Origin of the sequence: Hoeflea sp. CAU 1731 (assembly GCF_039888615.1) — a bacterium.
Taxonomy (GTDB): Bacteria; Pseudomonadota; Alphaproteobacteria; order Rhizobiales; family Rhizobiaceae; genus Flavimaribacter.
In genome coordinates this window covers 55,009-142,266 of the sequence record NZ_JBDQQS010000014.1, presented here as the reverse complement: position 1 = coordinate 142,266, position 87,258 = coordinate 55,009, and the positions used below count along the sequence as shown (strand labels likewise).

Genomic DNA, 87,258 nt, shown 5'->3' with positions numbered 1-87,258 from the left:
ATGATCTGGGCTTCTTCGACAACAAGGAGGACCGTGTCGAACCGGCACAAAACCCATTCGCACCGGAGAAAGTGTAAACCATCTCTCCGGTATCAAATGTAAACCATGTGACAAGAATGGACCAAGTGAATTTGGTGGAGCCAAGGGGAGTCGAACCCCTGACCTCTTGCATGCCATGCAAGCGCTCTCCCAACTGAGCTATGGCCCCAATTTCGGCCGGAACGTCGCCGATCCGGCTATCTAAGTCCGCCGGAGGCGGAGATCAAGTTCAAAATGCAGAGGCGGCCTGAAATTGCCGCGCGGCCGTTGTATTAGGTTTCCTCGTCGTCGTCGGAAACATTGATGATGTCGGAAACGTCGTCGTCTTCGTCCTCGTCTGTTTCGAGGAAGGCGTCGTCGTCATCGTCGCCCAGATCGACATCGTCATCCAGTTCGACTGCGTCGTCGTTATCGTCATCGTCGCCATCGCTACTGGAACTCGCGCTGGAATCACCGGAAGCTTCGTCGTCCGCATCCTCCAGCGTCACCATCTCGACTTCGCTGTCGTCGGCTTCCGTTTCTTCGGTTTCGACCTCGGCTTTCTTTTCCTCGATCTCGTCCGATGTCTGATCGCCGCTGTCGAAGAACGTCACCGGATAGGATTTGCCGGTATAGGGCGATACGATCGGATCGCGATTGAGATCGTAGAATTTGCGCCCTGTTTCCGGACAGATGCGCTTTGTTCCTCGTTCAGGTTTTGACACTGCGAAAGCCTCTTTTCGATTCCGTCGCCGGTAGGCGGACCGAAGGATTGTGCATGACCGAATGCGATGATCCATAAGGAAGCACGAACGGAATCATTGTCAATATTCCGTCGGGCCCCCGGCCTGTTCTTCAGTCCCCGTCTGCCGGCCGCCTTCCGAATTTGTCTTTTCGGTTACAGCGCCGGACTGCCGATTACTCGAACGTGCGCGCTCCCATAACCATCTTGGCCGCCTCTGTCAAAGCCCTAATCGAAAAAACCGCACGGTTTTTCCGCCGGATGGATGACCCGCCGAAATCGCTGTGTTAAGGAACGCGGCGTTTGAGGGCGTCGCTTTTGGCGGCGCTGCATCCGGGACGAGAAACAACCTTGCGATGATGACCACTAAAGTTGAGGCCAAACCCGCGACCGCGCGCAGGTCCGGGCCGCTGAAAGGCGCGATACGCATACCGGGCGACAAGTCGATCTCGCATCGGTCGTTGATGTTCGGCGGTCTCGCCGCCGGTGAAACCCGCATTACCGGTCTGCTTGAGGGCGATGATATTCTCGCCACCGGTCGCGCCATGCAGGCCATGGGCGCCGTCTTGCGCAAGCAGGACGACGTCTGGATCATCAATGGCGTCGGCAATGGATATCTGCTCGAGCCGGAAACGCCGCTTGATTTCGGCAACGCCGGAACCGGCGTGCGCCTGACAATGGGTCTGGTCGGAACCTACGGATTCTCTGCGACCTTTACCGGCGACGCCTCATTGAGAACCCGCCCCATGGGCCGCGTGCTTGATCCGTTGCGGCTGATGGGAACCCAGGTGGAGGCGGAAGAGGGCGATCGCCTTCCTGTCACGCTGCGGGGGCCGCGCATCGCCCGGCCGATCACCTATCGTGTGCCGATGGCTTCCGCGCAGGTCAAATCGGCGGTTCTACTGGCCGGATTGAATGCGCCGGGCGTGACCACCGTCGTCGAACCGGTGATGACGCGCGACCACACGGAAAAGATGCTGATTGGTTTCGGCGCGGAGCTCGAGGTGGATACGGCGCTTGACGGCGTGCGCACGATCAGCCTTCAGGGACAGGGCGCGTTGTGCGGTCAGGTGATCGACGTGCCGGGCGACCCGTCGTCCACGGCCTTCCCGCTCGTCGCGGCGCTGCTGGCGCCTGGCTCCGACGTCACAATAGAAAACGTGCTGATGAACCCCACGCGCACCGGTTTGCTCACCACGCTCCTGGAAATGGGCGCCGATATAGAGATCATCGATCCGCGCCAGGCGGGCGGTGAGGACGTCGCCGATCTGCGAGTCAGGGCGTCGGACCTGAAGGGCGTGCGCGTGCCGGCTGAACGCGCGCCTTCCATGATCGACGAGTATCCGGTGCTTGCAATCGCCGCCGCCTTCGCTGAAGGCCGCACGGTGATGGAGGGCGTCGAGGAACTGCGGGTCAAGGAATCGGACCGGCTCGCCGCCGTCGCCGCGGGGCTGAAACTCAACGGTGTTGTATGCGAGGAAGGGCCGGACTGGTTGACCGTCGATGGCGTTCCGGGCGGCAAGGGATTGGGCGCGTCGGCCTCCAGCCCGGCGGTGGCCACGCATCTCGATCACAGGATCGCCATGGCCTTCACGGTGATGGGGTTCGCCAGCGAACGGCCGGTCACCATTGACGACTCCACGATGATCGCCACCAGCTTCCCCGAATATATGGATCTGATGTCGGACCTCGGAGCCGTCATCGAAACCGTCGACAGGGCGGCCTGAGGCGTGTCGTTCGTCGTTGCGATCGATGGTCCGGCCGCTTCCGGCAAGGGCACGCTCGCCCGTCGCATCGCCGCGCAATACGGGTTTCATCACCTCGACACCGGTCTGACCTATCGCGCCGTCGCGCGCGCAATGCTGGACGCCGGGGCGCCGCTCGACGACGAGGAGGCGGCGGCCGATCTGGCTGAAAACCTCGATCTTTCCGGGTTGGACCGCGACGTGCTCTCGGCGCACGAGGTGGGCGAAGCCGCCTCCAGGGTCGCTGTCATGTCGAAAGTGCGCGCGGCGCTCAAAAGGGCGCAGCAGCAGTTTGCCCGCAAGCGACCCGGCGCGGTTCTTGACGGCCGGGATATCGGCACCGTGATCTGTCCGGATGCAGACATCAAGTTCTACATCACCGCCTCCGACGCCGTTCGGGCCGGGCGTCGGCACTCGGAAATGGCAGCGAAGGGCGACGCTGCAACCTATGACGCCGTGCTCGCCGATCTGCGCCGCCGGGACGCGCGGGACTCCGAACGCGCGGATTCCCCGATGAGGCTGGCGCATGATGCCCACTTGCTAGATACGACCGAAATGGATATAGAAACGGCGTTCGCGGCGGCTCAATGCCTGATTGAAAAGGCGATCGCCGCGAAAAACTGAGGATAACCGATACTTTCAGACTGTCCATGCGCCGATTTTGGTCGATATGACCGGACGGTTCTGAAGGTCAATGCAACACCAGCCATCGGCGCCTGTCCGGACGAAGCACATTGAAGCTGTTGCGGACGTACCAGGAGTTTCTATGACATCCATACCCACCAAGGAGGACTTTGCGTCCCTCCTCGAGGAATCATTTGCCGAGCATGACCTGGCTGAAGGCTATGTCACCAAGGGCATCATCACTGCTATTGAAAAAGACGTCGCAGTCGTCGACGTCGGCCTGAAGGTCGAAGGTCGCGTTCCGCTGAAGGAATTCGGCGCCAAGTCGAAAGACGGTGCGCTGAAGCCCGGCGACGAAGTCGAAGTCTATGTCGAGCGTATCGAAAACGCGCTTGGCGAAGCCGTTCTGTCGCGCGAGAAGGCCCGTCGCGAGGAAAGCTGGGTTCGTCTCGAAGCCAAATTCGAGAAGAACGAGCGCGTCGAAGGCGTCATATTCAACCAGGTCAAGGGCGGCTTTACAGTCGATCTCGACGGCGCCGTGGCGTTTCTGCCGCGTTCGCAGGTGGATATCCGCCCGATCCGCGACGTCACCCCGCTGATGCACAATCCGCAGCCGTTCGAAATCCTCAAGATGGACAAGCGCCGCGGCAATATCGTCGTATCGCGCCGCACCGTTCTTGAAGAGAGCCGCGCGGAACAGCGTTCTGAAATTGTCCAGAACCTCGAAGAAGGTCAGGTTGTCGAGGGTGTCGTCAAGAACATCACCGACTACGGCGCCTTCGTCGATCTCGGCGGCATCGACGGCCTGCTGCATGTCACCGACATGGCATGGCGTCGCGTCAATCATCCGACGGAAATTCTGTCGATCGGCCAGACTGTCAAGATCCAGATCGTTCGCATCAACCAGGAAACCCATCGTATCTCGCTCGGCATGAAGCAGCTCGAGACCGATCCGTGGGAAGGCATTGGCGTCAAGTATCCGGAAGGCAAGAAGATCCAGGGAACGGTCACGAACATCACCGACTACGGCGCGTTCGTCGAACTGGAGCCGGGCATCGAAGGCCTCATCCACATCTCGGAAATGTCCTGGACCAAGAAGAACGTCCATCCCGGCAAAATTCTGTCGACGAGCCAGGAAGTCGAGGTTGTCGTCCTTGAGGTCGATCCGGCCAAGCGCCGCATCTCCCTCGGTCTCAAACAGACCCTCGACAATCCTTGGGAAGTCTTCGCTCAGAACCACACCTCCGGCGCTGTCGTCGAAGGCGAGGTCAAGAACAAGACCGAGTTCGGCCTGTTCATCGGCCTCGAAGGCGATGTCGACGGCATGGTCCATCTGTCGGATCTCGACTGGAATCGTCCCGGCGAGCAGGTCATCGAGGAGTACAACAAGGGCGACGTCGTCAAGGCTGTCGTGCTCGATGTGGATGTTGAGAAAGAGCGTATCTCTCTCGGCATCAAGCAGCTCGGCAAGGACGCCATCGGTGAAGCAGCCGCTAGCGGCGGTCTGCGCAAGAACGCCGTCGTCTCCGCGGAGGTGACCGCTGTCAATGATGGCGGCATCGAGATCAAGCTCGTCGATCATGAAGACCTCTCGAGCTTCATCCGCCGTTCGGATCTGTCGCGCGACCGCGACGAGCAGCGTCCGGAACGGTTCTCGGTCGGTCAGATAATCGACGCCCGCGTCACCAACTTCTCCAAGAAGGATCGCAGGATCACGCTGTCCATCAAGGCGCTGGAAATCGCCGAGGAGAAGGAAGCCGTCGCTCAGTTCGGTTCGTCCGACAGCGGCGCGTCGCTCGGCGACATTCTGGGCGCAGCCCTGAAGAAGCAGAACGACGACAGCTGATTTTACTGTTCGATCTGAAAATCGAGGCCCGCGGCGGAAACGCCGCGGGTCTTTTTTGTTTCTTTTTGAATTACGCGCTCTATCCTCTGGCGCATGAGCGTTCGCCCACCCAATCTCTCCGGTCTCAGCCGTGGCAAGACCGGCCTCGCGGTTCTAGACTACGAAGTCATGCAGGAGCGCGCCTCTGCGCTTGGCGAAGCGGGCCGGATGCTGGAAAAGGCGCTTCTCGATCTGAGAAACCACGATGCGCAAACAGTCGAAGGGGACAAACCGGACAAGCACAAACGCTCCGGGCTGGTGCAGAAGGCGGCGGACGCTGCCTGGGCGCTGTTCATCCAGCACGAGCTGTCAGGCCTCGCTTCCCAGCGCATTCTCGTCAGGCGCTACCGTATTCCGGGCGAGGTTCTGGCCCGCGTGGGGATCAGAACGAAATCGTAGTCGATTGACGGACTGCAGATTCAGCTGTGGGCGAAGATATCGGTTTCGTCCCAGCCCATCAGGTCGAGTTTGGCCCTCGTCGGCAGAAACTTGAAACAGGCCTCGGCCGTCGCGCTGCGGCCGTCGCGGTCGAGGCGCTCCTGCAGTCTGTCGCGTAAGGCGTGCAGGTGCAGCACGTCGGAAGCCGCATAGTCGAGCTGTGCGCTCGTCAACGTCTCCGCCGCCCAGTCCGAAGACTGCTGCTGTTTGGAGATATCGATTTCCAGCAATTCGCGCAGATTGTCCTTCAGGCCGTGCCGGTCCGTGTAGGTGCGGGTCAGACGCGATGCGATTTTGGTGCAGAATACGGGCGCGCAGGTCACGCCGAACGTATGATAGAGCACGGCGATGTCGAAGCGTCCGAAGTGAAAGATCTTTGTTTTCTTGCGATCCCTGAGTAGCCCGGCCAGATTGGGCGCTTTCTTCTGTCCCCTGGCGATCTGGATCACGTCTGCGCTGCCGTCGCCGGGTGACAGCTGCACCACACACAGCCGGTCGCGATGTGGTTTGAGGCCGAGCGTCTCGGTGTCGATCGCTATGTCGCCCGTGTAGCGTTCCGCGTCCTTTTCGGCGATATCGCCTTTGTGCAGCCGGATGGTCATGTCAATTCCCGAGGTCAAATTCATTCTGCGAGTCGCATCGCAGACCTTGCTTATTGTCTTGCCGCCAGCCTGTCCAGCCAGCGCGGACGTCGAGTGGCGGCCAGAATTCTTTGTTCTTATTCTGTTCTTGTCTTGAGTGCAAAGCGCGTGTAGTGTCGATGCATAATCGCTTATAAATTGCATTTGTCGATACCGGAGTACGCCTATGGTCGCGCGTGTCAGTACCGTTTCCTTTCAGGGTATCAGCGCCGATCCGGTCGACGTGCAGGTCATGGTTTCTCCCGGCAAGATCAATATGCATATCGTCGGTCTGCCGGACAAGGCGGTGGCCGAAAGCCGTGAGCGGGTGCAGGCGGCGCTCCATGCGTCGGGCATGGCGCTTCCGGCGAAGAAAATCACCGTCAATCTGGCGCCGGCTGACTTGCCGAAGGAAGGAAGCCATTTCGACCTGCCGATCGCCCTTGGCCTGATGACCGTTCTCGGCGTCATTCCACCGGACATGCTTTCCGATTACGTGATCCTCGGAGAACTGTTTCTCGATGGAACGCTGGCCCCGGTCGCAGGCGTGTTGCCTGCGGCGATCGGCGCAAATGCGCGCGGCAAGGGTCTGATCTGTCCCGAAGCCTGCGGTCCGGAAGCCGCATGGGCGAGCGCCGATCTCGACATCCTCGCACCGCGCAGCCTGATCGCGATGGCCAATCATTTCAAAGGCGTTCAGGTTCTCTCAAAGCCGGAGCCGGCGATGCGCCAGTCACCGGACACCCTGCCCGATCTCGCTGACATCAAGGGGCAGGAATCTGCGCGGCGCACATTGGAGGTCGCCGCCGCCGGCGCTCACAACCTCTTGATGTCTGGCCCGCCAGGTTCGGGCAAGTCCATGCTCGCGGCCCGCCTGCCTTCCATCCTGCCGCCGCTGTCTCCGGCCGAATTGCTGGAAGTCTCGATGGTCCACTCGATCGCCGGGCAATTGCCAGGCGGCCGGCTGTCGGACAGGCGGCCATTCCGCGCGCCGCATCACTCCGCCTCGATGGCCGCGATGGTCGGCGGCGGTTTCCGCGCGAAACCCGGCGAAGTGTCGCTCGCCCATCACGGCGTTCTGTTTCTTGACGAGTTTCCGGAATTCACGCCTCAGGTGCTGGATTCCCTGCGGCAACCGCTGGAAAGCGGCGAATGCATCATTGCGCGCGCCAACCATCACGTCAGCTATCCGGCGCAGATACAGCTTGTCGCAGCCATGAATCCGTGCCGTTGCGGCATGGCGGGCGAGCCCGGTCATGTCTGCGCCCGGGGCCCGCGCTGCCGGACGGATTATCAGGCGCGCATTTCCGGCCCGCTCATGGACCGGATCGATCTGCGCATCGACGTGCCGGCGGTCACCGCGGCGGATCTGATCAAGCCCGGTGTGAGTGAGCCGAGCACTGTCGTCGCAGCCCGGGTCGCGTCGGCGCGCGCGCGGCAGAAGCAGCGTTTCCTTGAACTCGGCCATCCAGGCGTCACCGCCAACGCACAATGCCCCACTGCATTGATCGAGACGATCGCGCAACCGGATCCCGGCGGTGCGGCGCTGTTGCAGAATGCGGCCGAGAAGCTGAAATTCTCCGCGCGCGCCTATCACCGCATTCTGAAAGTTGCGCGCACGCTCGCCGATCTAGAGGGCGTCGAGACGGTCGGACGCATCCATATCGCCGAGGCGATCTCGTACCGGCTTTCGGGTGAGGTGGCCGTGGCGGCTTAACCCGCGCTTGCGCATTTCTTCAGCGTTTGTCTAGTATGTCCTGCAATCAGGGATAGTTATTCGGATCGGATATTTTCGGAATGAGCTGGGTCGAATGGATTGTTGCCGCCGTAGCTGTTTATGTCGCATATATTTTATTGTCCGCTGGATACCGGCTTTACTTTCGAATAACACTACGCAGAAGACTGGCCTACATCGATAACTACGAATGGCCGGATGGATTAATCGAAAAACTGGCAACGTGGCATCCGCATCTATCCGCGAATGATACGGAACGGATATCTAAGGGCCTCAAGCAGTTCTTCCGCGCTTACCTCAAGAGCGGCCGACAATATGTTGCGATGCCTTCACAGGCGGCGGATGATCTCTGGCACGAATTCATACTCTATACCCGCGCCTATCAGAATTTCTGCAAGAAGGCTTTTGGCCGTTTTCTACACCATGCACCTGCTGCTGTTCTCGCGCCTGAGTATCAAAAGAGCAACGAGGGTCTGCGCCGGGTCTGGTTAGAGTGCTGCAGGGACGCAAATATTGATCCGCTGAAACCGGCGATGCTTCCTTTGCTCTTTGCTCTTGATGGCAAGCTCCAGATCCCGAACGGAATCAACTATGATTTGGATAGCGAGAGCTTGCGCGCCGGCGGTCTTGTGGTCGAGCGCGCCGGTGTTGCTGGATCCACTACCACCTTTTTTGGAGTGGACGGCGGCTTTGGAGGTATGGGCGATGCTGGAGCTGCCGGCGGCGGCGATGGAGGTGGCTGCGGCGGCGGTGGCGGCTGCGGCGGGGGTGGAGGTTAGTCCCGCCAGCCAAAAAGGCCAGCGGGACGTGTAGCCTACCGGTTGTCCGGCTGGGACCGGACGCGGGCAAGCCCGAGTTCGGTGATCCGGTAAGGCCCGCCGCCTTTCGAGGCGATGGTGCGCCGTCGCTTCAGTTTTCTGAAAAGCGAAAGCGAGCAGCCGGAAAACATCCAGCCCTCGCGGGTCATGCATCGGGCCTCGACGATATGGCCGCGGTCGTCCTTTTCCACGGCGATGCAGCCGCCCTGGGCGAGCAGGTGTAGCACCCGCTGCTCCTGTCTGGAGATATCCATTGAAATGTCCGTAATTTTTGCGCGTTGCGTTTCGCCCGCCGCGGGCTATTTCGCCTGCGGCAGCGTTCGCAAACCTGCCCGGTCATTCCACTGACCGGGCTTTACCGGGACTCTTTGCGTCCGCGCATTAAAACTCCGTAACTGGACGATCGCCGTTTACGCCAATGCGGTTGAATGCGCAAGAAGGCTGCTGTTTACTTCGTCAAATCCGGTCGTGTCAGAGGAGACAGCCATGCAACTCGAAGGATCCTGTTATTGCGGCGCCGTGCATTTTCGGGTCAAGGCCTATGCGCCGGCGCCCTACATGCGCTGCTACTGCTCGATTTGCCGCAAGACCGCCGGCGGCGGAGGATACGCGATCAATCTCGGCGCGAAAGCCGATACGCTCGAGGTCGAAGGCGACGAGAATATTACGGTGTTCCATGCGGTGCTCGACGGCGCAACGAGCAGCGGCGAGCGGCGCTTCTGCTCGAAATGCGGTTCGGCGCTCTGGGTATTCGATCCCTCCTGGCCGGATCTCGTCCATCCGTTCGCCAGCGCCATCGACACGCCGCTTCCGCAAGCGCCGGAAAGCGAACACATCATGCTGGGTTCCAAAGCCAACTGGGTCTGCGTCGAGGCCGGAACGAACGACGGGCAAAGAGAGGGCTATCCACCGGAATCGCTGGAAGACTGGCACAAACGGCATGGTCTCCTGAGCAAAGACTGACGCTATTCAACTCCGCCCCGTCGAACCGAAGCCGCCGGCGCCGCGTTCTGTCGCGCCGGCAAGCGACCGCTCTTCAACCGCGACCTGGGTCACCGGCGCCACAATCATCTGGGCGATGCGCATGCCGCGTTCGATCACGAAATCTTCGTCCCCCAGATTGACGAGCAACACCTTCACCTCGCCGCGATAGTCGCTGTCGATGGTGCCGGGTGTGTTGAGGCAGGTGACGCCGTATTTCAGTGCAAGGCCAGAACGCGGCCGCACCTGGCCCTCGTAACCAGCGGGGATCTCGAAGACGAAGCCGGTCGGCGCCAACGCCCGCTCGCCCGCCGCAATCGTCATCGTCTCGCCTTCGGGCATGGCGGCGCGCAGGTCCATGCCGGCCGCGCCCGCAGTTTCATAGGCCGGTAGGGCAAGGCCCTCGCCATGCGGCAGGCGCACCAGTCCAAGCGTAACGTTGGAAGTCATCAGTCAAATCCCTATCTTCAGTCCGGTCGCCGACCCTTGTCTTGCCTGCTACGCGCGAGGTCAATTGCATGTGGCGGCGCTGAGCGCTAGAAGACGCGCAATTCAACAGGATTCTTTGAACTACATGCCCGAAAGTCTCGAACAGGCGGTGGCCCGCCGCCGAACCTTTGCGATCATTTCCCACCCGGATGCGGGCAAGACGACGCTCACCGAGAAGCTTCTGCTCTTTGGCGGCGCGATCCAGCTTGCCGGCGAGGTGAAGGCCAAGAAGGACCGCATGCATTCGCGCTCCGACTGGATGAAGATCGAACGCGAGCGCGGCATTTCCGTCGTCACCTCCGTGATGACGTTCGAATATGGCGACCACGTCTACAATCTTCTCGACACGCCCGGCCACGAAGATTTCGCCGACGACACCTACCGCACCCTGACCGCGGTCGACGCCGCGATCATGGTCATCGACGCCGCCAAGGGCATCGAACCACGCACGCTGAAGCTGTTCGAGGTCTGCCGGCTGCGCGATATCCCGATCGTCACCTTCGTCAACAAGATGGACCGCGAGGCGCGCGATCCTTTCGAGATCCTCGACGAGATCGAGGACAAGCTGGCGCTCGACACCGCGCCCGTCACATGGCCGATCGGACAGGGGCGCACCTTTTCCGGCACCTATCATCTGGCCGACAACGCCGTGCGCCGTCTGGATTCCGAAGACAGGAGAACTCCGGTCAACGGGCCGGAGTCCGACAGCGCGGCCGGCCTTTTGCCGGAAAACGATCGCGAGGCCTTCGTCGAGGAGGTCAATCTTGCGCGTGAAGCCTGCAAGCCTTTCGACGTTGAAGCTTTTCTGGAAGGCCATCTGACGCCGGTCTTCTTCGGCTCGGCGCTGCGAAACTACGGGGTGCGCGACCTGATCAACGCGCTCGGCGCCTATGCGCCGGCGCCGCGCGCCCAACAGGCCGATACGCGGTTGGTAAAGGCCACCGACAGCGACATGACGGCCTTCGTATTCAAGATCCAGGCGAACATGGACCCGAACCACCGTGACCGTATCGCCTTCGTGCGCGTGTGTTCGGGCAAGCTCAAGCGCGGCATGAAGGCGCGCCTGTCACGCACCGGCAAGTCGCTCGGTCTGTCGGCGCCGCAGTTCTTTTTCGCGCATCAGCGACAACTGGCGGACGACGCCTATGCCGGTGACGTGGTCGGCATTCCCAATCACGGCACGCTGCGCATCGGCGACACGCTGACGGAGGGCGAGAACATCGTTTTCCAGGGGGTGCCGAACTTTGCGCCGGAAATCCTGCGCCGCGTGCGTCTGGAAGACGCAATGAAAGCGAAGAAGCTGAAGGAAGCCCTGCAGCAGATGGCGGAGGAAGGCGTCGTGCAACTGTTTTCGCCGGAAGACGGATCGCCCGCCATTGTCGGCGTCATCGGCGCCCTGCAACTGGACGTGCTTAAGGAGCGACTGAAGAGCGAATACGGCCTGCCGGTCTCGTTCGAGGCGGCGCGGTTCAATGTCTGCCGCTGGATTTCGGCCGATCGCCGCGCCGATCTGGAGAAGTTCATCAGCGCCAAACGCGGCGACATCGCCCGCGATCTCGACGGCGACCCGGTGTTTCTCGCATCCGACAGTTTCTCGCTGAATTACGAGAGCGAACGATGGCCCGACATAAAATTCGGGCATGTGAAGGAGTATCATGCCGTCAAGGCGGCTTGATCCGCAACGCCAGGGAGGAGAGTGATCATGCAGCAGTTTCAGGTCCGCAAGGATGATTTGTCGAGTTGCCGTCTTGTGGAGGCCGCGGCGCGGCCCCTTGCAGAAGGCGAAATCCGCGTCCGCGTCGAGCGGTTTGCGCTGACCGCCAACAATGTCACCTACGGCGTCGTCGGCGAAAAGATCGGCTACTGGAAGTTCTTCGAGGCGGCGGACAACGCCGATGGCGGCTGGGGCGTCATCCCGGTCTGGGGTTTTGCGGAGATTGTCGAGTCCAACGCGCCGGACGTTTCAGTCGGCGACAGGATCTACGGTTATTTCCCGATGGCCGAAGAACTCGTCATGCGGCCGACGCGCGTCTCGGACAGCCGCATGATCGATGGCGTGGCGCATCGCGCCGATTTGCCGCCGGTCTACAATTCCTATGCGCGGATGCCGGCCGGCGCCAGCCGCGATCTCGACAATGAGCGCATGCTGCTGCATCCGCTCTATGCGACTTCCTTCTGCCTGCATGATTTTCTCGTCGACAATGGCTGGTTCGGCGCCGAGCGGCTTATCATCGTCAGCGCCTCGGGAAAGACCGCGATCGGGCTTGCCTACGCCGTCAAGGAAGATGCGGGCGGCCTGCCGGCACTTGGCCTGACGTCGCGGCGCAACCGGGCTTTCGTCGAAAGTCTCGGTATCTACGACACAGTGCTCGATTATGGGCAGATCGCCTCGGTTCCGGACGCGCCGTCGGTGATCGTCGATATGTCCGGATCGGGTCCGGTGCTCTCGGCGCTGCACCGGCGTCTGGGCGACAATATGCGCTTCTGCTCCAATGTCGGCCTGTCCCATTGGGACGACAACCGGATGGGGCCGGATTTCATCCGCGAACGCAGTTCCATGTTCTTTGCGCCGGGACACATCAAGAAGCGCGCCGGCGAATTGGGACCGGGCGAATTCGAGAGTCGGACAAATACATTCTGGGAGCGCGCGGCTGTCCAAAGCCGTGAATGGTTGAAACTTGAAAAACTGGAAGGTCTTTCTGCGGCGGTTCCAGTCTTCGACGAACTGCGCGCAGGGAATGTAGCGCCCGACATCGGCATTATCGTCGAGCTTTGATAGCCCTCGCCCGGGATGACGGGCAAGGGCGCATCGCGTTACTTGATGAACGAGCCTGCCTGCAACTCGCGCACGGCCTGGATTAGTTCGTCGCGCGTGTTCATGACGATCGGGCCATGCCAGGCGACGGGTTCGCGGATCGGCTTGCCCGAGACGAGCAGAAAGCGGACGCCTTCGTCTCCGGCCTGAACCGTCACCTCGTCGCCGGTGTCGAAAAGCACCAGCGTGCGGTTGCCGGTCTGGTCGCGCAGAAATATTTCCTCGCCGTCGATTTCCTTTTCGGTCAAGACGCCGAACGGCTTCGAGGCCGAAGCGAATGTGCCGGAGCCTGCGAAGATATAGGCGAAGGCCGAGGCGTAGGTGTCCACCGGCAGCGTCTTGCGCTTGTTTGGCGGAATCGACACGTCGAGATAGACCGGGTCGGCGGCGATCCCGTCGACAGGCCCCGACTTGCCCCAGAACGATCCGCAGACGACGCGCACGACCGTGCCGTCATCGTCAATCACTTCGGGAATATCGGAGGCGCCGATATCCTGGTAGCGCGGCGCTGTCATCTTCAGCGAGGAGGGGAGGTTCGCCCAGAGCTGAAAACCGTGCATCTGGCCTTTTGCGTCGCCCTTCGGCATTTCCTGGTGCATGATCCCGCTGCCGGCGGTCATCCATTGCACGTCGCCGGCGCCGAGCGAGCCCGTATTGCCGAGGCTGTCGCCATGGTCGACGGTTCCGGCCAGCACATAGGTGATCGTCTCGATCCCGCGATGCGGGTGCCAGGGAAATCCCGCCATGTACTTGTCGGGACTGTCGTTGCGGAAATCGTCGAACAGCAGAAACGGGTCCGCCATGTGCGGATCCTTGAAGCCGAAGGCGCGGTACAGTTCAACGCCTGCGCCTTCCATCGTCTTCTGGGCGGAAAGGGTCTGCTTGACCGGACGGATTGACATGAGCCTGTCTCCTTTGTTGCGGCCAATATAACAACGATGCGGCTTTCTTGTGCGTGGCGGACAAAGAACTGACTGTTCACTCAGGGTAAACGGTCAGCTGGGATCGTTTCACCGCGACGCATCCACATCCGTTGCGATCTTTTGGGCGAGCCGCCGAGCGACGGCCTGCTTGTCCATGTCCTCCCAGTCCTCGACGCCGTCATGGCTGACGATGCGCACACGGTTGCGGTCGCCGCCCATAATCCCTGTTTCGGGCGACACGTCATTGGCGACGATCCAGTCGGCGCCCTTGCGTTTGAGCTTGCCGCGGGCGTTCTCCTCGAGATTCTGCGTTTCGGCCGCAAATCCGACAACAAGGCGCGGCCGCTTGTCGTGATGACCGACCGTCTTCAGTATGTCCGGGTTTTCAGTCAGCATGAGAGGGGGCGGGCTTTCTCCCGGCGCCTTCTTGATCTTTTGGTCGGACTGTCCGTCTACCCGCCAGTCGGCGACGGCCGCGACCATGACTGCGATATCGACAGGCAGATGGTTGGTGACTGCCTCAAGCATCTCGCGAGCGCTTTCCACATGCATCGTTTCGACGCCAACAGGATCCGGAATTGTAACCGGGCCGGAGACCAGCGTCACCGATGCGCCAAGCTCGGCCAGCGCGGCGGCGATTGCATGACCCTGCTTGCCGGAGGAACGATTGGCGATGTAGCGAACCGGATCGATGGGTTCGTGCGTTGGTCCGGAGGTGACGATGGCCGTTTTGCCTGCAAGCGGCTTCGGCCGGTCGTCGAGCAGCTTCTCACAGGCGGCGGCAATCTCCAGCGGCTCCGCCATGCGGCCGGTTCCGGCCTCGCCGCTTTCCGCCATCTCGCCGCGCATCGGTCCGATGAAGGCGACGCCGTCCTGCTTCAGGACTTCGACGTTGCGCCTGACCGCTGGGTTCGACCACATGGCCGGGTTCATCGCCGGCGCGGCAAGAATAGGCGCGTGGGCCGCGAGCGCAATCGCCGAGGCCAGATCGTCGGCCAGTCCAAGCGCCATCTTGCCGAGAAAATCGGCCGTCGCCGGCGCGATCAGGATCATGTCGCATTCGCGCGCCAGCCTGATATGGCCGATATCATGTTCGTCCTCGCGCGAAAAAAGATCGGTGAACACCTTGTCGGCGGCAAGCGCGCCGACAGCGAGGCTCGTCACGAATTCCTGCGCCGCCTTCGTCATGACTGGTCGCACCGACGCGCCGCGTTCGCGCAACCGCCTGATCAGATCCAGTGATTTGTAGACGGCGACGCCGCCGGTCATGACCAGCAATATGCGTTTGCCGGCAAGCGCGCCGCTGGCCGCGGGAGCCGGGGTAACGGACGCTTCGGTCGGTGGCGCAGCCGTCTCGGCCTCGCCTGCTGCGCGGATCAGATGGCGCGCCTCTTCTTCCATGGATCGGCCGTTGCGGGCGGCGCGTTCGCGCAGGGCCTGTTTCGTCGCCTCGTCGAGATTGCGAATGGTGATGCTGGCCATACCGCATATTCCTTCGGATCGCCGGTCAATATGATATCATTGATATCAGTTTACATCTGGAAAGCAATGATGATTGCCATCAATGCAATCACCCAAAGCGCGATACGGCCGGACCGCGTATGCCGCGCTTCGGCTTTTCCGATGGCCTGTGCGGTCTCGTCGTCGAAACGCAGGCCGTTCCTGCCCATCTGGTCTATTTCCTCGGAAAGGCGCCTTGCCCTTTCGGCAAGCTCCGGCGCCTGTTCGGCAAGCCGAAGCGCGGCGCTCAGACCGTCGCGCAGATCCGTCGCCACGCGCGCCGGTCCGAGATTGTGGCGGATCCAGTCTCCCACCACGGGCTCGGACGCCTTCCACATGTTGAAATTCGGATTGAGCATCCGCGACACGCCTTCGACCACTACCATCGTTTTTTGCAGCATGATGAGCTCGGGCCGCGTCTGCATGTCGAACAATTCCGTGACCTCGAAAAGCAGCGTCAGCAGTTTCGCCATGGAGATTGTATCGGCCGACTGGCCGTGGATCGGTTCTCCGATCGCGCGGATCGCCTGCGCGAAACTCGCCATGTCGTGATGGGCTGGAACATAGCCCGCCTCGAAATGTACTTCCGCCACGCGTCGATAGTCGCGTTTTATGAAGCCGTAGAGGATCTCGGCCAGAAACCGCCGTTCCTTCTTGCCCAGTCTGCCGACAATGCCCATGTCGACGGCGACGATGTCGCCCTTCGCATCGACGAACAGGTTGCCCTGGTGCATGTCGGCGTGGAAGAAACCGTCGCGCAGCGTGTGTCGGAGAAAGGACTGGATAAGCGTCTCCGAGAGCCTGACTGTGTCAAGGCCGGCAGCGCGGAGTTTTTCCAGTTCGTAGATCTTGATCCCGTCGACCCATTCCATGGTCACGCAATCGCGGCCTGTCCTCTCCCAGTCGACTTTCGGCACGCGAAAGCCGGGGTCGTCGACCGTGTTGTCGGCGATTTCCGAAAGCGCCGCCGCTTCCAGCCGCAGATCCATTTCAATCTTTGTGGTCTGGTCGAGCGTGCGCGCAATCTCCACAGGTCTGAGGCGGCGCGCGGAGGGAATCAGTCTCTCGGCGAGTTGCGCGACCAGATAGAAGGTTTCCAGGTCATTGCGGAACCGCTGCCGCACGCCCGGCCGCACCACCTTGACCGCGACTTTCCGCACGCCGTTCTCGTCCGCGGTCTCCGCCGGGTGCACCTGTGCGATAGAGGCTGCGGCGATTGGTTCCCCGAAGCTCAAATAAAGATCTTCGACAGATCTACCGATCGACGCCTCGATCCTCGCCTTCGCCGCTTCCTGGGGGAAAGTATCCATGCGGTCCTGCAGCAGCGACAGATCCGCCGCCAGCGCATCGCCGACCACATCCGGACGGGTCGCCAGAAATTGGCAGAGTTTAACATAGGACGGTCCGAGGCGATCCACGGCCTGGCCGAGACGCTGCGCCCGGTCGCGCGATTTCGAGGCGGGTCGGGCGAGCGCGGCCGCGATGCGATAGCCAAGGCGCGCCGGGCCTTGCAGACCTTCCGAAGGCAGGGCGGCGACCACGCCCTCGCGGGCCATTACCCAGCCGGCCCGCAGGAGCCGCGTATAGGCAAGGAGATTGTTCAACGGGATCGAACCTCTGCCGCGTTCAAAGTTTCCAGCCGGAATGTAGCGCCGCGATGCCGCCTGTGTAGTTGGTCCATTTCACGCGGGAAAAGCCGGCCTGTTCGATCGTCGTCGCAAAATCCTTCTGGTTCGGAAATTTGCGGATCGATTCCACCAGGTACTGGTAGGGTTCCGAATCGCCGGTGATCATGCGCCCGAGCCGCGGTATGGCGTTGAAGGACCACGCGTCGTAGAGCCTGTCGAGCATCGGCGCGTCAACCTCCGAAAATTCAAGACACAGGAACCGGCCGCCTCGTTTCAGGACCCGATAGGCTTCTGAAAGCGCCTTGGGGATGTCCGGCACGTTGCGGATGCCAAATGCGATCGTATAGGCGTCGAAACGACCATTCTCGAACGGCAGATCCTCCGCATTGGCCTCGACGAAATCGACGCATCCGTCGAGACGCTGCTTTTCGGCGCGTTCGCGGCCGACCTGCAGCATCGAGCCGTTGATGTCCAGCACCGTCGCGTGTGCCTGGCGGCCGGAGGCTTCGACAATGCGGAAGGCGATGTCGCCGGTTCCGCCGGCCACGTCCAGAACCGCATAATCCGGCCGCTTCGGCGGATTGAGCGCGGTGACCATTGCGTCTTTCCACAGACGATGCATTCCGCCCGACATGGCGTCGTTCATGATGTCATAGCGCCGCGCCACGCCGTGGAACACTTCGTCGACAAGCCCCTGCTTGCCGCCCTGCTCAACCTCGGTGAAACCGTATGAGGTTTCCATCCCGTCCGCGCTGGACACACGAGTCTCGGACATGTCTCTACTCCAAATACCGGGCGAGAAATTAGTCTTGCAGCCGGGTCACTGTGCTTATAGGTCAATCAATGACAAACGCCAAACAGGCAGAAGCAGATTATCATGCCGGAATTGCCGGAAGTAGAGACGGTTCGTCGCGGCCTGGCCCCCGCCATGGAGGGCGGCCGGATTGTGAGCATGAGGCAGAACCGGCCGGATCTCCGCTTTCCGTTTCCCGACAACTTCACAGACCGCCTGACCGGGCGTCGAATCGAACGCCTCGACCGCAGGGCCAAATATATCCTTCTGGAGTTGGACGACGGCGCCGTCCTTGCCTCGCATCTCGGCATGTCGGGTTCCTGGCGCGTCGAACCGGCTGATGGGACAGAGGCGATCCCCGGCAATTTCCATCACGAACGGTCGAAGGACGGGCGGCACGATCATCTGATCATGGAGCTGGATGGTCCAGGCGGCAGGCATCGCATTATATATAATGACCCGCGCCGCTTCGGTTACATGTTCCTTTCGGATGTCGATAGGCTCGCCGCTCATCCGATGTTGGCGGGGCTCGGCGTGGAACCGACGGGCAACGCGCTGAACGCAGACTACCTTGCAGCGCGTTTCGCCGGGCGGCAGGTTCCGGTCAAGGCTGCGCTCCTTGATCAGGGCATTATCGCCGGCCTCGGCAATATATATGTATGCGAGGCGCTGTGGCGGGCGAAAATATCGCCGCGCCGCAAGGCGGCGACGCTGGTCGACCGTCGCAGCAAACCCGTCGCGCGGCTGGAAAATCTCGTCGCGGCGATCCGACAGGTGATCGAGGAAGCCATCGAGGCGGGCGGGTCGTCGTTGCGCGATCATCGCCTGACCGACGGTTCGCTCGGTTATTTCCAGCACAGCTTCAACGCCTATGGGCGGACAGGCGAGCCCTGCCGCCATGATGGTTGTGGCAAACCTGTCAGACGTATCGTGCAGAGCGGGCGGTCGACGTTCTATTGTCCGTCGTGCCAGAAGTGACGTCCGCAAAGCGGCAAAAAAGGAGAGGACCATGAGTTACGAAACGATCATTGTTGAAACGGATGGGCGCGTCGGGCTGATAACGCTCAACCGGCCTAAGGCGCTCAACGCGCTGAACTCGCAAGTGATGGAAGAGACCATTGCCGCGGCGAAGGCCTTCGATGAAGACGATGAGATCGGCGCGATCGTGCTGACCGGTTCGGAAAAGGCTTTCGCCGCCGGCGCAGACATCAAGGAAATGCAGGCTCTCAATTATGTCGATGCCTATGGTCGCGATTTCTTTGGGCAATGGGAGCGCTTTGCAGCGACGCGCAAGCCAATGATCGCGGCCGTTTCGGGCTACGCCCTTGGCGGCGGTTGTGAACTCGCCATGATGTGCGACATTATCGTGGCCGCGGACACGGCGAAATTCGGACAGCCGGAAATTACCCTCGGCGTCATTCCCGGCATGGGCGGAACCCAGCGCCTGACGCGCGCTGTCGGCAAGGCGAAAGCCATGGATCTGTGCCTGACAGGGCGGATGATGGACGCAGAAGAAGCAGAGCGCAGCGGGCTGGTCGCCCGGGTCGTGCCCGCCGAGGAACTGATTGCGACCGCAAGAAAGATGGCGCAGAAAATCGCGTCCTTCTCTCTGCCTTCTGTGATGATGGCGAAGGAAGCCGTCAACCGGTCCTACGAGCAGCCGCTGGCGGAAGGCCTGCGTTTCGAACGACGGCTGTTCCACTCGCTGTTTGCGACGGACGACCAGACGGAAGGCATGGCGGCCTTCGCAGAGAAGCGGGAAGCTCAGTTCAACAACCGTTGACGGGCCGGGACTTTCCGGTTATATCGCCCACCACGGAAAAAGGTGGCCTTCCGGGTCACCATGTTTTTTACCGGAAAGCGGGCCATCGGCCTCGAGCGGCCGTTCCGGTACCCAGTACAAAAATTTGAAGAGAGACCTCAATGGCCAATACAACTTCGGCGAAAAAGGCTACACGCAAGATCGCCCGCCGTACGGCAGTCAACAAGACGCGACGCACACGGGTTCGCGGATATGTCCGCAAAGTGGAAGAGGCGATCGCCTCCGGCGACCAGGAAGTCGCTGCAGCCGCCCTCAAGGCTGCCCAGCCGGAAATGATGCGCGCTGCAGGAAATGGTGTTTTTCATCGCAACACCGTTGCCCGCAAAATGTCGCGTCTGTCCCGTCGCGTAAAAGCAATCAGCGCCTGATTGCAATCAGTTAGGTAGAATCTTAATGGCCTGGCGGCGCGCCGGGCTTTTTTGCGTTTCTGTAAAAAATCTGTAACAGAGCCTGAGCAATGGCGGATTCACGTGGCGGCGTGAAACAATGAAAACTGTTAAAAAACAGTAAATTGCCGGAGGTTATAAATTTCCTCCCATCCCTCGGGAAAACTCTGCGCGCAGATTGTGAGTCAAGCTCTTTTTTTTGGTTTTTTTTGCAAACCGCCGCTTGCAACTGTTGCCTCTAGAAAAGCCATTGAATTCGAATAGATTATGGCGAGGCGCACATAATGCATGTTTTCGGCGAAGTTGCGTTTCCTTCCTCCGGCGTCCGATTCATCGTTTCGCAGCCTTGACCAATGCAATCGCGGGCTGGCTTAATATGCCTGCATGGAGGACACAAACAGCAGTTTGTAATGTTTACTCTGGAACTGACCTCTCGGGGTTCGAGCCAGGTTGTTGCGCCTTTCATGGCAGTGTCGATAACCGTCGGCGCGCTTCATCTAAAACCCTTGGTTGCTATCCGGAGCGACGTTCCGGAGCGGGGATGTTTTGCGCCTTGTTTTCAGGCGCCGGGCGGTCGGGATGTCAGATCGAAGCGGATCGAAGGGAGAAAGGAGCAGGGTAAGAATTTCGGGTAGCTGTATGCGGGGTAGCGACCGAAGAGGTCGAAAAAATCAATAATTAAAACAGGAGATGGCCAAAATGCAGGGTTCTACAGCGGCGCCTGTGCAAGCAGAATTGCATGACAAAAAGACGGATCCACAACTTGGTAAAACGGTCGACAAAGCGGCGAATGCGGGGAAATCAGGAATGGACGATAAGGCTCTTTTCAATCGGGTCCAGATCCGGTTGAAGGCAATTGTGGGTCCGGACGTCTTTTCAAGCTGGTTTGGTCGTCTGAAACTCGACTCGGTTTCAAAAAGCATCGTTCGGCTTTCCGTTCCAACGACATTTCTCAGATCCTGGATCAACAACCGTTATCTCGACTTGCTGACGAAGCTGTTTCAGGAAGAAAACCCTGACATTCTGCGCGTCGAGATTCTTGTGCGATCCGCGACGCGGGGAAACCGTCTGATACAGTCATCCGAAATTACGGACATGTCTGCGGGCGCCGTTCAGCCGGCCCAGCAGCCCTGCAGGCAGCCCCAGTCGACTGGTCCGGCGAAGCTCGCGCGAAGCCAGACCGTTCAGCCCGGCGACAGAAAGTCGGTCACTGGCTCTCCGCTGGATTCACGCTATTCCTTTGCGACCTTCGTGGAAGGCGCGTCCAACCGCGTGGGGCTTGCGGCGGCGCGAACAATCGCCGAAGCCGGCGCCAGCGCCGTGCGCTTCAATCCGCTTTTCATCCATTCCAGAGTCGGGCTCGGCAAGACCCATCTTCTGCAGGCCATTGCTCTCGAAGCCAGCGCGAGCGATCGCAATCCTCGCGTTGTCTATCTGACGGCTGAGTATTTCATGTGGCGGTTTGCGACCGCCATCAGGGACAATGACGCGCTTTCCTTCAAGGAGTCGCTGCGCAATATCGACCTCCTTGTGATCGATGACATGCAGTTCCTCCAGGGCAAGTCGATCCAGCACGAGTTCTGTCACCTGCTGAACATGCTGCTGGATTCCGCGCGTCAGGTCGTGGTTGCGGCGGACCGGGCGCCATGGGAGCTTGAATCCCTGGACGCCCGGGTTCGGTCGCGCCTTCAGGGCGGTGTCGCCATCGAGGTGGAGGCTCCGGATTTCGAGATGCGCCTGGAAATCCTGCGACGCCGGCTGGTCGCCGCGCAGCAGGAGGACAGCACGCTCGATATTCCCGACGACATTCTCGTCCATGTCGCGCGCAACGTCACCTCCAGCGGGCGGGAACTCGAAGGCGCCTTCAACCAGCTGCTCTTTCGTCGTACCTTCGAGCCGGCGCTGTCTATCGACCGGGTCGACGAATTGCTGGGTCATCTGGTTAACGCGGGTGAGCCGAAACGGGTGCGCATCGAAGACATCCAGCGCATCGTCTCGCGGCACTACAGCGTTTCGCGCCAGGAAATGATCTCCAACCGAAGGACCCGGACAATCGTCAAGCCGCGACAAATCGCCATGTATCTGTCCAAGACCATGACGCCGCGATCTTTCCCGGAAATCGGTCGTCGCTTCGGCGGTCGTGATCACACGACAGTCCTCCACGCCGTGCGCAAGATAGAAGGCCTCCTGGAACAGGACACCAAGCTGGCCCACGAAATCGAGCTGTTGCGCAGGCTGATCAGCGAATAGATTCGGACGCGCAAAGCGACCCCGCCCCTGCGAGGGGCGGGTCATCGGCGTCATACGCCGCTATTCGATCGCCGCCGCTGAACAAATTCCCGGGAAATATCCGTTTCTGCACCGCGCTGAACCGCAACGCACTTGCCTATTGGTGGGCAAATCTGCCATTTTGCTGGTCCCGTCTCACCATGCGCTTGTCTGCAGGCGTAGCGTGTGTTCGATTTCAGGTCCACAGTTCCTGACTCCGCCGACCAGGACAGAATTAAGATAACGGTAAAGCTGCCATGCGTGTAACGATCGAGCGTTCAAATCTCCTGAAGTCACTCAACCACGTGCATCGTGTCGTCGAGCGGCGCAACACGATCCCGATCCTGTCAAACGTGCTTCTGAAAGCCGATGGCGTGACGCTTGAGCTCAAGGCGACGGATCTCGATCTGGAGATTACGGAAGCGACGGCGGCCAGTGTCGAGCAGTCCGGTTCAACCACGGTTCCGGCGCATTTGCTCTACGACATCGTTCGCAAACTGTCGGACGGCTCCGAAGTTCAGCTGAGCGTCGAGCCGGGCGGCAATTCCATGTCGGTTACGTCGGGCCGCTCGCGTTTCACATTGCAATGCCTGCCGGAATCCGACTTCCCGGATCTGACGGCGGGCGAGTTCTCCAACACGTTCCGCATCCCGTCGACCGAGCTGAAGACGCTGATCGACCGCACGCAATTCGCGATCTCCACAGAGGAGACACGCTACTACCTCAACGGCATATTCCTGCACACGATCGAGGAGGACGGCGCGCTCAAGCTCAGGGCTGTCGCCACCGACGGACACCGTCTCGCCCGTGCAGACGTCGACGCGCCTTCCGGATCGGAAGGCATGCCGGGCATCATCGTGCCGCGAAAGACGGTTGGCGAATTGCAAAAGCTGGTCGACGATCCGGACGTTTCCATAACGGTGGAATTGTCCGACGCCAAGATCCGCTTCACCATTGGCGGCGTGCTTTTGACGTCGAAGCTGATCGACGGCACGTTTCCCGATTACCAGCGCGTCATCCCGTCCGGCAATGACAAGGAGCTGAAGATCGATTGCGCGTCCTTCACGGCGGCGGTCGATCGCGTATCGACGATCTCGTCAGAACGCGGCCGGGCCGTCAAGCTGAGCCTGTCCGACAGCCTGTTGACCCTGACCGTTAACAATCCGGATTCGGGCAGCGCCACCGAAGAGCTGGCTGTCGGGTATGACAGCGACACTCTCGAGATCGGCTTCAACGCCCGATACCTGCTTGACATCACCGCCCAGTTCAGCGGGACGGAGGCCGTCTTTATGTTCGCCGATCCCGGCTCGCCGACGCTGGTGCGCGAAACCGGCGACGAGCAAACGGTTTATGTTCTGATGCCGATGCGGGTGTGAGGACCGGACGGCGGGCCAGACCGTGAACGACCGCAGGGTTAATCTGAGCGCGCTCAAACTTGCGGATTTCAGAAACTATCACTCTTTGTCGCTTGCGCTGGATCGGCGCCATGTCGTGCTGACAGGCGAAAACGGGGCCGGCAAGACCAATCTCATGGAAGCCGTCTCGCTGCTGTCGCCCGGACGCGGTCTGCGGCGCGGGGTGTATGCGGAGATGGTCCGTGAAGGCGCGCCCGACGGCTTTTCCGTCTTCGCCGAACTCGACGGTATGGAAGGCGAGGTGACGATTGGAACCTCCGCCGGATCGGAGAGTCAGGGGCAGAGCCGCAGAATTCGCATCAACCGCACCAATGCAGGCGGCGCGGACGAACTGCTCGACCATTTGCGGCTTGTCTGGCTGACGCCGGCTATGGACGGTCTCTTTAGCGGATCGAAGGGAGACCGGCGCCGTTTTCTTGACCGCCAGGTCCTGTCGATCGATCCGCAGCATGCGCGCCGGACACTCGATTACGAACGCGCCATGCGCAGCCGTAACCGCTTGCTTTCGGAAGGCGGCTCCGACCCGTCATGGCTCTCCGCAATCGAGGCGCAGATGGCCGAGTTCGGCACGGCGATCGCGATCGCCCGGCGCGAAATGGTGACGATGCTGTCCGGATTGATCGATTCCGGCCAGCAGGAAAGCCCCTTTCCGAAGGCGCGACTGCAGCTGACCGATTTTATCGACGAGATCGGATCGGCCTCGGCGGCGGAGATTGAGGACGAATTCGCGCGTCAACTTTCGCAGTCGCGCTATCGCGACGGCGCAGCCGGCCGCACGCTGGTCGGTCCGCATCGTTCCGATCTCCTTGTCCGGCATCTTGCGAAGAACATGGATGCGGCGCGTTGTTCGACCGGCGAGCAGAAGGCGCTGCTGATCGGACTTGTACTTGCCCATGCGCGGCTGACGGCGCAGACCTGCGGTCATCCGCCCGTCATGCTGCTCGACGAAATCGCGGCGCATCTCGACGCCGGACGCCGCGCTGCCCTTTTTGATCTGATCGAGGATCTCGGAGGCCAGGCCTTTATGACCGGAACCGATCGTGGCATGTTCGCCGCGCTTGGCGAACGGGCGCGCTGCTTTCATGTGGCGGAAGGCGCCGTTCGGCCAGCCGAAGACTGACAGGACTGACCAATGACCACCCTTTCGCATTCCGAACTGGAGCGCTACGCACGCCACATCGTTCTGCCAGAGGTTGGCGGCCCTGGCCAGCAGCGCCTGAAGGCCGCCCGCGTTCTGGTCGTCGGCGCAGGCGGGCTGGGTTCGCCAGTGCTGCAATATCTCGCAGCCGCGGGCGTCGGAACGCTTGGCATTGTCGATGACGACGCGGTGTCGCTCTCCAATCTCCAGCGACAGATCATCCACGACACCGGCCGGGTCGGCTGGTCCAAGGCGGAAAGCGCCGCGCGTGCGCTGGAGCAGATCAACCCCCATGTCACGGTGGAGGGTCATGTGGTTCGGCTGGTCGACGCAAACGCCCGCGATATCGTCGACGGCTACGACATCGTCGTTGATGGGTCTGACAATTTCGAAACCCGTTATCTGGTCGCCGATATCTGCGCCGCCGCTTGCAAACCGCTGGTGACGGCCGCCGTCGGCCGCTTCGACGGATCAGTGACAGTGCTCAAACCCTTCGAGAAGGACAGCGCTGGCAATCCCAATCCCTCCTGGCGCGATCTGTTTCCCGAAGCGCCGCCGCCCGGCGCGGTTCCCACCTGCGCCGAAGCCGGCATTGTCGGCGCGCTGACTGGCGTTATCGGAACCCTCCAGGCGATGGAAGTGATCAAGCTGATAACCGGCGCGGGCGAGCCGCTGGTGGGCAGGCTTTTGCTTTATGACGGACTTGCGGCGCGGTTTGAGACCATCAGCTACAGCGCCTGATTTCCTTCAAATACCGGGAAGCACCCGGTCGGGTGGCCTGTGGCCGTCGAACACAGTGCGGATATTGATAATCACCTTCTCGCCCATGTCGATGCGGCCTTCGATTGTCGCCGAACCCATATGCGGAAGCATCACGACCTTGCCTTCCTCGGCAAGCCGGATGAACTTCGGATTGACCGCCGGTTCATGCTCGAACACATCGAGACCGGCGCCGGCGATCTTGCCGGCCTGCAGGTTCTTGATCAGCGCCGCCTCGTCGATAATGCCGCCGCGGGCGGTGTTGACGATGTAGGCTTCGCTTCTGAGCAGGTCGAGACGCCGCGCCGAAAGCAGGTGAAATGTCGCCGGGGTCGAGGGGCAGTTGACCGATACGATGTCGACGCGCGCCAGCATCTGGTCGAGGCTGTCCCAGTAGGTCGCTTCCAGTTCCTCTTCCGTGCCGGGGTGCACCCGGTTTCGATTGTGGTAATGAATCGAAAGCCCGAAGGCCTTGGCCCGTCGCGCGACTGCTGCGCCAATGCGCCCCATGCCTATAATGCCGAGCCGCTTGCCCCATATGCGCCGCCCAAGCATCCAGGTGGGCGACCAGCCGCTCCACTGGCCGCTCTCGGCCAGGATGCGCGCGCCCTCCGTCAGTCGGCGCGGAACAGCCAGTATAAGCGCCATCGTCATGTCGGCCGTGTCTTCGCTCAGCACGTTCGGCGTGTTGGTGACGGCGATGCCCTTGTCGGCGGCGGCGATCACGTCGATGTTGTCCGTGCCGTTGCCGAAATTCGCAATCAGCTTCAGGTTCGGACCGGCCTGCGCGATCATCGCGGCGTCGATCCTGTCGGTCACCGTCGGCACCAGCACGTCCATCGTCTGCATCGCCGCGACCAGTTCGTGCTGGGTGCGCGGCGTATCGTCGATATTCAGTTCGGTGTCGAACAGTTCCCGCATCCGGGTCTCTACCGGCTCCGGCAGTTTCCGGGTCACGTAGACTTTCGGTCTTTTTTTGTTCGGCATTTCCTCAATCGGCTCCTTGTTGAGAGCTCTTTAACCAAGATGCAATAAAACTCGAAAATTGATCGTGGGCCACGATACAGCAACTTTCTACCAGACGATCGCGCCAAGACAAATAAAACTCGCGTCCGGTCCGGCTGAAATTCGCTGCTTTGCGAGCCCGCGCCGTTCTGCAGCAATTCGGATGGAGGTTTGTATGAGCGTACGCACCATCATCACTTCGGCGCTGGGCGCCGCCCTGTTGGCCGCTATCTTCTGCGCTGGTCCCGTACCTGAGGCGCAGGCGCAAGGCGCGGCAAAGGGCGCAAGCGGTCTGCCGCTCCCGCGTTTTGTCAGCCTGAAAGCGTCCCGCGTCAATCTTCGGGTCGGGCCGAGCACCGATTATGCGGTCTCCTGGCTCTATACACGATCCGGAGTGCCGATGGAGATCATCCAGGAATATGATCACTGGCGCCGCGTACGCGACGAGGACGGCACGGAAGGCTGGATACACAAGTCGCTTTTGTCGGGCGAACGCACGGCGGCGGTGGCGCCTTGGAAGCGTGGCGCCAAGGATGTTTTCGTCGAGATGCACGCCGAGCCGCGACGCGGCGCCGGTCTCGTCGCCCGGCTCGAGCCGGGCGTCGTCGTCGCGATCGACGAATGCAATGGAGACTGGTGCCGGGCGGAGATCCAGCAGGCGGAAGGCTGGATCGCACAGGATCAGATCTGGGGCGCCTACCCGGGCGAGGCCTTCAAGTAAACCGTTGCGGGTGAACGAGAGGCGACGCCGCCATGGATCATGATCACGATCACGAAAACACCGCGAACCGAAAGCGGGTTTTATGGGCGCTCCTGCTCACCGTCACGTTCATGGTCGTCGAAGCCGCGGGCGGCGTTTATGCCGGTTCTCTGGCGCTGATCGCGGACGCCGGTCACATGCTTACCGACTGCGTGTCGCTGATCCTCGCTTGGATCGCGTTTCTCGTCTCAGACCGTCATCCCGACCGGATGCGTTCTTATGGTTATGCGCGATTCCAGGTGCTCGCCGCTTTCGTCAACGGCATCGGTCTGTTCCTCATCGCCATCTGGATCACCTGGGAGGCTGTCGGCCGCATCCGCGAACCGGATCACGTGCTCGCCGGCCCGATGCTGATCATCGCTGCTGTCGGCCTTGTGGTGAACATCATTTCCTTCCTGATCCTGCGTGACCGGTCATCGGAAAACCTGAACATGCGCGGCGCCGCCCTTCATGTCATGGGCGACATGCTGGGCTCGATCGCGGCAATCGTCGCAGCCCTCGTCATCATGTGGACGGGCTGGACGCCGATCGATCCGATCCTGTCGGTTTTCGTGGCCGTTCTGGTCCTGCGCGCGGCGTACACGATCGTGCGGAAATCATCCCACATCCTGCTCGAAGGAACGCCCGAGGACATGGATGTCGGCGACATTGCGGAAAAACTCGTAGCGATGACGCCGGGGGTCGAAGACATCTACCACGTTCATGTCTGGTCGCTGACCAGCGACAAGCCAGTGGTCACCCTGCACGCAACCGTCAGCGACGACGTCGATCGCGATGATGTGCTCGCCGCGTTGCAAAAGGCGCTCGCAGATACTTTCGGCCTCGCCCATGCAACGATCCAGCTTGAGTCGCCCGGTTTCGCCGCTTCAAAAAATCATCAGTAGAAACGACCGGAATCAGATCTCCAGCTTGCTTCTCAACGCATAGAGAAACTCGAGCGCTTCGCGCGGCGTCATGTCGTCCGGATTGACGGTCGCCAGCGCGTCCTCGACCGCCGAGGGTTCGGTTTTCTGCGCAGGGTTCTGGCGAATTTCGGCGGCGAACAACGGCAGATCGTCAATCAGCTTGTGAGCAGGATTGGTGCGTTCACCCTCCTCGAGCTGGCTCAGCACCTGTCGCGCCCGTTCCACCACGGAGGCTGGCAGACCCGCAAGCCGCGCAACCTGGATTCCGTAGGAACGATCGGCTGCGCCTGGCCCCACCTCGTGCAGAAAGATCACGTCGCCTTCCCATTCCTTGACCCGCATCGTCGCGTTGAACAGCCGCACGAGTTTCTCCGACAACGCCGTCAATTCGTGAAAATGCGTGGCGAACAGGCTGCGGCAACGATTGACCTCGTGCAGATGCTCGATCGCCGCCCAGGCGATCGACAGCCCGTCGAAGGTCGCCGTGCCCCGGCCGATCTCGTCGAGGATTACCAGCGAGCGCGGGCCGGCCTGGTTGAGAATCGCCGCCGTTTCGACCATCTCCACCATGAAGGTCGAACGACCGCGCGCCAGGTCGTCGGAGGCGCCAACGCGAGAAAACAACCGGTCAACCACGCCGATATGGGCGCCGCCAGCCGGAACGAACGATCCCATCTGCGCCATGATCGCAATCAGCGCATTCTGTCTCAGAAAGGTCGATTTGCCGCCCATATTCGGTCCGGTCAGGAGCCAGATCGCGCCCTCGTCGCGTCCGTCGCTGGGCGACAGGTCGCAATCATTGGCGACGAACGGATCGGCCGCCTGACGGCGCAGCGCCTGTTCGACGACCGGATGGCGTCCGGCGGTGATCGAGAACGTGACCGAATCGTCGACCACAGGGTGGCAATAACCCTGCTCTTCGGCAAGAACCGCGAGCGCCGCCGAAACGTCGATGACGCTCGTCGCATGGGCTGCGGCGATGATCAGGTCCGATGCCTCGACGATTGCCGCCGACAACCTGTCATAGATTTCGTTTTCGATCGTCAGCGCGCGGTCGGCGGCGTTGGCGATGCGCGATTCGAGATCGGCGAGCTCGGTCGTGGTGAAACGCATCGCGTTCGCCATCGTCTGGCGATGGATGAAGGTGGCCTTGGCGGCGTCATCCGTCAGGGCGCTTGCGTTGCCGGCCGTCACCTCGATGAAATAGCCGAGCACGTTGTTGTGCTTTATCTTCAGCGATTTGACGCCGGTGTCTTCGGCGTATTTCTGCTGCAGTCCGGCGATGACCTTGCGCGACTGATCTCGCAGCGCGCGCATCTCGTCCAGTTCTTCGTGATAGCCCGAGCGCACGAAACCGCCGTCCCGGCGCAAAAGCGGCAGTTCGTCGTCGAGTGCCGCGTCGAGAAGCGCGCAAAGCTCCGGCGGCAGCCCGCCAATGGCCGCGAGCGCCTCTGCAATTTCTTCCGGCGCCGCGCTGTCGCTGAATAGCTGGCGCAGCGTTGAGGCCGATTCCATCGCCAGCCGGATCGATCCCATGTCCCGCGGTCCTCCGCGGTTGAGCGCGAGGCGCGAGAGAGCCCGCGGCATGTCGGGTAGCGATTTCAACGCCTCGCGGGCGCCGTCCGAGAGGTCGGATTCCGCCAGCATCCAGCTAACGGATTCGAGCCTGCGATTGATCGCGTCCGTATCGAGCAGCGGCGACATCAGTCTTTCGGCAAGAAGCCGGCTGCCGCCTCCGGTGACCGTGCGGTCAAGCGCCTTCAATAGGCTGCCGTCGCGTTGACCCGAGAGAGTTCGAAGGAGCTCAAGATTTCCGCGAGTCGCCGGATCGATGAACAGGGTCGAGCCGGAGGTTTCGCGTTCGGGGCGCGCCAGCGGCGGACGTTCGGAAAGCTGGGTCTTTTCGATATAGGCGATCGCCGCCGCCGCCGCGGCCAGTTCGGCGCGGGAGAAAGCTCCGAATCCGTCCAGCGTCGACACCCCGTAAAAGCGCGAAATCCGGCCCTCCGCGCTGCCGCTGTCGAAGAGCACCGCCGGCTGCGGCGTCACGATCCGGCCGAGCGTGTCGAAGATCGGGCGCAGCGCGTCGTCGTGGAACAGCTGATCGGAGACGATGATTTCCTTCGGATCTATACGCATGATGTCGGCGAGTAGCCTTCTGGCTGCGCTTTCAACCAGCCGGAAGGCGCCGGTCGATATGTCGAGCCAGGCGAGCGCGTAGCCCTCGTCGCCCATGCCTTTCACGCGCGCGAGCGCCATCAGGAAATTCGATTCGGATGGCGAAAGCAGCTTTTCCTCGGTCAGCGTGCCGGGGGTGACGAGACGCACCACGTCCCGGCGCACCACCGATTTGGAGCCGCGCTTGCGGGCCTCCGCCGGGTCTTCCGTCTGCTCGCACACGGCGACGCGGTGGCCGTGCGCGATCAGCTTCTGCAGATAGTCGTCGGCCGCGTGCACCGGCACGCCGCACATCGGAATGTCCTTGCCCAGGTGCTGGCCGCGTTTGGTCAGCGTGATGCCGAGCGTTTTCGCCGCCTGAACGGCGTCGTCGAAGAACAGTTCGTAAAAATCACCCATGCGATAAAACAGCAGACAGTCCTGATTGGCTGCCTTGATCTCGATGAACTGCTCCATCATCGGTGTGGCTGCGGCGCGGCTTTCAGGGGAGGCCAGCGTTGCTGTCGTCAGCATGATCTGCGTTCCTGGCGCAATATGTTGTTTGTAGCGGTTTGCCTTGCGGACCGTCGCGATGCGCGAATTGCCGCGACAACACGTTGCATGATTGTTCAAAACCTCTATCAAGGTGTGGGACCCACCCTAAAGGCGGGACACAATGAAAAACAACAGAATAAGGGCGTAAGCAGCCGCTCGCCCACAACAGGTTTGGAAACATGCCCGATTCACCAAAAGGTTCGCAGGCCACATCTTCCGTGACCGAACAGGAAGCGCTGGAATTCCACGTCCGGGGACGGCCTGGCAAGATCGAGATCAATGCGACCAAGCCAATGGCGACGCAACGCGATCTGTCGCTGGCCTATTCGCCGGGCGTCGCGGTTCCGGTGAAGGCGATCGCCGAAGATCCCTCGCGCGCTTTCGACTATACGGTGCGCGGCAATTTGGTGGCGGTCATTTCCAATGGCACCGCCATTCTCGGCCTCGGCAATCTGGGCGCGCTGGCCTCGAAGCCCGTCATGGAAGGCAAGGCGGTGTTGTTCAAGCGTTTCGCCGACGTCGATGCCATCGATCTGGAAGTGGGCACGGAAGACATCGACGAGTTCGTCAACTGCGTGCGGTTTCTCGGACCCACCTTTGGCGGCATCAACCTGGAGGACATCAAGGCGCCCGACTGCTTCATCATCGAGCAGCGGCTGCGCGAGATCATGGACATCCCGGTCTTCCATGACGACCAGCACGGAACGGCGATCATCGCCACGGCGGGTCTCATCAATGCGATGCACCTGACCGGGCGCGATCTCAAGACCACGAAACTGGTCTGCAATGGAGCCGGCGCCGCGGCGATCGCCTGTATCGAGCTGATCAAGTCGATGGGCTTCGCGCCGGAAAACATTACTCTCTGCGACACCAAGGGCGTCATCTACCAGGGCCGCGAAGAAGGCATGAACCAGTGGAAGTCCGCGCACGCCGTCAAGACGGAGGCGCGCAGCCTGGAAGATGCGGTCTCAGGCGCCGACGTGTTTTTCGGCTTGTCGGTAAAGGGCGCGCTTACCCAGGACATGGTGCGGTCAATGGCCGATCGCCCTGTGATTTTCGCCATGGCCAATCCCGACCCGGAGATCACGCCGGAGGAAGTCGCGGCGATTCGCGGCGACGCCATCATGGCGACCGGCCGGTCCGACTATCCCAACCAGGTCAACAACGTTCTCGGCTTTCCCTATATTTTCCGCGGAGCGCTCGACGTGCGCGCCTCCACGATCAACGATTCCATGAAGATCGCCGCCGCGGAGGCGCTGGCGAACCTCGCCCGCGAAGACGTGCCGGACGATGTAGCAGCCGCCTATCAGGGCAACCGACCGCGTTTCGGTCCGTCCTACATCATTCCGGTGCCCTTCGATCCGCGCCTGATTTCCGACGTGCCGGCTGCGGTCGCGCAGGCCGCGATGGATTCCGGCGTCGCCGGGCGTCCGATCGTCGACCTTGAGGCCTATCGTCGGGAACTGTCGGCCCGCCGCGATCCGATCGCCTCCACCCTGCAACGCATCTATCAGCGCGTCCGCCGCAACATGCGTCGCGTGGTGTTCGCCGAGGGCGAGGAAGCGCAGGTCATGCGCGCGGCCATTTCCTACGCCAACCAGCGGCTCGGCACGGCGATCCTGCTCGGTCGCAGCGAGCAGCTCGAGGAAACCGCCAAACAGGCAGGCATCGATCTCAACCGGCCGGGCATCGAGGTGATCAACGCCCGCCTGTCGCGGCGGCGCGACGCCTATACGGAATATCTCTACGGCCGCCTGCAGCGCAAAGGGTACCTCTACCGGGACTGTCAGAGGCTGATCAACACGGACCGCAACCATTTCGCGTCCTGCATGGTTGCGCTCGGCGACGCCGACGCGATGGTCACGGGCACCACGCGCAATTATTCAACCGCGCTCGAGGACGTGCGCCGCTGCATCGACGTCAAGCCTGGCCACCGGGTCATCGGCGTATCGCTGGCGCTCTGCCGCGGCCACACCGTCATCGTCGCGGACACCGCGGTGATCGACATGCCGAACTCGGAAGAACTCGCCGATATCGCCGAAGAAGCCGCCGGCATGGCGCGTCGCATGGGCTACGAGCCGCGGGTCGCGATGCTCGCCTATTCCACATTCGGTCACCCCTCGGGCGAACGCTCGGAACGGGTGCGCGAGGCCGTCCAGATCCTCGACCGGCGCCGCGCCGATTTCGAGTATGACGGCGAAATGGCGGCCGATGTCGCGCTCAATCCCGACCGTATGGCGCAATATCCATTCTGCCGCCTGTCGGGACCGGCCAATGTGCTGGTTATGCCGGCGTTTCACTCGGCCTCGATCTCGACGAAGATGCTGCAGGAACTCGGTGGATCCACGGTCATCGGGCCGCTGCTCGTCGGCCTCGACAAGTCGGTCCAGATCGCCTCCATGGGTGCGCGCGATTCCGATCTGGTCAACCTGGCGGCGATAGCCGCCTACAATGTCGGAGGATAAGGCGGCGCGGAATCAGATTTTTCCGGTATCGCCAGTGACCCGTAGAAAAGCGCTATTTCTCGGCCACCGTAATCATGAGGCTCAGCGCTTTTGAAACGGCGTCTTGAAGTTCCGGTGAAAGGCAGCCGCACAGTTCGCGCTCGATCGCCGCGTGGTCGGCCATGCTCGCATCGGCGGCTGCGATTCCCTTCTCGGTGAGTTGGACCACGACGCCTCGGCCGTCATGCTTGTTCGCAGTCCGTGTGATGAAGCCGTCCTTTTCCATGCGGCGGAGGACGTTCGACAGGCCTCCTGAGGTAATGAGCAGCGTTGAGAGCAGTTCGGTCGGCGAGCTCTGGTAGGGCGCGCCGGAAACGCGCATCGTCGCCAGGACCGCATAGGTCGGATATTTCAGGCCGTGTTCGGCCAGTTTCTTGTCGACAGCCCTCAAAATGATGTCGTGCATTTGCAGGATGCGCCCGACGACCGCTTTCCCGCTGCAGTCGATATCGGGGCGTTCGCGTTTCCACTTGGCCATTCCGCGGCCAACACGATCAAGATCCCAATAGCGGATTGCCGCTTCGTTCACTGTTGTTGTCCTTTCACGTTTTTGTTTGTTGCCGACATAGCCGATACGCGGCCGGCTATCCAGCGCGGCATTATCTTTTATAAGAGTTATATTATCTTTATAATATCTATATTGAAAGATAAATTCCTTGGTGTTAATCTTGGTGATGGGTCCGAGGGAACCGGACATACCCAATCACCAAGGGAGTTTGAATATGAAACGGAATGCAAGACTGATAACGGCGGCCGTCCTCGGCCTTGCCGGAAGCGTTGGAGCCGCATCTGCGGAAGATCTGGTTCTGGGCAGTTTTGGCGGATCGTTCGCCGACAATGTAAAGGCCTGCTATATCGATCCGTTCGAGGAAGCCACCGGCGCAACCGTTGTCACCAAGCTTGGCAGTTCGTCGCAGCAGGCCGCGGCTATCCGCGCGACGGCGGGCGATTCCGATATGGATGTCGTCTTCGCCGACAATGCTTTCGCGGTGCAGTTGGCCAATGAGGATTTGCTCGTCACGCTTGATCGTTCGAAGCTCTCGAATGCGCCGGACATCGTCTCCAACGCCTGGGGCGCGGACGACAGCTATGTCGCCGCCATGGTGGGCGCGACGACGATCATCTACAACAAGGACAAGATAACGACGCCGCCGACGTCGTGGAACGACCTCTTCGATCCGAAGTATCAGGGCCATGTGACCATTGGCGATGTGTCTGGGACGAGCGGCTGGCAGTTCCTTGCCGCCGTGAATGAAATGGAAGGCGGCACGCTCGACGATATCACGCCGGGCATCGAGAAGATCAAGCCGCTCGCCAAGGACGCGGTCCTGCTCTACACTCAGGCCGATCAGGTCGTGTCTCTTTTCGAGCGTGGCGAGATCGACATTGCCGTCTGGTATCCGGATCGCGCCGGCGTCGCTGCTTCCAAGGGGCTGCCGCTCGCAGCCGCCTATCCAAAGGAGGGAGCCGTTGGTATTCTTCCCACGATCTCGATCCCGAAGGGCGTGGAAAATGAGGATCTTGCTCTGAAGTTCGTCGATACGATTCTCGACGCCGAAAACCAGAAGTGTTTTTCAGAGCTTCAGTTTATCGGCTCGGTAAACAAGAAGGTGGAGCTGTCAGACGCGGTCAGGGCCATGGTTCCGACGGGAGAGATGGTGGAGAACATGCTGATTCTCGATCCGCAGAAAATGTCCGAGGTGCTGCCGGAATGGACGCGGCGCTGGCAGCGCGAAGTGTTGCGCTGACGCTGCGTGCATTGATCGTCCCGGGATTTGCACATGAGCGATCTGTCTCTTCAGCGCCTTGCCAAGACCTATGACGGCCATCAGGCGGTTCGGGATGTCAACCTGACGATCGGGGAGGGGGAGTTCGTTTCCCTTCTCGGACCCTCCGGCTGTGGCAAGACGACGATCCTTCGAATGGTCGCCGGACTGATTACACCGACCGGCGGCTCCATACGGATTGGCGGGCGCGACGTAACGGCCCTGCCGCCCAACAAGCGCAACATCGGTCTCGTCTTCCAGTCCTATGCGCTCTTTCCGCACATGACCGTGTTCGAGAATGTCGCCTTCGGGCTGCGTCGTAAGAAGGAGCGCGGCTCGGAACTCGAATCGAGGGTCAAGGAAGCGCTGGCGCTTGTACGGCTCGACGGCTACGCCGAACGCTATCCGCGACAGCTTTCAGGCGGGCAGCAGCAGCGGGTGGCGATGGCGCGGGCGATTGCCCCGCGTCCCAGTTTGTTGCTGTTCGACGAGCCTCTCAGCAACCTGGACGCCAAGTTGCGCGACGAGATGCAGATCGAACTCAAGCGGTTGCAGCGAGACCTGACGATCACCACACTGTTCGTCACGCATGATCAGACGGAGGCCCTTTCGTTGTCCGACCGCGTCTGCGTGATGCATGATGGAATAATCCAGCAATACAACACCCCGGAAGAGGTGTACCGCAGGCCAAGAACCGCCTTTGTCGCGAGTTTCATTGGCAAGCCCAACCAGCTCTCGGGCGTGGTGAAGGGCCAATCGGTCGAGATTTCCGACGGGGTTGTGCTGAAGCCGTCCTCGCTGGATGCGGCGAACGGCCAATCTGTCGATGTCTTCATCCGCCAGGAGGCGGTTTCGCTCCTGGCCAAGGGAAACATGTCCTCCGACGCGATCGCCGCCACGATCGCGTTGCGTTCGTTTTCCGGCGCGCAGATACAGTATGTCGTGCGTCTTTCAAACGGATCGGAGCTGGTCGTCGAAGCGCCGTCGGCCGCGTCGGCGATGAACTTCGAACCCGGAGACACTGTCGGTCTCGATATCAGGCCGGACGACATGATCGTTCTTCCGCGCGAGGGGTGACTGGTGGTTAATCTGCGCTCAGGTCTGTTGCTTCTGGCGCCGCTCGCCCTGGTGCTCGTCGCCTCCTTCGCCATACCGCTGATCATGCTCGTGCCGACGAGTTTCCGGGAATACAGTCCCGGTCACGGCATCATCACGGATGGCTGGACGATCCGGAATTATCTCAACATCCTTACCGACGATTACTATCGCGAAGTCGTTGTCCGCACCGCCTGGCTGGGTATTTCGGTGACAGGGCTATGCCTTCTGCTCGGTTATCCGGTCGCCTATCTCATCGTGCGCGGCAATCCGCGCTGGCGTCTTCCACTTGTGATGCTGGTCATATTTCCGCTGATGCTCAATCTGGTCGTCCGCTCATTTGGCTGGATCGTTCTGTTGAGCAATCGCGGACTGATCAACAATCTTCTGATCGATATCGGACTGATCGAGCGCCCGTTGAAGCTCATCTTCAATCTCACCGGCATGCTGATCGGACTGACCCACATCTATTTGCCGTTCATGGTGCTGATGCTCGTCGCTTCGCTACAGAACGTTCCCCGCGACGTCGAAGCCGCCGCCGCCACTCTCGGTTCGAGCCGTTTTCATATATTCCGGGCAATCACCCTTCCGCTGACGGCGCCAGGCATCATTTCCGGATCCATCCTCGTGTTCGTTCTGACGATCAGCGCGCTCGTCACGCCGCGCATGCTGGGCGGGCCAGTCTATCAGGTAATGGCGACGCTGATCTACGATGAATACATGCAGCTTCTCGACTGGCCGAGCGGCGCAGCCCTGTCCTTCTCGCTCGCATTCGCGACAGTGCTGATCATCTGGCTTTCAAGCCGGATGACAAAACGGTGGGCCGGGCTGGCATGACAGATCAGAAACCGGGCTTTATCGTTTCCTCCTTTGCGCTTCTGGTGGTCTTCTTCCTGCAGCTGCCGGTGATCGTCGTCGTGCTCGCCTCATTCAGCGAAACTTCCTATCTCACCATTCCGCCGCAAGGCTGGACGCTGGACTGGTTTCGGGAAGTGCTGACGGACAGCACCTATCTCAACGCCATCAAAATCAGTCTCATCCTGGCCGTCAGCGCAACCTGTGTGTCGTTGGTACTGGGCGTCGCCGCCTCCTATGCAATCGCCAGGCGGATGGTGCCGGGCTCCGAAGCCCTGGCGTCGTTTCTGATGGCGCCGCTCGCCATTCCGGCCGTGGTCATCGGCGTGGCTATGCTGCAGTATTTCTCGCTGGTGGGCCTGCGCGGCGGCTTTATCACCCTCATCATCGCGCACGTTGTCATTACGGTGCCCTATATCGTCCGTTCGGCGCTTGCCAGCCTTTCCGGCATGGATGTGGCGATGGAGGAGGCCGCCCGGGTGTTGGGCGCCGGAAGCTTTACGGCCTTCCGTCTGGTTACCCTGCCCCTGATCAAGCCCGGTCTCGTCGCTGGCGCGCTCTTTTCATTCGTCGTTTCGATGGAGAATGTGCCGGTGACGATTTTTCTCGCCGGCGCGCGCCAGACGACATTGCCGATTCTGATTTTTACCTCGGTGGAGATGGGCGTCACACCCGGCGTCGCCGCCGTTTCGACGCTTCTTATCGTCGCCACGCTCGTTGTTCTGCTGTTGGCGGAACGGTGGACGGGCTTTCACCGTTTCGTTTGAAGGACCAAGCCATGCATCTTACGAGCAAGGGGTTCCCCCTCTTTTTTACCTTCGATCTTGACGCGGAAACCATGTGGACGGCGCGAGACGCAAGCTATGCGGAGCGCCCGGTCCTGATGTCGCAGGGCGCTTACGGCTGGAAAGTGGGCGCAGACCGGATCCTCAGGCTTCTCGCGCACTATGACCTGAAGACCACATTCTTCATACCAGGCCTGGTGATCGACCAGCGTCCCAAACTCATGGAGCGCATTCTCGAGGGCGGTCACGAGATTGCCCATCACAGCTATACGCACCGCTGGATTCTCAGCCTGTCTGATGACGAAGAGCGCGAGGAAATGGAGAAGGGCATCGAATCGATAAGACGGGTGACCGGTTCGTCCCCGAAAGGCTGGCGTTCGCCGGCCGCAGAAATCAGCAAGATCACCATGCCGCTTCTCGTCGAGCACGGCTTTGCCTACTCCTCCAACTTTTTCGACGACGATTCGCCCTATCTTCACACCGTCGGGAACAAGCCGACGAATATCGTGGAGTTGCCGTTCCGCTGGGTGCTCGACGATGCGCCGTTCTTTCAGTACTCCATCGTTCTGCCGGGCCGCACGATGCAGGCGCCTTCGGCGCTCCTCGAGGCCTGGAAGTTGGAATTCGATGTGCTCTATGCCGAAAAGCGGATGATGATGGTCGGCATGCATCCGCAGATTATCGGCCAGCCGTCGCGCATCGGCGTACTGCAGGCGTTGATCGAACATGCGCTCGAGCGCGGCGACGTCTGGATCGGCCGGTGTGACGAAATGGTCGAGGACATGCGTCCGCGGCTCACAGGGGCTTCGGTGTGAAACCGGAGGCGAGCCTCGATTTTACCGGGCGAAAGTTTATGGTGACCGGCGGCGCCAATGGCATTGGATGGGCGACGATCATCAGGTTCCTGTCAGGAGGCGCGAGCGTCGCCTGCCTGGACAACAACGCCGCAGCGCTTGAGGCGATTGCGTCGAAAGCTGGTGAAAGACTCCTGCCGATTCATGTCGATGTGACCGATACCGTCGCTCTCAACGCCGCAGTTGAGAAGGCCGCCGAGACGTTCGGCGGGCTCGACGGAGTCGTCAATGCCGCGGGCGTCGACCTGCAGGCCGGCGTCGAAACGATGGAAGACGCCGCGTGGGAGCGGCTCATCGCCGTCAATCTGACCGGCCCGATGAAGGTGTGCCGCGCCGCCATCGCCCATCTCAGGCAGGCTGGCGGCGGAACGATCGTCAATTTGTCATCGGGCGCGGGGCTACGGCCTATTGAGAACCGCAGCGCCTATTCCGCCTCCAAAGCCGGTCTCCAGATGTTCTCCAAGGCGCTGGCGCTTGAACTGTCCGGCAACGGCATTCGTGTCAATGTCGTCTGTCCGGGTGCTGTGGATACGCCGTTGTTTCGATCGGGGATACCGGGCGGCGAGGAAGGCGAGAAGGAACTCCAGTCCATCCGCGCGCGCTATGCACTCGCACGTATTGCGGAACCGGACGAAATCGCGGCAGGCGTCGCTTGGCTGTCCAGCCCTGAATCCTCATACGTGACCGGCGTCATTCTTGCGATCGACGGCGGGCGGACATTCCATTGAGGCTGCTGCAATGACCGGAACGCGCCGTTTCTCCGACAAGACCGTGGTCGTCACCGGCGGCGGCGCGGGCATCGGTCTGGCAATTGCGCGACGATTTCTCGGCGAAGGTGCCCGGGTGGCGGTGCTGGACATCAACGCAGGCGACGCCAGGGCCGCGCTTGCAGAAGAATACGGATCCCGGCTTCTGGCCGTCGATGGCGATTGCACGGAACACGAGACGAGTTTCGCCTTTCACAATCGAACCGTCGATATTCATGGTCCGGTGGACATTCTGATCAACAACGTCGGTCAGAGCGGACGCGAACGCAGCGCGCCGTTTCATGAATCCGACGAGGCTGTCTGGCGCTTCGTGCTGGAGGTTTCTCTTCTCAGCGCCATGCGGATGTCGCGCCTCGTCGCTCCGGCGATGCGGGAACGCGGCGGCCGTATCGTCAATATGTCGAGCGACGCGGCTTTCGCCGGCGACGCCGGTCTGGTCGACTACGCTTCCGCCAAGATGGGCGTGGTCGGGTTCACGCGCGCGCTGGCCCGGGAGCTCGCGTCTTTTTCGGTGACAGTAAATGCTGTCGCCCCGGGCGCCATTCGGACACGCGCGCATGACAGTGTTCCCGCCGAAGTCATCGAACGGATTATCAGCAACACGCCGGCGGGGTTTGCAGGAGAGCCGGACGACGTGGCTGCAACGGTGGCTTTCCTTGCGAGCGAGGAAGCTCGGTTCATCACCGGTCAGACTTTGCTGATCGACGGTGGACGCTGGATGATTTAAGGGAGAAAACGATGTCCGATCTTGCCGATATGACTGCCGTTGAAATGGCGCAGGCGGTTCGCAGCCGAGTCGTTTCTCCGGTGGAGCTGGTCGATGCGGTCCTGGACCGCATCGAAAAGAGGGCGGATCTCAACGCGTTCATTACGGTGACGGAGACGCAGGCCCGGAGTGCTGCGCGCGACGCGGAAGACGCGGTGATGCGCGGCGACGATCTTCCCCCGCTGCATGGCGTTCCCTATTCGGCCAAGGACCTGCTCAATACCGCGGGTATCCGCACGACAATGGGTTCGCTGCTGTTCGAGAACCACGTACCGGATACGGATGCGGTGACGGTTTCGCGCGCAAAGGCCGCCGGCGCCATTCTTGTCGGCAAGACAACCACGCCGGAATTCGGACATGTCCAGTCGGCCACCTCGCCGTTGTTCGGCCGCACGCTGAATCCGATCGATCCGAAGGTCACGCCGGGCGCCTCGAGTTCCGGGTCCGCCGTCGCTGTGGCTACAGGCATGGGCCCGTTCACGCTCGGCACCGACGGTGGCGGTTCAAGCCGCATTCCCGCAGCGTGCTGCGGCGTTGTCGGTTTCAAAGCTTCTCTTGGAACCCTTCCGCACCTGCAATTGCCTGACCTCTTCGGCGCCAATTCCTATGTCGGGCCCCTGGCGCGCACCGTCGAGGATATCGAGTTGGTTTTCTCGTGCCTGCAGGGTCCGGATCTGCGCGACCCCTATGGACAGGCATCGGCGGCGCTGTACCCCACCGAACGGCGCCCTTTGAAAGGGTTGCGTATCGCCTGGATCGCCGAAGGCGGCGCGCGCGTCGAGCGCGAAACGGCGCGTCTCACCCAGGCTGCGATGGAACGGATCGCCGACGTCGGCGCCATCGTCGAACCGGTCGAGGTCGACTTCAAGTCCTACGAGCCGGTTTTCCTCGCGATCCTGCGCGTCGGTCTGGCCGCGCGGACGGGCCCGCTCATCGAAGGCCATGAAGACAGGGTTGCGAAGTCGCTGGTGGATACGATTGAACTCGGCAAAGGCTATTCCGCGATCGAACTTTCCAACGCGATTTCAGACCGCACACGCTTGTTTCACGAAATCCAGTCCGTTTTTGAGAATTTCGACCTGATCGCATCGCCGACGCTCACGGCGCCGCCCTTGCCGATCGATGTCGATCCCACGGGCGACATCACAATCGATGGTGTGAATTGCGGCGCCATTCGCGGCGCCTGGTATCCGTTCACATTCCCGCAAAACCTGACTGGTCATCCGGCGATTACAATTCCGTGCGGCAATACGATGTCGGGACTGCCAGTAGGACTGCAGTTCACCGGACAGTGGTACCGTGATCTGGATTTACTTGACGGCGCGCGCCAGGTGGCTGGTATTATCGCCTGACGCCAGCGGTCCTCGGGCCGTCAACTTTGTTCGCATACCGATTTGAGATTCGCCAGGACAAGCGCCCCAGGCCCGGTTGCAGAATGCGGCGTAGGCGGCGTCATCAGCCCATCCGGAGTGCCGGAAGTCGAGGATTGTTTGCGCGGGAATTCTCGTCATCCAGTCCGCCGCTGCGGTGCCGTCGTCGGGTGCCCGGATGCTTTTAATTGCGACCCGCCTGTCCCTGACCCCCTTCGCCGTGGATAGCGCGGCGTAGACGTGGCCGACCGGCGCGTCGATCCATGCCTGCTGTTCCAGCGTCTTCATGTATTGTCTCCCGCGATATCGAACCGGCTGGCCTGTGATTGGGTTCCATTGTCGGAACATAGGCAGAACTTTCATGCTGCATTTCCGGCCGTTTTATGCTATGATAGGTCACTGGAACAGAGCTGCGCTTCAAGGCTGAAGCAAGATATCCGTGCATGCCGGCGCGGCGCCGAATTCCCGAAACGAAGCCAGATTCACCTTCAAAGGTGCGATTCCCGAAACAAGGCCAGATTGAGTCAGTGGGTCCAGGCAGGCTTCGAGTGCTGGAAACGCCGGATTCCCGAAACAAAGCCGGGTACTGTGATTATGTTTTAAAACCAATAAGTTAAAAGAAAATAGGGTTAGGATGCGAAGCGGCTTGCGTCCGCCTTGTAATAGTTCAGATAGCGGTCGCTGATCCGGGATATCGGCAGAATCACCATTACGTCGGTCGTGCCGAAGGCGTAGTCCACCACGGCGCCGTCGCCGATCACCGCGCCGAGCCTCAGATAGCCCTTGAGCAGGGGCGGCAGGGCGTTGACGGCGCTGCGCGTGTCGACGGCTTCTTTCGGCATCAGGTCCATATTCTGGAAGAGTTCGGGACGGGCGCTCACCGACCATTCCCCGGCCGCCAGGCAGTTGTGGAAGAGGAACGACAAGGGAAGCGCCATGGCCTCCGGCCGCACACCGGGAATGGAGGCGCAGCCGAACATCACGTCCATGCCGTGTTCGAGCGCATAGGCCCAGTTGCCCTGCCACAGCAGTTCGACGGTGCGGCGGGTGCGGTACTGCGGAAGCACGCAGGACCGGCCGAGCTCCATGAAGCGCTTTTCGGGATGCCTGGCCAGCATGTCGCTGACGGCGAATTCCGAGGTCGAATAGAAACCGGTGTTGGCGCGGGCCACATCCTGCCGGAGAATCCGGTATGTGCCCACGATTTGCTCTTCGCTGTCGCCCGGCATGCTGCGATCGAGCACGAGAAGGTGGTCGCAATATTCGTCATAGATGTCGATGTCGCGTCCGCGCCGGACCGATTCGGGCGTGAGCGTTGCACCCATCTCCCTGGCGAAAACCTCGTAGCGCACCGCCTGCGCCGCGTCGATTTCGGAAGGCGTTAATGCGAGGCGCGTTTCCAGATTGCCGATACGGCCGAACACCGATCCGTGGGCTTCCGTCATTTTAAGCGCCGGTCCCGGAGCAGAGCGGTTCGTTGCTGGCGTTTCGCGCACATTTGTCGCCATCGCAATTCATTCCCGTCGGTTCGAATTAGGCCCATTAATCAGAATAGTACGACAACGCGGTGACACCGTAATTCGATGTCCGGGAGCAACTGCGCATGATGAATATTCGGTTTGTCCCACCGTTCAGCCCATATCCACGACAACGCGCCCCCGGATTTCCCCTGCAATAATGGCATGGGCCGTGGGTACAATATCCTCAAAACCGATCGTTTGCGATAGGGAATGCAGTTTTTTGATGTCGAGCTCCTGCGCCAGCCGGCGCCAGGCTTCCTCGCGCAAGGGCTTTGCGGCCATTACCGAATCAACGCCCAGCAGGCTTACGCCGCGCAGGATGAAGGGAGCGACGGTGGTCGGCAAATCCATTCCCTGGGCCAGGCCGCAGGCCGCGATCGCCCCGCCGTAGCTGGTCATGGCCAGCATGTTGGCGAGCGTATGCGATCCCGCCACATCCACGCCTCCGGCCCAGCGTTCCTTGCCGAGCGGACGGCCGGGCTCCGACAATTCGCTGCGCTCGATGATTTCGTCGGCGCCGAGATCTTTCAGGAAATCGGCTTCCTGTGGACGGCCTGTGGATGCGATGACCCTGTAGCCGAGGCCAGAGAGAAGCGAAATCGCTACCGTTCCGACGCCGCCATTGGCGCCCGACACGACGATCGGTCCGCTTTTCGGCGTAAGTCCATACCGTTCCAGCGCCATGACCGAAAGCATGGCCGTATAGCCCGCCGTGCCAATCGCCATGGCGTCCATCGCGCTGAACGCGTCCGGTCTTTTGATCAGCCAGTCGCCGCTCACCCGCATATATTGCGCATAGGCGCCGAGATGCGTTTCGCCAACGCCCCACCCGTTGAGGACAACCGCATCCCCGGACTTGAAGCCGGCGTGCTCGGAGCTCACAATCGTGCCCGCGCAGTCGACGCCCGGAACCATCGGCCAACGGCGCACGACCGGAGATATCCCGGTGATCGCCAGCCCGTCCTTGTAGTTGACGGTGGTCGCGTCCACCCGGACGACGACGTCGCCCTCCATCAAATCGTCAAGCGTGAGTTCGGTCGTGTCGACCGACTGGTTCTTGTTCTCGTCGCGCGAAACCAGAATGGCCCGGAACGGGCCTGTCGGGACGTCGGTCATGGCAAATTGCCTCCCATTGCTTGTGTGAAGTGTGTCCGTAGGTTCAGAGGGCTTCCGCGGGATAAAGCCACTTTCCGAACACTTCGTCGATGATAATGGCCACGGCGCCGACCGTGATGCACGCGTCGGCGAGGTTGAAGACGGCGAACGACCACGTATTGACGTAGAACAGCACGTAATCGACCACATAGCCAAACATGGCGCGGTCGATCAGATTGCCGATCGCGCCTGCGATCACGAAAGCGAAGCCGACCTGGCTCAGCCACCGCGTCGGCGAAGACCTGGCCCAGATGATCCCCACAATGGCGATGATGACCAGAGTGATCACGATCAGCCAGTTTTCGCCCAGTCCGCTCAAGAGCGAGAAGGCGATGCCCTCATTGTGGGTTCGAAACAGCGCCAGGAACGGCAGCAGGTCCACCTTTTCATGCATGGGAAGGGCGCGCTCGACCAGCCATTTGACGATCTGGTCGAGGGCGACAAGCGCGGCGATCAGGGCCATGGCGTGGCGCTGCTTGGAAAAAACTGAACGGACCGCTTTCATCAGTCGACCTTCAACATGTGGCGTCTCGCCTCGAATATCATGACGCCGGTGGCGACGGCCAGGTTCAGCGAATCGGCCCGGCCGGCCTGTGGTATCCTTACCAGATGGTCGCACGCCTCGGAAAGTTCGTCGGGCAGCCCCGCCTGTTCGTTTCCCATCAGGATGAGAGTCGGCTTAACTCTATAGTCCACCGCGCGATAATCAATGGCGCCGGCGAGGTGGGTTCCAACCAGCAGCAGCGGATTTTTCGATCTCCATTTCAAAAACGCCTCCACGCCGCACCGGGCGACGGGAACCGCGAAGACCGATCCCATCGTCGCGCGGATCGTTTCCAGAGAAAAGGGATCGGTGGTTTCTCCAACGAGTATGACGCCGCTCACGCCTGCGGCGTCGGCGGTGCGGATGATCGTGCCGAGATTGCCGGGATCGCGTATGCGGTCGAGCGCGATCCAGGTCTCGTTGTCCGTGGGCCGCAGGCTTTCCAGCGGCGCGTAGCGTTGCTCGAAGACGGCGCAGACCATTTGCGGATTGTCGCGGCGGGTGATGGCGGAAAGCACCTTTTCGCTCACCTCCAGAACCAGCGCGCCGGAGGCGACAGTGCGCGCCGCCACGCGCTCCACGGCCGGCTTGTCTTTCGCCGCCTTGGAGTAGATCAGTGTCTGGATTGTCCAGCCGAGCTCCAGCCCGTCGATGACAAGCTTCAGGCCCTCGGCCAGAAACAGGTTCGACCTGTCCCGGTTCTTTTTCTGGCTGAGTGCGCGGATATCCTTGATGATTGGGTTCGCGAGGCTCGAGACCTCCTTAACCTGCCCCACGCGGCCGAGAGGTTCTCCGGAGCCGCTCATGCGGGAACCCAGCGACTGAAGAGGGACGTCGAGAGTTTGATGTCGCGCGCTTCCTCGCGAATGATCAGTTCCCCGGATTCGACGCAGCCGCCAGCGCCGCGCATCGTCTCGCGCATCAGTTCGTGGATCGAATAGAAAGACGCGCGGATCGAATAGGCGGTCAGCACCAGGCCGATCGGATCAGTAGCCAACAGCGTTCGACAGGCGTCGAGCATATGAGGCAGGTCGTCGAAGAGCTGCCACACCTCCCCGTCCGGGCCGCGACCGAATTTCGGGGGATCCGTCAGGATGATGTCGTATCGATTGCCGCGCCGGATCTCGCGGTTGATGAACTTCGTCGCATCGTCGCAGATCCAGCGCACCGGTCTGTCTTCAAGACCGGCCAGCGCCTGGTTTTCGCGCGCCCATCCGATCGCCTTCCTGGAAGCGTCCACATGCGTGACTTCGGCGCCTGCGTCTGCCGCCACCAGCGAGGCGACGCCTGTATAGCCGAAGAGATTGAGAACCTTGACCGGACGGCGGCTTTTCTCAATGCGTTCCCGCATCCATTGCCAGTGCGCCGTCTGTTCCGGAAAAACGCCGACATGGCGAAACGAGGTCAGCCGCGCCATAAAGTCGACGCCGGCAAGCCGCATCGGCCAGGACTCGCCCGTGGGTTTGCCCGGAAAATGCCAACGGCCCACGCCGTCCTCGTCCGTATCGCCGGTAAACACTGCGTCGGCTGTTTCCCATTCCGCCGACGGTCGGCTGCGCGGCCAGAGCGCCTGGGCTTCCGGTCGCACGATCCGGAAAGGTCCGTAGCGCTCCATCTTTTCACCGTCCCCCGTGTCCAGCAGCGCATAGCCTTCCTGCGCCGGCGTCTCGAGAATCAAAGGAGCGCGTTCCGCGGGACGGTCGCCTGCGCGCCGCGCGATCGGCTCTCTGTCCCGCCGAACGGATTGTTCGACCTTCGCCGGGTTTCTGGTCCCGGGCGAATTGTGCGACTTTTTCTTTGAACGCGCTTCAGAGGGCCGCTCGCGCCCTTTCCCGGCCGGTTTCCGGGGGCTCGCCTTCAAATCCGCAGGTCTGTTTCTCATGATCACGGCTCTAACATTGTGCTGGAGTCTTGGCAAAGCGCAAATATGCAAGCATAGTCCCGGTGATTTGCCGGATCCTTTCCGCCGGCGCCTGTACAGTAACATCCAACGGGAGGACATCTCATGGAAATGAAGGGCGAGGAACGCATAGCGGCGTCACGCCAGGTCGTGTGGGAAGCGCTGAACAATCCGGACGTTCTCAAGCAGTGCATTCCGGGCTGCGAATCCCTGGAACAGACCGGCGACAACGAGATGGCGGCCACCGTGAAGCTGAAAATCGGTCCGGTTTCTGCCAAATTCAATGGCGCCGTGACGCTCGAGAATATCAATGCGCCGGAAAGCTACACGATTTCCGGTGAGGGAAAGGGCGGCGTCGCCGGCTTCGCCAAGGGCGGAGCGGATGTCAGTCTCGCGGAAAAGGGCGACGAAACTGTTTTGTCCTATGAGGTGAAGGCCCAGGTCGGCGGCAAGATCGCCCAGCTCGGCTCGCGATTGATCGACTCCACGTCGAAAAAACTCGCCGGCCAGTTTTTCGAGAAGTTCAAGACCATCGTCGAAGGCGGCGCCTGAACGCCGTCAGGCTTCCAGGAATTTTTCCCATACCAGGCAACCGGCGGCGAAATCCTCCAGTGAAGCGCCGGTGGATTTGAACAGCGTAATCTCCGTGTCGTCCTGACGGCCCGGATGGTCGCCGCGACACAGCATCGCCAGTTCGGCCGCGACGTCGGACCGGCTGATCACCCCCGCCTTGATCGGCTGTACGAGATCGCCCGCTTCCTTCAACGCGCCGTCGAACGTGTCGACGAACAGCGTCGCCCTGCGCACGGCTTCGTCGTCGCTTTCGCGCAAGTCCGGCGTGAAGGCGCCGACGAGATCAACATGGGCGCCGGGTTTCAGCCACGCGCCCTCGATCAGCGGCGTCGCGGATATCGTGGCGGCGCTGATGATGTCCGCGTCTGCAATCGCTGCCTCGCGATCTTCCGTTACGTCCACCGCAAAAGCTTCGGCCGCCAGCTCTTCCGCGAGCTTGATCGCGTTGGCTTTGCTGCGGTTCCAGATCGTGACGTGTTCCAGCGGATGCATCGCCGCATGCGCGCGGATCAGATGGCCCGAGAGCTTGCCGGCGCCGATCATCGCCATCCGGCTTGAGCCCTTGCGCGCCAGATAGCGTCCTGCAAGCGCCGACGCTGTCGCAGTGCGCCACAGGGTCAGCGACTGGCCGTCTATCAGCGCGAGCGGTTCGCCTGTCGTTCCATCCGACAGCAGGTAGACCGCCATGACAGCCGGCTTGCCTATGTCATTATTGTCGGGGCTGACTGTCGCGATCTTCACCCCCATATACCCGTTGCCGGAAACCGGCTGCGAGAAATCGCTCCAGGCCGGCATCAGAAGCAGCGTGCTGTCGGATCCGCTTGCGCGTTCGATCGTGTGGTGGTGCCGCACGGGCGCCGCGACGCCGCCCCGGAAAGCATCGGCCAGTGCGTCGGCAAGGCTGTGATGATCAAGGATCTTGTCGACCGCCTCGGCGGATATCAGTTGCATGGTGCTGTCGCCTTGGAAGGAAATGGACGAAGTCGAAGGCCGCTGTCAGGCGGTCGGGAGTGACCGTTGGCCGGCGACGGTTTCGGCGCGCTCGCGCTGCCTGTCCGCCTCTGTATGCCATTTGACGGCTTCTTTAGCTTCCCGGCGGGCCTTCTTGCGGTGCTTGCCCTGCTTGAACCAGGTCGCCAGAGAGCCGATGATCATCCCGAGAATCAGCGCTCCGAACAGGAACACGAAAAGCGGCGCCGATACGGACAGCAACGTGTCCGAGGGGCGGAAAGGATTGAGCGCCAGCGTCACTTCATTGCGATTGGCGACCGAGAGCACAATCAGCACGATGCCGATGGGAAGGAGTATGAGTATGTTGATCAGCTTGCGTGTCATCGCGTCATTCGCTCAAATTGCTGCGGCCCGGGACGGAGTCGCTATCAGCTCTGTCGCCGCGCCCGTTTTCTGTTTGTATAGAACAAATGCATCAACTTGTCCGCAGGACAATCCATTGCGCCGCCTCATGCCGTCGACCGGCTGAACCCGGTCAGCCCGCATCCTGTGGATTGAGACGTTCCCGCAATTCCTTGCCGGTCTTGAAGAACGGCACCCATTTCTCTTCAACATGCACGGTTTCGCCCGTCCGCGGATTGCGTCCGGAACGCGAAGGTCTGTTTTTGACGGAAAACGCGCCGAAGCCGCGCAATTCGACGCGATTGCCCTCGGCGAGCGCGTCGGTGATCTCGTCGAGCACGGCGTTGACGATATTTTCCACGTCCCGGTGGTAGAGGTGCGGGTTCTGAGATGCAATAATTTGCACAAGTTCCGATTTGATCACGGCTTTTCCCCCGTCCGCGCTAGTTGTCTGCCTCGCCAAAGTGCCAAACGGACACGAGGCCGTCAAGGAACAACTTGCGGTCGGCGAGCGCCTTCAGCTCCTCCGAGAAAGGAAAGCTGTTCTGCCCGAAGGCATTGAGTACTTTGGCCATGGCGTCGCCCAGTATCAGCTCCGTTCGCGACTTGCGGGGCTCCCAGTCGATGATGTCGAGCGTGTCGTCGATATCCTGTTCCGCCAGATATTTGCGGATGTCCTCCTCGCCGCCGACAACGTCGATGAGGCCGTTGTCCGCCGCCTGCCGACCCGTGAAGATGCTGCCGTCGGCAAGCTTGCGTGTCTCGGACATCGGCAGCTTGCGCCGTTCGGACACCAGGGTCACGAACCAGTCGTAGGAATCGGTGATCATGGAATCGATCATCTGCTTGGCTTCGGCGCTTGCTTCGTGGAAGGGCGAAGGTTCGGCCTTCAGCGGCGCCGATTTGATTTCCTCGATCTTGACGCCGATCTTGTCGAGCAGCTCCTGGACCTGTGCGTACTGGAAGATGACGCCAATCGATCCGACAATGGACGTGTCGCCGGCGACGATGTAGTCCGTGCCGCAGGCGATCATGTAGGCCGCGGACGCCGCCAGCGTGCGGACGTCGGCGACGACCGGCTTGGTTTCTCCGAGTTTGAGCACGGACTTGTACAAAACCTCTCCGCCATAGGAGGTCCCGCCGGGCGAATTGAGCCGCAGTATCACCGCCTGGACATTGTCGTTCTTGGCGATCGTATCGAGGCGTTTTTGCAATTCCTGATTGTCGGTGATGACGCCGGAAATTGTTACGCGCGCAATATGCGGAGACGCCTTGCCGCCAATGGTCTCGCCTTCGCCCAATCCGAAGAAAAGACCGGCGACCACCGCGAGTATCGCGACAAGAGTCGCGATCCGCCAAAAAGTCAGCTTCCTCCTTAGTCGGCGACGATCCGTGATGCCGCTGTGATCCATGGCCGTGTCCTGTGCGTTTCAAGATGTGTCGAAGCGTGCTGACTGGTTACTCCGTTCTTGTGCGTCGCGCAACTGCGGGTCAGCCGGGTCGTTTTCGAATACGTCGCGCAAATGCACAGATTCGCCACTTTGCTTCTGTAAGCAGCGGCCACGATATGTTAATTGCTGTCAGAAAGCGTCAATCGCAGGAGCGGTTCGTCAATTCGCACTGCAGCATTTTCGGAAGATCCTGAAACGTCAACCATGGCACACGTCTCTCCATATCCCGCCACGGAAAAATTACCGAAAGGCGGCCTGCCCAAGGGCTATGCGAAAGCCAGGAAGCATTCCCGACTGGTTCGTTTCCTGAAGATCGCGTTCCCGATCGCCGCGCTGTTGGCGATCTCGATATTCATTGGAGTCACGATGCTGGCGCGGGCTCTGCCGCCGGATGTCGGTTTTGCCGGCGCCTCCATTTCGGGTGGCAAACTGGTGATGGCCAATCCTCATATGACGGGACGCGCGGGCGGCGATAAAATGTACTCGGTTGTGGCGTCTCGCGCCGTACAGGACCTGTCGGCGCAGGACGTGGTCCGGCTTGAGGATATTTCGGCCGAGATCGAGTTCGGAAAAGACGACAGCGCGACGCTGGAGGCGGTCAGCGGGATATACAACCGGGTCGAGAATATTCTGACGCTCGATCAGCCATTCACGGTTGTCACCCGCTCCGGCATGAGGGCCAATTTGCGCCAGGCCGACATCAATATCGAAACGAGCGAGTTGAAATCCGAGGGGCGTGTCCGAATTGACACGGATCAGGCATTGATATCTGCGGAAAAACTTGTCATTTCGGAGAATGGCTCGCTGATCACGTTCAAAGACAATGTCGACATGACCATCAAGCCGCAGGAAAAGAAGAACCGCAAGACCGGCAGGTCAGGTGGCTAGCGAGTGGAACGGGAACAAACATGACTTCAATGACACGCAACTTCCTGACGGCTGCGAGCGGGTTGCTGGCGGCGGCGCTGGTTGGTGGATTTCTTGGTTCCGCAGCCGCGCAGCAGGCGACGTCGAGCCGGATGGACGGTCTCGCGATATCGGGCGACAAGCCGATCCAGATCGAAAGCGATCAGCTTCAGGTCAAGGACCAGGACGGTACGGCGATCTTTACCGGCAACGTCAAGGTCGTCCAGGGCGAAACCCTGATGCAGTCTGGCGTCATGACCGTTTACTACGAGAAGGAAGAGCCGGCAAAAGACCAGCGTTCCGGCGATGGCGCTCAAAACCAGCAGTCGGCTGAGGGCGGCGGACAGGCTCCGGCGAACCCGACTTCCGGGATCGGCTCCAACATTGAACGCATCGACGTTGCTGACACGGTCTATATCCAGTCCGGCGAGCAGACGGCGACGGCTGACCGGGGTATCTTCAACATGAAGACCGAGGTGCTGGAGTTGACCGGCGAAAGGGTTGTCCTCACCGAAGGCAACAACGTCCTTGTTGGCTGCAAGCTGACCGTTTTCATGCAAAGCGGCGAGGCCAAGCTGGACGGTTGCGGCGGGAGCAATGGCCGCGTGAAGATGCAGCTTGACCCCAAGACGAAAGACAGCAGCCGGCCCGAGGGCGGCGAGCGGCGGCGCAAAACGAACTGATTTTCGTCCCTGTGGACGGACGAGGCTTATATATTGGCATTTGTAACCACTGACGACGCCGCCGCAGCCGGCCCTGAAAGCGAGAACCGCGAAACGGCCGGATCGAGCGCCAAATCCGGAAGCGGCCGATATGAGGGCACCCTGGTCGCCCGGGGCCTCTCCAAAGCGTACAAGAAACGGCGCGTCGTCGATGGCGTTTCGCTTGGGTTGAGGCGGGGTGAGGCCGTCGGGCTTCTCGGCCCCAACGGCGCCGGCAAGACCACCTGTTTCTACATGATCACCGGACTGGTGCCCGTCGACGAGGGCGAAATCAGGATCGACGGCTATGACGTGACGTCAATGCCCATGTATCGCCGCGCCCGGCTGGGACTGGGCTACCTGCCGCAGGAAGCCTCGATTTTCCGTGGACTGAGCGTGGAGGAAAACATTCGCGCCGTTCTCGAGATCGTCGAACCCGACAAGCAGGCGCGCAAGCGCAAGCTTGATGATCTTCTCGAAGAGTTTGGTATCGATCACCTGCGCAGCGCTCCCTCGATCTCGTTGTCGGGTGGCGAACGCCGGCGTCTGGAAATTGCGCGGTCGCTCGCTTCGGATCCGATTTTCATGTTGCTCGACGAGCCGTTCGCAGGCGTCGATCCGATCGCCGTGTCGGACATCCAGGCCCTCGTGCGCCATCTCACCGGTCGCGGAATCGGCGTGCTGATCACAGATCACAATGTGCGCGAGACCCTCAAGCTGATCGACCGCGCCTATATCATCCATGGGGGCAAGGTGCTGACGCACGGCCTGCCGCAGGAAATTGTCGCGGACGCCGATGTTCGGCGACTGTACCTGGGTGAGGGCTTTTCGCTCTAGTTCCAGCGAATGGTGCGCCGCAATATTTTTCTGGTCAATATCGGCTATTTGTATTAAAAACAGGGCTCACGGTCTTGCTTGACCCGACCCGCGCCGGCGTTGCGCCAGCCGGAATTCCACTTCCTGCTTGACTCTGAATGCGAAAAGAAGCAATTTTCGGGCCAGTTTTGATAATTGAGCCGATATTTTCGACGAATAGTTATCCCGCAGGGCGTTGAGCAGTCACTCCAGACAATAATGGAAACCTGCGCGTCGCATTGGCGAACGCCTGTATCGAGGGCGGCGGGATGCAATGTCGGTCAAGCGCGCGGGGATGGCGGCGTGCGCGTGAGTATCCGGCGTCGGAGGCCGGGCAGGGGGATTTGGTGTAGCCATGGCTCTTTCGGCCACTTTGCAGCTTCGTCAGAACCAGTCGCTGGTGATGACTCCGCAGCTTATGCAGTCAATCCGGCTGCTGCAGCTTACCCATGCGGAGCTTGTTCAGTATGTCGATCAGGAAATCGAAAAGAACCCGCTTCTGGAGCACGCGCCATCGGAGCACGGGCCGGTGGCGGCGTCTGCGGACGACGATCGACCGGGCGACCGCGATTCGGATTCCGGTGACGGGGAAGACTGGTTTGACGCCAATCTCGACAATGACAGCGTCTCGATCTCGGAAAGGCTCGACGCCTCGCCTGAAGATGTGTTTCCCGAAGACAGCGGCGCGGTCCGACCGGACGCTCCGGAACTTGCGTCCCAATGGAAATCCATGCCCGGCTCGTCTTCGCTCGCCGGCGACGGATACCAGGATCTCGACGGTTTCGCCGTCACGCCCGACAGCCTGAGGCAGATCATCGGCGAGCAGATCGTATTCGCGTTCGCAGACCCGATCGATCGGGCCATCGCTGCTGATCTTGCCGACCAACTCGACGAGTCCGGCTATCTGCGCACCGACCTTGAGGAAACGGCGATGCGCCTCAACGTCGGCGCTGACAGGCTCGAGACGGTGCTTCACGCCTTGCAGGAATTCGATCCAGCCGGCGTTTTTGCGCGTGATCTTGGCGAATGTCTGGCAATCCAGCTCAGGCGCAAGAACCGCTTCGATCCCGCCATGCAGGCTCTGATCGGAAACCTGGAACTTCTCGCGCGACGTGATTTCGTCGCGCTCCGGCGGCTATGCGGCGTCGACGAGGCCGACCTCATCGACATGCTGGGCGAGATCCGCAGGCTCGATCCAAAACCGGGTCACCGCTACGACACGACCGTCATTCAGGCCATCCAGCCCGATGTTATCGTGCGGCCGCGCAGCGACGTTCTGTGGAATGTGGAGCTCAATCCGGACACGCTGCCCCGGGTTCTGGTGGATCAGGACTATTGCGCGTCGGTTTCGGCGCGGCACGGCCTGAAGCGGGAGGAGCAGGAGTTCCTGAACGAGTGCATGCGCAACGCGAACTGGCTGACTCGCAGTCTCGATCAGCGCGCCCGGACAATCATGAAGGTCTCGACGGAGATCGTTCGGCAGCAATCCGGTTTCCTGACCAATGGCGTCACGGCCTTGCGCCCGCTGACCCTGAAGTCCGTGGCTGACGCCATCGATATGCATGAATCGACAGTGTCCCGGGTCACGTCCAACAAGTACATGCTGACGCCGCGGGGGATCTTCGAACTCAAGTTCTTCTTCTCCGCGTCAATCGCCGCATCGGGCGGCGGCGACAGTCATTCGTCGGAAGCCGTGCGTCATCGCATCCGGCACATGGTTGATAATGAGGACGCCGGCCATGTGCTCTCCGATGATGTTATCGTCCGAATACTGAAAGGCGACGGCATCGATATTGCGCGCAGGACCGTCGCCAAATATCGCGAGGCGATGAACATCGCGTCGTCGGTCCAGCGGCGCCGCGAAAAGCGCGCGCTCGCCCGTCTGGCGCAGTGAACTCAGCCGTTTCCGCCCGCGCCATTGACATTTGATCCGGCAGGGAATACATCCGCCGCGTCGTCCGGTCGAGGGTTAAAACGGCCGGTAAGGGTGTCGACGTTTTGCACAGCCAATTCCTGTAAGATCGAATTTGATCGCCAACCGTCTTGGATGGCATCGCAGACTCTTATAAGCTGACACCGCCTGAACAAAGAAGGGTTGCAAGGAATGACAGTTCGAGTATCGGGCAAACATATGGAAGTCGGTGACGCCTTCCGTACCCGGATAGAAGATCGTATCGGCGACGCCGTTTCGAAATATTTTGATGGCGGCTACTCAAGCCAGGTGACCATCGAAAAGTCGGGATCGCGGTTTTCGGCCGATTGTCTCATCCATCTCGATACCGGGACGTCCCTGCAGGCGACGGGTCAGGCGCTGGAACCCCAGGCGAGTTTTGACGCGGCGGCCGAACGTCTCGAGAAGCGGCTGCGCCGCTACAAGCGGCGTCTGAAGGACCATCACGCCGGCAATCAGCAGAACGGTTTCGAAATCGCATACCGGATCATGGATTCGGTGCCTGACGACGACAACGAAGTCCCTGAAGACTATGCGCCCGCCATTGTGGCTGAATCCTCAAAGGTACTGAAGACCATGACCGTCGCCGGAGCCGTTATGGCCCTCGACATGACGGACAGCCCGGTGCTGGTTTTCCGCAATGCCGCCAATGACGGCATCAGCGTGGTCTATCGCAGGGCCGATGGCAATATTGGATGGGTCGACACCGCTGACAACGGTTGATGCGTAATTGCGCCGGGCCTGCGGCGGCAGGCCCCTTTGTTTGAAAGACATTCGAGGAACACGAGATGTCGCTTGCGGATTTGATTGTACAGGAAGCTGTTATCCCCGCGCTCAAGGTGAATTCGAAAAAACAATTGCTGCAGGAACTGGCCGCCAAGGCGGCCGAGGTGACGGGTCTGTCCGAACGCGAGATCTTCGACGTGATTTTGCAGCGCGAACGGCTTGGCTCCACCGGCGTCGGCAATGGCGTCGCCATCCCGCACGGCAAGCTGACGTCGATCAACAAGATCATCGGCGTTTTCGCGCGCCTCAACGCTCCGGTGGAGTTCGAGGCGCTCGACGATCAGCCCGTCGATCTGGTTTTCCTTCTGCTCGCGCCGGAAGGCGCAGGCGCAGACCATCTCAAGGCGCTGTCGCGCATCGCGCGTCTGCTGCGCGACGGTGAGACGGTCGCCAAGCTGCGCGCGACGGATTCCGCGACTGCGATTTATACGTTCCTGACCGACAGTCCGACGTCGCACGCGGCCTGAACGCGCGGCCGGCGCATATTGCCGGCCTTTAGTGAACGCTGACGGTGTTCAACTGGTTTTCAGCCGCCGTCACATAGGGCGTCGACGCGTCGTCGCTCAGCATGATCGGGGTTCCGTTGGCGGCGAAGAGGGCCCAGAGATTGAGGCCTGCCTGCAGATCTGCAGCGCCCGGAAAGCGCTCGATCAGTTCATCGGACGTCATCTTGCGCACATAACCGACCTGGCCTTCGCCAAGATGCGCCAGTTCGTCCTTGCTGATCCGGATTGTGTTATTTTCTTCCAACATCACTCTAACTCCTTGTTCGGCGACATTCGCCCCTGCCTGACGGCCCGGCGCAAAGGTTCCGTTCGCGACGCTCCGTAGACGGATCAATCCGTGACGAAGATATCGATTTTCTTGACGTAACGTTCCGGTTCCGGCTTCGCCAGATCGATGGCCAGAAGCCCGTTTTTCAGTTCGGCGCTCAGCACCTGCATTCCGTCTGCGAGCATGAAGCTCCTCTGGAACTGCCGCGCCGCTATTCCCCGGTAGAGATAGTCCCGCTCCTGGGAGTCGACCTGCTGGCCGCGGATGACAAGTTGGTTCTCCTGCAGGCTCACGTCGAGCTCGTCGCGCGAGAATCCTGCGACCGCAAGCGTTATACGCAGCTTCTGGGTCGGGGAATCATCCTCGATCAACCGTTCTATATTGTATGGCGGGTAGCCGTCACTGCCCTTGGCGATCCGCTCAAGGGTTTTTTCCATCGTGTCGAAGCCAAGCATCAGCGGGCTTGAAAACGGCGTCATTCGAGACATTGTCATTTCGGTCCTTGCTTCAAGCGACTCAGACGAAACCTGCTCGCAGCGTTTCGCTCGCCTTAATATGGGGACGCCATCCGGCTTTGCCAACATGAAAGCCGAAACGCGCTTGTCGGTCCGAAATTCTAAGAGCGCGCGGTCATATTAACCGAGACATTGCGGGTGATCCTGCTCGGCGTCAGGATGATGGCCGCAATCACCAGACCACAGGCCGCCCATTGCGTGAGCCCGACAGGTTCGGCGAGCGTTAACCATCCGACGAGGAACATGGTCGGCAACTCGACGCTGCCCGCGACGGCGGTGCGGGCGGTGCCGATAACCGGCGCGCAGATCGTGTAGAGCAGTTGCGGAATGAACGCCGTGACGACGGTGATCGCGGCGACAAGCAGCCAGCCGGATTCGCCTGCAGGCAATATGGCTGACGCAGGCGTGACGATCATCAGCGGGGTCAGGCCGATCACCGATCCGAGCGTGATGCAGGCGATGCGCGGCAGCGTCGGCAGCGGCGTCAGCTTGTGAACGAGAACATTGATGCCGAAACCGAAGCCGAACGGCGCGGCAAGCGAGACGATCAGCGCCGGAACGTGTTCTGCGGCGATCGCCGACGGCGACATGGCGATCGCCGCCGCCGCGATGATAAGCAGCGCGGCCAGAATGGCGCGGCGGGTAGGGACGTCGCCGAACATGACCCTGGCGATCACCAGGGTGAAGACCGGATAGGTCATGTAGAGAACGCCCGCTGTCGAGACCGGCGCCACTTCGATCGCCCGGACATAGCCGACCCAGCCGACGCCCATAACGATGCCAGCGCCGATGCCCCAGGCAATCGTCCGCCACATCGCGCGGGGCAGGATAAGCGTCGGCAGAAGCGCTATCGCGGTAAAGGCGAAGCGGTAGAAGGCGACCGCGTGCGGCGCCATGCCCTCATCGGTCAGCGAACGCGCGAAGAACGGAACTGTCCCGAAGCCGATCGCCGCGACGATGACGCCGAACGTTGCAAGAAGGGTTCCGGTCGAAGAAGAAGATACGGCGGGCCGAACGGTCATGCCCGCCCATATCAGTCGTGTTCCGCACAGGCAAGCGCAGTGGTTGCAGGGCGCCTGTTCAGTAGCGCGAGAGAAAACGTCCCATGGCTGAGCTGAGCCAGCCCCATGGCGGTCCGACGCGTTCGAACATATTGATGAAGCCGACCTTGTGGACGCCGCGCACATGGCTGAAGCGGCGAAAGCCCTCTAGGCCATGATAGGCGCCGACGCCGCTTGGGCCTATGCCTCCGAATGGCAGGGAATCCTGCGCTGCATGAAGCAGCGTTCCATTGAGCGTCACGCCACCCGAAATCGCGCCTGAAAGCACTTTTTCCTGCTCCGCGTGGTCGTCGGAGAACAGGTAGAGCGCCAGTGGCCGGTCACGGGCCGTCACAAAGGCGATCGCCTCTTCCAGCGTCTCATAGGGAATGATCGGCAATACCGGACCGAAGATCTCTTCGCTCATCAGCACGCTGTCGGTGGGTGCTCCGATGACAACCGTAGGCGCTATCTTTGGGGAGTTGTCGCCCTGCGGTTCGTGGCTCATCACGGTGGCGCCGGCGGCCGCGGCTTCGTCGATCGCCGAGACCAGCCTTTGGCGATGCCGGTCCGAGACGATGGACGTGTATTGCTCGTTGTCGGCGATGTCCGGATAGGATTTTTTTGCCCGCGCCAACACCGCCTTCGCCAGATCCTCGACGGATCCGGCGGGCGCCAGGGCATAGTCTGGCGCAATACAGGTCTGCCCGGCATTGGAGAATTTTCCCGACGCGATCGAGCGCGCCGCCTTGTCGATCGGATAGCCCGGCGCAACGATTGCCGGCGATTTGCCGCCGAGCTCGAGCGTGACCGGCGTCAGGTTCTTTGCAGCCGCCTGCATCACCTGACGCCCGACCTTCGTCGATCCGGTGAAGAGGAGGTGATCGAAGGCGAGGCTTGAGAATTTTTGCGCTGTTTCCACGCCGCCGGTCACGACCGCAACCTGCTCCGGCGCAAAATGCTCGGCGATCAGGCGTTTCAGAAGTTCGCAAAAGGCGGGCGTCAGTTCCGAGGGCTTGATCATGGCCCTGCTTCCCGCTGCAAGCGCATTGCAAAGCGGCCCGAAGGCCAGGAACACCGGATAGTTCCAGGGCGAAATGATCCCGACCACGCCGACCGGCTCATAGCGCACCCACGCGCGCGCCGGTTGCAGGGCGAGATCGACGGAGCGGCGTTCCGGCCGCATCCAGCGCGCCACCTTGCGCCGCGCATGGCGGATGCCGCGCGCCGTTGGAACGACCTCGAGCAATTCAGTTTCCGCGCGGGCGCGACCGCGAAAATCCTCGGAAATCGCCGCCGCAATAGCCTTGCCATTGTCGAGCAACAGTTTTTCAAGGGTCGTCAGCGCCCGGCGACGCGCCTCTGCGTCGGGCGCTGCTTCGGCGCGCGAGAGCGCGTGCTGCCGCTCGAAAGTGGCGATCATTTCATCTTCGGTCATTGGCCTCCCCGCATCATCTGGCGAATACGCCGCAAGCCACAATATAGTGACAGTGCGCCAAATCCAATCAAGGTGCGTGGCGCAAGCGCGCAGGACCAGCTGAATTTCCTCCAGGCTGCGCTTGCCTTTCGCGTCCCCTCAGGCCCATAGTCGCGCGACATTCTGGGGAGCTGCATGCAGGAAACCGTTCAGAAAATCATCATCGACACCGATCCCGGACAGGACGATGCGCTGGCTATGCTGCTGGCTTTCGCCAGCGACAGGCTGGAGGTGCTGGGCGTCACGGCGGTGGCCGGCAACGTGCCCTTGGCGCTCACCAGCGTCAACGCCCGCAAGGTCTGCGAACTTGCCGGACGGACAGACATACGGGTTTTCGCCGGCGCCAGCGAGCCGATCGACCGGCCGCTGGTCACGGCAGAAAATGTCCATGGCAAGACGGGCCTGGACGGGCCGGATCTCCCGGAGCCGACGATGCCTCTGCAGCCGGGCCACGCCGTCGATTTCCTCATCGAGACGCTGCTTGCGCATCCGCCGGGCGAGGTAACGCTCTGCACGCTTGGCCCGCTCACGAATATCGCCATGGCGCTGCAGCGCGCGCCGGAGATCGCCGACAGGATCGGCCAGATCGTCATGATGGGCGGCGGTTTCTTCGAGGGCGGCAACATCACGCCAGCCGCCGAGTTCAACATCTATGTCGATCCGATGGCCGCGGCCGCCGTCTTCGCCTCGCGCGCGCCGATCACCATGATGCCGCTCGACGTCACCCATCAGTGCCTCACGACCCGTTCGCGCCTGCAGACGATTAACAGACTCGGCACGCCGGTGGCGAAGGCGGTCGTCGAATTGCTGGAATTCTTCGAGCGTTATGACGAGGCCAAGTACGGCACGGACGGCGGTCCGCTGCATGATCCGACGGTGATCGCCTGGTTGTTGAAGCCGGAGCTGTTTTCCGGGCGCCAGTGCAATGTCGAGATCGAGACCACGTCGCCGCTGACGGAGGGCATGACGGTGGTCGACTGGTGGCAGGTCACCGACCGTCGCCACAATGCGCTGGTCATCCGCGATATCGACGCGGACGGCTTCTACGCCCTCCTGACCGAGCATCTCGCGCGGCTTTAGGCGAAACTGTCAGAGAACGAAAATCTCGAGCGCGGCGTCGACATCGCTGGCGGCGGGTATCGCCGGCTGCGCGCCTTCGTGCATGCAGGCGAGGCTCCCGGCGATGGTCGCGCGCTGCAAGGCCGAGCCGATCTCCATGCCATTGTCGAGCGCCGCCGCCAGATAGCCGCAGAACGTGTCGCCGGCGCCCACCGTGTCGATGGTTTCAACATCCATCGCCGCGACCCGGCTGATCTGGCCGTGCCGAGCGGCGACAGCCCCGTCCGCGCCAAGCGTGATAACGATCGTCTGGCCCGTCTCCTCGTGCATCCTCGCAAGTTCCGCGTCGCGGTCTTCGCTCTCGAGCTCGGGTTTGCCGCACAATTCGGCGAACTCGGTCTCATTGGTGATGACGATATCGGCGAGTTTGGCCAGTTCCGCGGCGTCGGCGGTGAAGGGCGCAAGATTGAGCAGCGTGGTGACGCCCGCCTTGCGGGCGTTGGCAAGCGCGGTCCTCAGCGCATCGGCGGGGATTTCCATCTGCAAAAGCAGGTGATCTCCGGGGTTCATCTGCTGCACCGCATAGGCCGAATCGATACGGTCGAGCCGGCCATTGGCTCCTGGCGCGACGGTGATCTGGTTTTCGCCGCTTGCGTCGACGAGGATCATGGCTATGCCTGTTACGTCGTCGACTGTGCGGATGGCGTCGAGATTGACGTTCTCGGCCTTCAGCAGTTCCAGAGACTGCTCGGCGAAGTGATCCTTGCCGACCGCGCCGTAAAGCACGACGCCGGCTCCGGCGCGCCGCGCCGCCAGCGCCTGGTTTGCTCCCTTGCCGCCGGCCGAGGTCGAGAAAGCCTGGCCGCCGACGGTTTCCCCCGGTTTCGGAAACCGCTCGACCTTGGCAATGAGGTCCATGTTGATCGAACCGAGTACTGTAATCATGAACGTCTTTTCCTGGTGCAGAGAAGCGCCGGCTGAACCGGACGAGCCTTCGGACTGTCGATTCAGGCTGATTTACAACGTCAAATCACGATAGGAAACACATACTTGCCGCATATCCATCGAAAATATGCCAATACGGCGAGCGCAAGGCGCTGAACCGGATTGCCGGTGGCCCTCGGTCGCAAAACGGTATACAGCAATTCCCCCGCAGCAGTAGGAAAGTGAAACCGGTCGCCCATGGCATCGAAAGACCTCCAGCTAGACCGTATTATCGAGACGGAAAGATTTGTGCGCACCTTGACGACCATTGCGCAGGATCATCCCGATCCGGCCTCACCGGCGGCCCGTAATGCACTGTTCCTCTTTGTGAAGGAAACGATCAGGGAAGGCCGCGAGACAATCCGCGCCATGCTCGACGAGGACGGCGGCGGGATCCTGTGCGCACAGCGGCTTTCGGCGTTCCAGGACATCGTCATCGCAGGCATATTCGACTACGCGGTCAAGCACGCATTTCGCGTCGACAATCCATCGACAGCAGAACATCTCTCTGTCGTCGCCGTCGGCGGTTACGGTCGCGCTACGCTCGCGCCCGGTTCCGACATCGATCTCCTGTTCCTGCTGCCCTACAAGGAAACGCCGTGGACGGAAAGCGTCGTCGAATTCATCCTCTACATGTTGTGGGATCTCGGATTCAAGGTCGGCCACGCCACCCGAAACATCGATGAGTGCGTCCGTCTGTCCCGCTCCGATATGACGATCCGCACAGCGATTCTGGATCATCGGCTGATCTGCGGATCGCCGGAGCTGCACGGCGAGATGGCGCAGCGCTTCCAAAACAGCGTGATGAAGAACACGACGCGCGAATTCATCGCCGCCAAGCTGGACGAACGCAGTGCACGCCACCGCAAGGTCGGCGACAGCCGCTATCTGGTGGAGCCGAACATCAAGGAGGGCAAGGGCGGCCTGCGCGACCTTCAGACCCTGTTCTGGTTGGCCAAGTATCACTATGACGCCGCTGCGTCGCGCGACCTCGTCAAGCTCGGCGTGCTGTCGCGCCGCGAGGCGAACCTGTTCGACAAGTCGGGTGATTTTCTCTGGGCGGTGCGCTGCCACATGCATTTTCTCACCGGCAAGGCCGAGGAACGGCTGACATTCGACATTCAGCGCGAAATCGCGGCGAGCCTCGGCTATCAGGACCACCCCGGCCTTTCGGCCGTCGAGCGGTTCATGAAGCACTATTTCCTTGTCGCCAAGGACGTCGGCGATCTGACACGCATTTTCTGCTCCACCCTGGAAGCCGAACAAGCCAAGGAAAGCCCGTCCCTGACCCGCGTGCTACGGCGCTTCTCGCAGCGGCCCAAGAAGATTCCCGGCACGACCGACTTCATCGAGGATCATGGCCGGATCAATGTCGTGGACGACGAGGTGTTCCGGCGCGATCCGGTCAACCTGATCCGGCTGTTTCACCTGGCTGATATACACGAGCTCAAGTTCCATCCGGAAGCTCTCAAACTGGTGACTCGCTCGCACGGGCTTATCAAGACCGAGCTGCGGGAAAACGATGAGGCCAACCGGCTGTTCCTCTCCATTCTGACCTCTCGGCGCGATCCGGAACTGATCCTGCGGCGGATGAACGAGGCCGGCGTGCTCGGCCGCTTCATCCGCGAGTTCGGCAAGATAGTGTCGATGATGCAGTTCAACATGTACCACCACTACACCGTCGACGAGCATCTCATTCGCGCGGTGGGCATTCTGGCGCGGCTGGACCGCGGCGAGGAGGAAGGGTCGCATCCCCTGGCGGCCCGCATCATGCCGGACATCAAGGACCGTGAAGTCCTCTATGCGGCCGTCCTGCTGCACGATGTGGCCAAGGGCCGTCTGGAAGACCATTCCATCGAAGGCGCCAGAATTGCGCGCAAGCTCGGGCCCCGATTCGGCTTCACCAGCGAACAGACCGATCTCCTGGCCTGGCTGATCGAACAGCACCTGGTCATGTCGCTTGTCGCCCAGACCCGCGATCTGCACGATCGTCGCACGATCGTCGATTTCGCGGATACGGTGCAGTCGCTCGAGCGCCTGCGAATGCTTCTGTGCCTCACGGTTTGCGATATCCGGGCCGTCGGGCCGGGCGTATGGAACGGCTGGAAGGGCCAACTCCTGCGCACGCTTTATGGCGAAACGGAACTGACGCTTTCCGGCGGCTTCACTGCCGCCTCGGCCCGTCAGCGCGCCGCAGATGCGCGCGCGGCGCTTGCAAAAAAACTCGACGGCTGGACGAAGAAAGAACTCGACGACTACATCAAACTGCATTATCAACCCTACCTCCTGTCGGTTTCGACTGAGGATCAGGTCCGGCACGCCGAGTTCATTCGCGAAACCCGGAAAGAAGGCAAGGTGCTGGCGACCATGGTGCGCACCTTTTGTTTCCACGCCATCACAGAGATCACGATCTATGCGCCCGACCATCCGCGGCTGTTGTCCATCGTGGCTGGCGCCTGCGCGGCCGCCGGAGCGAACATCGCCGACGCGCAGATCTTCACGACCACCGACGGACGCGCCCTCGACACCATCATGATCAACCGGGAATTCGAGGATGACAGCGATGAATTGCGTCGTGGCGAGCGCATTGGCAAGGTCATCGAGGATGTGCTGACGGGCCGCAAGTATCTGCCCGAAGTCATCGCAACCAAAAAGACCAGAAGGCGCCGGACCCGGCCGTTCCGCGTCGCGCCCAAGGTCTCGATCAGCAACACGCTGTCCGATCATTTTACGGTTATCGAGATTGAGGGGCTGGACCGCGTCGGATTACTGTCGGAAGTTACCGCTGTGCTTTCGGATCTGTCTCTCGATATCGGCTCGGCCCACATCACCACCTTTGGCGAGAGGGTGATCGACACCTTCTATGTGCGCGATCTGGTGGGGCATAAGATCGTCAACGAAAACAAGCAGGCCAACATTATCGCGCGTCTGAGGGCGGCCGTCGCCGGCGTCGAGGACGACATGCGCGAAAAGATGCCGGCCGGCATCATTGCGCCGCCCGCGCCGGTGATGCGCCGCAGCAGCCGGTCATGAGTCTCGTCGGCAAGTTCGCCAGCGTCGGCTCCGCCACCATGGCGAGCCGCGTGCTCGGCTTCGTTCGCGAGGCGCTGATTGCGGCCTTGCTGGCGGCCGGTCCGGTGGCCGACGCTTTCTACGCGGCCTTTCGCTTTCCGAACCTGTTTCGTCGCCTGCTTGGCGAAGGAGCCTTCAACTCGGCCTTTATTCCGCTCTTCGCAAAGGAGCTGGAGGGCGGCGGGCAGGCCGCGGCCGAGCTGTTCGCGCGGCAGGTGCTTTCGGTCCTGCTGGTCATCCTGATTGCGCTCTCGGCGCTGGCGATGATCTTCATGCCGTTCCTCGTCGGCACGGTCATCGCGCCGAAATTCGCCGACACGCCGGACAAGTTTGATCTGACGGTGCTGCTGACACGCGTCATGTTCCCCTATCTCGCAGCCATGTCGCTGGTCGCCATGCTGTCCGGCATTCTCAATTCCTACAGGCGATACTTTCTTGCGGCGCTCGCGCCCACCCTGCTCAATATAGTTCTTGTGCTGGTGCTGCTCGTCGCCCTCTACAGTGATTTCGCGCCTGATGCCGTTGGTATCGCGCTCGCCGCCGGCGTCACCATTTCGGGCCTCCTGCAATTTGCATTGCTGTACGCTGCGGTCAGGCGCACAGGCTTCGGTCTCCAGATTGCCCGGCCGCGCCTGTCGAAGCCCGTCCGGCGGCTGCTCTGGCTGGCGCTGCCTGCGGCCATCACCGGCGGCATCACGCAACTCAATCTGCTGGTCGGGCAGGTTATCGCCTCGGGTCAGGACGGCGCCATATCGGTGCTCAACTACGCGGACCGGATCGAACAGCTTCCGCTCGGCGTCATTGGCATCGCCGTGGGCGTGGTGCTGCTTCCGGAATTGTCCCGCGCGCTCAAGGCGCAGGACATCAAGGAAGCAATATACCTGCAAAACCGCAGCCTTGAATTCGGTCTCGCGCTCACGGTGCCGGCGGCTGTGGCGTTGATCGTCATTCCTGCGGAACTCGTCGCCCTGCTGTTTGAGCGGGGCGCGTTCGGTCGCGAGACGACGCTGCTCACGGCCTCGGTGCTTGCGGGCTTCGCCGCGGGGCTTCCCGCCTTCGTTCTCAACAAGATATTCACACCGGCCTACTACGCCCGGGAGAACATGCGCACGCCGATGGTCTTTGCGGGCGTCAACGCCGCGGTCAATATCGCTGGCAGTCTGATCCTGTTTCCACAGATCGGCGTGCTCGGCATCGCCATCGCGACGTCGCTTGCCGGTTGGGTCAATGCACTGCTGCTCGCCGGCGCGCTGTTTAGCTACAATACGTTCAGGCCCTCCGCGCTGACAGGCCGGCGCATTCTTCTGATCATCGTCGGATCCGCGATGATGGGCGGCCTGCTTTTTCTCCTGTCCGGATGGATCGGGCCGGTGCTGCTTGACGGCAATATTCTCGTCAGGATCGGCCTGATGGCTCTGGTCATCGCCGTTGCAGGCGGGTTCTACCTGTCTTTTGCGATCCTGACGGGCGTTTTTGAACTATCGCAGCTCAGGACGCTGATGCGACGGAGCCGAAAAACGTCCGGCGTCGATTCAGACGAACCGGCCAAACCGGAATAGGCAGTCCTATGCGCGCCATCGCCCATGTGACATTTCTCGTGCCAAACTATGATGAAGGCATCGCATTCTTCACCGAAGCGCTCGGTTTCGATCTTGTGGAAGATACGCCGCTCGGCGGAGGCAAACGCTGGGTACTCGTCCGTCCCTCCGGCGGAAACGGGGCGTCGCTGCTTGTCGCCGAGGCTACCGATGAAGCACAACGAGCGGCGATCGGACGGCAGACGGGAGGCCGCGTCGGTTTCTTTCTGCATACCGACAATTTCGCTCGCGATCGCCGGCAAATGCTGGATCGGGGCGTCGAATTCCTCGAGGAGCCGCGCCATGAAGTCTACGGGACAGTTGCGGTCTTCCGCGATCCCTTCGGCAACAGTTGGGATCTGATCGAACCCGCCTCTACCTGATTTTCCTTGATCCTGGCCGGCGCCGCGTGCATAACCCGCCGCGACTTGTCCAACCGAAACAGTTATCGCGTAACGATCCATGTCTGAATTCAAACCGCTCGTATTTTCCGGGGTTCAGCCGACCGGCAATCTGCATCTCGGCAACTATCTCGGCGCAATCCGCAAATTCGTCGCGCTGCAGGACAGCCACGACTGCATCTACTGCGTGGTGGACCTTCATGCGATCACCGCTCAGCTGGTGCACGAGGACCTCAAGCACCAGACCCGGTCGATCACCGCCGCCTTTCTTGCTTCCGGCATCGATCCGAAGGCGCATATCGTCTTCAACCAGAGCCGGGTGCCGCAGCACGCCGAACTCGCCTGGGTATTCAACTGCGTTGCTCGGATCGGCTGGATGAACCGCATGACGCAGTTCAAGGACAAGGCCGGCAAGGATCGTGAGAACGCGTCTCTGGGTCTGCTTGCCTATCCCAGCCTGATGGCCGCCGATATTCTCGTCTATCGCGCGACCCATGTTCCGGTCGGCGACGACCAGAAGCAGCACCTCGAACTCACGCGCGACATCGCCCAGAAGTTCAACATCGATTTTTCGGATCGCATACAGCAATGCGGGCTGGACGTCGCAATGACCGTGGGCGAGGAAAAGATAAAGGGTTATTTCCCGCTGACGGAGCCATTGATCGAGGGGCCGGCGCCGCGGGTCATGAGTCTGCGGGACGGAACGAAAAAGATGTCCAAATCGAACGTCTCGGACCTGTCGCGGATCAATCTGACGGACGACGCGGACACCATTTCGAAGAAGATTCGCAAGGCGAAGACCGATCCGGAACCGCTTCCGGGCGATGTGGCCGGGCTTGCCGAACGACCGGAAGCCGACAATCTCGTCAGCATCTACGCGGCCCTTTCCGATCGAAGCAAACAGGACATCATCGATGAATTCGGCGGCCAGCAGTTCTCGGCCTTCAAACCGGCGCTCGCGGATCTTGCGATCGAGGTGCTGTCGCCCATCAGCATGGAAATGCGGCGTCTGCTTGATGAGCCGGGTCATATCGACGCCGTGTTGAAGGACGGTGGTGAGCGGGCGTCGGCCATCGCCGAACAGACCATGCGCGATGTCAAGTCGATCATCGGCCTCATCGACTGAGCTTCCCAAATCATCGGCGAACCGCTATGATTCACTTGTCGCGGTTGTCGACGTCCGGGGAAATGGCAGAGTCCGTTCATGGTTTCGAAAAGACTTTCCAGGGTCGAAGGCCACAAACGCAAGTTTCTTGCCGTTATCGACGAGACGCCTGAATGCGAGCGCGCCGTCTATTATGCGGCCAACAGGGCGAAACGGACCAACGGCACGCTTGTCCTGATCTATGTGATCGAGCCGGGAGATTTCCAGCACTGGCTCGGCGTCGAGGAGATCATGAAGGCAGAAGCCCACGAGGAAGCCGAAACCGCGGTCGCCAAATTCGCAGCCATGGTTCGCGAGCGCGTCGGCATCGAGCCGGAAACCCAAATTCGCGAAGGCGATACAGCCGAAGAGATCCACTCCCTTATCGAGGAGGACCAGGATATCGCCATTCTGGTTCTTGCTGCGGGGTTAGCCAAGGAAGGCCCCGGACCGCTGGTCTCGACAATAGCCGGCCGCGGCGCGGCGTTTCCGATTCCCGTCACTGTCATTCCGGCGAGCCTGGGAGACGAGGATATCGAGGCGCTCTGCTGATACTTCGAAATTCCGACGGCTGTTTCAATCCTGAGTGCTGAACTCTATATAGACGCCAAGAGAGGCCTCGACGTCTTGAAGACGCATTGTCCGAAGCCTATAATCTGGAATAATTCCAAAAAAGCGGAAATTCCGCCCGGAGACGAAGCATGTTCATTCAGACAGAAGCAACCCCCAATCCGGCGACGCTCAAGTTTCTGCCGGGCAAGGTCGTCCTGGAGGACGGTACAGCCGATTTCCGGGATGCCGACGCGGCTGCGGAAGCATCGCCGCTTGCCGCAAAACTGTTCTCGATTCCGGGCGTCACCGGCGTTTTCTACGGCTATGACTTCATAACCGTTACCAAGGACGACGCCGAATGGCAGCACCTCAAGCCGGCTATACTCGGCACGATCATGGAACACTACATGTCCGGCGATCCGCTGTTGGCCAGCAACGCTTCCACCGACGAAGCCGGCGCCGATGGAGAATTCTTCGATGCGGAAGACGAGCCGATCGTCGCGACCATCAAGGAATTGCTCGAAACCCGTGTTCGGCCGGCCGTTGCCCAGGACGGCGGCGACATCACCTTCAAGGGGTATCGCGACGGCAGAGTCTTTCTCAACATGAAGGGCGCCTGCGCCGGATGTCCTTCTTCGACGGCTACTCTCAAGCACGGCATTCAGAACCTGCTGCGCCATTTCGTTCCCGAAGTGCAGGAAGTCGAAGCGGTCTGAGATCCAGCCTGACCTCGGGTTGAATTCCGGTTTGACGGAGGGACACTTGCCGGTCTTCTGGATCTCGCCATCAACCAGGCCTTTTCTCTTCGCGGCCGCGGTTCTATAAGCTGCGCGTTTTCAACTGTCGGAAACCGGACATCCGATGAAACTGCTCGCCGTCGACACCGCCGCGCATCTCTGTGCCGCCTGCCTTTACGATTCGCAAACGCGACGCGTGGCCGGGCGCGCGGTCGAAGACATTGGCCGGGGTCACGCCGAAAGGCTGATCGTCGTCATCGAAAAGGCGCTTGATCAAGCAAGCCTGGATTATGAATCCGTCGACCGTTTGTGTGTTTGCGTCGGACCCGGTTCCTTTACCGGGATCCGCGTGGGCGTTGCGACCATGCGCGGAGTGGCTTTGTCGCTCGACTTGCCTCTCGTCGGCGTCACCACCCTCGAGGCGCTCGCCGCCGAAGTGGAGGACGAACGCGCTGTTCTCGCCGTGCTCGATGCAAGACGCGGTGAAGTTTACGCCCAGATGTTTCCATCGGGAGGTAAACCGTCGGAGGCTCGCGCCATGCCTCCCGAGGAGGCGATGGCTCTCGCGGTCGACAATAGCGCGGTCCTTGTCGGCTCGGGCGCCGAAATCATAGCCGGACAGCCGGGATTCGACATGTCCGGCCTGACCATTGCAAAGACGGTCGCGGCGCCGGACATTGAAACTATCGCCAGGCTTGGCGTACAGCGCGCGCCAGAAGCGGCTCCGCCAGGTCCGCTCTATTTGAGATCTCCCGATGCCAAGCCGCAGCAGGGATTTGCAGTTGCAAGGCGTATGACAAGGCATGAGACATAGGTTTTCGTTCCGGCGGCAGGTCGAATTCGATATCGCCGCCATGACATCTCAGGACTGCCAGGAAGCGGCGCGGCTCCACGCCACGGGTTTCACGCGCCCCTGGAGCGACGGGGAAATCAATACGCTCATGAACAAGTCGACGGTCTTCGGCTTCATTGCGCACCCGGAAGGCGGCAAGGAAGCGGGGGCCGCCATGGGCTTCGTGCTGGCGCAAAGCGTCGCCGGCGAAGCGGAGATCCTGACGATCGCGGTTGCGCCGGATGGGCGACGCCACGGTATGGGTTGGCGGCTGATGGGGGCCGTGATCCGACATCTGCGCGCCGAGGGAGCGGACGTCCTGTTTCTCGAAGTCGACGAAACCAACGCCGCGGCGATCGCGCTCTATCGCAAGCTGGGATTTTGCGAAGTGGCGCGGCGCGACCGCTATTATGGTGACAGGAACGCTGCAAAAAGCGCGGCGCTTGTCATGCGCCTCGATCTTGGATAAAGGCCGATAATGCCTTTGATATTCCGCACACATGGTTTTCTCGCATGATCGCGAAACGCCGCCGATGATAACATGGATCCGCATCGTTACGGGTCTTGCGCTGGTCGTTCTGGCGACGATCGTGTTGTTGCCGGTTCAACTGATTGGCAACCGTTTCGGCTGGAAACTGTCCTGGTATTTGCCGCGCTACTGGCACAGGATCGCGCGCCGGGTTCTCGGCCTCAGGATCATCCGTCATGGACAGCTTGAAAAGCGGCGCCCGGTGCTGATTGTCGCCAATCACAGTTCGTGGATGGATATCATCGTGCTTGCCGCCGTGGCCGATGTCGTCTTCATCGCCAAGTCCGAGGTCAAGCGCTGGCCGGTCTTCGGCTGGCTGGCTATCTGGCAAAGGACCGTCTTCGTCGAACGGGAGCGCCGCCGCGATACGGGCAATCAGGTTTCCGAGGTCGGTCGTCGCCTTGCCGACGGTGAAATCGTCGTGCTCTTCGCGGAAGGCACGACGTCGGACGGTAATCGGGTGTTGCCGTTCAAGAGTTCGCTTTTCGGCGCAGCCGCGTCGGCGCTCGACGCCTCGCCGGAAGGCCGCGTCGCAATCCAGCCTGTCGCTCTTGCCTATACTCACGCCAACGGACTGCCGCTCGGCCGCTACGGCAGGCCGATGGCCGCCTGGCCTGGCGACGTCGAACTGCCGCCGCATCTGTTCGCCATTCTGAAGGAAGGCAGCGTCGATGTTCACGTCTGTTTCGGCGAAACCGTGATCTTCGACAGTTCAACCAATCGCAAGCTCGTCAGTCGCAGCGCCGAACAGCAGGTGCGCAGAATGCTGCAGAAGCAGCTCTACGGTTACGAAGCGGGCAGGGAATTGGCGTGATTTGGCATGGGCGAGGCGTTGAAACGCCGGATTTTCCTTGACTCTTCGCCCCAGAGCCGCAATTGCGTGCCCGAAATCCCCGAAGATGCTAGAAAGGGCGCGGATCAGGACATCAGATTCGCGAAGTCGGTAGAAGCGAGCATGCAGGTGGAAGCCCTTACAGAAGAGACGTCAACGAAAACCGCGGAAAACAATACCCGCAAGGTTTTCGTCAAGACCTATGGCTGCCAGATGAACGCCTATGACTCCCAGCGCATGGCCGATGCGCTTGGGCGCGAGGGATATGAGCGCACGGACAGTCCGGAAGACGCCGACCTGTTGCTGCTGAATACCTGTCATATTCGCGAAAAGGCGGCCGAGAAGGTCTATTCCGAACTGGGTCGCATTCGCCGCCTCAAGGAGGAACGCGCGGGCCAGGGTCGGGAAATGTTGATCGGCGTCGCCGGTTGCGTCGCTCAGGCCGAAGGCGAAGAGATCCTGCGCCGCGCCCCGATCGTCGATCTGGTTATCGGGCCGCAGACCTATCATCGTCTGCCAGATGCGATCGCCAGAGTGCGCGACGGCGAGAAGGTCGTCGAGACCGATTACACGATCGAGGACAAGTTCGAAAACCTGCCGGAGCCCGAGAAAAAGGCGATCGCCGCGCGCGGCGTCACGGCCTTCCTCACCGTTCAGGAGGGGTGCGACAAGTTCTGCACCTTCTGCGTCGTTCCCTATACGCGCGGCTCGGAAGTGTCGCGGCCGGTCTCGCAGATCGTTTCCGAGGCGCGCAAGCTCGTGGCCGGCGGGGTCAGGGAAATCACGCTGCTTGGCCAGAACGTCAACGCCTGGCACGGCGAAGGCGAAGACGGCCGCGAATGGGGTCTCGGAGAACTGCTTCGCCACCTTGCGGGCGTCGAAGGTCTGGCGCGTCTGCGCTACACGACCAGCCACCCGCGCGACATGGATGACGCGCTCATAGAGGCGCATCGCGATCTCGACAAGCTGATGCCCTATCTGCATCTTCCGGTGCAGGCCGGTTCCGACCGGATCCTGAAGGCGATGAACCGCCGTCACACCGCCGACGACTATCTCGCTCTGATCGACCGCATCCGCGCCGCGCAGCCCGATCTTGCCCTTTCGGGGGATTTCATCGTCGGGTTTCCCGGTGAAACCGAAGCCGATTTCGAAGACACGCTAGCGCTTGTCGAGAAGGTTCGTTACGCGCAGGCCTTCTCTTTCAAATATTCGCCCCGACCGGGCACGCCCGGCGCTGAACGCACCGACCATGTTGCGGAAGAAGTCAAATCGGAACGCTTGCAACGACTTCAGGCGCTCCTGTCGCGGCATCAGTCGGAATTCGCCGAATCCTGCGTCGGCCGCGATATCGACCTGCTGCTCGAAAAGCCCGGCAGGCTGCCCGGACAACTCGTCGGCCGGTCTCCATGGCTGCAGCCGGTAATTGTTGATGCAATGTCGTCGCAAATAGGTGACATTATCAGGGTGAGAATCACCCGGACCGGGGCAAACTCGCTGTTTGCCGACCGGATTTGAGGCCAGGAGCCCGCTGTTGAGCACGAGCCAAACGAGCAGCAGACCGAACAGAAATCCCGCCGGCGCTTCAGACGCCACCCACATAGTCCTGACTTTCGAGAACAATCGTCTCGCCACGGAACTTTTCGGCCAGTTCGACCAGAACCTTGCGCTGATCGAGCAGAAGCTGGGCGTCGATGCGCGGGCTCGCGGCAACCAGGTGTCACTGCACGGCGCCGAGGATGCGACGAACCAGGCGCGCCGCGCACTCGACTATCTCTATGAAAGGCTGCAGGAAGGCGCCGAGGTTCATTCCTCCGACGTCGAGGGCGCGATCCGCATGTCGGTCGCCGCCGACGACCAGCTGACCTTGCCGACCATGGAGCGCAAGGGCCGCATGTCCTTTGCCCAGATAGCCACCCGCAAGAAGACGATCGCCGCCCGCACGCCGACCCAGGACGCCTATATCCGCGCCATGGATCGCGCGGAACTGGTCTTTGGCGTCGGGCCTGCGGGCACTGGCAAGACCTATCTCGCCGTCGCCCACGCGGCGCAGCTTCTGGAGCGCGGCGCGATCGAGAAGATCATCCTGTCGCGCCCGGCGGTCGAGGCCGGCGAACGGCTCGGCTATCTGCCCGGCGACATGAAGGAGAAGGTCGATCCCTATCTGCGGCCGCTCTACGACGCGCTTTACGACATGATGCCCGGCGACAAGGTCGAACGGGCGATCACCGCCGGCGTTATCGAGATTGCGCCGCTTGCCTTCATGCGCGGGCGCACGCTCGCCAATGCCGCGGTGATACTCGACGAGGCGCAGAACACTACTTCGATGCAGATGAAGATGTTCCTGACCCGGCTCGGCGAAAACGCCCGGATGATCGTCACCGGAGATCCGAGCCAGATCGACCTGCCGCGCGGTCAGCGCTCCGGTCTTGTCGAGGCGCTGCACATCCTTCGCGGCGTCGAAGGCGTCGTCACCGTGCGCTTCACCGAAACCGACGTTGTCCGCCATCCGCTGGTCGCGCGCATCGTGGCTGCTTACGATTCGGAGCAGCGCATGGTCGATGAAAGCGGCAAGCCGGACACCGAATGAACTCGCCCGCGCAATCGAGGAAACTCCTGATTGAACTTTCGGTCGAAGGCGGGCAATGGGAGCCGGAAGGCGTCCTGTCGGCGATGTGCGAGCGCGTGCTTGGCAGCGCCGCGGACTATCTGGCTGAGCATGGCCAGCCGTTTCCAGAATACGGGACGGAGGTGTCGATGCTTTTTACCGAGGACGAGGAGATGCGGCTCATCAATGGCCGCTGGCGCTCGAAGGATACGCCGACCAACGTTCTGTCGTTTCCGTCCGCGCCGCTCGAACCCGGCCATATTCCGGGCGTGTTCCTGGGCGATATCGTTCTGGCGTACGAGACGATCGCGCGCGAGGCGGAAAGCCTGGAGATCCCTTTTGATAACCATCTGACGCATTTGCTGGTGCATGGACTGCTTCATCTGCTAGGGTATGATCACATACATGACGGGCAAGCGCGTGTGATGGAAAATCTCGAGACTCGCATTTTGGCGAAACTCAACCTATCTGACCCCTATGAGGACACCGATCCGGTTTGAGGATAGATGAACCAGAATAAAACGACGGCCGCTCCTTCCGTAGCCGCCGAAACGGGCGATGGATCCGGCGACGAGCCGGGGAGTAGTCGGGCGCTCGTACCGCTAAACCTGAAACCTCAGTTGCAGCCCTCCCTCTGGAGCCGTCTTGTCCGGCTGATTACAGGCGGCGTGTCGCAGCACCCCGATGAGGAACTGAACGAAGCCCTTGGCGCAAGGGGCGGCGGCGCGACCTTCCGTCCGGAAGAGCGCGCGATGCTCGACAATATTCTGAAGCTTCGCGTGCTGCGCGTCGAGGACGTGATGGTGCCGCGCGCCGATATCCGTTCGGTCGATCAATCGGTGAAGCTTGGCGAACTGCTTGAAATCTTTGAGGAGTCGGGTCACTCGCGCATGCCGGTCTACGGTGATTCGCTAGACGATCCCCGCGGCATGGTCCACATTCGCGATTTTCTCGCCCATATCACCAAACAGGCGCGCGGGCGGCGACGTTCCACCGCCAAGAACACAACCGCAGCGAAGGCGGACAATGGCGGCGCGACAAGCACCCGCGAGCGGCCGCGCAAGGTCGAAAAATTCGATCTCGCCCGGGTCGATCTCAACAAGACGGTTCACGAGGCCGGCCTTGTCCGCGACGTCCTGTTCGTGCCCCCGTCCATGCTTGCCTCGGACCTGATGCAGAAGATGCAGGCCACGCGGACGCAGATGGCGCTGGTTATCGACGAATATGGCGGGACCGACGGTCTCGTTTCGCTGGAAGACATTGTGGAAACCGTCGTCGGCGACATCGAGGACGAGCATGACGACGAGGCCGAAATGATTTCGCGGCAGTCCGAAGATGTGTTTATCGCCGACGCCAAGGCGGAACTCGACGATATTGCGGACGTGATCGGCGGCGATTTCGACATTGGCGACAAGGGAGAGGAAGTCGACACGCTGGGCGGGTTGATCTTCTCCATCCTCGGGCGCATTCCGGCGCGCGGCGAAGTCGTCAAGGCGCTGCCGCAGTTCGAGTTCCACGTGCTTGAAGCCGATCCGCGCCGCATTCGCCGCGTGCGCATCGTCAGGCAAAGGGTGGCGGAGCGCCGCCGCAGACCGGTTCCCGTCAAGGTAGAGGCAGACAACTCCAACGATCCTGCCCGGCCGCAACAGGTCGAGCATCCGGCCGAGGCGCAGGAAAGCGAATTGAGCCGGTAGCCTTCTTCGCCGCAGTTTTGCGCCGGCGGGAATTGTTCTACATCATCATCGCAGTCCGAATCAGTTGATTCGCGCGTTCGGCGCGCAGCAATGCGGGTCGGTCGATTTGGTGCGTCACGCCGGCGCGGCCAGTTGGTCCGCCTGTAACGGGGAAGCGATGGAGCGACTTGCCGGAAAGGTTACGCTGAGTTGGGGCGCAAGCCGGTGGGCGCTTGCATTCGGCGCCGGCGCGCTGGCGGTGTTGGCGCTGGCCCCCTTCGATTTCTTCGCAGTCCTGTTCATCTCGTTCCCCGTTCTCGTCTGGCTGCTGGATGGCGCAACGGGCAATCCCGACGCAGGCTTCCTGCGTCGTCTGGCTCCGGCGTTCTGGACCGGATGGTGGTTCGGTTTCGGATATTTCGTCGCCGGTCTGTGGTGGCTCGCCAACGCGTTGTTTGCAGAAGGATACGCCTTCGTCTGGGTGTTGCCCCTGGCTGTTTTCGGACTTCCCGCCATGCTCGCCGTGTTCTACGGGCTGGCGGCCGCGCTCGCCCGCGCCATGTGGTGCGACGGCGCGGGGCGTCTCGCCGCCCTGGCGTTTGCTTTCGGTCTGGCCGAATGGCTGCGCGGCTTCGTATTCACCGGGTTTCCCTGGAACGCGATCGGCTATGGCGCGATGCCCACGCCGCTGTTGATGCAGTCCAGCATGATTGTCGGGATCTACGGCGTGTCGGCGCTCACGGTTTTTGTCGCGAGCGTTCCTGCGTTGCTTGTCACGCGCGACGGCCTGCGCGCCGCTTTGCTCGTTGCAGCGCTGCTTGTCGCCGCCCATGTCGGTTTCGGCTTCTGGTCGCTCGCGCAACCGGTCGATGACGCGCACACCGGCGCGGTCGTGCGCATAGTTCAGCCTTCCGTCCCGCAATCCAGCAAATGGGATGTCGAAGTGCGCGAGGAGATATTCAGTAAACTTCTGCGCCTGAGCAGCGCAGATGCGGAAAGCCAGGCGCGTCCGGGGATGATTGTCTGGCCGGAAACGGCAGTGCCTTTCCTCCTGACCGAAAATCCCGATGCGCTCGGCCGCATCGCCGACATGCTCCAGGAGGGGCAGGTGCTTCTGACGGGCGCGGTCAGGGAAGAAAACAGCGGCGGCGCGACGCGCTACTACAATTCCATTCTCGTCATCGACGATGCAGGCGAAATCGTGGCCGCGGCCGACAAAGTCCACCTTGTTCCCTTTGGCGAGTACCTGCCGTTTCAGGATTTGATGGAAAGTATGGGCCTTCAGGCCATCGCCACCATGCCGGGCGCCTTCAGCGCGGCAAGCAGTCGCGCCACAGTGCCGTTGCCCGATGGTCGCCACTTTCTTCCGCTGATTTGTTACGAGGTGATCTTTCCGGACGGCGTTGACGCAGCAGGCCCGGCGGCAGACTTTATCGTCAACGTCACAAACGACGCCTGGTATGGTGTAACGCCCGGCCCCTGGCAGCATTTCCGACAGGCGCAAGTGCGAGCGGTCGAAACCGGCCTGCCAATGATTCGTGCAGCAAACAACGGAATTTCTGCAGGAATTAATGCACGTGGCCAAGTATTAGATGGGCTTTTACAAAACGTGATTGCATCTGTAGATTTAAATATTCCGTACAAACGCCATTTAATTGTGGGTAGTATAGGTAGGTCTTTGCTATTTTTGGTGATACTTGCAGTATTTTTGGCGTGGGCGTTCAGTTGTCGTTTTGGTTTTCTCTCGCGCAGCAATTGACGACAAAGTTCCAAAATTGCATATTCGGCAGTACTACACCTACGCTTGATGTTTGTGTTGTTTAAGGTTCGTTTTAGGGGCGAGGGAATCTGGCAGACGGCATCTAAATCGTCAATCAAACGGCGGGATTTGTTTAGTACCCGCGGGAAAACTTGAAATGAATATGATCGTAAACAAGAAAAAGCCCAATCCTATCGACATCCACGTCGGCAGTCGCATCCGTCTCAGACGGACGATGCTCGGAATGAGCCAGGAAAAGCTCGGAGAAGCGCTTGGCATCACGTTCCAGCAGATCCAGAAGTATGAAAAAGGAACAAACAGGGTCGGCGCCAGCCGTCTGCAGAATATTTCCTCTATACTTAACGTTCCGGTGTCTTTCTTCTTTGAAGACGCGCCGGGCGATCCGTCGACCGGACGTGGCGGCAGCTCGGAAGCATCCAGCTCCAACTACGTTGTCGATTTTCTGTCCTCTTCGGAGGGTCTTCAGCTCAACCGTGCGTTCGTCAAGATCGAGGATCCCAAGGTCCGCCGCAAGATCGTCGATCTCGTAAAGTCGCTCGCCGCGGCGGAAGCCGACTGACCAGACAGATTTCCTCCCAAGAAATCGCATTTAGCAAAATGGCGGCCTCTCGGGGCTGTCATTTTTGTTTCGCGCTTCGTCGCCACAGTCTGCGAAAAACATCATATCAAGATATATTTATGTCGTTCTGCGCTTGTTTTTGAGCGCCTTCTTCACTAACACCACTGCCAGCGCGTGTCCTGAAACGGACACGGTCAAGATAATGAGTCCGGGGTGGTTTGCGGATCTGGCTTTCCTGTGAACGTCAATTTCGCCACACTGCCTCTCCGCTGGGGTAGGATATGTCTCGCAACAATTATTTCTTCACGAGTGAATCGGTGTCCGAAGGGCATCCCGACAAGGTCTGCGACCGGATTTCCGACGAGATCGTCGATCTGATATACAGGGAAGCCCGCAAAACGGGTGTTGATCCGTGGAACGTCCGCATCGCCGCCGAGACCCTGGCGACCACCAATCGCGTCGTCATCGCTGGCGAAGTCCGTGTTCCGCCATCGCTGATAAAGACGGACAAGAATGGCTGCGAGGTCATCAATCCGTCGCGTTTTCGCTCCGCCGCGCGCCGCGCGATCCGCGACATCGGCTATGAACAGGACGGCTTCCACTGGAAGACCGCCAAGATCGACGTGCTGCTGCACACCCAGTCCGCCGACATCGCTCAGGGCGTCGACAACGCCTCCGACATGCAGGGTCATGAGGGCGCCGGCGACCAGGGAATCATGTTCGGCTACGCCTGCAACGAGACGCCGGACCTGATGCCGGCGCCGATCTATTACGCCCACAAAATCCTGCGGCTCCTGGCCGATGCCCGCAAGAGCGGCGAGGGCGATGCGGGTCAGCTCGGCCCGGACGCCAAGAGCCAGGTGACGGTCCGCTACGAAGACGGCAAACCCGCCGAGGTCACGCAGATCGTCCTGTCGACCCAGCACCTCGCGCCGGACTGGGATTCGAAAAAGGTTCGGGCGGTCGTCGAACCCTACATCCGGGAAGCCCTGGAAGGACTTCCGATCGCCGCCGACTGCAACTGGTACATCAATCCGACCGGAAAATTCGTGATTGGCGGCCCGGACGGCGACGCCGGCCTGACCGGCCGCAAGATCATCGTGGACACCTATGGAGGCGCCGCGCCGCATGGCGGCGGCGCATTTTCCGGCAAGGACACGACCAAGGTCGACCGTTCGGCCGCCTATGCCGCGCGCTATCTGGCCAAGAACGTCGTCGCCGCGAAACTTGCCGAGCGGTGCACGATCCAGCTTTCCTATGCGATCGGCGTCTCGCAGCCGCTTTCCGTCTATGTAGACCTTCACGGCACCGGAAAGGTTAGCGACGAGAAGGTGGAGCAGGCGATCCGCGCGGTGATGGATCTGTCGCCGACCGGCATCCGCAAGCATCTCGACCTGAACCGGCCGATCTACGCAAAGACCGCGGCTTATGGACATTTCGGCCGCAAAGGCGGTCGCGACGGCTCTTTCTCGTGGGAAAAGACCGATCTTGTCAAAGCGCTCAAGGAAGCCGTCCGCGACTAATGGACGTCGCTCTGATCAGTTCTGATGGCCAACGGGCGTGACAACCAGAAATCCTTCTTCGGGCGTCGCAAGGGCAAGACCCTGCGTCCGAAGCAGCGGCAGGCGGTAGACGACGTACTGCCGCTCTACCGGATTGATATTTCCGACCCAACCCCAGCGGACGCGGCTGGCCTTTTCGCCGCCGATGTCGATCGCTTGCGCCTGGAAATCGGCTTCGGAGGCGGCGAGCACTTCCTCCGCCGGGCGGCGGAGCAGCCGGAAACCGGTTTCATCGGCGTGGAGCCCTTCGTGAACGGCATGGCGAAATGCGCAGCGGCGCTGGCCGAAGAGCCGCTTCGCAACGTCCGTCTGTTCGACGAAGAGGCAGCGTTGCTCCTCGACTGGTTGCCTGAAAAATCGATCGATCACGTTGACCTTCTCTATCCCGATCCATGGCCCAAGAAACGACACTGGAAGCGAAGGTTCGTGAACGAGGAAAGCCTCGACCGGCTTGCGCGCGTTCTCAAGCCCGGCGGCGTGTTCTGTTTCGCCTCCGACATCGACACCTATGTCAACTGGACGCTATTGCATTGCCGCCATCATCCGGCTTTTGCATGGCAGGCCGAAATCGCGCAGGACTGGCGTCGGCCCTATCCGGGCTGGCCGGGCACGCGCTACGAGGCAAAGGCCGTCAGGGAAGGTCGGACGCCGGCTTATCTCACCTTCCTCCGCGTGTGAGGGTCGAGGGCGAAACACCCTTGCAATTGTGCGCTCCCGCCGTTATATGGAAGACAAATCTTGATCATGATGAGCAAGAGTGGGCCCCCCCGGACCCGCTCTTTTTGTTTGTAGGGATCTGTCGGAGAGAGCCGTTTGAACGAACAGACCAAGCCACTGGAAATCGCGTCGGAAGAACCGCGTCTGGTGACCGAGACCGGCGTTGAGGCGCGTATTGCCGCAATTGTCGAGCCGGTGCTGCAGTCGATCGATTTCCGTCTCGTGCGTGTGCGGTTGTCCGGTCAGAATGGCCTGACGCTTCAGATCATGGCCGAGCGCAACGACGGAACAATGACCGTAGAGGATTGCGAGGCGGTGTCGCGCGCCCTGTCGCCGGTGCTGGATGTTGAGGATCCGATCGATCGCGCCTATCATCTGGAAGTGTCGTCCCCGGGCATCGACCGACCGATGGTCAGGCAGTCCGATTTCACCCGCTGGCAGGGCCATCTGATGAAATGCGAGACGTCGGTTCCCATTGAGGATCGCAGACGTTTCAAGGGCCGTATCGCCGCCGCCGAAGACGACGCATTCACGCTGGAGCGTGATCAGCCCGGTTATGGCGAAGCCCTGACCGTGCGTATCCCGTTCGAGGCGTTGACCGAAGCCAGGCTGATCCTGACTGATGATCTGATCCGGGATGCGCTGGCTGCGGACAAGGCGGCGAAGGCTGCGCGAGCGAAACGGCAAGAAACCGGGGATACCCATTGAATTCGGTCTGATTGCGGCGAAGCCGCATCGGAGACAGTAACGGAGATCAAAAATGGCAGTCAGTGCTAACAGGCTGGAGCTTCTTCAAATCGCCGATGCGGTGGCGCGCGAAAAGGCCATCGATCGCGAGATCGTCATCACCGCCATGGCCGACGCCATACAGAAGGCGGCGCGTTCGCGCTACGGCTCGGAATCGAACATCCGCGCCGACATCAATCCGAAAACCGGTGAGATCAAGCTGCAGCGCCTGCTCGAGGTCGTCGAACAGGTTGACGATTATTCCACGCAGATCGCCATCGAACTGGCCCGAGACCGCAATCCGGACGCCCAGTTCGGAGATTTTATCGCCGAGCCGCTTCCGCCGATGGATTTCGGACGCATCGCCGCACAGTCGGCCAAGCAGGTCATCGTCCAGAAGGTGCGCGAAGCCGAACGCGACCGGCAGTACGAGGAATTCAAGGATCGCGTTGGCGAAATCATCAATGGCACGGTCAAGCGCGTCGAATACGGCAATGTCATCGTCGATCTCGGCCGCGGCGAAGCCATCATCCGCAGGGACGAACTGATCCCGCGTGAAAGCTTCCGCTATGGTGACCGCGTTCGCGCCTTTGTCTACGACGTGCGCCGCGAACAGCGCGGACCGCAGATTTTCCTGTCGCGGACGCATCCGCAATTCATGGTCAAGCTGTTCACCATGGAAGTGCCGGAAATCTATGACGGCATCATCGAGATCAAGTCGGTCGCCCGCGATCCGGGCTCCCGCGCAAAGATCGCGGTGATCTCCAACGACAGTTCGATCGATCCGGTCGGCGCCTGCGTCGGCATGCGCGGCAGCCGCGTCCAGGCGGTCGTCGGCGAATTGCAGGGCGAGAAGATCGACATCATTCCGTGGTCCTACGATCCGGCGTCGTTCATCGTTAACGCGTTGCAACCGGCGGAAGTCGCAAAGGTGGTTCTCGACGAGGATGCGGAACGCATCGAGGTCGTCGTGCCTGATGACCAACTGTCGCTCGCGATCGGACGTCGTGGTCAGAATGTGCGCCTCGCTTCACAACTGACCGGCTGGGATATTGACATCCTGACCGAGCAGGAAGAATCGGAACGTCGTCAGAAAGAATTCAACGACCGCACCGAACTATTCATGAACGCCCTCAACGTCGACGAGATGGTCGGCCAGGTTCTGGCGTCGGAAGGCTTCTCCCAGGTTGAGGAAGTCGCCTATGTCGATCAGGACGAAATCGCCTCCATCGAAGGTTTCGATGAGGAAACGGCTGAAGAAATCCAGAGCCGCGCCCGTGAATATCTGGACGCTCTCGAAGCCGAGCTTGAGGAAAAGCGCGTCGAACTGGGCGTCGAGGACGATGTGAGAACCATTCCCGGCATGACCACGGCGATGCTCGTGGCGCTCGGCGAGGAAGGCATGAAGACGATGGACGACTTTGCTGGGTGCGCCGCGGACGATCTGGTCGGCTGGGTCGAACGCAAGGACGGCGAGACGAAGAAGTTCGACGGAACGTTCTCCAATATGGATGTTTCTCGCGCCGACGCGGAGCAGATGATCGTTGCAGCCCGTCTGGCTGTTGGCTGGATCACGGAAGAAGATCTCGCCGAGCCTGAAGCGGAAGAAGTGGAAGGCGAAGGCGAGGCCGTCGCCGAGGGGCAGGAAGCGGGAGCGTCCGCCTGAACCCTGCCGGCTCGGCCGGAGGTTGTGGCATGAACGACCGGACCTGCATCGTCACGCGGCAATGCCTGACTGCGGATCAAATGATCCGTTTCGTCGCTGCGCCCGACGGAACGGTGGTCGCCGATCTCAAGGGTCGGCTGCCGGGTCGCGGTTGCTGGGTTACGGCCAGCCGCGAGTGCATTGAAAAGGCGATCGCAAAAAAGGCTTTCGCCCGTGCTCTCAAGGCTGATGTGAAGGCGCCGGCTGATCTTGCCGATTCGATCGAGGCGCAGATGGTTGTGGCGCTTGTCGGCATGATCAACATGGCCCGCAAGGCCGGTCAGATTGTGATGGGCGGCGCGAAGGTCGACGCGGCGATCCGTTCAGGCAAGGCGGTCGCTGTTTTCCACGCCGTGGACGCGGCGGCGGACGGGGTGCGCAAGCTTGATCAGGCGCGGTTTGCAGCGGTCGCTGCGGGAAGCGATGAAATTTTATCCTTCCGGCTGCTGCCTGCGGAAGAAATGACCCCGATTTCGGGCGACCGCAACCTAATTCACCTTGCGGTGCTTGCAGGGCAGGCCGGTGAAGGTGTAGTGAAGCGCGCAAAGATATTGGACCACTATCGCAATCCTGCGAAAGGCGGTCGAATGGCGGGTGATCCCGCAAAGGAAACGGATACGGAATGAGCGAAACGAAGGACGACAAGACTCTCAGTGTCGCCGGCAAGAAGACCCTGACCCTGAAGCGATCGGGTGTCGAGCACGGAACTGTGCGCCAGGATATGGGTCGTGGCCGCACCAAGGCTGTCGTGGTCGAAACACGCAAGCGGCGTATTTCGCGTCCCGAAGACGAGAAGCCGGCGCCGGCTCCGGCCGGGTTGGCGCCCAAGCCAGCCCCCGCCCCCAAGCCGGCGGCTGCGCCGAAGCGCGAGACGGAAGACGCGGACGCGCGCAAGCCATCGGTCGTGCTGAACGAACTTTCGGCCAGCGAGATGGATGCGCGCAAGCGCGCCCTCGAAAACGCAAAAGTGCGCGACGCCGAGGAGCGCCGGATCGCCGAGGAACAGGCGAAGCTTCAGCGGGAGCAGGAAGCGCTTGAAAAGCAGCGCGCCGAAGAAGAAGCCCGCCTCCAGGCCGAGGAAGCAGCGAAGCAGCCACAAACGGAAGAGGTTGCGGAGACGCCGGCTGAACCGGAGCCACAACCGGATTCACCGGCGGTTGTGGAAGCGGCCGCGGCGACGCCGGCGCGCGCCTCCGACAAGACCGCCCGCCAGCAACGCGGCGATGACGAAGAGGAAGGTCGCGGACACAGGCCGGCCCAGCGCGGCAAGCCTGCGCGCCCTGAAACGCCCAAACCATCGCGTCCGCGCGGCGACGATTCACGCCGCCGCGGCAAGCTGACGCTCAACGCCGCGCTGAGCGAGGACGGCAACCAGAGAGGGCGCTCGCTTTCGGCGATGCGTCGTCGTCAGGAGAAACTCAAGCGGGCTCATACACAGGAAGCGCGCGAGAAGATTTCCCGCGAAGTCACCTTGCCTGAAACGATCACCATCCAGGAACTGTCGCAGCGCATGGCGGAGCGTTCGGTCGATGTGATCAAATACCTGATGAAGGAAGGGCAGATGATGAAACCCGGCGACGTCATTGACGCCGACCTGGCCGAGTTGATCGCAGGCGAGTTTGGACATTCCGTAAAGCGCGTCGCCGACTCCGATATCGAGGTTGGCATCTTCAACATCGAGGACGATGCGATTTCCCTGAAACAGCGCCCGCCGATCGTCACCATCATGGGTCACGTCGACCACGGCAAGACCTCGTTGCTCGACGCCATCCGGCATGCCAATGTTGTTTCCGGCGAAGCTGGCGGCATCACCCAGCATATCGGCGCTTACCAGGTCGAGCAGGATGGTCAGAAAATCACCTTCATAGACACGCCGGGCCACGCCGCATTTACTGCGATGCGCGCTCGCGGCGCGCAGGCGACCGATATCGCCATTCTCGTGGTGGCGGCCGACGACAGCGTGATGCCGCAGACGATCGAGTCCATCAATCACGCCAAGGCGGCCGGCGTGCCGATGATCGTTGCGATCAACAAGATCGACAAGCCGGAAGCGGACGCCAACAAGGTTCGCACCGAGCTGCTTCAGCACGAGGTTTTCGTCGAGTCCATGGGCGGCGAGGTGCTCGACGTCGAGGTCTCCGCGACCAAGAAGACCAATCTGGACAAATTGCTGGAGGCCATCCTTCTGCAGGCGGAACTGCTCGATCTGAAAGCCAATCCGGATCGTACGGCGGAAGGCACGGTCATCGAGGCGCAGCTTGATCGCGGCCGTGGTTCCGTTGCGACCATCCTGATAGAAGCGGGCACGCTTCATACCGGTGAAATCGTCGTCGCCGGCGACGAGTGGGGCCGTGTGCGCGCTCTCGTCGACGACCACGGAAACCAGGTCAAGGAAGCCGGTCCGGCCATGCCGGTCGAGATCCTCGGACTTCAGGGCACGCCGCAGGCCGGCGACCGTATTGCGGTCGTCGAGAACGAGGCGCGGGCCCGCGAAATCTCCGAATATCGCCAGCGCAAGGCCCGTGAAAAGGCGGTTGCCCACCAGGCCGGTTCCCGCGGTTCGCTGGAACAGATGATGTCGCAGTTGCAGGCGTCCGGTGTGAAGGAAATCCCGCTGGTCATCAAGGGCGATGTGCAGGGTTCGATCGAGGCGATCGCCGGAGCGCTCGAAAAGCTTGGAACAGACGAGGTTCAGGCCCGTATCGTGCATTCAGGCGCCGGAGGCATCACGGAGTCCGATATCTCGCTGGCGGAAGCGTCCAGTGCGGCGGTGATCGGCTTCAATGTCCGCGCCAATGCGCAGGCGCGCGACGCCGCAAGCGCAGCCGGTATCGAAATCCGCTACTACAACATCATCTACGATCTGGTCGACGACGTGAAGTCCGCCATGTCGGGCATGTTGTCGCCGGAACGGCGCGAGACCTTCCTGGGCAACGCGGAGATTCTCGAAGTCTTCAACATCACCAAGGTCGGCAAGGTTGCCGGTTGCCGCGTGACGGAAGGCAAGGTCGAGCGCGGCGTGGGCGTGCGCCTCATTCGTGACAACGTCGTGATCCACGAGGGCAGCCTGAAGACGCTCAAGCGCTTCAAGGACGAAGTCGCCGAAGTGGTCGCCGGACAGGAATGCGGGATGGCCTTCGAAAACTACGAGGATATTCGCCAGGACGATGTCATCGAATGTTTCCGGGTCGAGCACATAACGCGCACGCTCTGATCTGAGAAAAATCGCGACCCCGGACGTCCGGGGTCGCCCGAATTTGAACCATTCGCGTCCGGTCCGAACCCGGAGCCAATGTCGAAAAGGTACGTTACATGTCCAGATTTACTTCCGCTGGCCCGTCGCAGCGCCAGTTGCGCGTTGGCGAACAGGTCAGGGCCGCCGTCACCTCCGTGCTTCAGCGCGGAGAAATTCGCGATCCGCTGATCGAACGCGAAGTCATCTCCATTTCCGAGGTGAGCATGTCCCCGGATCTGAAGATCGCGACCGCCTATGTGACCCCGCTCGGCCAGTCCGACCACGCAGCCATCGTCGAGGCGCTGAACCGAAACGCCAGGTACATTCGCAAGCAGATAACGCCGGCGCTCAGGCAGATGAAATACATGCCGGAACTGCGCTTTCGCGACGACACCAGCTTCGAGAACTACCGCAAGATCGATGAGTTGCTCCGCTCGCCCGAAGTCGCGCGCGATCTCGACCGAAAAGAGGACGACGACTGATGGGGCGCCGGGGAAAGAAAAAAGGCCGGGCGATATCGGGCTGGCTGATCTTGGACAAGCCGGTCGATTTCGGTTCGACGGAGTCGGTCTCAAAGGTCAAGTGGCTCTTCAAGGCCCAGAAGGCCGGCCATGCGGGCACGCTTGATCCGTTGGCTTCCGGCATGTTGCCGATCGCCTTTGGCGACGCCACGAAAACCGTTCCCTACGTCATGGACGGAAGCAAGATCTACCGGTTCACCGTCGCCTGGGGCGAAGAGCGCGAGACGGATGATCGCGAGGGGGGTGTGGTCCGGTCCAGTGACGACAGGCCCGAGCGGAGCGAAATCGAAGCGCTGCTTCCACGTTACAAGGGAGTCATCGAACAGACGCCGCCGCAATATTCCGCGATCAAGATTGACGGAAACCGCGCTTATGATCTCGCGCGCGAGGGGGAGGTTGTGGAAATGCCTACGCGCGAGGTCGAGATATTCCGTCTCGATCTTGTCTCCGTTCCCACGCCCGATTCGGCGGTGTTCGAGGTCGAGTGCGGAAAAGGCACCTACGTGCGATCGCTTGCCCGCGATTTCGGACGCGATCTCGGGTGTTTCGGACACGTCGCCGATCTGCGGCGCACCTATGTGGCGCCATTCGATGAGGAGGATCTGGTGCCGCTTGAAGAACTGATCGCGCTGGAGAAAGTCGAAGACGACGCGGAGCGCCTGACCGCCCTTGACGATTACCTCATCGACACTGGAGAAGCGCTCAGCATGCTGCCGCAAGTGGCTGTGAGCGACGGCCAGGCCCAGCGACTGCTCAGCGGCAATCCCATCCTGTTGCGGGGGCGCGACGCGCCGCTGCCAGCCGACGCCGCCTATGCGACCAGCCACGGACGACTTGTCGCGATCGGTGAAATAGCCGAAGGTGAATTCCGCCCGAGAAGGGTCTTCGCCACCTGAGCCAACCGTAGCCGGACACTTCGAGGCCATGTCGTCAGATCGCATTTCACTGGTGATATTCGATTGCGACGGCGTTTTGATCGACAGCGAGATCATCAGCGCCCGCATTCTGATTGACCTTCTCGCTGAACGCGGCGTCCATGTCGATCTCGACTACGTTCAGCGAAATTTTCTCGGTCGAAGCTTTCCGAAGGTGGCGGAGGAAATCCGCACCAGCCTGAAATACCGGCTGCCGGATGATTTCGAAGCGCACTACCGTTCGAACCTTTTGGCCGCTTTTGAAACGGAGTTGCGGACGGTAGCGGGGATTGAAGCTGTTCTGGACGAACTGGGCGTCGCCTCCTGCGTTGCGACGTCGAGCAGCCCGCCGCGT

The 87,258-nt window shown here is 61.1% G+C and carries 85 protein-coding genes and 1 tRNA gene (1 of these 86 only partly in view); 59 read left to right on the top strand and 27 right to left on the bottom strand.

Annotated features, from left to right (window positions below):
- Nucleotides 1-132 precede the first annotated feature (132 nt).
- Nucleotides 133-208: transfer RNA gene (locus AAFN47_RS21020), tRNA-Ala, on the bottom strand.
- Between the two features lie 103 nt (nucleotides 209-311).
- Nucleotides 312-743 (bottom strand): TIGR02300 family protein, encoded by a 432-nt coding sequence (locus tag AAFN47_RS21015; protein ID WP_499811214.1) that lies wholly within the window; start codon nucleotides 741-743, stop codon nucleotides 312-314.
- Between the two features lie 376 nt (nucleotides 744-1,119).
- On the opposite strand from AAFN47_RS21015, the gene aroA reads away from it, so the two are divergent.
- The 4 genes from aroA to AAFN47_RS20995 all read left to right on the top strand — a co-directional run bounded on the left by aroA (nucleotide 1,120) and on the right by AAFN47_RS20995 (nucleotide 5,413).
- Entirely contained in the window at nucleotides 1,120-2,487 is a 1,368-nt protein-coding gene (gene aroA, locus AAFN47_RS21010) for a 3-phosphoshikimate 1-carboxyvinyltransferase (protein ID WP_499811223.1), read from the top strand.
- A gap of 3 nt (nucleotides 2,488-2,490) precedes the next feature.
- Complete coding sequence (cmk, locus tag AAFN47_RS21005) at nucleotides 2,491-3,129, top strand: (d)CMP kinase (protein ID WP_499811213.1); 639 nt, start codon at nucleotides 2,491-2,493, stop codon at nucleotides 3,127-3,129.
- Nucleotides 3,130-3,271: 142 nt separating this feature from the next.
- Nucleotides 3,272-4,975, top strand: coding sequence for a 30S ribosomal protein S1 (rpsA, locus tag AAFN47_RS21000; protein ID WP_499811212.1), 1,704 nt, complete (start codon nucleotides 3,272-3,274; stop codon nucleotides 4,973-4,975).
- Between the two features lie 93 nt (nucleotides 4,976-5,068).
- The gene (locus AAFN47_RS20995; protein WP_499811211.1) at nucleotides 5,069-5,413 is read left to right on the top strand and encodes a DUF6665 family protein; all 345 of its coding nucleotides are present in this window, start codon (nucleotides 5,069-5,071) and stop codon (nucleotides 5,411-5,413) included.
- A 20-nt stretch (nucleotides 5,414-5,433) separates the two neighbouring features.
- On the opposite strand, the gene AAFN47_RS20990 is transcribed toward AAFN47_RS20995, so the two are convergent.
- Complete coding sequence (locus tag AAFN47_RS20990; protein ID WP_499811222.1) at nucleotides 5,434-6,060, bottom strand: ribonuclease D; 627 nt, start codon at nucleotides 6,058-6,060, stop codon at nucleotides 5,434-5,436.
- A gap of 199 nt (nucleotides 6,061-6,259) precedes the next feature.
- On the opposite strand from AAFN47_RS20990, the gene AAFN47_RS20985 reads away from it, so the two are divergent.
- Nucleotides 6,260-7,789, top strand: coding sequence for a YifB family Mg chelatase-like AAA ATPase (locus tag AAFN47_RS20985; RefSeq protein WP_499811210.1), 1,530 nt, complete (start codon nucleotides 6,260-6,262; stop codon nucleotides 7,787-7,789).
- A gap of 80 nt (nucleotides 7,790-7,869) precedes the next feature.
- Nucleotides 7,870-8,586, top strand: a complete 717-nt coding sequence (locus AAFN47_RS20980; protein WP_499811209.1) for a glycine-rich domain-containing protein — start codon at nucleotides 7,870-7,872, stop codon at nucleotides 8,584-8,586.
- Nucleotides 8,587-8,621: 35 nt separating this feature from the next.
- Here the strand turns inward: AAFN47_RS20980 and AAFN47_RS20975 are convergent, their stop codons facing one another.
- Complete coding sequence (locus tag AAFN47_RS20975) at nucleotides 8,622-8,879, bottom strand: YjhX family toxin (protein WP_499811208.1); 258 nt, start codon at nucleotides 8,877-8,879, stop codon at nucleotides 8,622-8,624.
- A 232-nt stretch (nucleotides 8,880-9,111) separates the two neighbouring features.
- On the opposite strand from AAFN47_RS20975, the gene AAFN47_RS20970 reads away from it, so the two are divergent.
- Nucleotides 9,112-9,588: a GFA family protein gene (locus AAFN47_RS20970; protein ID WP_499811207.1), complete on the top strand. Its 477-nt coding sequence runs from the start codon at nucleotides 9,112-9,114 to the stop codon at nucleotides 9,586-9,588.
- Between the two features lie 6 nt (nucleotides 9,589-9,594).
- On the opposite strand, the gene dut is transcribed toward AAFN47_RS20970, so the two are convergent.
- Nucleotides 9,595-10,056: a dUTP diphosphatase gene (dut, locus tag AAFN47_RS20965; protein WP_499811206.1), complete on the bottom strand. Its 462-nt coding sequence runs from the start codon at nucleotides 10,054-10,056 to the stop codon at nucleotides 9,595-9,597.
- Between the two features lie 124 nt (nucleotides 10,057-10,180).
- Between dut and AAFN47_RS20960 the strand changes: the two genes are divergently transcribed.
- Nucleotides 10,181-11,770, top strand: coding sequence for a peptide chain release factor 3 (locus AAFN47_RS20960; RefSeq protein WP_499811205.1), 1,590 nt, complete (start codon nucleotides 10,181-10,183; stop codon nucleotides 11,768-11,770).
- Nucleotides 11,771-11,797: 27 nt separating this feature from the next.
- Nucleotides 11,798-12,871: a DUF2855 family protein gene (locus tag AAFN47_RS20955; RefSeq protein ID WP_499811204.1), complete on the top strand. Its 1,074-nt coding sequence runs from the start codon at nucleotides 11,798-11,800 to the stop codon at nucleotides 12,869-12,871.
- Between the two features lie 38 nt (nucleotides 12,872-12,909).
- On the opposite strand, the gene AAFN47_RS20950 is transcribed toward AAFN47_RS20955, so the two are convergent.
- The 4 genes from AAFN47_RS20950 to ubiE all read right to left on the bottom strand — a co-directional run bounded on the left by AAFN47_RS20950 (nucleotide 12,910) and on the right by ubiE (nucleotide 17,736).
- Nucleotides 12,910-13,812: a pirin family protein gene (locus AAFN47_RS20950; RefSeq protein WP_499811203.1), complete on the bottom strand. Its 903-nt coding sequence runs from the start codon at nucleotides 13,810-13,812 to the stop codon at nucleotides 12,910-12,912.
- A 108-nt stretch (nucleotides 13,813-13,920) separates the two neighbouring features.
- The gene (gene coaBC, locus AAFN47_RS20945) at nucleotides 13,921-15,315 is read right to left on the bottom strand and encodes a bifunctional phosphopantothenoylcysteine decarboxylase/phosphopantothenate--cysteine ligase CoaBC (protein WP_499811202.1); all 1,395 of its coding nucleotides are present in this window, start codon (nucleotides 15,313-15,315) and stop codon (nucleotides 13,921-13,923) included.
- 50 nt (nucleotides 15,316-15,365) lie between these two features.
- Nucleotides 15,366-16,937, bottom strand: a complete 1,572-nt coding sequence (gene ubiB, locus AAFN47_RS20940) for a 2-polyprenylphenol 6-hydroxylase (RefSeq protein ID WP_499811201.1) — start codon at nucleotides 16,935-16,937, stop codon at nucleotides 15,366-15,368.
- A gap of 22 nt (nucleotides 16,938-16,959) precedes the next feature.
- Nucleotides 16,960-17,736, bottom strand: coding sequence for a bifunctional demethylmenaquinone methyltransferase/2-methoxy-6-polyprenyl-1,4-benzoquinol methylase UbiE (gene ubiE / locus AAFN47_RS20935; protein WP_499811200.1), 777 nt, complete (start codon nucleotides 17,734-17,736; stop codon nucleotides 16,960-16,962).
- Nucleotides 17,737-17,838: 102 nt separating this feature from the next.
- On the opposite strand from ubiE, the gene mutM reads away from it, so the two are divergent.
- The 7 genes from mutM to AAFN47_RS20900 all read left to right on the top strand — a co-directional run bounded on the left by mutM (nucleotide 17,839) and on the right by AAFN47_RS20900 (nucleotide 25,524).
- Nucleotides 17,839-18,732, top strand: a complete 894-nt coding sequence (gene mutM, locus AAFN47_RS20930; protein ID WP_499811199.1) for a bifunctional DNA-formamidopyrimidine glycosylase/DNA-(apurinic or apyrimidinic site) lyase — start codon at nucleotides 17,839-17,841, stop codon at nucleotides 18,730-18,732.
- A gap of 31 nt (nucleotides 18,733-18,763) precedes the next feature.
- Nucleotides 18,764-19,537, top strand: a complete 774-nt coding sequence (locus AAFN47_RS20925; RefSeq protein WP_499811198.1) for an enoyl-CoA hydratase — start codon at nucleotides 18,764-18,766, stop codon at nucleotides 19,535-19,537.
- 140 nt (nucleotides 19,538-19,677) lie between these two features.
- Nucleotides 19,678-19,944, top strand: a complete 267-nt coding sequence (rpsT, locus tag AAFN47_RS20920) for a 30S ribosomal protein S20 (protein WP_499811197.1) — start codon at nucleotides 19,678-19,680, stop codon at nucleotides 19,942-19,944.
- 708 nt (nucleotides 19,945-20,652) lie between these two features.
- A complete protein-coding gene (gene dnaA / locus AAFN47_RS20915) occupies nucleotides 20,653-22,212 on the top strand; it encodes a chromosomal replication initiator protein DnaA (protein WP_499811196.1) in 1,560 nt (519 codons plus the stop codon).
- A 275-nt stretch (nucleotides 22,213-22,487) separates the two neighbouring features.
- Nucleotides 22,488-23,606: a DNA polymerase III subunit beta gene (gene dnaN / locus AAFN47_RS20910; RefSeq protein ID WP_499811195.1), complete on the top strand. Its 1,119-nt coding sequence runs from the start codon at nucleotides 22,488-22,490 to the stop codon at nucleotides 23,604-23,606.
- 22 nt (nucleotides 23,607-23,628) lie between these two features.
- Nucleotides 23,629-24,765, top strand: coding sequence for a DNA replication/repair protein RecF (gene recF / locus AAFN47_RS20905; RefSeq protein ID WP_499811194.1), 1,137 nt, complete (start codon nucleotides 23,629-23,631; stop codon nucleotides 24,763-24,765).
- Nucleotides 24,766-24,777: 12 nt separating this feature from the next.
- Entirely contained in the window at nucleotides 24,778-25,524 is a 747-nt protein-coding gene (locus AAFN47_RS20900) for a molybdopterin-synthase adenylyltransferase MoeB (protein ID WP_499811193.1), read from the top strand.
- 6 nt (nucleotides 25,525-25,530) lie between these two features.
- Here the strand turns inward: AAFN47_RS20900 and AAFN47_RS20895 are convergent, their stop codons facing one another.
- Entirely contained in the window at nucleotides 25,531-26,529 is a 999-nt protein-coding gene (locus AAFN47_RS20895; RefSeq protein WP_499811192.1) for a 2-hydroxyacid dehydrogenase, read from the bottom strand.
- Nucleotides 26,530-26,722: 193 nt separating this feature from the next.
- Here AAFN47_RS20895 and AAFN47_RS20890 point away from each other — a divergent pair, with 193 nt between their 5' ends.
- Both AAFN47_RS20890 and AAFN47_RS20885 read left to right on the top strand, forming a co-directional pair.
- A complete protein-coding gene (locus tag AAFN47_RS20890; protein ID WP_499811191.1) occupies nucleotides 26,723-27,268 on the top strand; it encodes an SH3 domain-containing protein in 546 nt (181 codons plus the stop codon).
- A 32-nt stretch (nucleotides 27,269-27,300) separates the two neighbouring features.
- A complete protein-coding gene (locus tag AAFN47_RS20885; protein WP_499811190.1) occupies nucleotides 27,301-28,191 on the top strand; it encodes a cation diffusion facilitator family transporter in 891 nt (296 codons plus the stop codon).
- 12 nt (nucleotides 28,192-28,203) lie between these two features.
- Here the strand turns inward: AAFN47_RS20885 and mutS are convergent, their stop codons facing one another.
- Nucleotides 28,204-30,903 carry a DNA mismatch repair protein MutS gene (mutS, locus tag AAFN47_RS20880; RefSeq protein ID WP_499811189.1) on the bottom strand — a complete coding sequence of 900 codons (2,700 nt, stop codon included), beginning with the start codon at nucleotides 30,901-30,903 and terminating at the stop codon, nucleotides 28,204-28,206.
- A 200-nt stretch (nucleotides 30,904-31,103) separates the two neighbouring features.
- Between mutS and AAFN47_RS20875 the strand changes: the two genes are divergently transcribed.
- A complete protein-coding gene (locus AAFN47_RS20875) occupies nucleotides 31,104-33,389 on the top strand; it encodes an NADP-dependent malic enzyme (RefSeq protein WP_499811188.1) in 2,286 nt (761 codons plus the stop codon).
- Nucleotides 33,390-33,441: 52 nt separating this feature from the next.
- Here AAFN47_RS20875 and AAFN47_RS20870 read toward each other — a convergent pair whose 3' ends face one another.
- Nucleotides 33,442-34,125, bottom strand: coding sequence for a MarR family winged helix-turn-helix transcriptional regulator (locus tag AAFN47_RS20870; RefSeq protein ID WP_499811187.1), 684 nt, complete (start codon nucleotides 34,123-34,125; stop codon nucleotides 33,442-33,444).
- A gap of 25 nt (nucleotides 34,126-34,150) precedes the next feature.
- On the opposite strand from AAFN47_RS20870, the gene AAFN47_RS20865 reads away from it, so the two are divergent.
- Genes AAFN47_RS20865 through AAFN47_RS20830 form a run of 8 tightly spaced genes read left to right on the top strand, consistent with a single transcriptional unit; the run spans nucleotide 34,151 to nucleotide 41,668 of the window.
- Complete coding sequence (locus AAFN47_RS20865) at nucleotides 34,151-35,176, top strand: ABC transporter substrate-binding protein (protein ID WP_499811186.1); 1,026 nt, start codon at nucleotides 34,151-34,153, stop codon at nucleotides 35,174-35,176.
- Between the two features lie 33 nt (nucleotides 35,177-35,209).
- A complete protein-coding gene (locus tag AAFN47_RS20860; RefSeq protein WP_499811185.1) occupies nucleotides 35,210-36,271 on the top strand; it encodes an ABC transporter ATP-binding protein in 1,062 nt (353 codons plus the stop codon).
- A gap of 3 nt (nucleotides 36,272-36,274) precedes the next feature.
- On the top strand, nucleotides 36,275-37,126 hold the full coding sequence (locus AAFN47_RS20855; protein ID WP_499811184.1) for an ABC transporter permease: 852 nt from the start codon (nucleotides 36,275-36,277) through the stop codon (nucleotides 37,124-37,126).
- A complete protein-coding gene (locus AAFN47_RS20850; RefSeq protein ID WP_499811183.1) occupies nucleotides 37,123-37,911 on the top strand; it encodes an ABC transporter permease in 789 nt (262 codons plus the stop codon). The genes AAFN47_RS20855 and AAFN47_RS20850 overlap by 4 nt, the downstream gene beginning before the upstream one ends.
- An 11-nt stretch (nucleotides 37,912-37,922) precedes the next feature.
- Nucleotides 37,923-38,744 (top strand): polysaccharide deacetylase family protein, encoded by an 822-nt coding sequence (locus AAFN47_RS20845; protein ID WP_499811182.1) that lies wholly within the window; start codon nucleotides 37,923-37,925, stop codon nucleotides 38,742-38,744.
- The gene (locus tag AAFN47_RS20840; protein WP_499811181.1) at nucleotides 38,741-39,511 is read left to right on the top strand and encodes an SDR family NAD(P)-dependent oxidoreductase; all 771 of its coding nucleotides are present in this window, start codon (nucleotides 38,741-38,743) and stop codon (nucleotides 39,509-39,511) included. The genes AAFN47_RS20845 and AAFN47_RS20840 overlap by 4 nt, the downstream gene beginning before the upstream one ends.
- Before the next feature lie 10 nt (nucleotides 39,512-39,521).
- On the top strand, nucleotides 39,522-40,277 hold the full coding sequence (locus AAFN47_RS20835; protein ID WP_499811180.1) for an SDR family NAD(P)-dependent oxidoreductase: 756 nt from the start codon (nucleotides 39,522-39,524) through the stop codon (nucleotides 40,275-40,277).
- 11 nt (nucleotides 40,278-40,288) lie between these two features.
- On the top strand, nucleotides 40,289-41,668 hold the full coding sequence (locus AAFN47_RS20830; RefSeq protein ID WP_499811179.1) for an amidase: 1,380 nt from the start codon (nucleotides 40,289-40,291) through the stop codon (nucleotides 41,666-41,668).
- Here the strand turns inward: AAFN47_RS20830 and AAFN47_RS20825 are convergent.
- The 6 genes from AAFN47_RS20825 to AAFN47_RS20800 all read right to left on the bottom strand — a co-directional run bounded on the left by AAFN47_RS20825 (nucleotide 41,627) and on the right by AAFN47_RS20800 (nucleotide 46,787).
- Complete coding sequence (locus AAFN47_RS20825) at nucleotides 41,627-41,974, bottom strand: hypothetical protein (protein WP_499811178.1); 348 nt, start codon at nucleotides 41,972-41,974, stop codon at nucleotides 41,627-41,629. The two genes, AAFN47_RS20830 and AAFN47_RS20825, sit on opposite strands and share 42 nt — an antisense overlap.
- Before the next feature lie 341 nt (nucleotides 41,975-42,315).
- On the bottom strand, nucleotides 42,316-43,131 hold the full coding sequence (gene olsB / locus AAFN47_RS20820) for a l-ornithine N(alpha)-acyltransferase (RefSeq protein WP_499811221.1): 816 nt from the start codon (nucleotides 43,129-43,131) through the stop codon (nucleotides 42,316-42,318).
- A gap of 186 nt (nucleotides 43,132-43,317) precedes the next feature.
- On the bottom strand, nucleotides 43,318-44,322 hold the full coding sequence (acuI, locus tag AAFN47_RS20815; protein WP_499811177.1) for an acrylyl-CoA reductase (NADPH): 1,005 nt from the start codon (nucleotides 44,320-44,322) through the stop codon (nucleotides 43,318-43,320).
- A gap of 43 nt (nucleotides 44,323-44,365) precedes the next feature.
- A complete protein-coding gene (gene lspA / locus AAFN47_RS20810; RefSeq protein ID WP_499811176.1) occupies nucleotides 44,366-44,866 on the bottom strand; it encodes a signal peptidase II in 501 nt (166 codons plus the stop codon).
- Nucleotides 44,866-45,711: a TrmH family RNA methyltransferase gene (locus AAFN47_RS20805; protein WP_499811175.1), complete on the bottom strand. Its 846-nt coding sequence runs from the start codon at nucleotides 45,709-45,711 to the stop codon at nucleotides 44,866-44,868. The genes lspA and AAFN47_RS20805 overlap by 1 nt, the downstream gene beginning before the upstream one ends.
- On the bottom strand, nucleotides 45,708-46,787 hold the full coding sequence (locus tag AAFN47_RS20800) for a class I SAM-dependent methyltransferase (RefSeq protein ID WP_499811174.1): 1,080 nt from the start codon (nucleotides 46,785-46,787) through the stop codon (nucleotides 45,708-45,710). The genes AAFN47_RS20805 and AAFN47_RS20800 overlap by 4 nt, the downstream gene beginning before the upstream one ends.
- A 123-nt stretch (nucleotides 46,788-46,910) precedes the next feature.
- Here AAFN47_RS20800 and AAFN47_RS20795 point away from each other — a divergent pair, with 123 nt between their 5' ends.
- Nucleotides 46,911-47,357 (top strand): SRPBCC family protein, encoded by a 447-nt coding sequence (locus AAFN47_RS20795; protein WP_499811173.1) that lies wholly within the window; start codon nucleotides 46,911-46,913, stop codon nucleotides 47,355-47,357.
- A 6-nt stretch (nucleotides 47,358-47,363) separates the two neighbouring features.
- On the opposite strand, the gene lhpI is transcribed toward AAFN47_RS20795, so the two are convergent.
- The 4 genes from lhpI to sppA form a co-directional block, all read right to left on the bottom strand.
- Complete coding sequence (gene lhpI / locus AAFN47_RS20790; RefSeq protein ID WP_499811172.1) at nucleotides 47,364-48,329, bottom strand: bifunctional Delta(1)-pyrroline-2-carboxylate/Delta(1)-piperideine-2-carboxylate reductase; 966 nt, start codon at nucleotides 48,327-48,329, stop codon at nucleotides 47,364-47,366.
- A gap of 45 nt (nucleotides 48,330-48,374) precedes the next feature.
- The gene (locus AAFN47_RS20785; protein WP_499811171.1) at nucleotides 48,375-48,713 is read right to left on the bottom strand and encodes a LapA family protein; all 339 of its coding nucleotides are present in this window, start codon (nucleotides 48,711-48,713) and stop codon (nucleotides 48,375-48,377) included.
- 151 nt (nucleotides 48,714-48,864) lie between these two features.
- Nucleotides 48,865-49,155: an integration host factor subunit beta gene (locus tag AAFN47_RS20780; protein WP_220228634.1), complete on the bottom strand. Its 291-nt coding sequence runs from the start codon at nucleotides 49,153-49,155 to the stop codon at nucleotides 48,865-48,867.
- Between the two features lie 19 nt (nucleotides 49,156-49,174).
- On the bottom strand, nucleotides 49,175-50,143 hold the full coding sequence (gene sppA, locus AAFN47_RS20775; protein ID WP_499811170.1) for a signal peptide peptidase SppA: 969 nt from the start codon (nucleotides 50,141-50,143) through the stop codon (nucleotides 49,175-49,177).
- A gap of 243 nt (nucleotides 50,144-50,386) precedes the next feature.
- Between sppA and lptC the strand changes: the two genes are divergently transcribed.
- From lptC to ptsN, 6 genes are all read left to right on the top strand, one after another.
- On the top strand, nucleotides 50,387-51,070 hold the full coding sequence (gene lptC / locus AAFN47_RS20770) for an LPS export ABC transporter periplasmic protein LptC (RefSeq protein ID WP_499811169.1): 684 nt from the start codon (nucleotides 50,387-50,389) through the stop codon (nucleotides 51,068-51,070).
- Nucleotides 51,071-51,090: 20 nt separating this feature from the next.
- Entirely contained in the window at nucleotides 51,091-51,771 is a 681-nt protein-coding gene (locus AAFN47_RS20765) for an LptA/OstA family protein (protein WP_499811168.1), read from the top strand.
- Nucleotides 51,772-51,804: 33 nt separating this feature from the next.
- A complete protein-coding gene (gene lptB, locus AAFN47_RS20760) occupies nucleotides 51,805-52,626 on the top strand; it encodes an LPS export ABC transporter ATP-binding protein (protein WP_499811167.1) in 822 nt (273 codons plus the stop codon).
- Between the two features lie 373 nt (nucleotides 52,627-52,999).
- Nucleotides 53,000-54,538, top strand: a complete 1,539-nt coding sequence (rpoN, locus tag AAFN47_RS20755; RefSeq protein WP_499811166.1) for an RNA polymerase factor sigma-54 — start codon at nucleotides 53,000-53,002, stop codon at nucleotides 54,536-54,538.
- Between the two features lie 210 nt (nucleotides 54,539-54,748).
- Nucleotides 54,749-55,318, top strand: coding sequence for a ribosome hibernation-promoting factor, HPF/YfiA family (hpf, locus tag AAFN47_RS20750; RefSeq protein ID WP_220228628.1), 570 nt, complete (start codon nucleotides 54,749-54,751; stop codon nucleotides 55,316-55,318).
- Nucleotides 55,319-55,383: 65 nt separating this feature from the next.
- Nucleotides 55,384-55,848, top strand: a complete 465-nt coding sequence (ptsN, locus tag AAFN47_RS20745; protein WP_499811165.1) for a PTS IIA-like nitrogen regulatory protein PtsN — start codon at nucleotides 55,384-55,386, stop codon at nucleotides 55,846-55,848.
- Between the two features lie 28 nt (nucleotides 55,849-55,876).
- On the opposite strand, the gene AAFN47_RS20740 is transcribed toward ptsN, so the two are convergent.
- The 4 genes from AAFN47_RS20740 to AAFN47_RS20725 all read right to left on the bottom strand — a co-directional run bounded on the left by AAFN47_RS20740 (nucleotide 55,877) and on the right by AAFN47_RS20725 (nucleotide 59,148).
- On the bottom strand, nucleotides 55,877-56,134 hold the full coding sequence (locus AAFN47_RS20740) for a BQ00720 family protein (RefSeq protein WP_499811164.1): 258 nt from the start codon (nucleotides 56,132-56,134) through the stop codon (nucleotides 55,877-55,879).
- 83 nt (nucleotides 56,135-56,217) lie between these two features.
- Entirely contained in the window at nucleotides 56,218-56,643 is a 426-nt protein-coding gene (locus AAFN47_RS20735; protein WP_499811220.1) for an Hsp20 family protein, read from the bottom strand.
- Nucleotides 56,644-56,771: 128 nt separating this feature from the next.
- Nucleotides 56,772-57,692: a DMT family transporter gene (locus tag AAFN47_RS20730; protein WP_499811163.1), complete on the bottom strand. Its 921-nt coding sequence runs from the start codon at nucleotides 57,690-57,692 to the stop codon at nucleotides 56,772-56,774.
- A 58-nt stretch (nucleotides 57,693-57,750) separates the two neighbouring features.
- Nucleotides 57,751-59,148: a coniferyl aldehyde dehydrogenase gene (locus tag AAFN47_RS20725; protein WP_499811162.1), complete on the bottom strand. Its 1,398-nt coding sequence runs from the start codon at nucleotides 59,146-59,148 to the stop codon at nucleotides 57,751-57,753.
- Nucleotides 59,149-59,322: 174 nt separating this feature from the next.
- On the opposite strand from AAFN47_RS20725, the gene AAFN47_RS20720 reads away from it, so the two are divergent.
- Nucleotides 59,323-60,267, top strand: coding sequence for a nucleoside hydrolase (locus AAFN47_RS20720; protein WP_499811161.1), 945 nt, complete (start codon nucleotides 59,323-59,325; stop codon nucleotides 60,265-60,267).
- 9 nt (nucleotides 60,268-60,276) lie between these two features.
- Here AAFN47_RS20720 and AAFN47_RS20715 read toward each other — a convergent pair whose 3' ends face one another.
- The gene (locus tag AAFN47_RS20715) at nucleotides 60,277-61,191 is read right to left on the bottom strand and encodes a ribokinase (protein WP_499811160.1); all 915 of its coding nucleotides are present in this window, start codon (nucleotides 61,189-61,191) and stop codon (nucleotides 60,277-60,279) included.
- 237 nt (nucleotides 61,192-61,428) lie between these two features.
- Between AAFN47_RS20715 and AAFN47_RS20710 the strand changes: the two genes are divergently transcribed.
- From AAFN47_RS20710 to AAFN47_RS20595, 24 genes are all read left to right on the top strand, one after another.
- A complete protein-coding gene (locus AAFN47_RS20710; protein WP_499811159.1) occupies nucleotides 61,429-64,263 on the top strand; it encodes a [protein-PII] uridylyltransferase in 2,835 nt (944 codons plus the stop codon).
- A complete protein-coding gene (gene murJ, locus AAFN47_RS20705; RefSeq protein WP_499811158.1) occupies nucleotides 64,260-65,861 on the top strand; it encodes a murein biosynthesis integral membrane protein MurJ in 1,602 nt (533 codons plus the stop codon). Before AAFN47_RS20710 ends, murJ begins: the two co-directional genes overlap by 4 nt.
- Before the next feature lie 8 nt (nucleotides 65,862-65,869).
- Nucleotides 65,870-66,262 carry a VOC family protein gene (locus AAFN47_RS20700; protein WP_499811157.1) on the top strand — a complete coding sequence of 131 codons (393 nt, stop codon included), beginning with the start codon at nucleotides 65,870-65,872 and terminating at the stop codon, nucleotides 66,260-66,262.
- Between the two features lie 79 nt (nucleotides 66,263-66,341).
- Nucleotides 66,342-67,406: a tryptophan--tRNA ligase gene (gene trpS, locus AAFN47_RS20695; RefSeq protein ID WP_499811156.1), complete on the top strand. Its 1,065-nt coding sequence runs from the start codon at nucleotides 66,342-66,344 to the stop codon at nucleotides 67,404-67,406.
- 78 nt (nucleotides 67,407-67,484) lie between these two features.
- Entirely contained in the window at nucleotides 67,485-67,976 is a 492-nt protein-coding gene (locus AAFN47_RS20690; RefSeq protein ID WP_499811155.1) for a universal stress protein, read from the top strand.
- 149 nt (nucleotides 67,977-68,125) lie between these two features.
- Nucleotides 68,126-68,692, top strand: coding sequence for a NifU family protein (locus tag AAFN47_RS20685; protein WP_499811154.1), 567 nt, complete (start codon nucleotides 68,126-68,128; stop codon nucleotides 68,690-68,692).
- Between the two features lie 145 nt (nucleotides 68,693-68,837).
- Nucleotides 68,838-69,527, top strand: coding sequence for a tRNA (adenosine(37)-N6)-threonylcarbamoyltransferase complex dimerization subunit type 1 TsaB (gene tsaB, locus AAFN47_RS20680; protein ID WP_499811153.1), 690 nt, complete (start codon nucleotides 68,838-68,840; stop codon nucleotides 69,525-69,527).
- Complete coding sequence (gene rimI / locus AAFN47_RS20675) at nucleotides 69,517-70,014, top strand: ribosomal protein S18-alanine N-acetyltransferase (RefSeq protein WP_499811152.1); 498 nt, start codon at nucleotides 69,517-69,519, stop codon at nucleotides 70,012-70,014. Before tsaB ends, rimI begins: the two co-directional genes overlap by 11 nt.
- A gap of 31 nt (nucleotides 70,015-70,045) precedes the next feature.
- Complete coding sequence (gene olsA / locus AAFN47_RS20670; RefSeq protein ID WP_499811151.1) at nucleotides 70,046-70,888, top strand: lyso-ornithine lipid O-acyltransferase; 843 nt, start codon at nucleotides 70,046-70,048, stop codon at nucleotides 70,886-70,888.
- Nucleotides 70,889-71,029: 141 nt separating this feature from the next.
- Nucleotides 71,030-72,421 (top strand): tRNA (N6-isopentenyl adenosine(37)-C2)-methylthiotransferase MiaB, encoded by a 1,392-nt coding sequence (gene miaB, locus AAFN47_RS20665; protein WP_499811219.1) that lies wholly within the window; start codon nucleotides 71,030-71,032, stop codon nucleotides 72,419-72,421.
- A 16-nt stretch (nucleotides 72,422-72,437) separates the two neighbouring features.
- Nucleotides 72,438-73,493, top strand: coding sequence for a PhoH family protein (locus tag AAFN47_RS20660; RefSeq protein ID WP_499811150.1), 1,056 nt, complete (start codon nucleotides 72,438-72,440; stop codon nucleotides 73,491-73,493).
- Complete coding sequence (gene ybeY / locus AAFN47_RS20655; RefSeq protein WP_499811149.1) at nucleotides 73,490-74,011, top strand: rRNA maturation RNase YbeY; 522 nt, start codon at nucleotides 73,490-73,492, stop codon at nucleotides 74,009-74,011. The genes AAFN47_RS20660 and ybeY overlap by 4 nt, the downstream gene beginning before the upstream one ends.
- Before the next feature lie 6 nt (nucleotides 74,012-74,017).
- The gene (locus tag AAFN47_RS20650) at nucleotides 74,018-75,205 is read left to right on the top strand and encodes a hemolysin family protein (RefSeq protein ID WP_499811148.1); all 1,188 of its coding nucleotides are present in this window, start codon (nucleotides 74,018-74,020) and stop codon (nucleotides 75,203-75,205) included.
- Nucleotides 75,206-75,362: 157 nt separating this feature from the next.
- Nucleotides 75,363-76,943, top strand: coding sequence for an apolipoprotein N-acyltransferase (gene lnt, locus AAFN47_RS20645; RefSeq protein ID WP_499811147.1), 1,581 nt, complete (start codon nucleotides 75,363-75,365; stop codon nucleotides 76,941-76,943).
- A 163-nt stretch (nucleotides 76,944-77,106) separates the two neighbouring features.
- Nucleotides 77,107-77,523, top strand: coding sequence for a helix-turn-helix domain-containing protein (locus tag AAFN47_RS20640; protein WP_499811218.1), 417 nt, complete (start codon nucleotides 77,107-77,109; stop codon nucleotides 77,521-77,523).
- Nucleotides 77,524-77,804: 281 nt separating this feature from the next.
- On the top strand, nucleotides 77,805-79,046 hold the full coding sequence (gene metK / locus AAFN47_RS20635) for a methionine adenosyltransferase (RefSeq protein WP_499811146.1): 1,242 nt from the start codon (nucleotides 77,805-77,807) through the stop codon (nucleotides 79,044-79,046).
- Between the two features lie 24 nt (nucleotides 79,047-79,070).
- A complete protein-coding gene (trmB, locus tag AAFN47_RS20630) occupies nucleotides 79,071-79,763 on the top strand; it encodes a tRNA (guanine(46)-N(7))-methyltransferase TrmB (protein WP_499811145.1) in 693 nt (230 codons plus the stop codon).
- A 156-nt stretch (nucleotides 79,764-79,919) separates the two neighbouring features.
- On the top strand, nucleotides 79,920-80,510 hold the full coding sequence (gene rimP / locus AAFN47_RS20625) for a ribosome maturation factor RimP (protein WP_499811217.1): 591 nt from the start codon (nucleotides 79,920-79,922) through the stop codon (nucleotides 80,508-80,510).
- Nucleotides 80,511-80,562: 52 nt separating this feature from the next.
- The gene (gene nusA / locus AAFN47_RS20620; protein ID WP_499811144.1) at nucleotides 80,563-82,194 is read left to right on the top strand and encodes a transcription termination factor NusA; all 1,632 of its coding nucleotides are present in this window, start codon (nucleotides 80,563-80,565) and stop codon (nucleotides 82,192-82,194) included.
- Nucleotides 82,195-82,223: 29 nt separating this feature from the next.
- Nucleotides 82,224-82,859 (top strand): RNA-binding protein, encoded by a 636-nt coding sequence (locus AAFN47_RS20615; RefSeq protein WP_499811143.1) that lies wholly within the window; start codon nucleotides 82,224-82,226, stop codon nucleotides 82,857-82,859.
- Nucleotides 82,856-85,447 carry a translation initiation factor IF-2 gene (infB, locus tag AAFN47_RS20610; RefSeq protein ID WP_499811142.1) on the top strand — a complete coding sequence of 864 codons (2,592 nt, stop codon included), beginning with the start codon at nucleotides 82,856-82,858 and terminating at the stop codon, nucleotides 85,445-85,447. Before AAFN47_RS20615 ends, infB begins: the two co-directional genes overlap by 4 nt.
- Nucleotides 85,448-85,545: 98 nt before the next feature.
- Complete coding sequence (rbfA, locus tag AAFN47_RS20605; protein ID WP_499811141.1) at nucleotides 85,546-85,950, top strand: 30S ribosome-binding factor RbfA; 405 nt, start codon at nucleotides 85,546-85,548, stop codon at nucleotides 85,948-85,950.
- Entirely contained in the window at nucleotides 85,950-86,885 is a 936-nt protein-coding gene (truB, locus tag AAFN47_RS20600) for a tRNA pseudouridine(55) synthase TruB (protein WP_499811140.1), read from the top strand. The genes rbfA and truB overlap by 1 nt, the downstream gene beginning before the upstream one ends.
- Nucleotides 86,886-86,913: 28 nt before the next feature.
- Nucleotides 86,914-87,258, top strand: the 5' portion of a protein-coding gene (locus tag AAFN47_RS20595; protein WP_499811139.1) for an HAD family hydrolase. 336 nt of this gene lie beyond the right edge of the window; only the first 345 of its 681 coding nucleotides appear in the window; it begins with the start codon at nucleotides 86,914-86,916; its stop codon lies beyond the right edge, outside the window.

What these genes read in the sequence shown, in the direction of transcription:
- aroA (WP_499811223.1), top strand. Translation starts at nt 1,120, where the DNA reads ATGACCACTAAAGTTGAGGCCAAACCCGCGACCGCGCGCAGGTCCGGG.
- rpsA (WP_499811212.1), top strand. Translation starts at nt 3,272, where the DNA reads ATGACATCCATACCCACCAAGGAGGACTTTGCGTCCCTCCTCGAGGAA.
- AAFN47_RS20995 (WP_499811211.1), top strand. Translation starts at nt 5,069, where the DNA reads ATGAGCGTTCGCCCACCCAATCTCTCCGGTCTCAGCCGTGGCAAGACC.
- AAFN47_RS20985 (WP_499811210.1), top strand. Translation starts at nt 6,260, where the DNA reads ATGGTCGCGCGTGTCAGTACCGTTTCCTTTCAGGGTATCAGCGCCGAT.
- AAFN47_RS20980 (WP_499811209.1), top strand. Translation starts at nt 7,870, where the DNA reads ATGAGCTGGGTCGAATGGATTGTTGCCGCCGTAGCTGTTTATGTCGCA.
- AAFN47_RS20975 (WP_499811208.1), bottom strand. Translation starts at nt 8,879, where the DNA reads ATGGATATCTCCAGACAGGAGCAGCGGGTGCTACACCTGCTCGCCCAG.
- AAFN47_RS20970 (WP_499811207.1), top strand. Translation starts at nt 9,112, where the DNA reads ATGCAACTCGAAGGATCCTGTTATTGCGGCGCCGTGCATTTTCGGGTC.
- dut (WP_499811206.1), bottom strand. Translation starts at nt 10,056, where the DNA reads ATGACTTCCAACGTTACGCTTGGACTGGTGCGCCTGCCGCATGGCGAG.
- AAFN47_RS20960 (WP_499811205.1), top strand. Translation starts at nt 10,181, where the DNA reads ATGCCCGAAAGTCTCGAACAGGCGGTGGCCCGCCGCCGAACCTTTGCG.
- AAFN47_RS20955 (WP_499811204.1), top strand. Translation starts at nt 11,798, where the DNA reads ATGCAGCAGTTTCAGGTCCGCAAGGATGATTTGTCGAGTTGCCGTCTT.
- AAFN47_RS20950 (WP_499811203.1), bottom strand. Translation starts at nt 13,812, where the DNA reads ATGTCAATCCGTCCGGTCAAGCAGACCCTTTCCGCCCAGAAGACGATG.
- coaBC (WP_499811202.1), bottom strand. Translation starts at nt 15,315, where the DNA reads ATGGCCAGCATCACCATTCGCAATCTCGACGAGGCGACGAAACAGGCC.
- ubiE (WP_499811200.1), bottom strand. Translation starts at nt 17,736, where the DNA reads ATGTCCGAGACTCGTGTGTCCAGCGCGGACGGGATGGAAACCTCATAC.
- mutM (WP_499811199.1), top strand. Translation starts at nt 17,839, where the DNA reads ATGCCGGAATTGCCGGAAGTAGAGACGGTTCGTCGCGGCCTGGCCCCC.
- AAFN47_RS20925 (WP_499811198.1), top strand. Translation starts at nt 18,764, where the DNA reads ATGAGTTACGAAACGATCATTGTTGAAACGGATGGGCGCGTCGGGCTG.
- rpsT (WP_499811197.1), top strand. Translation starts at nt 19,678, where the DNA reads ATGGCCAATACAACTTCGGCGAAAAAGGCTACACGCAAGATCGCCCGC.
- dnaA (WP_499811196.1), top strand. Translation starts at nt 20,653, where the DNA reads ATGGCCAAAATGCAGGGTTCTACAGCGGCGCCTGTGCAAGCAGAATTG.
- dnaN (WP_499811195.1), top strand. Translation starts at nt 22,488, where the DNA reads ATGCGTGTAACGATCGAGCGTTCAAATCTCCTGAAGTCACTCAACCAC.
- AAFN47_RS20900 (WP_499811193.1), top strand. Translation starts at nt 24,778, where the DNA reads ATGACCACCCTTTCGCATTCCGAACTGGAGCGCTACGCACGCCACATC.
- AAFN47_RS20895 (WP_499811192.1), bottom strand. Translation starts at nt 26,529, where the DNA reads ATGCCGAACAAAAAAAGACCGAAAGTCTACGTGACCCGGAAACTGCCG.
- AAFN47_RS20890 (WP_499811191.1), top strand. Translation starts at nt 26,723, where the DNA reads ATGAGCGTACGCACCATCATCACTTCGGCGCTGGGCGCCGCCCTGTTG.
- AAFN47_RS20885 (WP_499811190.1), top strand. Translation starts at nt 27,301, where the DNA reads ATGGATCATGATCACGATCACGAAAACACCGCGAACCGAAAGCGGGTT.
- mutS (WP_499811189.1), bottom strand. Translation starts at nt 30,903, where the DNA reads ATGCTGACGACAGCAACGCTGGCCTCCCCTGAAAGCCGCGCCGCAGCC.
- AAFN47_RS20875 (WP_499811188.1), top strand. Translation starts at nt 31,104, where the DNA reads ATGCCCGATTCACCAAAAGGTTCGCAGGCCACATCTTCCGTGACCGAA.
- AAFN47_RS20870 (WP_499811187.1), bottom strand. Translation starts at nt 34,125, where the DNA reads ATGTCCGGTTCCCTCGGACCCATCACCAAGATTAACACCAAGGAATTT.
- AAFN47_RS20865 (WP_499811186.1), top strand. Translation starts at nt 34,151, where the DNA reads ATGAAACGGAATGCAAGACTGATAACGGCGGCCGTCCTCGGCCTTGCC.
- AAFN47_RS20860 (WP_499811185.1), top strand. Translation starts at nt 35,210, where the DNA reads ATGAGCGATCTGTCTCTTCAGCGCCTTGCCAAGACCTATGACGGCCAT.
- AAFN47_RS20850 (WP_499811183.1), top strand. Translation starts at nt 37,123, where the DNA reads ATGACAGATCAGAAACCGGGCTTTATCGTTTCCTCCTTTGCGCTTCTG.
- AAFN47_RS20845 (WP_499811182.1), top strand. Translation starts at nt 37,923, where the DNA reads ATGCATCTTACGAGCAAGGGGTTCCCCCTCTTTTTTACCTTCGATCTT.
- AAFN47_RS20835 (WP_499811180.1), top strand. Translation starts at nt 39,522, where the DNA reads ATGACCGGAACGCGCCGTTTCTCCGACAAGACCGTGGTCGTCACCGGC.
- AAFN47_RS20830 (WP_499811179.1), top strand. Translation starts at nt 40,289, where the DNA reads ATGTCCGATCTTGCCGATATGACTGCCGTTGAAATGGCGCAGGCGGTT.
- AAFN47_RS20825 (WP_499811178.1), bottom strand. Translation starts at nt 41,974, where the DNA reads ATGAAGACGCTGGAACAGCAGGCATGGATCGACGCGCCGGTCGGCCAC.
- olsB (WP_499811221.1), bottom strand. Translation starts at nt 43,131, where the DNA reads ATGACGGAAGCCCACGGATCGGTGTTCGGCCGTATCGGCAATCTGGAA.
- acuI (WP_499811177.1), bottom strand. Translation starts at nt 44,322, where the DNA reads ATGACCGACGTCCCGACAGGCCCGTTCCGGGCCATTCTGGTTTCGCGC.
- lspA (WP_499811176.1), bottom strand. Translation starts at nt 44,866, where the DNA reads ATGAAAGCGGTCCGTTCAGTTTTTTCCAAGCAGCGCCACGCCATGGCC.
- AAFN47_RS20805 (WP_499811175.1), bottom strand. Translation starts at nt 45,711, where the DNA reads ATGAGCGGCTCCGGAGAACCTCTCGGCCGCGTGGGGCAGGTTAAGGAG.
- AAFN47_RS20800 (WP_499811174.1), bottom strand. Translation starts at nt 46,787, where the DNA reads ATGAGAAACAGACCTGCGGATTTGAAGGCGAGCCCCCGGAAACCGGCC.
- AAFN47_RS20795 (WP_499811173.1), top strand. Translation starts at nt 46,911, where the DNA reads ATGGAAATGAAGGGCGAGGAACGCATAGCGGCGTCACGCCAGGTCGTG.
- lhpI (WP_499811172.1), bottom strand. Translation starts at nt 48,329, where the DNA reads ATGCAACTGATATCCGCCGAGGCGGTCGACAAGATCCTTGATCATCAC.
- AAFN47_RS20785 (WP_499811171.1), bottom strand. Translation starts at nt 48,713, where the DNA reads ATGACACGCAAGCTGATCAACATACTCATACTCCTTCCCATCGGCATC.
- sppA (WP_499811170.1), bottom strand. Translation starts at nt 50,143, where the DNA reads ATGGATCACAGCGGCATCACGGATCGTCGCCGACTAAGGAGGAAGCTG.
- lptC (WP_499811169.1), top strand. Translation starts at nt 50,387, where the DNA reads ATGGCACACGTCTCTCCATATCCCGCCACGGAAAAATTACCGAAAGGC.
- AAFN47_RS20765 (WP_499811168.1), top strand. Translation starts at nt 51,091, where the DNA reads ATGACTTCAATGACACGCAACTTCCTGACGGCTGCGAGCGGGTTGCTG.
- rpoN (WP_499811166.1), top strand. Translation starts at nt 53,000, where the DNA reads ATGGCTCTTTCGGCCACTTTGCAGCTTCGTCAGAACCAGTCGCTGGTG.
- hpf (WP_220228628.1), top strand. Translation starts at nt 54,749, where the DNA reads ATGACAGTTCGAGTATCGGGCAAACATATGGAAGTCGGTGACGCCTTC.
- ptsN (WP_499811165.1), top strand. Translation starts at nt 55,384, where the DNA reads ATGTCGCTTGCGGATTTGATTGTACAGGAAGCTGTTATCCCCGCGCTC.
- AAFN47_RS20740 (WP_499811164.1), bottom strand. Translation starts at nt 56,134, where the DNA reads ATGTTGGAAGAAAATAACACAATCCGGATCAGCAAGGACGAACTGGCG.
- AAFN47_RS20735 (WP_499811220.1), bottom strand. Translation starts at nt 56,643, where the DNA reads ATGTCTCGAATGACGCCGTTTTCAAGCCCGCTGATGCTTGGCTTCGAC.
- AAFN47_RS20730 (WP_499811163.1), bottom strand. Translation starts at nt 57,692, where the DNA reads ATGACCGTTCGGCCCGCCGTATCTTCTTCTTCGACCGGAACCCTTCTT.
- AAFN47_RS20725 (WP_499811162.1), bottom strand. Translation starts at nt 59,148, where the DNA reads ATGACCGAAGATGAAATGATCGCCACTTTCGAGCGGCAGCACGCGCTC.
- AAFN47_RS20720 (WP_499811161.1), top strand. Translation starts at nt 59,323, where the DNA reads ATGCAGGAAACCGTTCAGAAAATCATCATCGACACCGATCCCGGACAG.
- AAFN47_RS20715 (WP_499811160.1), bottom strand. Translation starts at nt 61,191, where the DNA reads ATGATTACAGTACTCGGTTCGATCAACATGGACCTCATTGCCAAGGTC.
- AAFN47_RS20710 (WP_499811159.1), top strand. Translation starts at nt 61,429, where the DNA reads ATGGCATCGAAAGACCTCCAGCTAGACCGTATTATCGAGACGGAAAGA.
- murJ (WP_499811158.1), top strand. Translation starts at nt 64,260, where the DNA reads ATGAGTCTCGTCGGCAAGTTCGCCAGCGTCGGCTCCGCCACCATGGCG.
- AAFN47_RS20700 (WP_499811157.1), top strand. Translation starts at nt 65,870, where the DNA reads ATGCGCGCCATCGCCCATGTGACATTTCTCGTGCCAAACTATGATGAA.
- trpS (WP_499811156.1), top strand. Translation starts at nt 66,342, where the DNA reads ATGTCTGAATTCAAACCGCTCGTATTTTCCGGGGTTCAGCCGACCGGC.
- AAFN47_RS20690 (WP_499811155.1), top strand. Translation starts at nt 67,485, where the DNA reads ATGGTTTCGAAAAGACTTTCCAGGGTCGAAGGCCACAAACGCAAGTTT.
- AAFN47_RS20685 (WP_499811154.1), top strand. Translation starts at nt 68,126, where the DNA reads ATGTTCATTCAGACAGAAGCAACCCCCAATCCGGCGACGCTCAAGTTT.
- tsaB (WP_499811153.1), top strand. Translation starts at nt 68,838, where the DNA reads ATGAAACTGCTCGCCGTCGACACCGCCGCGCATCTCTGTGCCGCCTGC.
- rimI (WP_499811152.1), top strand. Translation starts at nt 69,517, where the DNA reads ATGAGACATAGGTTTTCGTTCCGGCGGCAGGTCGAATTCGATATCGCC.
- olsA (WP_499811151.1), top strand. Translation starts at nt 70,046, where the DNA reads ATGGTTTTCTCGCATGATCGCGAAACGCCGCCGATGATAACATGGATC.
- miaB (WP_499811219.1), top strand. Translation starts at nt 71,030, where the DNA reads ATGCAGGTGGAAGCCCTTACAGAAGAGACGTCAACGAAAACCGCGGAA.
- ybeY (WP_499811149.1), top strand. Translation starts at nt 73,490, where the DNA reads ATGAACTCGCCCGCGCAATCGAGGAAACTCCTGATTGAACTTTCGGTC.
- AAFN47_RS20650 (WP_499811148.1), top strand. Translation starts at nt 74,018, where the DNA reads ATGAACCAGAATAAAACGACGGCCGCTCCTTCCGTAGCCGCCGAAACG.
- lnt (WP_499811147.1), top strand. Translation starts at nt 75,363, where the DNA reads ATGGAGCGACTTGCCGGAAAGGTTACGCTGAGTTGGGGCGCAAGCCGG.
- AAFN47_RS20640 (WP_499811218.1), top strand. Translation starts at nt 77,107, where the DNA reads ATGATCGTAAACAAGAAAAAGCCCAATCCTATCGACATCCACGTCGGC.
- metK (WP_499811146.1), top strand. Translation starts at nt 77,805, where the DNA reads ATGTCTCGCAACAATTATTTCTTCACGAGTGAATCGGTGTCCGAAGGG.
- trmB (WP_499811145.1), top strand. Translation starts at nt 79,071, where the DNA reads ATGGCCAACGGGCGTGACAACCAGAAATCCTTCTTCGGGCGTCGCAAG.
- nusA (WP_499811144.1), top strand. Translation starts at nt 80,563, where the DNA reads ATGGCAGTCAGTGCTAACAGGCTGGAGCTTCTTCAAATCGCCGATGCG.
- AAFN47_RS20615 (WP_499811143.1), top strand. Translation starts at nt 82,224, where the DNA reads ATGAACGACCGGACCTGCATCGTCACGCGGCAATGCCTGACTGCGGAT.
- infB (WP_499811142.1), top strand. Translation starts at nt 82,856, where the DNA reads ATGAGCGAAACGAAGGACGACAAGACTCTCAGTGTCGCCGGCAAGAAG.
- rbfA (WP_499811141.1), top strand. Translation starts at nt 85,546, where the DNA reads ATGTCCAGATTTACTTCCGCTGGCCCGTCGCAGCGCCAGTTGCGCGTT.
- truB (WP_499811140.1), top strand. Translation starts at nt 85,950, where the DNA reads ATGGGGCGCCGGGGAAAGAAAAAAGGCCGGGCGATATCGGGCTGGCTG.